Source organism: Ancylomarina euxina, assembly GCF_003863355.1.
Taxonomy (GTDB): Bacteria; Bacteroidota; Bacteroidia; order Bacteroidales; family Marinifilaceae; genus Ancylomarina; species Ancylomarina euxinus.
The window spans coordinates 1-95,145 of record NZ_QQWG01000017.1; the positions used below are offsets into that span (position 1 = coordinate 1).

Genomic DNA, 95,145 nt, shown 5'->3' on the forward strand with positions numbered 1-95,145 from the left:
CTTAACTCAACAGCATTTAATTTAAACTCTCTACTAAATTTTCGTCTCTCTTTTTCCATTTTCTAAGATATAAATTATTAAGATAATTATACCTTAACTCACTGTCCAAGTAAATGTAGCAACTCCAGATAAAGGATAAAGGATAAAGGATAAAGGATAAAGGGAAAAGGGAAAAGGGAAAAGGGAAAAGGGAAAAAAGAAAAAAATAAGGCTGAGCATAGCTGGAGGCCTCCTTTGTAGAAACTGCTACGGCGAACGAAAAGGAAGGAAAGGCGGTGCATGGAGCGGAGCGTTGTATTGAGCTTGCCGAAATATCGAAATGATAAAGTGGCGTGCGATAATTGAAAACTGACAATCAGCAATCAATCCCGAATGGCAACCCGTGACTCGTGACCATTGACCGATAACCGACAGGCTGCGACCCACCTCTTGTCTTTCCCAATATAGTTTTGTATATTTCCAGTACGCATAATTGCGACACGCATATTTGTAACACGCATATTTGTAACACGCATATGAAAGCACATATCAATAACCCATTTAGTTTTGGTTCAATAGTCAAACACAATAAGTTTTGTAACCGTAAAGCAGAGTTGTTGCTTTTGAGCACTTACATAAAAGATGCTTATTCTGTTTGGTTATACTCTCCGCGTAGATATGGTAAATCGTCTTTGATTCAAAAAGTGTTAGAGGATCAGGAAATAAAAAGTATTTATCTGGACTTGTACAATGTGAAATCCTTAGATGATTTTTGCAGGAAATATGCCGATGCAATTGCAAAGAACTTATTCAGTTGGGATCAGAATATCAGTGTTTTGATCAAAAAACTTGCCGAGTATTTTACCCATTTTAAAACTTCAGTTTCCATAGATGAAAATGGATCACCCTCATTTGTGATCGAAAAATATGGAATTAAAGACCAAATGGATGTTGAACGTATTTTAAATATTCCTGCTCAAATCGCCAAGAAATATAAAAAGCCAATTTGTATCGCATTTGATGAGTTTCAGGAAATAAACAGAATTGAGCCATTTTTAATCAATTGGATGAGGTCTGCTTTTCAGGAACATGAAAATATTTCCTATATTTTTTTGGGGAGTCAACAATCATTGATGGAAGATATTTTTATTTCGGATTATTCTCCTTTTTATGAGTTTGCTGTAAAAATGAATATTGGTGAAATCAGTAAGGAGGACTGGAGATTTTTTATCAATCAAAAATTTGAAGAAAAGGGCTTAAAGCTTCTTCCGGAACACTTAAATCAGATCATTTTAAAATCGGAAGGGCACCCTCATTTTACACAATATTTTGCCTCTGTTGTTTTTGATATGATTCGTGCAGGTGTTGATCAGGAAAGGACTGATTTTAATGAGCTTTGGTTGGAGAAAATATTGCAAAGTCAATCCATGTTTTTACAAGATATTTATGATCAACTCACCAATATACAACGGCAGGTTATTTTTGTTATAGCGGTACTTAGAAAGGATGAAGAGCTTTTTTCTTCTGTTATACGCGATAGATATCAGCTTCCTGCGAGTTCTTCTATGCTTAGGGCGATTCAAAGCTTATCAAAGAAAAATTTAATTTTTAAAAAGGAGAAAGCTTATAAGATCATCAATCCTATATTCAGAGAATGGTTACTTCTCCTATCATAGATTGAATTATATTCGCTTAAATTTAAAACCGAATTGAACTTTTCGTCTTTTACTTTCCTTTTTCATTTAAGCTTGTTCTCTTTATCATTAGAATATTTTTATTGTACTTTCCCCTTAATAAACTATTTTTGAAAAAAAACATGATATTGGACAAAGAACTTAAGGAGGCTATTAGTCGTTTATCTTCGAAGGAAAAAGATAAGCTGATATTTCGATTATTGAAGAAGGATCCTAAGCTTGTAGATCGTTTATATTTTGATTTAGTCGACACCGACTCTATAGATATAAAAAGGCAAGAGATGGCGACTGTTGTTGATATAAAGATCGAAAGTATGACGACAGGATATTATAGCCCGGGTTATTTGCATATGGATATGAGGTATCTAAGTGGTGATATTTCTGACTATGTTAGAACAACCAGAGATCGCTATGGTGAGGTTAGTCTAAACCTTCAAATGTTAATTAAGGTTTTGCAGGCTAATAGCAGTAAAATATCTGATGCACCCTATTCTAAAGCTTACAAATGTTGTCTGTACATTATTGCCAGAGCATTTAAAATACTGACATTAATTAGTAAATTGCATGAAGATTATTTCATTGATCTGCAAATGGATTTGGAAAAGCTCGGTTATCAAATTGCTCAAAATGATTATTTAATGAAGCTAGCTATTCAGAATGGTTTGGATGTTAATTGGCTCATTGGTGGTGATATTCCCGATGATATTATCCAAATTCATAAAGATATCCGTAGTCAAGGCTTTTTAAAATAAGCTAGCTGTATCTTTGCGCTTGTCAGATAGTTCTGAGATGTTAAGGTTCAGTGATCTAATAAAGTCTATGAAGTCTAAAGAGTTATAAAGTCTGTAGTCCTGACAACCGATCGCATCCATAAAAGCTTTAGCGAAGATGGAAACTGATAACAGCTCTTTTAGCATGAGATAGCTTCGTCATACTTCCTCGCTAAGACAGTAAGTCATGAAGCTTTCTCTTTAATTAGTGTTTATTAGTGAAAATGAGTAGTTAAATTCTTTTCATCTGTGGTAGACTCAAATAGGTTTAGCAGTCGAAAAGTCTGAAAACCTGTAAGTGTATGACGAAGTCGTTCCTGACAGACTTATAAGAAAAAATTAGACGCTGATTATAATGATAAAATATGATGTAAATAATTAGTGAAAATCGAGCTTGCGAGTTAGATGAAGTCCATCAGTGTATACCGAGCTTGCGAGATCAATGAAATTAATTAGTGGTTAAATATTTTTTTTAATTTGTTTATATGTGGTTTAAAGTGTTAAGGAGTCATATGCTCCGAAGAACGCTCAATGCACCGCTATTGTCTAGTGACCAGTGTGACAAATATTTTCTTACAATTAGTGATCATTAGTGTCAATTAGTGGTTAAATATTTTTTTTATTTGTTTTCATCTGTGATTAAAACATTTTTTTTTGAGTTTACTGGCTAGCTCGTTAACATATTAGTGGTTTAATCTTTTTTTATCCACCGTAGCAGTTTTACTGCGAAGGAGGTCAATATCCTTTCTTTAACCTTTTTCCCTTTAACCTTTCTTTCCTTTTAAGCTTATTAGAGTATATTTGTTGATACATAAAAAATGATTAGATAACTTGTTTCGATCGGTAAAAATTGGTACGAATAGTTATCATCTAATACTCTAAGCATGAAAGGTATCATACTAGCAGGTGGATCAGGAACGCGTTTATACCCCATAACCAAAGGGGTGTCAAAACAGCTTCTGCCCATTTACGATAAACCGATGATCTATTACCCTCTCTCCGTTTTGATGCTGGCAGGTATTCAGGAGATATTAATTATATCCACACCCGAAGATCTACCCAATTTTATTAAATTATTGGGAACAGGGGAAGAATTGGGCTTGAAATTGTCCTATAAAGAACAGCCAAGTCCTGATGGTTTGGCACAGGCCTTTATCATAGGGGAGCACTTTATTGGGGATGATTCCGTTTGTATGGTTTTGGGAGATAACATCTTTTACGGACATGGCTTTACAGAACTCTTGCAGCAAGCACGTTATCATGTGGAACAAGATGGGAGTTCAAGCGTTTTTGGTTATTATGTGACTGATCCGGAGCGCTATGGTGTGGCTGGTTTCGATCAAGCTGGTAATGTGACTTCGATTATCGAAAAGCCTGAGAAACCCTTATCAAACTATGCAGTGATTGGTTTGTATTTTTATACCAATGATGTGATACAGATTGCCAAAGAAATGAAGCCATCTGCTCGTGGCGAATTGGAGATCACTTCGGTGAATCAGCACTATCTGGATCAAGGGAAGTTGAAGGTGGAATTGATGGGACGTGGTTATGCCTGGTTAGATACCGGAACCCATAAATCCTTATTGGATGCGAGTCAGTTTATCGAAACCGTAGAGACCCGACAGGGCTTAAAGATTGCTTGTTTGGAAGAGATCGCTTATAAGATGGGCTATATCACGGCTGATCAACTTAAAAAACTGGCAGAGCCTTTAAGTAAGAGTGGCTATGGCGAATACCTTTTGAAATTAATTACAGAGAAATAAACGATTATTTTCTAACCACTAATGGACTTCGTCGATCTCGCAAGCTCGGTAAACACTGATTGTCACTAATTTTAAAAAAAATGAAATCAGACAGAGATAATATTTATAAACAGGAGTGTTATGATATAGTAGGTTTATGTATGGCTGTTCACTCTGAATTAGGCCCTGGATTTCTAGAGGGAGTTTATCAAGAAGCCCTGGAGATTGAGTTTATTAAATCTGATATAGATCATATAAGAGAATGTCAGATTGAAATCAATTATAAAGGAATTATATTGGATAAGAGGTATTATGCTGATTTTTTGTGTCATAATGAGGTAATTGTTGAGCTGAAAGTTGTGAAATCACTCGATGATAATCATATGGCACAGTTAATGAATTATATGAAAGCTACAGACAAGAAAGTAGGCTTACTAGTTAACTTTGGTTCCCATAGCTTAGGATACAAGAGAGTCATTTTATAAATGTATAATTAGTGTCCATTAGTGCAAATTAGTGGTTAAATTATTTTTTCTGAGTCTACTTATTTATTTTGGTGTCAAAAGTCTCGAATACAAGAGAGTAATTTTATAATTAGTGTTCATTAGTGCAAATTAGTGGTTCTCATATTTGAATTTGCGGTTAAATTAAGAAAATGAATTATATAGAAACAAATATAACTGATGTATTCATTGTCGAACCCAAAGTATTTGGGGATGATAGGGGCTACTTTTTTGAATCATTTAACCAGAAGGCGTTTGAGAAACATGTGGGAAAGATCGATTTTATTCAGGACAATGAATCCAAGTCGACTAAAGGGGTGTTGAGAGGCTTGCACTTTCAGAAACCACCCTATACGCAGTCGAAGTTATTGCGTTGTATAGAAGGGGAAATCTTGGATGTGGTTGTGGATCTCCGCCAGGATTCAACCACATATAAACAGTCACTTTCAATTGTCTTAAGTGGAGAGAATAAGAAACAGATTTTTGTTCCTAAGGGCTTTGCACATGGTTTCCTGGTTTTGAGTGAAACCGCAACTATAGCTTATAAAGTGGATCAATATTATGCACCTGATTACGACTCAGGTATGGCCTGGAATGATGAAGAAATAAATGTTGATTGGGGAATTAATGCTGATGAAATTCAATTGTCAGAGAAAGATAAAGGTTTGAAGCCACTATCTGAAACTGAGAATCCATTCTAATACTTTTTTAACCACTAATTAGCACTGATTTTCACTAATTCGTTATTATAATGAAACCTAATGATAAAAATACTTTAAAGCAAGAGTGTTATGATATTATTGTTAATAATGAAGCAGTTGCATTAGCGGCTTGAATTCAGCAGGTGTTATATTGGATAAAAAGTATTATGCTGATTTTTTGTGTTATAATGAGATAATAGTTGAATTGAAAGCTTTGAAATCACTCGATGATAATCATATGGCACAAATAATGAACTGTATGAAAGCTACAAATAAAAAAGTTGGATTACTTGTTAACTTTGGTTCCCATAGCTTAGAATACAATAGAGTCATTTTATAAATGTATAATTAGTGTCCATTAGTGCAAATTAGTGGTTGAATTATTTTTTAATGAAGCTTCTAATTAATTTTGGTTCGACTAGTTTAGAGTATAAGCGTTTTATTCTTTAATCTGTGAAAATCTGCTAAATCTGTGGTTCATTTTTTTTTTATTAGAGATTGGAATAGACTATACTGGTTAACTTTGGTTCCCATAGCTTAGAATACAATAGAGTCATTTTATAAATGTATAATTAGTGTCCATTAGTGCAAATTAGTGGTTGAATTATTTTTATCAATGTGTAATCTGTGGTTTATGAAAAATATACTTATTACTGGTGGTGCAGGATTTATTGGTTCTCACCTTGTTCGTTTATTGGTTAATAAATACCCAAACTACCGTATCATTAATATGGATGTGCTGACTTATGCAGGGAATTTGGCTAATCTTAAGGATATAGAAGACAAAGAGAACTATGAATTTGTGAAGTGTGATATCTGCGATTTTGAAAAGGTTCAGAAAATCTTTCTGGATTATGAGATTGATGGAGTCATTCATTTAGCTGCAGAATCACATGTTGACCGATCCATAAAGGATCCTTTCTCTTTTGCTCAGACCAATGTGATGGGAACTTTAAGTCTATTACAAGTGGCAAAGTTTGCCTGGGAAGGACAGTTTGAAGATAAGTTGTTCTATCATGTTTCTACGGATGAGGTCTACGGATCGCTTGGAGAAGAAGGCTTCTTTACGGAAGAAACGGCCTATGATCCACATTCTCCTTATTCTGCATCTAAGGCTTCTTCCGATCATTTTGTGCGTGCTTTTCAGGATACCTTTGGTTTACCAACCGTCATTTCTAACTGTTCGAATAATTATGGAGCTTATCAGTTTCCTGAGAAGTTGATTCCGCTTTTCATCAACAATATCTGCAAAAATAAGCCGCTTCCTGTTTATGGTAAGGGTGAGAATGTTCGTGATTGGTTATTCGTAGAAGATCATGCTCGCGCTATTGATGTGATTTTCCATGGAGGAAAAGTAGGTGACACCTATAATATTGGAGGATTCAACGAGTGGAAGAACATCGATCTGATTAAGGTGATGATTAAAACGGTTGATCGCTTATTAGGTAGAGAAGAAGGAACTTCTGAAAAACTAATCACCTATGTGACCGATCGTGCTGGTCACGATTTACGTTATGCCATTGATTCAACTAAACTGAAAGATGAATTGGCTTGGGAACCTTCACTTCAATTTGAGGAAGGCATAGAAAAGACTGTAAAATGGTACCTTGAGAATACGGAATGGTTAGAGAATGTGACGTCTGGTGACTATCAGAAGTATTATGAATCCATGTATAAGGATTAAAGAAAATTCAAGGATAAAGTAACAAGGTTAAGGGATAAAGGAAAAACAAGGATAAAGGTGGAGTCCTAAAACCGACAACAGCTCTTCTATAATGAGATAGCTTCGTCATACTTCCTCGCTAAGACAATAGGTTTAGTCTTTCTATTTAATCAGTGGAAATTAGTGTTTATTAGTGGTTTAATATTTTGTAATCTATGGTTGATTTTTTTAAGTTAAGCTTGAAATAATTAATCCTTCGATCTTATTAACTTTAGGCAATAGCTCAGGGAAATGTCCGTTCTTTAGTTTATAATCCGTAAAATTTACTTCAACTGTGGTTCAATCTAAAAATAAAATACTAATAACTGGTTCCGGAGGCCAATTGGGATCTGAAATAAAAGCAATCAGTTCTGCCTATCCGGAATTGGAATTTGTCTGTCCTACTTCTAAAGAACTTGATATTTGTAATCAGCTTCTATTAAATGAATTTATTAAAGATCAGGGCTTTCAAGCTATCATCAATTGTGCTGGCTATACGGCAGTCGATAAGGCTGAACAAAATGCAGGGATAGCTGGCTTGGTTAATGCCAAGGCGGTTGGGCATTTGGTGGCTAGTAGCCAAAGGTATCAACTCAAATTGATTCATATTTCAACGGACTATGTTTTTGATGGAACAGCCAATCGACCTTATACCGAACGAATGCCGGTTTGCCCCTTAAGTGCTTATGGTAAAACGAAACGTGCCGGTGAAATGGAGATTATGCATTCCCCTACCAACTCGATTATCATCAGAACGTCGTGGATGTATTCTTCCTTTGGGAACAATTTTGTGAAAACCATGCTACGTTTGGGCGAAGAGAGAGAGGCTTTATCCGTTGTTTACGATCAGATTGGAACACCAACCTCGGCGAAAGATTTGGCTAAGGTCTGTTTGGATATTATCAGCAAGCCAGGACGCATGGATACAAAAGGCAAATTGTATCATTATTCCAATGAGGGCGTAGCATCCTGGTATGACTTTGCTCAGTCTATTATGGAGATGGCTAATATCAATTGTAAGTTAAATCCCATTGAATCGAAAGATTTTCCAACAGCAGCCAAACGACCTGCCTATTCGGTTCTGAATAAAGCCAAGATTAAGGCTGACTTTGGCATTGATATACCACATTGGCGTGTGTCTTTAGCTGAATGTATTCAACTAATAAAGAACCACTAATTAACACTAATTTCCACTAATGTTTTTATTATGAATAGTGATAATAAGTTTAAGCAAGAGTGCTATGATATTGTTGGTTTATGCATGCTTGTACATTCTGAATTAGGTGCTGGATTTTTAGAAGGTGTATATCAAGAAGCCCTAGAGATTGAATTGGTTAAAGCTGATATAGATCACATAAGGGAATGCCAAATCGAGATTAACTATAAAGGTGTTATACTAGATAAGAAGTATTATTCTGACTTCTTGTGTTATGATGAGATCATAGTTGAACTGAAGACTGTGAAATCTTTAGATGATAATCATATGGCACAACTCATGAATTATATGAAGGCCACAAACAAAAAAGTTGGTTTACTTGTTAATTTTGGAACTAAGAGTTTAGAATATAAGAGAGTTGTATTTTGAGAAATAATTAGTGCCCATTAGTGTTAATTAGTGGTTCTGTTAAAAATTTTAGATGATATGATATGATATAAAAATAGCCCAACAGTTATAAAACCATTGAGCTATTATCTTATAATGAAAGTAGATTAGGCCTCTACAGCAACTTTTTCTACTTCAACAATTTTCTCATCTGAATGCCAAAGACCATGCTTTGTGCAGAAAGCAGCAGCAGTCAACTTCATTTTTTTACCAGGAACGATATAGAAATCGACCTCAGCTTGATTTGGCGTGCTACCAAGTGCACCAGCAGTGAAGTTAGTTTGAGCTAACATGTTCTCTCCATCCCAAAGTTGAACCCAGGCAATATAATGATCGAAATCATCAGGATGTGGATAAGCATCACCAACTTTTACTTTTACAGTAAACTTTTCACCAGCCTTAGCTGAATCTTCGCAATGTAAAAATGCTGAGTGACGATCGATATAATCTTTTTTTCCTTCTCCTTCGATTGTTGTAATATCCTGGTATCTATTGATTTTCATTTTTGTTTCGTTTTTTTAGTCACTAGTAATTAGTCACTGTTGTTTTTTTATGATTTCTTTTAACAATGTTAGACTATAGTCGTTTAACAATGTAAGTATTTTACTTTATAGCCATAGAACAATATAGCTTCTTTTTTACTTGTCGCTTAGGTATTCCGAAACGCCTTCTTGAGTAGCTTCCATTGCTTTTTCACCCTTACTCCAGTTTGCAGGACAAACCTCACCGTTCTCTTCGAAATGTTGTAAAGCGTCAACCATACGGATGGCTTCATCTACACTTCTACCTAATGGTAAATCGTTAATGACTGAGTGACGAACGATTCCTTTTTTGTCGATAAGGAATAAACCTCGGTAAGCTACAGGAGCACCAGATATGACCGCATTACCTTCTTCATCGTAATCGTAGTCTGCAGCTAAAACACCAAAGTTTTCAGCAATAGTTTTAGAAAGATCAGCTACCAATGGATAAGTCACCCCTTTAATACCACCTTTGTTTCTCTCCGTGTTTAACCATGCAAAGTGAGAGAATTCTGAGTCTACAGAACAACCCACAACGGCAACATTGCGTTTTTCAAATTCCTCAAGTTTATCCTGGAAAGCGATTAGCTCTGTTGGACAAACAAAAGTAAAGTCAAGAGGGTAGAAGAAGAAAACAACTTCTTTTTTGCCTACAAATTGGTCCAATGAGAAACCTTCAGTGATTTGATTTCCGTTTAATACTGCGTTTGCCTGAAATGCAGGAGCTTTTCTTCCGATTAATGATTGCATTGTATTTAGATTTTAAGATTTATGACTCTTTTATTGTTTATGCTTACAAATGTATAGAGGGAGACTCTAACAGCCAAATTATATTAATCAATAATCTTTATCTCCATATCGAGAAATTTAATGCACGATGAGTACCAGTATGATTATGAAAACGATTAAAAATTAGAACTCCTTAAGCTAGTGAAATCATTGTGAAAAGGAAAGACATATTTCCTGATTTATAACTAGATTTGCGAAATCTTTGAGAGTCTTCAATTTTCAGATCGCCTTTAGACATAAAGGCGATGTATACTGAATATGAAATGACTTTAGAAAGATTTTCCAAACTTAAAATCGCCCATCTATTGGGTAAAAACAACACACAAGAGAGTTATGTCAAAACAAAAGTCAACTGACGCATTAAATTATCATTCGGAAGGACGTCCAGGGAAAATTGAAGTGATCCCTACAAAGCCTTACAGAACTCAACGTGATTTATCTTTGGCTTACAGTCCGGGAGTTGCAGAGCCTTGTCTTGAAATTGAAAAAAATCCTGAAGACGCCTATCGTTATACAGGAAAAGGAAACCTAGTTGCCGTTATTTCTAATGGTACCGCAGTACTAGGTCTTGGAAATATCGGAGCTCTAGCTGGTAAGCCAGTTATGGAGGGCAAAGGATTATTATTTAAGATTTTCTCTGATATTGATGTATTCGATATTGAGGTCGATGAGACGGATGTCGAAAAATTTATTCAAACCGTCAAGGCGATTGCTCCAACTTTTGGAGGAATTAACCTTGAAGATATTAAGGCTCCTGAGTGTTTCGAAATTGAGGAGAGATTGAAAGCAGAATTGGATATCCCAGTGATGCACGATGATCAACACGGAACGGCTATTATTTCAGCAGCAGGTTTATTGAATGCTCTGGAAATAGGGAAGAAGAAGATTGAAGATGTAAAAGTTGTCGTAAATGGCGCTGGTGCAGCTGCAGTTTCTTGTACTAAATTATACATTTCATTGGGTGTGAAGCCTGAAAATGTGGTGATGTGTGATAGCCGAGGTGTTATCAATGCTAAGCGTACTGACTTGAATAAGCAGAAGAAGCAATTCATCACTCAAAGAGATTTAACAACTTTGGCAGAGGCTGTTGTTGGATGTGATGTATTTCTAGGTCTTTCTGTTGGTGGATCTATGACAAAGGAGATGGTTTTATCTATGGCTCCGAATCCGGTTGTATTTGCACTAGCGAATCCAGATCCGGAAATTGGCTACGATGAGGCTATGGCCGTTCGTGACGATATTGTAGTGGCTACAGGTCGTTCGGATTATCCTAATCAGATTAATAATGTATTGGGATTCCCTTATATTTTCCGTGGTGCACTAGATGTAAGAGCGACTGCGATTAATGAAGAAATGAAAATTGCTTCGGTTCATGCTATTGCTGAGTTGGCAAAAGAGCCCGTTCCAGAGTCGGTGCATGCGGCATACGATGAAGCGAATATTACTTTTGGTAAGCATTACATCATTCCTAAAGCGATGGATCCTCGTTTGGTTTCGCGTGTAGCTGTAGCAGTGGCCAAGGCAGCTGTTGATTCAGGTGTCGCCCGTAAGACGGATATGGATTGGGATGCTTATGCTGAGGAATTGAAGTTGCGATTGGGAACTGAAAATGAATTGCTTCGTACGATCTTTAATAAGGCGAAGAAAGCACCTAAGCGTGTGGTATTCCCTGAGGCAAACAACTTTAATATTCTTAAGGCAGCTCAAATTGCACTTCACGAAGGAATTGCACAACCAATTTTATTGGGGAATACCGAGAATATTCAGCGATTGGTGAAAGAGAATGATCTGAATCTTGAAGGTGCGGAAATCATCGATATTCGTTCGGAAGCTGAGCGTGAGAGAAGAACACGTTATGCAGATATCTTATGTGCTAAGTTAGGTCGTAAAGGATTGGTACATAAAGAGGCGGTTGAGAAGATGTTCGATCGTAATTACTTTGGTGCAACTATGGTTGAGGCAGGTGATGCTGATGCTTTTATTTCAGGGTACGCAACTCGTTATTTCGAAACGTTAAACATTGCTGAAAAAGTAATTGGTAAGGAAGAAGGAATGAATTCGTTGGTTGGGATGAATATTGTGATGACTAAAAAAGGACCTTTATTCTTTGCAGACACCACTGTGAATTCTGAACCGACCGAGGAATCATTGATTGATACAACATTGATTACTGCTCGTGCTGTTAAGAAATTCAATCAGGAACCAGCAATGGCGATGTTGTCTTATTCGAATTTTGGCGCCGTAAAAACGGGTAGTCCACAACGAGTTCACAATGCCATTGAATTCTTGCACAAGAATCATCCTGATTTGGCTGTTGATGGCGAGATGCTATTGAATTTTGCAATGGATAAGAACTTGCGCGATGCAAATTTCCCATTCAATAAGCTTAAGGGTAAAGATGTGAACACACTTATCTTCCCTAACTTAAGTTCTGGAAATATTGCTTATAAGTTGATGCAAGATCTTGATGATTCTGAGAATATCGGACCAATTATCTTGGGAACAGCTAAGCCTTTTCACGTTGTACCAATGGGTTGTACGGTGCGTGAATTGATTAATATGACTGCTATTGCAGTTGTTGATGCTCAAGAAGAGAAGTAATATGATGATCGATGAACGATTAATAATTAGTGATAATACAGAAGTTATTTCTGACCTTTTGTGAAAATTTGTCTTTATTAGTTTTATGAACTGATAGTTGATTTTGATTCTCTAGAGGTTTTAAAAAATCATTTATTATCATTGATAATTAATCATTAACAAAAATAATAGAATGAGTCTCCTGATATAATTGGGAGGCTCATTTACTCATTTACAAAATAACACATTCATTCATTTACTAAAGCTTATGTCTGTAATCTACGCCCTTGATTTGATAGGAACTTTTGTTTTTGCAATCTCAGGAACTCTTTCAGCTGCCAATAAGAAACTCGATTTGTTTGGTGCTTTCTTTACTGGTTTTATAACCGCGATTGGTGGTGGAACATTGCGTGATTTGATATTGGGAAATTTCCCGGTAGCATGGATTTCTGATTTAAATTATCTGCTTGTTATAACGCTTGGTGTTATTGTAACCTTTTTGTTTAAGGGAATGATTATGCAACTAAAGAAAACCCTTTTTCTCTTTGATACAATTGGAATTGGTGTCTTCACAATTATTGGGATAGAGAAAGCTATTTCTTTGTCAATTCATCCCGCATTAGCTATTATTATGGGCTTGTTCTCTGCCGTAATGGGTGGGGTTATTCGCGATACTTTATGTAACGATATTCCTTTGATATTCAGAAAGGAAATCTATGCAGTGGCCTGTATAGTAGGTGGCTTATTGTTTTTATTTTTAAAATATTTGCAAGTTGATTCTACGGTTAATCTTTTTGTAACGGTCATCTGCATCATCGTTTTCAGGTTGGTCTGTATTCGGTACAAGTTAAGCTTGCCTGTTTTGAAATATTAGGAATAAAAAAACGAATCTCTGAAGATTCGTTTTTTTTTGTACTTAACTCATCGAGATGAGGTTGTCCAAATCGATGTATTTACTTGCATCATCTCCAAAGCCTTCGACATCTTTATCTGTGATTCGATACGTGCATTTCTCCCCATAGATTCCAGAGAACAGTATTTGCATTTCCTTATCTTCTTCATCTTGCATAATGATGCCATAAAGATTTTTATGAACCTTCTTTTTTTTAAGAGTCTTATTACAGGATGGACAGAACATATTTATTTTTTCTCCTTTCTCAACATTAAAGGAGGGGTGTTTCAATACGGTATAGTCACCCAGTTTCATACTTAAAAGAAGAATTCCTGTTTCTTTTTGACTATTTTTTGCAGCAATAATGATTTTATCGCCAACATTTAAAAAGCTTCGACAGTGTGGACAAATGTAATTTGCTTTCATAAGGCTTCATTTTTAAGTTTTATTCCAATAGTTTGCTGCTACTTATAAGAGTTCTGAATTCTATAAATAAGATAAGGCGAAAAAAGCAGAAAGTCAATAAATAATAGACTTCAATGTGTTAACAGATTACATCTATAGATTTGAATATTATTTATGTGTAGGAAAATATTCAGAATAAGCTAGGTATAAATTTTTAAAACCTTAATTATTCATCTATATTTGAAAATATCATTAACGATTCTTTAATACACATAAATGCTTAAATTAATCATCTCAATCATTCGTTGGCTTGCACGATTCCTAGGGGTGTTTCTATTCCTGTTTTTTGCATGGTTCGCTATAGAATTTGGTATCGATGATCCCTCTCATATGAGTCCTCAATTGCTTAAACTTTTTTATACGCATATGCTCATGATGTTCGCTTTGCTGATTGTTTGGCGATACGAATTGCTTGGGGGTATTATTTTAGTTATAGCGTATTCTTATTTTTCTATAATAAACCATACTTTCTGGACCAACCCCATTTATCCCATCTTCTTTTTTATTGGATTACTACATCTTTTTTCGTGGGTTTTCCGCTATGGCGTCAAACTAATAAGGGGCGGTTTTCTTGTTCGCTATTTATTTCGCTAGTTTCTTTTATCGTTTTCTTAAGAAGATGACTTGCAATTTATTTCAGGGGCAGTGATAAATCAATCATGACATTTTCGTATAAATTTTTAAATTAATATGTAGGCTTATCTTTTTTTTCTAATTTTGATCGCTAAACAAGGATAACAAACATTAATATCTACGCATGTTAAATATAGCACTATTCGGCCCTCCGGGTGCTGGTAAGGGAACTCAATCTAAAATGCTGGTTGAGAAATACAATCTGGCTTATATCTCTACAGGTGATATTCTGCGAGCAGAAATTGCTGAAGGTAGTGAGCTAGGTCTTCAAGCTAAAGATATCATTAAACAAGGAGGTTTGGTTCCTGATGAAATCATTGTTCAGATTATTGAGGAAAGAATAACCTCTAATACTGAGGTGAATGGTTTCTTATTTGATGGATTTCCTCGTACCACTGTTCAGGCTTATATTTTAGAAGGCTTATTGCTTAAACTGAATACTAAACTTGATTGTATGTTGAGTTTGGAAGTTCCCAACGAACATTTGAAAAATCGTCTTCTTAAGCGTTCTCAAACTGAAAATCGATCTGATGATACCGAAGAGGTTATCAATGTTCGAATTAAGGAATATGACACTAAAACAGCTCCTGTTGCTGAGTTTTATGAAGAAAAGGAAATTTATCATCCTATTGATGGAATGGGAGATGTTGAAGAAATTTTTGGACGATTAACTTCTGTTGTTGATCAGACTGTTGAGCGTTCATGGATTAATATGGTTCTTTTAGGCCCTCCAGGTTCTGGAAAAGGGACTCAAGGTCGTATGTTGGCTAAAAAATTCAATTTGGTTTATATCTCCACTGGTCACCTGATGCGTCAGGAGATTAAGAAAGGAACTGAAATGGGGATCAGTGCCAAGGAATATATTGAAAAAGGAGATATTGTGCCAGATGAGATTGCCATTAAACTGATTGAACGTCAGATTAAAACTCATCCTGATGCCAATGGTTTTATTTTTAAAGGATTCCCTCGTACCATTGTTCAAGCCTATATTCTTGATGGCCTATTAAGAAAAATGCAATCGACAATTACAACAGCTTTGGAACTTGAGGTTTCTACTTTAGAATCGATTAAGCGTTTAGCAGCTCGGGGTAAGACATTTAGTCGTAGAGCTTATGATGCGGATACCGACATTATTATTCACCGCTTAGAGCAATACGAAAAGCGTAGTTCTAAAGTAAGTGAATATTACGATAAGCAAAATAAAATTAGAGTTGTAAATGGTGTTGGAAACGAAGAAGATATCTTTGAACATCTTTCTCAATCAGTTAGCGAGGCACTTAAGACAATACGATAAGTAGCCCATGCAACTAAAATATGAAATCCTGATTCTTAAGAATCAGGATTTTTCTTTTTAAATTCGATCAGTTCTATAGGTGCGCCATTGTGCCTAATCATGGCGACTCTCACGTCATCCATCGGCGAATTGGGCTCTGCTAATAGTTCAAACTTATGTTTTTCCAGTTCATGATCTAAATCATTAACCTCAAAAGCCAGATGTGGGACTGATTGAATAAGCTCATGCATGGGACTATCAGAGTCAAATCGCATCCATTCTATACCAAAAGGGCTTTCAGAAAATCCAGAGATGTAAAATTTAAATTGAGCTAAATAACGTTCATTGGGCATTTTTATTGATGTAGGAATACCCAAATGATGATATTTCCATCCCCAATCTTCCGTTACTTTGGGTAATTCATGCTCTTTTCTTGTCATCTTGAAATTACTTGTTTATGTTGACGATTAGTCAATTTTTCTTATTCTAATCTGATCGATAAGTGCAGCTGTATTTTTGATATTTTGATTTTCGTTGAATCTCTCAAGTTTCAAGTTTAAATCGTTGCTACCTTTTTTCAAATTGATTTTAAGGGTGTTCGAAAATCCCCAGTTTTTCCAATCATCCTCACCACGTTGTGGAAATACCACAGTCCCTAAATAGTCATGCGAAACCCACAGGCTGCGGGTAGCACATTGATTATTGCTGGTTAAAGACCCATTACCATTGGCATACCTGAAATCTATATAATAAGTTCCCGATTCTTTGACCTTTAACTTGAAAATGAAGTTGGGATTCTTTTTAGGATTAAGCTCGATGTAGGGATTCTTCTGATTGGAGAACCACTCAGCTTCAATAATCTGAAATTTTTCCTTGGGATTAATGTAAACTGGCTCACTTAAAAATGATTGATACTTATTCTTATCTACACTTTCCAGCTGATATTCACAATTGATTTTTGACTCTGGAAGTTGAAAAACCGTATCTCGAGTTTCATGAATTAATTTACCATTACAGAAAATTCGATACTTCCTCTCATCTTCATGATGTTGCCAAACCAAACTTGAATCAATTAACTTAACTTGTGGTATTTCGGGTGAAAACGCATTTTGCTTTAATTTAATTTTCGATCGATATGACATATTATTTGTCATCTCGATAACGATTTTATGGTGCCCTTTGAGCAGACCAGAGACTTCATTTTCATTTAAAGGAAAGCTATCAATCATGAATGAATTGATTTGATTTCCAAAACCTAAAACCTTAATATCCAAAGTAGAGTTTCTATACTTGAGATTTGTAATATTCATTTCACCTTTAAAATCTCTAGGAATAAACGGGCTAATCTGAAGGTGATCTTCTTTAAAATTTAAACCAAATAGGACTCTGTAAATACTGGATAAAGAACCCGCGACACTCCAAAGTTGTCTGTTCGAATTAATTGCAGTTCCTTTAAAATCACCTGTTTCAGCCACCATGTTTTCCTTGTTGGTCAGAAATAAGGCTGATGATCTGATTAAAGATGCTAAACCCTGTTTTACAGATTCGTCATTTTTAGTTTTTGTAGATGCCCAATTCCAATAAGCTTGTACAAAAGGCCAAATACTATTATTGTGATAAGGCGAAATGTTTGGAATTTGAGGGTAGAAGCATGGCACACCATAAGGTAGTTGAACCGTATTCATAATGATCTGCTTTTTTTGCTCATCATCAGCAATATCAAAAAGGATACAAAGGCTTTGTCCTAGATTCTCCGTTCGATTTGAAAGCAAGGGTGAGCGTGAATTGTATTTAAATTGAGCATAAACCTTTTTGTCTTTTATCCAGAATTTCTCATTAATACTTTTCTTTAAGGCTTTGGATATATGTTGATATTTTTGAGTGTCATGATTAAGTATTTTACCCATTTTTGATAAAATAATTAAGTTTTGATAATGCACAGCCTGAGTACTTAGTGAAAATGCACTGTAAATATCTTTGGCATCCATCCACTTGGGATAGCTTTGTTCTCTCCAATCGAGAAATGAAGACTCTCCTTTAAAAAGATGTTCATTATAGTCCCAAACGACATTCAGATCGGTTTCTGTCGATTTTTTTATAATAGAATAAGCTTTTTTAAGCCATTGTTTATCTCCTGTACTGAGATAAATCTCCCAAGCTGCTGTTGACCAAATCATCCTATCCGAACTAATGGGCCAGGATCCACCTGTACCTGTATCTTGAATGATCCTCCCATTTTTAACCTTATGCAGCAGGCTTTTTTTAGATATCTCGGGATTTGTAATGGCTAATGCTAAAATAACAGAGTAACTGATATCTCGCGTCCAAACACCTTTCCACTTTTCTCCGGTATCAAATAAGCTATCCTGATTAATATTCATCTCTAACTCCTCCAAAGACATATTATATAGTGCATTTAGAATTTGAAAGTGGGAATCAAATTTAGGATAGTGTGAGATATCTTTGGTGAGATGCCAATGAAGCGTATCATTTTTAGTTTTTGTACTATCAGTAGGATAATTGGATATAAGATGAGTGGCACTTAATGCTTTTGCATAAAAGTCACCTTGTTTTACAGCATCTGGAAATACCTTATATTCTTGTGAATGATGCAAATTGATCTGATTAAAATCACAACTAGAAATCAAAACAGAACAAAAAACGATACTTAAGTATTGTATGAATAAGCCGTATGGTTTCATAGATTAGTTTTAGTGTCAGTTTAAAGATAGTCGAAAATGATCAGCAAAAAAACTGTTTGAAAGCTTGAAGACGCGGTGATTGCTTGATTCTTAAACAAGAAGGTTATTGCTTATTGAATTCAATCAAAAAAGCATTAAATTAAAGTACTCATAAATGAATGATGTGGATGAAAGATAATATATGGTGTTTAGAGGATGTGAATTTGTATCATATTCTATGTCCTCATAAGTTAAAAGATTTTGCAGAGAATCATTTTCAGAATTTTAAGAATGGTGACTTTATTTATTTTCCTGGAGATACTTCTAAAAGAGTATTCATGATAAGTAAAGGGAAGGTTAAGATTGTATCATATAATGAAAAAGGTGATGAACTTGTTAAAGCGATATTAGGGAAGGGGGAAATATTTGGTGAAAAAGTCATTTTAGGAGCTAATGAGAGAGCGGATTATGCCATGGCTTGTACAGAACCAACACTGCTGTGTCCAATGGATTTACCAACTATGTATAAGTTGATGCGTGATAACGAAAAGTTTGGTTTATCCATTTATAAGCTTATTGGATTGAGACTTAAGAAAATGGAACGTCGGTTTGAGTCCCTTCTTTTTCATGATGTTCGCACCCGTTTGTGCGAGTTTATCAAAGACTTAGCTGACGAGAATGGAAAAAAACGAGCTGGTCTAATTTGTATCAGTCATTTTTACACTCAAAAAGACTTTGCCGACTTAATTGGAACGAAACGAGAAACGGTTACTCGACTCTTTAATGAATTAAAGCAAGAAGGAATCATTAATTATTCTAGAAAGGAAATTCAAATTCTGTGTTACGATAAGCTATAATTTTGTGCTTATACAAAGTGCGGAATATCGAAATATATGGATTAAGAAGAGCTGCAATATTAATTATTGCAGTTTTTTTTATGAGAATGAGCAAATGTGATGCAGCTTACATTTTAAGGCAAGTCAATAACCTAATTTTAAATTATTGAATTTTTTGGAAGGGATTGACTATTAAATTCATAATTGAAACGTATAACATTTTTATCATGAAAAATTTAATTTACGCCTTAGTTGCAAACATTTTCCTTTTGTCATCATGTCTTGATGATGATACAAAGATGATTCCCATTGAGAAAGGAACTTTTACATTAAAGTTTGAAAATATTCAAATGGGAAAAGCCTATTTTAATTCTGGAACAACAGATGGGATAGGGCCTGGAGGAAGCTATACTTTTAGTTTTAATGCAGGGAAAGGAGCGAAGCTTTCCTTGGCGACGATGCTAGCCCAGACGAATGATTTGTTTTATGCATTTGGAGATGAGGGTGTTTCTCTTTATACGGTAGGTGGCGATGCTGTTGTTGGAGATCTTAGTTCCGAATTAATGCTCTGGGATGCCGGTACGGAGGTGAATCAAATGCCAGGAACAGGTGCTGATCAGGCACCACGTCAAGCAGGTCCAAATACAGGTGCTGCCGAGAATGGAACCGTAAAGTTGATAGCTGATGTGAACGATGGATATACCTATCCAGCACTTTCAGAAGTCATAAAAGTGGAATTGTCTCATGACAGTGGAACGGAGTTTACAGTAACTTTGACAAATGTATCGGATACGTATGTCTTCCAGTCACCTTTGGCTCCTGGCGTGTGGGTTGTTCACAACGATGGTATGCCTATATTTACAGAGAACCAAGCTGCTGCCAATGGATTGGAGGGGCTTGCTGAAGATGGTATGAATGCTGAATTGGCCACTTATTTAGCTAATATGAGTGGTTATGTGTCTCCTTTTGCTCCAGGCGTATTTGCCATTAGTAATCAGGTGTATCCTTTATTTGAAGATGCTAAACCGGATAGGGGTGCAGGCTTGGAAGCCTTAGCAGAAGATGGTCGCCCAGATGCGTTGGATGCAAGTCTTGATGCTATGGCACATATTTGGTCTCATGGTGTATTTTCTATACCCAATGGAATGAGTTCGGGAGCACCTATATTCCCTGGTGAGTATTATGAATTTAGTTTTGAAGCTCAGGAAGGTGATTATTTAAGTCTGGCGAGTATGTTGGTCCAATCGAATGATTTGTTTGTTGCCTTTGATGATATGGGGCTGGCTTTGTTTAATAATGGTGTTGCAAAAACAGGTGATATTACCAGTATGCTTATGATTTGGGATGCAGGCACCGAAGAGAACGAATATCCAGGTGCGGGAAATAATCAAGCGCCTCGTCAAATTGCTGCTAATACTGGCACTAGTGAATCTAAAACAGTTAGGCTAGTCGATAATGAGTTTGTTTTGCCATCGGTAGAACAATTAGTAAGAGTAACGATTAGTTTCAATTAGAGTGGTGTCAAATTGTTTATTCTGAATTGCAGGGAGTCTTTCATAGGACTCCTTTTTTCTTTTTTAATGATCTTGCCTTGGTTAAGCTTGTGGTGTAAATGAGACGATTGATCGAAATAACAGTGGTGATTAACAATTATTAACAGTTTATTGGCATTTCAAATTCACCCATAATATACTTTTGGGGGTCTTAAGGAATAGAACGTATTAAATGTGTTCACATTCATAAATGTTAGGATAGACTGCAATAAATGAAGAAACTATTTCGAAATACAATCTCAATTCTCCTGTTGGTTTTTTACCTAACAGGATTTTGTGGTTTGAATTTGTTGAAGCATTCTTGTTTTGCATGTCATCAGGATGATTTTCATCTGATTTATGATTTAGATAATTGTGGCGATGAAATGCATGTGTGTAAATCTGATCCACATCCCCATGTTATTCACTTTCATGGGAATTCTTCTCATGCGCATTTTAATAGTGAACCATGCTGTGCTTTAGAATTAATTTATCTAAAGAATTATCCCAAGACCTTAGTAAAACAAGTTGTGAAATCACCTTTGGTTTCTAGTCTTGATTTATTTTTATGTGTTGATTTGCACTTTCATAATTTTATTGATACGGGCAATGAAGTCAACAATGATGACCTCCAAAAAATTATTGATCCCCCTGAAATAACACAAGAATTATTGTGTTGCTACCGTTGTTGATACCTATTTGTTAGTTATACGAATAGCTTAATTTTTAGGCTCCATGTGCGAGCTATGTAAGCTATAATTAATTTAATCTCACACAATTACTTACATGTTTGGCCTTAAACTCTATTGGGTAAGGTCTGTCATGACGCGTATAATATTATAGTATATGAAAAGGATATTAATTTTATTCCTTTCTCTAATTCCATTGTTTTCAGTTGCTGAAACTTTTGAAGGAAGAATTGTTGAAAAATTATCAAATAAAAAAGAAGCCCCATTGCCAGGTGCATCTGTATTTTGGAAAAACACAAGCACAGGAACAGCTACAGATGTTAATGGTCGTTTTACCATTGATAAATCTAATAAATCAGATATTTTAGTTGTTCAATTCGTTGGTTATGAAACCCGTGAAATTGAAGTCAAAAAGTTGGAAGGTGAAAATCTGGTGATTGAAATGTCACCTAATATTGAATTAAACGAGGTTGTTGTTTCTAAGCGTAGGGCGGGAACTGTTCTCGACAGAGAAAATCCCATTCAATCACAGAGTATAACAGGAGCTGAGCTTTGTAAAGCAGCTTGTTGTAACCTGGCTGAGAGTTTTGAAACCAACGCTTCGGTTGATGTCTCCTATGCCGACGCTGCCACTGGAGCGAAGTCAATTAAACTATTGGGGCTAACAGGGAAATATATTGAGATGATGACTGAAAAGAATCCCAATTTTAAGGGCTTGGCTTCAGTCTATGGTATGGTTTATGTCCCAGGTCCGTGGATGGAATCTATCCAGGTTTCAAAGGGTGTTGGTTCTGTCGTAAATGGTTTTGAATCGATTACGGGTCAAATTAATATTGAGTATCAGAAACCTCAAAATGCTCCAGTACTTTATTTAAATGGCTATACAAACAGTATGGGCATGTCAGAGGGAAACCTGATTTCAGGTGTTAAGTTTTCGGATAATTTATCAACATCGATCTTGGCTCATGGGCAGGACAATACAAAAGAAATTGATCACAATAATGATCATTTTCTTGATGATCCTATGGTGCGACAGTATAATATCGTTAACAGGTGGTATTGGAAACCCAATAAAGATTGGATTACTCAGTTTGGTGTTAAGTTTATCGATGAGCAAAGAATTGGTGGGCAGAAAGGCTATGACGAAAGTAAAACCAATGACTTGAATAATGCCTATCGTATTGATATTGATACACGTCGTTATGAGGCGTTTGCGAAAATTGGTTACGTTTTTCCAAAGAATGATGAAAGAAGTATCGCATTGATTACCAATTTCTCATCTCATGAGCAAAAGTCGTTTTATGGCTTGAAAAATTACGATGCAAACCAGAAGTATTTATATGCCAACTTGCTGTTTCAATCTTATATTGGAAATTTGAATCATAAATATACGGCTGGATTATCTTTTATTTATGATGATTTTAATGATAATTTATATAAAACGGTAAATAATCAGAATGAAATAAATCCATTTAAACCTAAAGGAACTAACCGTTCTGAGAAGATTGCGGGTGCTTATGCTGAGTATACCTGGTTACCATCAGATGAAATTACTTTGCAAGCAGGATTGAGATATGATCACAATTCAGTTTATGGTGGTTTCGTTACGCCCCGTTTACATTTCAGATATAATTTTGCTGAAGGTTCGACCCTTCGTTTAGCAGCTGGTAGTGGACGACGTACTGCAAACCCAATTGCTGAAAATAGTTTCCTTTTGGCTTCAAACAGAACATTTAATATTCAGGCCGATTTAGAGCAAGAGAAGGCATGGAATTATGGTTTGAGTGTAACCCAATATTTTAATTTGTTTGGTCAGGACTTTACGGCATCAGCTGATTTCTATCGCACTGAATTTCAGAATCAAGTTATCGTAGATGTTGACCAGAACATAAATGAAGTTAGTTTCTACAACCTGGATGGGCAGTCATTTGCCAATAACTATCAGGTTGAATTAAAATTTGAGCCAGTAGATCGTTTAGATGTGACAACTGCATTACGTTTTTCTGATGTAAAAGCGGATATTAATAACGAATTCCAAACCGTACCCTATGTGAACAGATATAAAGGCTTGGTAAACCTATCGTATTCAACAAATATGAATATTTGGCAGTTCGATTTTACAACACAGATTAATGGAGATATGCGCATTCCATCGGCTCCTGAAGAATTTATTCGACGTGAAAAATCTCCTGCTTATGCTATGCTAAATGCCCAAGTTACAAAGCGTTTCAAAATTTGGGAAGTTTATTTTGGAGCCGAGAACTTAGGTAACTACACACAAAAACACCCTATAATTGATGCAGGTGATCCTTTTGGAGGAAATTTTGATGCATCTATGATTTGGGGACCTATACAGGAACGTAAATTCTATTTAGGTGTACGTTTGACAATCGATAGAGATTAGATTTTATTATCATATAGATATTTAAACCATTGACTAACTGCCAAAGACCGAATGTCTGAAGCTTAAAAACAAATAAACATGAAAAATATAATCCAGAATTTAAAGAAGGCTACTCTGGCCATTGCAATCATTTTGTTTACAACAGCTGCTTTTGCTGAGAAACAAGAGCTGAAAAAAATTGAAACGGTTGTTTTTAATGTAGAGATGGATTGCCAGGGATGTGCTAAGAAAATTGAAAAAAGTATGCCATTTGAAAAAGGGGTTAAGAATTTACAGATTGATTTCGAAAATCAAAAAGTGACCTTAACTTATAAAACAAAGGCAACAACTAAAGAGGCTTTAAAAAAGGCAATTGAAAAACTGCATTTTAAAGTAACTGAAGTCAAACTTTAATACAGGAATAACATTATTCGAAAGCGGTTTTCTTCAATGAGAACCGTTTTTTTTGCCTAAGTCGATATATCTCACAAAAAAAGGCGCCATAAATGACGCCTTTAGATGAATTTTAATAAAGTATTAAGTCTTATTAGTTTACAAAGCTTTCTCTTGCTCCACCAGTACTAAAGATAGCTCTCATTCTATCATTCTGTCCATTGGTAAACATATACATGCAATTATCATCCACATAGTCCATATAATTCATGGTCATGTCATTCGTTTTACAATGTACAGTTGGGTATGAAGGACAACCATAGTTAGCTCTATCAGAACTAGGTGTATCAGCAACAAAGTCATCTTGTCTGCAACCACCATCACCCCAGATGTGACGTAAGTTTAACCAGTGACCTACTTCATGAGTAGCCGTTCTTCCGTGACCGTATTGGCCACCAGCAGGATTTTCACCAAAGTAATCGCTACCTATAACAACACCGTCAGTATCTAGTTCACCACCAGGAAATTGAGCATATCCTAAGATGCCACCACCAATTTCACATATCCAGAAATTCAAGTTGTTAGCAGGATCAGTTGCATCAATACCACCAAGGTTTGAATGCTTCATTGCATCATTAGTTCCCCAAGAAGTTTTAGTAGAAGCTTTTCTATTAATTGCTGCCACTACAAAAGTAATATCAACATCAGCTACTGCATTATTAAACTCATTAGGTACACCACCTGTACCAGGGTTCATATCATTATAGTCCTCATTTAAAATCGCAATTTGAGAATTAATGTGAGCCTGAGTTACAGGATGATTAGCATCCTCAAGAATGTTAATAATAACAGGTATTGTAATGCTTCCCTGGTATGGTGTTGGCGCTGGAGTTCCTCCACCACCTGGCTTACCTTTAGAGGTCGCGTTAGTGCTTTTTGCTGCAATTAGTTTTCTTGTATGTTTTTCTACATTAAACATACGATTTTCCAAACTAGGATTTTCTTTTAATTGTCTGTTTAATACCTTCATACTACCACACTGAGGACCATGTATGTGTCCTGACTTAGTAGTTTCTTCAGCAGTGTAAACATAGAAGTCGCTCATGTCTACAGCGATTTCTTCTTGGTCGGGTTTAATTTCATTAGCGTTGTTTTGGCAAGATCCTAGAACTAGGGCTAAACATGCTACTGAAAGAAAAATTCTTTTCATAATAAGTTAGTTTTGGGGTTAAAATTTAAATTAGGTTTATTAAAATCCGATCGAATATACATATAGTTTTTTAGAAAAAACAAATTAAGATGTTCATTTCTTATTAATGGATTCCTAGATTTCATCTGCAATAATTCTGTATTGTACTGTTTATGATGAGTGCGTGATGTTTATTTTTTTTTAATTATTTTTCAAATGTTAATAAAGTTTAAAATGGATTTGATTGAATTATACTTTTTGTGTGTGGATTCAATTTTTATTAATTAGGAGTTAATTGGGTTTTAAACTTTATGTTGGTGTAAATAGATGTTTATTGTTTGTGAATCGACTTTTATACTTGATTAATGGTTTGCTGCCTGATTCGTTTTATTATGTGTAATTAAAGAGTGTAACTATATGAGGTTTGTTTTAAATATTGTCTAATGAACAATATAAATTGATGATTTGATCGTTTAAAGCATTGTCAGTTTTGATTCTTGTTTTTCTAAATAAATGTTTTGATTGATTTAGATGCTTCTTTTTGTTTTAAAATATATGTGTGGAAATTGTATTTTAAGTATAATGTTTAATTAAATAGTTTCAAACGACATGTTAATTAACAATAAGTAATTTTATTGGTTGAAATTTAAGAAGGCGTAGTGTATTTTGAATTCTTTTATCTCTTTTTTATAAAATATACTATTTAATTATTCTTGAGATTGATTTAGGACTAAATCTTAATTATAGATTTGAACTATTAGTTTGATAGGGTTTTTGAATTGTATAAATTTATAGATCTTTTTAATCATTAAGTGGTCGTTTTATTCGAAACTAATTAAGACAAAATCATGAAAAAAGAAGATATACTTGGATTAAGAACAGTCGTATATAAAGTTGATAATCTTAATCAGGCTAAAGATTGGTATTCAAAAGCATTTGGAACTAAACCATACTTTGATGAGCCTTTTTATGTGGGCTTTAATATAGGAGGCTATGAGTTGGGGCTTTTGCCAGATGATAAACCCAAGGAAGAAAAAGGTGAAGGTGTCGTATCGTATTGGGGGGTAGAAGATATTGATTATGTCTTTAAAGAGATGATTAATTTAGGAGCAGGGGTGCATGAAAAACCAACTAATGTAGGAGGAGAGCTTATGGTTGCCAGTCTCATCGATCCATGGGGTAATATTATAGGTCTTATCTTTAATCCAGCTTTTAAGTTGAGTGATTGATAATTATTTTCTTGTTTTTATTTAGTTTGATTCCAAATACGAGTAATTAAGGATATCTTGTGATCGATTATAATACAAGATTTTTAATTCAATTTAGAATCATACAAATGACTTCATATATACTAAAGACAAAGCCTAAGGCTTTTTCTATACCAAATATCAAAGGCATATCATCTCCCATTACCATTCTTTATGGTGGGAAATCTGGTAATTCGGCATTTATTGCTGAACAGATGAGATGCCAATTCCAAACATATGAATTGGAGCCTGCTGTGTATAATATGGCTGAGTACGATGTAAATAATTTGGTGAATGAGAAATTCATTTTCATTGTTGTAAGTACGCGAGGGGAAGGAGATCCACCTGCTCAGGCTCAGCAATTTTATAAATATCTTTTTGGATCAAAAGCTCCCAAACTCCCTAATCTGACTTTTTCGGTTTGCGCCCTTGGTGATTCAAGCTATCAGTATTTCTGCCAGGCAGGAAAAGATATCGATATGAAATTAAAAGCGCTTGGTGCAAATCGATATTCAGGATTAGTGACATGTGATTTGGCTTTCAATTCTAAAGCTGAAGAATGGGCATCTAATTTGATCAATAAATTCCAGAATAGATGTAATGGTGATAGCCTTGCTCTGAAATTTGGTCCTAATTCGATTGGACCAACTTTTACGCTTAGGGTCAAAGATAAATACCGAATCACGGGTGAGCAATCAGCTAGTGAAATTCATCATCTTATTCTACAAACTGATCATCCCGATTTCACGTATCAGCCTGGTGATTCCATTTCTATTAAACCCAAGAATCCATACTCTTTAGTGGTTAGAATCATGATTAAACAGGACTATACGCCTGATCTGATTGTAAAATACAAGGAAAAGAATAAGAGTATTGAAGAGTTGTTAGCTGTGAAATTGGAACTCACGAAATTAGGTGAAGATGTATTGAGAGCCTACCAAATATACACGGGTGATGAGAACCTGAAAGAGCTTCTGGAACATAAAGAAGACCTGTTTGACTATCTTAAGCAAGCTGATGTTTATGATATGCTTTGTGATTTTCCCAGTCAGATTGAAGCAAGCAAATTATCTCAAATTCTCACTAAGATTCAACTTAGAGAATATTCAATATCTTCCAGTTTAAGTGAGACTCCTAATGAGGTTCATCTAACAGTGAAGCAATACAATTATTCAGCTTTTGAACGTGAACGCACAGGGGCTTGTTCATCCTATATTAATAAGGGCTTGCAAATTGATTCCAGTCTTAAGATTCAGGTTATTCCTAATGAAGAATTCCGCCTGCCTGACGATGAATTACCTATTATCATGATTGGTTCTGGAACCGGAATCGCACCCTATATGTCTTTTCTTAAAGAGAGAAGGGCAAGAGTTGCAAGTGGTGATAATTGGTTGATATTTGGAGAAAAACAAGAAGAATATGACTTCCTCTATCAGAATGAAATTGAGTCTTTAAAAGCCGAAGGTATATTAACACGATTAGATCTGGCCTTTTCTCGTGATCAGGCTGAAAAGATATATGTGCAAGATCGTCTAAAAGAAAAAGGGAGAGAGATTTTTGATTGGCTTGAAAAGGGCGCCCATCTTTTTATCTGTGGTTCCATTGCTATGGGTAAAGATGTTAAGCGAAACCTGATTGAATTGATTCAAAAAGATGGTATTATGGATGAAGTCCAAGCTTTGGCTTATTTTGAACATCTTGAGAATGATTCGCGATATCACGAAGATGTGTATTAAGTCGTTTTATGTTGATTAGTTTTAAATAATATTCAAGTATCTATTTATAGTGGTTTTATATGTGTGATTTTGGATTCTTTTTCATCGATCCTATTTCTTTGCTGTTTGAAAAGCTTAGTGTATACTAATAATAAAATTTGCATTTATTTACTTTTCTTCTACATTTGTCATTACTCAAATTTTTGCCACAAAGTATAATTGAATGATCGAGCAAGCAGGGACGATAGATATTCGCAAAATTGATTTCAGGAGTATTTTTGATAAGTACTTTCCTTCCTTGTGTGTATTTGCCAATAGATTTGTGAATGATGAAGATCTGTCAAAAGATATGGTGCAGGATGTTTTTCTTAAAGTGTGGAATTCAGCTACAGAATTTGAGTCGGAGAAATCTTTAAAAGTCTATCTTTATTTGGCAACTAAGAATACCTGCTTCGATTTTTTAAAGAAAGAAAAACGAAAGAAACAAAGAGGTGATTTAAATACCGATTTATTGAATGATGATTTTTTTCTGAATGACGATAGTGTTATTCTAGATATCATTAGGGAAGAGACTTACCGTCAGCTTGAAGAAGCCATTGAATTATTGCCAGAAAAAGCAAAGGAAGTGGTACGCCTCAATTTAAAATCCTTAACAAATCAGGAAATTGCTGATGAGTTAAATATTTCAATAAATACGGTTAAAACACATAAGTTGAATGCCTTTAAGAAACTTCGTGAACTTTTAGGTCATCAGTTTGTTGTATTTCTTCTGATCGATTTTTATCAATTCCTCGAATAATAGTCATCTCAGTTTTTTTATAGTAACAGATGTGTTGATAAATTTTGTTGTTATTATATGATTGCTTTTAACCATTTTATTAAAAATCGGTGTCCTTTCTTTATACTGATTAATAGTCTTTAGCATAATCCGAATTCCCTTTGTAAGTTCAATTTAAACTTAGTTGAGTATGAATGATCTGATCAGTTCTATTCAAGTAAGAGATTGGTATGTGATTTTTTTTCAGAAAGATTGGTTTAGTGTTTGGGCCTGATATTTAGAGTGTTAGTTTTTGATTGAGTTTGGCTAGGATAAAAAAATGAAAAAAAGATTTAGATGACCCACCCAGGCTTTAGATTTTGTCGTCTGTAGAATACAAGTAAAGAATAAAACTACTTGAAATTATTATTTAGTATGAAGAAGATATCTGAAAAGATAGAAATAAGTGAATTGCTTTCTCGGTTTTTGGGAATAGGTCTTGATATCAATGAGCAGGCTCAACTTGATCATTGGTTGAAGGAAGATGAGGCACATCAAAGTTTATTGGATAATCTATTAAGTACAAAGGAGAGAGAAAAGCGTCTTGAACTGATTGAGCGTATTAATCTTGACTATGAGTGGAAGCGTTTTCAGAAGAATAGTGCTCCAAAAACAATTTCAATGCCTAAAAGATGGCTTGAAATTGCTAGATATGCCGCTGTTATTGTTCTTCCTATGTTAATAGCGGGTTATTTACTTTTTCAAAATTACAATGCCAATCAGTTCGCGGCAAATTTTCCTGTGATAGAGCCAGGCACTCAGACTGCACATTTGGTGTTAAGTAATGGGAAAAGAATCGCATTGGATGATATGGCTTTGCGCATGAAGGAAGCGAATAATGAAGTGATCATTGAAAATAAAGAAAGAACTCTGAATTACACTTCAGTAAATGATAAAACAAAAATACAATCGACAGTCTTCAATGAATTGTTGATTGGAAAAGGAGAGGAGTATCAATTAGTTTTATCTGATGGTACACGTGTTTGGCTGAATTCAGAAAGCCGCTTGAAGTTTCCTGTTCAGTTTGCAAATAACAGGCGTGAGGTTATTCTCGAAGGGGAAGCCTTTTTTGAAGTGACTAAAAATCCGAATGCTCCTTTTGTTGTGAAAACGGGTCCCATGGATATAGAAGTTTTGGGAACATCATTTAATGTCTCAGCTTATAAAGATGAGGCAAGTATTCAGACCACACTTGTGGAAGGAAAAGTGAAGGTGTCATCGAATATTGGACAGCCGATGGAACAGATACTGAAACCCAATGAACAGGCTGTTTTTTCTAAATCGAATAATCAATTTGAAATTGTTGAGGTTAATGCTGCTTTATATGCATGTTGGCGCGAAGGCATTTTCGTTTTCGATGAGGAAAATCTCGACGATATTTTACGAAAATTATCCAGATGGTATGATATTAACGTGTTTTTTAAATCAGAAGAAGTACGGGCTTATCAGTTTTCTGGAAAATTACCTCGATTTAAGAATTGCAACGAATTATTGGATATGATAGAGAAAACAACTGATGTTCAGTTTACAATGAAAGAAAACAGAACTGTAATCGTGAATAAGAAATAAAAAAAAATACCGAGATATAGTACCAGTATATCTCGGCTATTTAGAGAAAGCATCCATAATGGATGATATGTGAACCCTAAACCTTACAAATCTATGAAAAAAATGCTTCTTTTGCGAATTCCCGTTTTTGGGGGAATTCGGAGGAAATGGCTCTTTGCTATGAAAAACTTTATTCTTCTATTTTTTGTGTTCAGTTTAAACCTGAATGCCAATATAATGTCGCAGGCTCGTGTTAGTCTGGATTTAACCGATGTGAATATTAAAACCCTGATTAATGAGATTGAATCTCAGACTGAATTGGGTTTTTTATACAACTTAAATGAAATTAAGGGTGTAAACAATATTTCTGTTGAAGCCAATGAGGAAACCGTAAAGGAAATCCTTGATCGTGTATTGGAGAATACGGGATTGACTTATGAATTGGATAGGAATGTCATCGTAATTAAGCCTAACCCAATACCAGTACAAAGTCAAGACGAGGGTAAACGAAAATTGATTGGTACAATTACCGACGATACAAAGGTAACTTTACCTGGAGTTTCAATCGTGGAGAAAGGAACTAGTAATGGGGTTTCTACTGATTTTGATGGGAATTTCTCACTAGAAATACCAGAGAATGGCAGTATAACTCTTCTCATCTCTTTTATAGGAATGGAATCTCAAGAAGTTGTTGTGACTAATCAGGAGCGATTAGATATTGTTATGTCTAGTAGCTCGGAGCAATTAAACGAGGTCGTTGTCACAACGGGGTATCAGAAAATTGATCGTAAGTTGTTTACAGGGTCGGCTCAGAAATTAAACGCTGATGATATTAAAGTAGAAGGTGCACCAGATATTACCTCCTCATTACAAGGTAAAGCTACCGGTGTACAGGTGAGTAATGTATCATCTACTTTCGGTGCTGCACCTGTTATTACAATTCGTGGTAATTCATCCATTAATGGTAATAATAAGCCACTTTGGGTTGTTGATGGTGTTGAGCTTGAGGATCTTGTCGAGGTGAGTGCTGATGATTTAACATCGGGTAATCTGACGACACTTTTAAGTTCAGGAGTTGCAGGTTTAAATCCAGAAGATATTGCTGATTTTCAGATTTTGAAGGATGTATCTGCTACAGCTCTTTATGGTGCTAAAGCGATGAATGGTGTGATTGTAATTACAACCAAGCAGGGGAAAGAAGGGCGCATGAGTGTGAATTACACCGGGAGTGTGTCTATAAAAGACAAACCTCAGTATTCTAATTTTGATATCATGGATTCTGGTTCAGAGATGTCGGTTTATCGTCAGTTATCTGATTATGGATGGGTTGACATGACTACTGTTGCTCGCGCTGAGAATTTTGGAGTACTTGGTAAAATGTACGATGGAATCAACAACGGAACAGTAGGATGGGGACCTAATGGTGGTTTGAATGAAAATTTTCTGGAGCCTTATGGTAAAGCAAATACCGATTGGTTTGATCACCTATTCCAAAATGGAGTGACTCAACAGCATTCTTTTAGTTTGTCTGGTGGAACAAAAAATAGTTCTTACTATGCATCGATGTCTTACTATAATGATGCAGGTTATACCATTGCTGATAATGTTGATAAGTATACGGCTGCTTTAAGATTGCAATTTAAACCTACCGATAAATTATCTGTTGGAATTAAGTTGTCAGCCAATGTTCGTGATCAGAAAGTTCCAGGGACTAAAAATAGATCCTTCGATGTGATGACTGGTGAATATACCCGTGACTTTGATATCAACCCATTCTCGTATGCTTTAAACTCAAGTAGAAGTATGAGAGCATATGATGATAAAGGGGATTTGGAATATTTTCGTAGAAGCTTTGCTCCTTTTAATATTATTCATGAGTTAAGAAATAACTTTGTTAATGTAGAAGTGAAGGATATTACTTTTCAAACTGACTTAGAGTATGCTTTAACTAGTAAGATAAATCTAAGATCAACCTTTCAAATGCGCCGTGCAACAACAATGCGCGAACACAAAATTCACGAAACATCGAATCAAGCAGAAGCTTATAGAGCGGATGGTACACAGTCGATTATTGATGCCAATAAATTGCTTTTTAAAGACCCTGCCAATCCGAACTCAAATGCTTATTCAATTTTACCTGAGGGAGGTTTCTTAAATGTTAGTAACGATAGGTTATCGCACTATTACATTAGAAATAGTTTTGATTGGAGTCCTAGACTTGGCGAAGATCATATTATGAATATATTTCTTGGTAATGAGGTGAATATTACAAACCGTGAAGGCTTTGGTAAAGATATCTGGGGAATTTCATACGATAAGGGTGGTGTTGTGAGTACACATCCAGACTTACAAAGATATTTGAATGCTCTGGGCCAAGGTAATTTTCCAACGAGTTTACGAAAAGATAGAAGAGCCTCTGTGTTTACTACAGCTGCTTATACCTATCAGGGTAAATATATTGTGAATGGTTCGTTCCGCTATGATGGATCCAATCAGTTGGGTGAGAGTACTTCTGCTCGATTCTTGCCATCTTGGACAGCTTCTGGAGCATGGAATATTCATGCTGAATCTTTTATGGAAGATGTCACTTTTGTTAATCATTTAAAAACAAAAGCATCTTATGGTTATAATGGTATTATGGGACCTAATACGTCTGCAGCCTTAGCTATGTTTTCAGGTCAAACTCTTCGTCCTACTGATAATGAGACTTATTATTATGTCGCAGCTTTAGATAATGAAGATCTAACCTGGGAGAAGATGTATGAGTTGAACTTGGGTATTGATTTCGCCTTGTTTAATAATAAAATTGCTGGTGAAATTGGATATTACAACAGAAAATCGATCGACCTTATTGATGTGGTAAGTACTTCAGGTGTTGGTGGACATCAACTAAAGTATGGTAATATTGGTGATATGAAATCGCATGGTTGGGAATTCATGTTGAATACGACTAATATTAAAACGAATGATTTCTCGTGGACAACTAACTTTAACTGGAATTACCACACAAGTGAAATTACGAAATTGGAAAATACGGCTTCTATTTCTGAAGCAATTTCTAATATTGGTGTTCCTTTAAAAGGTTATTCTCATCGTTCTTTGTTTTCTGTACGTTTTGCCGGACTTGATTCAAAAGGAATTCCAACTTTTTATGGTGAAAACGATGAGGTTGTGTATGATATTAACTTACAGAATAGAGAAGATATTACTAAAGTTCTTAAGAATGAAGGTTCTCTTGCTCCTAAGTTTTATGGTGGACTAACCAATAATTTTAAATACAAAAATTTCACTCTAGGCGTAGGGATTGTATACAAGTGGGGTAACGTTATTCGATTGGATGATGCCTTTAAGCCTAACTACACCGATTATGATTCTTTTTCTAAAGAGTTGGCTAATCGTTGGATGATTCCTGGTGATGAAACAAGAACGAATATACCTGCTATACTTGATAAAAGAACTTATGATGAGTTAGGAGAGAAAAACGCCTACAGTTTGTATAATAAGAGTACTGAACGTGTAGCTAAGGGCGATTTTATTCGTCTTAAAGATGTCAGCTTACGTTATCAGATTTCTCCTAGTGTATTGAATAAGATAAATCTGAAGTCCGGATCTCTTTCTTTCCAGGCAAGCAATTTATGTCTGCTGTATTCTGATGATAAACTAAATGGTATCGATCCTGAATTCTATTCTTCAGGGGGAGTTTCTATGCCAACATCAAGAATGTACACTTTTACTTTAAACCTTGGATTTTAATATTGTAGAGCTATGATAGATAGAATAAAAATATTGATTCTTGTATTAGGCGTATTTACCCTATCAGGTTGTGATGATTTTTTCGATACAGTACCTGACTCAAGAATAGAACTTGATGATATTGATGATGTTGCTGAGTTAGTGACGAATGCATATCCAGCAGGAAGTTACTTGTTTTTAGAAGGAATGACTGATAATGTAGGTGCAGTTCCTAGTAATATTCAGCTGACTCAAATGGAGGAGGCTTACAATTGGCAAACAATTAGTATGGAAGGACAAGATACGCCTTCATACTTCTGGGCTAATGCTTATAATGCGATTGCACATGCTAATCAGGCTTTAAAATCCATTGAGAAGATGGATGGTGATAAAGCGAAAAAAGATGCTGTAAAGGGAGAGGCCTTATTGTGTAGAGCCTATTCTCACTTTATGTTGGTGAATATGTTTGGTAAACACTATGATCCTACTACAGCAACAAGTGATTTAGGTGTTCCTTATATCAAAGAACCTGAAATGACTTTATTGGTCTCTTATAATAGAGAAACTGTAGAGAAGACCTATGATTATATCGAAGAAGATATGCTTGAAGGTTTATCTTTAGTATCGAACGATTATTACAAGAACACAGGTAAATACCATTTTAACAGAGAAGCTGCACTAGCCTTTGCCTCTCGTTATTATTTGTATAAAGGCGATTATGGCCAATGTTTACACTTTAGTAAGCAACTTTTAGGTAATACCTATAATGAAGCCTATGTTAGAGATTATAAAGCTGTATTAGCTGGTCAAGGACCAAAGGGTAGGGCTCAGGTATTTTCGAATCCTGAAGATCCATCTAACCTTTTGATTATTCGTAAAAAGTTGGGATATCAGTTGTATTTCCAGTTTGGTTATAGAATGACTCAGAATATTGCAAGTAGATTATACTTAGGAGATAGTAGATCCTTAAACATGTGGGGAGCTAATGCTGATCAATCAGCAGTTTATCAATCTAAATATGAGTCCTTAGTGAAAAGAGCATCTCTAACCTCTAATTCAGGACTACCTTATACCGTTCAGCCTGTATTAAGGGGCGAAGAGGTCATGTTTAATATGATGGAATCATTAATGGCTTTAGGTGATTTAGAGACTAATCTTGAAGAGCAAAAGTTGATGGATCATCAGGCTGCATCCTTTTTTAATAATTTTTTGGTAGAGAGATGGAATGGTCCGAAAACGGCCCCGGCCTTATCGGATCCAGACACCTATTTCTTTGATGAGTTTATTGGTGCTTATCGCCGTGTATACCCTGATTTATATCCTGATTATACTCGCAATAAGGCTTATAATAAGTTTTTAGCTGATGGTTCTTTAAATCCTGACTTTGATCAAGTTATAAAAGATGAGATGGATGAGAAAATTAGACTTGATAATAGAGTTATTTTGAGTTTGCTTATTCAGCTTGAACGTCGACGTGAATTTGCTGAAGAAGGATTAAGATGGTTTGATATAAAACGTCTTAAACTTGAAGTTATTCATCAAAATGTATCAGGAGTAACGGATATTCTTAAAGCTGATGACCCGCGAAAGGTATTGCAAATTCCACAAGCCGCTATTTCTACAGGTATTGAGGAAAATCCAATTGAGACACCTGCTCCGGTTGCAGAAAAATTAGTAAGACTTTAATCATGACAACTATGAAGATTAATAATAAAATATTATTCATGTTCTTGGCTGTACTCACCCTTTTCACTTCTTGCGATAAGGATGATGAGCTGAACTATGAAAAAAGAGAGATAGTGGAATCTACAGATGAGATTGACCTATTTATGAAAGACCATTTTCTGGATAAATACAATTGCGCTATTCGTTGGAAATGGGACGATAAGTTTGTTGCTATTGATTATTACGTTTCTCCCCCAATGAGAGAAGTGGTGATTAAAACAGCTGAAATGGTAGAGGATTTTTGGGTGAACCCATTTATTGAGAGTTCAGAAGGAGGTAAAGCCTTTATCGAAAAGAATTTTCCTCCGGAAATCGTCTTTATTGGCTCTGAAATACTGAATCAAAATGGAACTGAAACTTTGGGATTTGCTGAAGCTGGTGTTCGTATTACTTTAACGGAAGTGAATCAGTTTGACCTTAAGGACGAAAAATGGTTGAAAACTCAGTTACACACTATCCATCATGAGTTTACGCATATTGTGCATCAAACTTATAAATTACCTAATGGCTTTGAAAAAATTTCAGGATCATTCTATTCTGGAAACTCATGGACGACATTAGTCGATTACCAAAAAAATGCAAAAGGTGAAGTTTTGCGTGATGAAGATGGTGAGCCAATTTTTGATCATTCACCTGCAATAAAAAGAGGAGTCACTACTGCTTATGGCACAACCAACGAGTTTGAGGATTTTGCGGAATTGGTTTCAAATTTCATTATTACTGATGCTGATGAGTTTAATGATACATACTTACCTGTATCTGATGCAGAGATTCAAGAAGCAGTACTGAAGGTTTATAATGAAATTATTGCAGCTACTACTGAAGAAGTTATAACCATTAAAATGGAAGCTTTTTATGCTGCATATCTAGAGGGGAAATCTATTGAAGAATGTCAGGCTGCTGGCGACAAAGCGGTAAGCGAATATGCCATTAAAAAGAGTGTTGAAAAATCAGATGAATTGAGAGCTTTGAATTCTGGAAAGATTATCATTAAAGAGAAGTTGGAAATGACTAAAGCGTATTATCAAAATAACTTTGATGTTGATCTGGAGAACTTGAGAGATATTGTTCAGGAAAGAATTGTTAACGCACAAAAAGGGGAGGAATAGGCTATGAAAAATATATTTTCGTTTGTATTACTATCGTTAGTTATCACTTTTTCTGCATGTACTGATGAGTTTGAGAATACTTTTGATAAGAGTTTAGAAGAACGAGTTGCAGAACTTAATACCAATCAAGTTGACATTTTAGCAGATGCTGAGTACGGTTGGATAGGTTACTATAGCTCTGTAGAGACGATGGGTGCCTGGCCAGTATTAATGAATTTCACCAAAGATGGTTGGGTGAAGATCAAAAATCAGATAGTTGAAATACCCGATGAATATGGTAAGTTATTTACTGTGATTCCAGGCTTATCAAACGAGTTGAGTTATAATGTGAATACAACACAAACAACAAATTTGGTTTTCGAATCAGGTTGTGTATTTAATGCCTGGCATGCTATAAAAGTGAACAAACCAACTGCCAATGGAGGTAGCGTTGCAGCTCCTCTAGGTGGAGGTGAGTTTCAATTTATCATTAAATCAGCTAAGCCAGATTGTGTCATTCTTGAGAGTTTGACAGACAAAGGTGAATTCAAAACCGAATTGATTTTGAGAAAAGCCAAGGAAGAGGATTGGTTTTTTGATCAAGATAAAACGGCTGAGATGAAGCGTGTTCTTACTGATGGTGCAACCTCTGATAAATATTTCAGAGCAATCTCTATTGAAGGAAAAGATTTTCAGGGACACTTAAGAGTTGATTCTGATTTTCGTATGGCCACTTTTGATTATCTGGATAAGGATGTGATCAAAAGTATTCCTCGTAGAATTGCCATTACCAATGATGGTTTTGTTTTAATGGATTCTTTGAGAATTGATGAGACAACTCAAGTTGCTAAATTTATTTACAATCAGGAAAATGATACCTATACCTCAGAAGATAATGGTGTGAAAACAAAGATTGAATATTCTAATCGTCCAGGTATTATTTATTTCCCATTTGTTGATGAATGGGGAACAAAAAATGGTGAGAATGTTGATTGTACAATGGATTATTCTGTTTGGAACTTATACAATGGTATTGTTTCTAATGATTTCTATAAGTTATGTAAGACTGTTGCTTTATCTGATGGCTTAAGAAATATCGATTTCTACATGAATAATGAGAAGAATCCTAGTGGTTCTCCAACAACCATTACGCTCAAATACAATAAGTTGGTTTTACCTCCATTTGGATATAGAAATATAAACGTAGATATTCCAGTAGAAGTTATTAGAAAAGAAAAGACTAGTGTCACTTTTAAGCTTAAAGATGACTACAGAAAAGCTTTTGAAGCTGATATCGAGAATGTAGAATTGATAGATCCTGAAAGTGCCAGTGAGCTGATAGAAGTTTTGACTGATGAACAAGGCTTTTATTTACTTCCAGATATTTATCAATCAGGTTCGGGTGAACCTTATCAGGTTGTCTTATTAATTAGTGTTGCTAATCCTGAAATTAGATTTGTAACAGAATATTTAGAATTCCTAAAATCAACAAAATAAGATAAATCCTCTCTTTTTTTTAATTGAGAATGACTTTATACGGTATAGCTAAAACTGTGTGATGCAGCGATAGCTATACCCAATTAACTAACCTAATAATTATAAAGAATGAAAAACCTTTGGAAATTTTCCCTGATCGCTCTGGCGATATTAAGTATCGTATCTTGTGAGGACGATGATGCCAAAAACATGGAACCTACAATCCCTACAACATTGAGCCCAGCTAATGAGGCCGTGAATGTTGCAAAAACAATTACTTTAAATTGGAAGACTAGTGAGGATCCTGAGAAAACAATGGTGAAGTATACTTTGTTTGTTGGAACAAAGGCTGAGTTGACTGATGAAGATATCAAAGCAAAAGATTTAGCTGAAACAGAATATGAAATTACCTTAAATGGACATACCACTTATTTTTGGAAAGTTGTTGCTAGGGATGCTGAAGGATTAGCTGCAGAAAGTGCTGTCTTTTCTTTTACCACAGACAATAGTGCACCAGCTAAATCTGTTGGATCTTTCCCTGCACATGAGGCTGCTGATGTTGCAAAAACAGTTGCATTTGCATGGACTGCAGCTACTGATGCAGATGGCGATGCCATTAAGTATGATTTATTCGTGGCTGAGACTAATGTTTTTGCTGATGCAGATAAAAAAGCAAGTGAAATTGCTGAGAATACTTTCGAAGTAGAGGCTTTAAAAGCTCATATGCAGTATTTCTGGAAAGTTGTTGCTAAGGATGCTCAAGGTGTAAGTGTTGTATCTGATGTGTATTCTTTTACAACTGTAAATGCATTGCCAACAAAATCTGAAATTACTGAGGTTGTTGAGACTTTAGAAAATGAAAAGATCAACCTTTTGGTGAAATGGACAGCTTCAACTGATGCTGATGAAGATGAAGTGAAGTATGATTTATATGTATCTGCTGATGATGTTTTTGAAGCTGCTGATATCGTGGCTGCTGATATAAGCGAAACTGAATATACGCTTGAAGATGCTTCTGGTTACACGAATTATAGTATTAAAGTTGTAAGTAAAGATGGTGTAGATGCTGTAAGTACTGAGACTAAAATGCACAAGACTCAAATGATTGAAGGGGAAATTTATCTTGAAGAAGGTACATTTACGGATACACGTGATAATCACGAATACAAAACAGTGACGATTAATGGAACCACTTGGATGGCAGAAAATTTAGCTTACTTACCATACTTTGTTAATGATACTCAGGATGAGAAAAAGTGTTCTGTTTATGGTGCACCAATTGTTAAGCCTCAGATTGGTGGTGAAACTTGGACAATGCCTACTCTCGAAGAGGCTAAAGCTCACGAGAATTTTGCCAAATATGGTGTGATGTATTCTGCATATATGTTGGAAGATCTTGCTCCTGAAGGATGGCATGTTGCTACTGATGAAGAGTGGATGGAATTAGAATTGATCAGTGGTATGTCACAATCTGATGCTGATTATTATGGAACTTCGTATAAGGGAGAAACCCTTCATAAATTTTTGAGTACCGATGCAGGTTGGACGAATGCTACTGTTCCTACAAATGAATTGAAATTAAATATTAAACCAGGTGGTTATAATAAAGTTTTGGAAGATGCAGGAGAAATGAAATATACTTATTTCTGGTCTAATTCATTTGTAACCAGTTGGTCAGGTTCTAAAGCATATTTAGCCAGAGCATTTTCAGGGACTAAATCAGGTATACAAAAAAATACAAAATCGAGTACATATAGAATGTACGTTCGTTTGGTAAAAGATAGTGATTAGGTATGTTTTGACTTTTGTTCTCCATTGATAAAATAATATCCTTTTGATTATCTCAAATCAGAATAAGGAGAACTGTTTTAAGTCTGTTTAGTTGTAAAGTAAAAATCCCAGTCTGTACAGGCTGGGATTTTTTATGCTTTAATACAGTCTAATAAAATGTGTTTTTTTTTATTGAATTAGTATAGGCATAATGTGCTATTGTGATCGGATCTTTTATATTAATCTCATTTTTATTTTATGAATTGTATTGAATTTTAGTAAAATCGTATTTCGCTGTACTATAGTTTATTCGTAGGTGTTGTCTGTTTGATTAATCTTGAGTTTGGTTCTGTAATTGATCCACGTGAGGAGGAGCTGATTTGGACAGAAGAGAAAAAATACACTATTTTTAGGTCCAGAATTTTATATTCCGAAAACTAACCAAAGGCAAAAAAATAATAAACGGATGCGCCCCAACTCCGATAAAACTATTTTAGTCGACTCTCAGGAAACATTGAGCTATAATGCTCTGTTTAATGAGATGTATGCTGGTTTGTGCTTGTTTGCCGAACGCTTTCTGATCGTTTCAGCCGATGGAGAAGATTTGGTACAGGAGGTCTTTGTGAAGCTATGGGATAAGTTTGAAGATTTTGATGCTTTGAATGCTATAAAGGCTTACCTCTATCAATCCACCCGAAATGCTTGTCTGAACCAAATTCGTCATGAGAAAGTGAAGCGGAAATACGAGGCAGAACAAGTACATCAACTTGAATCAGAAACCTTTTTTCTTCAGCAAGTTGTCGAAGAAGAGGGACAGAGGTTGATTGCACAGTCTATTAGTGAATTGCCAGCACAGTGTCGAAAGATACTACTCCTTAGCATGAACGGTCTTAAAAATAATGAGATTGCTGATGATTTGGGCATTTCTGTCAATTCTGTAAAGACTCAAAAGGCTATTGCCTATAAAAACCTCCGCTTAAAACTGCAAAATATCTTCGATATTATCATGTTGATCAGTGGCTTATAGCTTTATTGTTTTTTTTTTCGTATTTTCTTTTCACCCTATTTGTTAACCAGGGTGTTCTTATAAGACAAGAGGGAAAAAAATGGAAGAAACAAAAAAACATATCATACTTGCCGAATTATTAGCTAAAGAAATTGCAAATAAGCTTACTGAGGATGAAAAGGAGCAGCTGAATCTCTTTTTATCCGATGAAAGTCAGGCACATCTGATTGCATCAGCTCGAAAATCGATGGTCGATCAAGCGAAACTAAATCGCTATAAGGCATTCGATGTAGAAGCTGCCCGCCAAAAAATTGAATGGAAGATCAACTTTCGTAAAAAGAATAGAAGAATTCGATTAATGAATTTTGTTCGTTATGCGGCTATTATAAGCTTACCAATTGCTCTGGCAGGCTGGTTGATTTATACATCGGTATTTGTGAATGGACCGCAAATCGCTCAGGCACCTATCGAAATTAAACCTGGAGGTTCTAAAGCCATGCTATATCTTTCTGATGGAAGAGCTGTTGATTTGGAGCGAAAGAATGAAAATCACATTAAAGAAACTGATGGCTCTCTTATTTTAAAAGACAGTACAGGTCTTAACTATACCATTCAGCCTTATGAGATCAAGGAAGCCAAAATCCATGAAAATGTGGTGGTGACCCCTGCCGGAGGCGAGTATCAGCTTACCCTGTCGGATGGGACTAAGGTTTGGATGAATGCGCTTTCTGAGATTCGTTACCCTGTTAAGTTCTCTGGCAATACGCGTAAGGTAACCGTATCGGGAGAGGTACTTTTCGATGTTGCAAAAAATAAGGATAAGCCCTTTTATGTGAGTGTAGGTGATATGGATATCAGGGTATTGGGAACTCAGTTTAATGTGATGGCCTATCCTGATGAGGAAAATATTGAGACCACATTGATTGAAGGTGCGGTGCGTTTGATGGGACAAAACCTGGATGGCAGTCACAGCAGTGTTGATTTAACACCCGGGCATAAGGCTGATTTCAACCGGGCAACAAAGTCTGTTGACGTCAAGGCAGTGGATACCGACGTGTATACCTCATGGCGAGATGGAAAGTTTGTGTTTCAGAGCGAACCCTTAGATGATATTATGCGTAAAATGGAAAGGTGGTATAATGTAAAAGTATTTTTTGAAAATCAGGATCTGAAAGATCTTCGCTTTAGTGCCAGACTGAGCCGTTATGGCGATATAGAGGATATTCTATATAAAATGGAGCAAACAACCCGTGTGAAATTTATTATAAAGGATGATCATGTCATTATCAGGAGGAGATAAGATCAAAAATAGCTCATACTAATCTTGAGTATTATACATCTGGAACTATTAAATAACACTTTATTCATTTGGCTTTATAGCCATTTAATACTTTAAAAATAAACTAAAAAAAAACAGGAAATGCGGCAACATTTCCTGCTGTAGTCAAATAAAGTATTCCAAAAGGAATACAATGTTTAATCTAACCGAAAACAAATTTATGAAAAAACTCGCTACGAGTCAAGTTTTTCCCTTGGGGGAGAAGTTGAAACGAATGTTAAGAATTATGAAATTCACCTGGATTTTACTTTTAATTACAACACTTCAGTTGTCTGCAAGTGTTTATTCTCAGCAAACTAGCTTCAGTATTAGTTTTAAAGATGCCAGTTTGCAGAAGTTGATGGATGAAATAAAAAAGAATAGTGAATTTGATTTTATTTATTCTCAGGATGAAATTGAAGATGTAAAGATTAATGATGCCGATTTTAATGGTTCAGGAGTGGAAGAAATCCTGGAACGTTGTCTGGAAGGTACCAAGATCGATTATAAAATTGAAGATCGTGTGATCATATTAATGCCGGCCAAACCCGCTCCGGTAAAATTTGAAAAGCAAGAAAATAAAAAGATACATGGTCGTGTGACTGATGAAGAAGGTGTTTCATTACCAGGGGTTTCTGTTGTGGTTAAAGGTACTGCAATAGGATCTGCAACTGATATTGATGGGCACTACGAATTAAGCCTACCTGCTGATTCGAAAACACTTGTGTTCTCATTTATTGGTATGACATCTCAAGAAGTTGCTTTCACAGGTCAAGCAACGATTGATGTTGTGTTGCAAGCTGATTCTGAGCAAATGGCTGAAGTGGTTGTTACGGGTTATCAAACCATTTCGAAGGAACGCGCTACAGGTTCTTATGATAAAATAGATAAGGTTCAGATGAGTAAGCCGACTTCAAATGTTGCCGAGCGACTTGTGGGTACAGTTGTAGGTCTTCATAAAAGACTTGGAACACAATATGAAGATGAAGGAGGTCTGCAAATTCGTGGACAAACCAGTTTAGGAGCAGGTTCTAATCCATTAATTGTTGTAGATGGTTTTGCTATTGAGGGTGATTTAGAGTCAATCAATCCTAACGATATTGAGAGTGTTACGGTATTGAAAGATGCTGCGGCCTCTTCTATTTGGGGAGCACGCTCGGCCAATGGTGTGATTGTGATTACTACCAAAAAGGCCAAAAATGGAGAGGTCAAAGTTGAAGTCTCTTCATGGGTTAAATTTGAGAAAAAGTTCGATCTGGATTATGCGAATCCTGTAGCCTCTAGCTCTGATGTTGTTGATTACGAAGTGATGGGATTTAATACCAATTTTTTTGGTGGTTACTCAAGACCTCTCGAAAATGATTTCTACGGAGTCATGGATGATTATAATACCAATCAGTATTATTCATCTGCAGTAGTTGCAATGAATGAACATCGTTTAGGTTTCCTTTCCGAAGCAGATAAAAATGCGACTTTGGCTAAGCTGAGAACATTGAACAACCAAAAGCAAATAAAGGATCATTTATTAGCCTCTCCTTTTAATCAGCAGCATAATGTTATTATTTCTGGCGGATCAGAGAAAATTTCAAATACCCTTTCGCTTTTGTTCGAAAATGGGAACGATTATTTTAAAGGAAACGACAGTAAGAAGTACAATATTAATTACCGGAATTCTGTGAAATTAGCAAATTGGGTTGATTTCAATTTTTCTGGAAGCTTTCAATATAATAGCGCCAATAATAATGGTGTTAGTTTGGGCGATATTCAGGCGATGTCTCCCTACGATATGTTGTTAAATGCAGATGGTGCTTATGCTGATGTTCAACATGGCTTGTATATGCCATTAATCGAACGTTTTGTGAAGGGGACGGGTTCTGAATTTCCTTATTCGAATTGGGGATATAACCCTATTCAGGAAATGAAAAGCAGAGATAGAAATAAAAAAAATATCAACTCTCGTATTCAAGCGGGTTTGAGATTTAAAATTATCGAAGGCTTAACATTGGATACGAAGTTTCAATATGAACTTTTTAAGAAGGATACGAAAGATGAATATTCCGAAGACTCTTACGAGGTGAGATATAATGTGAACAAGGGTACCGCCTGGAATATTGGAGATCCGAACAGTGTAGATCCGAACTTTCCCAAAGGTGGAATTCTTGATGGGAGCAGTTCAGAAACACGTGCTTACAATGTGAGAAATCAACTGAGTTTTGACAAGACCTTAGGTAAGCATGCCATAAATATGATTGCTGGTACTGAGGTTTCTGAAAGAGTGAATGAAGGGAATACTATCGGAAGAAAATATGGTTATAATCCCGAGAGATTAACATTTGAACCATGGCCTCATGGATCTTCTGATCCTATGAACCCACTGCCAGACATGTTGGGGTTTGCATGGGGAACACAGCCTTACACAGCTGACGCGATGAAGTATGAAGTAGATAAGTATTTTTCAATGTACGGGAATTTAGCTTACACTTACAACGATAAATATACCTTATCGGGAAGTTACAGAACAGATGCTTCCAATCTCATTTCATCAGATCCAAAATCCCGTTATTCTCCCTTTTGGTCAGTAGGTGCAGGTTGGCAAATCACCAAGGAAGATTTTATGACCGATCTTGATTTTGTTGATCGATTGAATCTTCGTGTGACTTATGGTTTTAATGGAAATGTTGATAAATCAACTTCAGTGGATCCTTTAATATCGTATTGGTATTACAATACTAATACAGCAACAGGTGGTGGTATTGTTTCAAACTATGGAAACCCATCATTGGGTTGGGAGAAAACAGGAACTTTTGATTTAGGTCTTGATTTCAGCCTTTTTAAAGGGAAATTATTTGGTAAGCTTGATTTCTACAATAAGAAAGGTGAAGATCTTATTTCAGAAGTGTCTATTCCTGCTGTTAATGGAACTGATTCACAGGCAATCAATGCGGTTGAAATGTACAATAGAGGTGTTGAGATTAGTGTTGGAACAAAACTGCCTATTCAAGGCAATGATATTGTATGGACAGGAAACTTAAACTTTGCATACAATAAGAATAGAATTACCAGTCTTTATAAGGATGATGCAACTTTAAATTACCGTATGTACGGGAATGGCTCAGGCTGGGAATTTGTTGAAGGCTACAATGCGCATACCGTATGGGGAATGAAATATGGTGGCATGCATAATTTTGGAACAGAAGGTAATCCTGATATGCGACCTTCAATTATTTCAAGAGACGGTAGTCAGTATGTTGACTTTTCCGGTTGGGGACCAACATCCTTCAATAATAAAGATTTTGTGACCAATGAGGGTACCTATAATCCTCCACTTACAATGGGATTCTCGAACCTGATTAAGATTCATGATTTTGATCTGTCATTTATAATGACCGGATATTTTGGTCATATCTTTAAAAGAAAAGGTTTCAACTATCCTTCAATGGGACAAGGAAAAGGGAACATTAATGATTCTTATATGGAAGTTGTTAATGGCGATCCAAATAAAATTGTTCCAATTCCAACAGGGGGATCTACCAATTATAGTAGATATAATTCCTATATAGGTGATCTTGATTATCTGACCGTTAAAGCAGATAATATTAGAATTGAAGAGATTAACCTGACTTACAATATGCCTAAAAAAGCATTAAGAAGAATTGGTTTAAATGGACTAAGCTTTTATGCTCAGGCTAATAATGTAGGAGTTATTGCTTTTAATAAGTACAATGAGGATCCTGTATATCCTAAAGGTTCTATTAAACCTGGGGTGAGTTATACTTTTGGATGTAAGTTTAATTTCTAAAATTTGAATTATGAAGTTGTTTAAAAATATATTAGTAGGATCATTTCTTCTTTCATCTTTTATGATGACAGGTTGCGATGATTTCCTCGAAGAAAGACCATCAAAATCATCAGCTGTTGTTCCTAAGACAGTAGAAGATTTGGAATTGATACTTGCGGGAGCTTATCGTAATGATGAAATATCACATTACCTGATGTTTTCTTCTGACGATGTGAAACCCAATGTTGATCTTTACAATGGACTAAACTCTTTGTATCCGATACAGGATATACATGCAGTGACATGGGAACGAGAAGTTTCAGCTAAAAACTATAAAGACGATTTTTGGATATATCGCTACCAAAATATATTCAGATCGAATATGGTTTTGAGCATTCTTCGAGATGCTGATGCATCGGAAGCGGAAAAGCAAAGGTTAAAATCTCAAGCCTGTTTTAAAAGAGCGTACAATAACTTTCTTCTTGTAAATTTATATGCTTTGCCATATGGTTCTGCAAATCTTCAGGAGGCAGGAATTCCTTTAAAGAGATCAACATCTTTTGACGAAGCTGTTGGAAGATCATCTATTGAAGAGACCTATAAGTTTATCGAAGAAGATATTGTTGAAGCATTGAAGTTGGATGTGGCACTTACCGATGCTATTGGATTTAATAGCCCTAATCGTGTAACGACTCCTGCAGTTTATGCTTTTGCAGCCCGATTTTATCTTGCGATGCATGATTATACAAATGCACAATTATATGCAGGTAAAGCTCTTAATGAATATGGCGTTGACAAGATTAAAGATCTGAATAGTTTTGGCTATTCATCGAATTCTCCTGAACCTCGCAGTATTACAATTAATGGTGAAGTGGTTGACTATGAATTAAATTATCCGGCTACTTATCAGAATTGGGATCCAAGTTTTTGGACTGAAACCTATTTTTCTGCAAGTGTGGAAGCTGACAATAATAATTGGAGATTCCCAAGTCGGGAATTAATGGATACCTATAATTTGGATGGAAGTCAGGCTACCGATCTTAGATGGAAATACTTTTTTGTAGAGCATTATTCTTATCGAGTTGGATCTACTTATGATTATCCTGCCTATATGTTTGATACATGGACTACCCATTCTGGTCCTAGTGTACCTGAAATGTTGCTAATTAAAGCAGAATGTCAGGCCCGATTGGGACAGTGGCAAGATGGTCTGTCAACTGCAAATATTCTTAGAGCAAAGAGAATCGATCCTGCAGGGGTTGTTGATTTGAGCGCATCTTCTAAGGACGAGGCTATCAAAAAAATTATTGAAGAACGCCGACGCGAAATGCCTATTACAATGAGATGGTATGACCTTAGACGTTATAACAATAATGATTATGCTGGTGATGATGTGCTTGTAAATAAAACATTCTTCCCTTATACCGATTTGGATATTCTGGGAAATGAGCCAGTAAAAACATATACTTTGGATACGAAAGACAGAAGATATGCTGCTCCTATTCCTAATAGTGAAATTATCTCTAGTAATGGAGTGATTGAGCAAAACACATATTAAAGAATAATTTAAAAAGGGGCATAATGCCCCTTTTTTCTCTGACTAAAACACCACGACTTAAAACCATATACTATTTCTTTTATTAATTATTCATGCAGATTCTGTTTTGTATGACCTGGAATGCTATTGCTTAAATTTTATGGATTAATCACGGTGATTCAATCATCATAAACACCTACTAACATGCGATTATTAATCAGTTTATTATGCATTGCTGCTTTATTTTCCTGCAGCAAAAAGAACGAATTTATCCTGAATGGAACCATTAAGGGCGTGACTAAAGATAAAATAGTACTGGGTACTTTTGATAGGGCAAGTATGACAGAGATAGGTATTGATACTGTAGAGGTAAATCATGGTCGATTCAGCTTCAAAAGCAAGTCTTTGAAGACTTCATTCTACTCGTTGAAATTGATCAATGCGGATGTGATCATGGGAGTCATTCTGGAAAATGGAGAAATCACCTTGAGTGCGGATGTTAATGATGCAGAAGGAAACTACATCAGAAATGTGAAACTGGAAGGCGCAATCAATCAGAGCTTAGTTGACCAGTTTCATAATATGAAGGAGGCAATGCTGAAGCAAGATAAGTATGCTAATTGTAAGGAGATTGCAGAGCAGCTTAAGAATGCCAGCTCTAATGATGAATATGAAGTGTTGAATAGGGAATTGAACAGATTAGCTCCGGATCTTGAAAATGAAGTGAATAAAGCGAAAATGGATCTCATACGTCATAATATCAACAAATTTTTTGTGCCACAGGTCTTCTCATTTATTAAACAAATTGCCTCAATTGAGGAAATTAAAGAGTTGTATGCTTTACTGCCTGAAAACGCTAAAAATGATCCAAGTATCATTAGAGTGAAGAAAGATATTGAAGCTAAGGAAAGAATTCAAGTTGGAAAAACAGCTCCAGATTTTACTTTGAAAACGCCAGAAGGAACCAAGTTATCATTATCGAGCCTAAAGGGTAAAGTTGTGTTGGTTGATTTTTGGGCATCATGGTGTAAGCCCTGTCGTGCTTCATTCCCTCATATGAAGGAACTGTATGAAAAATATCATTCCAAAGGCTTTGAAATTCTTGGTGTTACAAATGATAATAATCACAAAGCATGGAAAAAAGCTATCGAGAGCGATGAAATTCCATGGTTTAATGTGGCTGATGAATTTCCTGTAAACCCAGCTCCGGCGAGAGTGATCAGTGAATATGGTATGGACTATCTGCCATCAACAGTCTTGATTGATAAAGACGGTATCATCATTGCCAAGTTATTACACGGTGAAGAACTGGATGACAAACTGAAAGAAATTTTTGGCTTCTAATTTTAAAGGCCTCACCGGAGGCTATAAATTTCTCATTATATACAAATAATCTGCCTCAATCAGTGTCATCTGCGTGATACCCTGAAAAGCAGCAAAAAAACACATCGTATGAGAACGTTCACATTACTAAATATACTAATCGCATTTTTATTTTCTTCTTGTACAACGCAAACCGAACAAGGGTATACAGTAACAGGAGATATAAAAGGCATAAAAGAAGGCAAAATAGTTGTTGCCTATTACAATAGAATAGATGATGAGCTTGTTAAAATAGATTCTGCAAAAATCGAGAATGGGCTATTTGAGATGCAGGGGAAAATAGAATCTCCGGTTCAGGTATTTGCTATGATTGAATCTGAGAAGTGTGGTTTTCCGTTTTTTATGGAGAATAGTAAGATTAGCATCCAATCCGATATGGATAAGGCCACATCAGATCAGTGGGGCCAAAAATCTTTGCCTGTACAAATCACAGGCTCGAAACTACAAGCCGAATCGGAAGTGTTTGAAAAATTAAAGACTCCTGTTTTGGCGAAAACAGCCACCCTTTCAAAGGCTTACGATGAGGCCAATGAGAAATACAGGGAAGCCAAAAAGAAGGGTGCTACAAAAGAGGAACTAAAGAATCTGGAAGACAATGCCAATGAAGCAAAGGAGAAGATGGAGCCTTTTTATGACGAAATGGAGATTTTGGCTCAAGACTATATCGAACAGAATGTCAATTCACTATTTGCAGCCCATTTGTTAAGTGGATGTATTAGCAGTATTTCTCTTGAAAAAGGACTGGCTTACTATAACAAATTCACTCCTGAGGTACAGAAGAGCTATTTTGGAAAAATGATAAAGACGGAGTTGGATAAATTGAAGGGGGGCTCTCCCGGAAGCAAAGCTTCTGAATTTACATCAGTTGATATTAATGGAAAAACGATCAGTTTGTCAGATTTTAGAGGAAAATATGTGCTGATTGATTTTTGGGCAAGCTGGTGTAAGCCCTGTCGTGCAAGTAATCCTCATCTGATTAAACTCTACAAAAAATACCATAGCAAAGGTGTTGAATTTATCGGGATTTCTGATGACGATAGCAATCCTAAAGCCTGGCACAAAGCGGTTGAAAAAGATGGTATAGGTATTTGGCATCATGTGTTGAGAGGCTTAAAACAAAGCCCAACGGGCTTTGATAAGAGCAATGATATTAGCGAAGCTTATGCAATTCATTCTCTTCCTACCAAGATTTTAATTGATCCTAACGGAGTTATAATTGGTCGTTATGGCGGTGGTGGTGAAGATGATGAGGCTATGGATAGAAAATTTGAAGATATTTTTAATAATAAATAAATACAATTATATCATGTTATCTCTGAGAACTTGTTTTTCTATTGATAATTGAATGTTCAATGGGAAAATGTAAGCTAATTGTGAAAAAAATATTATGCTTATTTAATCTGAGTCTATACATTTAAGGTTCTTTAACATTTATTTTTGTTTTTGTTATCACCCATATTCGGTTTTTAAGGTTCTTAAAGATAGATTTAAGAAAATAATCATCACAATTAAAAATGGACTAAACAAAAGAAGACCACAATATAAATCAAAACCCAATTAACAAAACTTTAAACAATGAAAAACTTAAAACAAGCGCTGGCTTTTATGCTTATCTTATCCACATTTTTTGCTTGTAATGAAGCAAAGGTGGCTAAAACGACTTTCGTAATGAACGGAACTCTTGAAGGCATCACTGATGGAAAAATCATGCTAAGTACTTTTTCGGAGGAAGGTTCTACTCAAGACTCTGCTCTTATTAAAGAAGGTAAATTTATTTTTAAGGGAGATTTCTCTTCGCCCAGACAAGCTTATCTGCAGATTGAAGGGACTAGAGCTTTCAAAATGATTTATGTTGAGAATGAGGTTATGACTCTTAATGGCAATGTTGAAGAGTTTGGGAAAGCAAGTATCACAGGTAGCCAAGCTCAGGATGGGTTGAATATTTATGACGCTGAGAAAATGCTTATTGAAGAGAAATATAAGGATGTTATTCCTGAATTCTACAAGCCAGGTATCACTGAAGAAAGAAAAGCAGAGCTTGAGAAAGAAATTGAGAAACAGATGGTTGAAATGGAAGCTTTAAACGAAAAGTTTATTAAAGAGAATCCAGCAACTTTCCATTCAGTAGTTCTCGTTTCACAGAAACTTTCTGGTAAGTCAGCTGTTGATGCAGAGAAAACTTTAAATGCTCTTGCTCCAGAACTTCAGAAGAACCCATTGATCGTGAAGCTTAAAGCTAAGTTCGCGAAAATGAAAGAAGTAGAGAAAGGTTTTGATGAGGTTATGGCTAATGCGAGTAATGTGGCATACAAGGTTGATAGCAAATTTAAAGGAGAAAGCTTAAAGGATATCATTTATTTAGGAGCTTTTTTAAATAATAATATTTGTGCTTTACAGAAGGATGGAACAGTGCAGATCATTGACCCTATGGGTAAATTGGTGAGTAACTTTAAGCCTGAATTAAAAGGCGCTCCTGCTTCAATTGCTGTTGATCAGGCAAATCAAATTTATGTTCTTTCTACACTTCAGAAGAAAGTGACTAAAAAAGTAAGAGGTAAGTCATACGATCGTATGGTTCCTATGGGAGTTGAATGTACTATTTTAAATGAAAAAGGAGAGCAAGTAAATCAGTATAGCTTACCCAGTTTAAAGACAGCAACAGGAGCTAGGATTTCTGATGATATATTGATTATTGCTGATTATCAGAACAAGCGTATTGCCATGTTTGATGCCAAAACTGGAAATGCTGGTGCTTCAATAGATGAGATGCGTCCTTGTTGTGGTATTTTAGATTTTTCGGTAAATGCTAAGAAGGAGATCTTGGTTGCTAATCTAGGGGCATTCCGTGTTCAAGGTTTCGATTTTAAAGGAAAGAATATTGTTGCTTTTGGTCAGAGGGGTAAATCTCTTGATGAGTTTCACGGATGTTGTAACCCAGTAAGTGTAAATAGTCTTTCTAATGGTGCTATTGTAACAGTTGAGAAGGATCCAACTCGTATTAAGATTTACAGTAAAGAAGGAGCGAAGCAGATTGCTGGAATTGAGGAGTTAGTAAAAGGATGTTCTCATATTCCAATGATCGTAGACGCTAAAGACAACTTATATCTTGCATCTGGAGCTAAGGGTGTTGTAAAGTGTGTTTCTATAAACTAAGAATTCAATTCTTTTGATAAACTTAAAGCCTGTCGGATATACCTTGGCAGGCTTTAATCATTCAGAATGAGCATTGATAGACAGAAAGATTAGATTTTGATTTGTGCCCTTTTAATAAGAACTGTCTTTTAGATAATAGAATGACTAACTCGGGTGAACGATTAAAATCTAAGATGTGCAAAAGCTTTTACTCCAATCGTAATGAAATTTGCATTTCACGTCTATCGATATAGAGATATTTTTATGTATTTCAATTAATTAAAGGTTTAAGAGATGAAAATAATGGTGAAAAATAGCTTCTATGCTATTTTGATTTGTTTAGTACTGATGGCTTGCTCTTCCAATAAAAATGAAACAGCATTTCAGCCAACAAGCAATTTGAAAGCTTCTTCAGCAGATCAAACGCTGACAATTAATCTTGCTGTGAATGATACCTATTGCAAGCAAACCGCTTGTGCTTGTATTCATGATATTGCTGCTCGTGAGTATTTCGATATTCAAAAGCGATTAAAAACAGATTACAATATCGATTTGAAGTTGAGCTATTTTATGGAATCCTATGAAATGGAAGATGCGATGAAAGCAAAGAAGTTTGATGGTGTGATTTGTAAGCCATGGACCGCTTTCATGTTGAATGAGGATTATAACATCAAATATAGAAGAGTTGCTGATGTATTAGATGCTTTCAATAATCAATGGTTAACAGGTGTTTTCTTAGTAAGAAAAGATTCTGATATCCACTGTTTGGAAGATATCAAGGGTCAAACTCTCGTTGCAGGTCAAGAAGATGCCTACGAGAAATACCATTCACCATTTAGATTGCTAGATGAAAAAGGAATTCAGCCAGGAAGAGTTTATCAGAAAGCAAGCTGTTTAGAATGTATTAACGAGTTGATGGATAAAAATACTGACGTGGCCCTGGTTTCTGACTATGTGATGAAAGCAAGTTGTGCCGTTGATGTGGCTAGTGAGGATGATTTTCGTATAATCGGAGAAACAGAAAAAATTCCACTTTGTTCTGTAATTATGGATATGGCAAAAATTTCGGAAGCTGATGCTTTGCGTTTGCAAAATGCCCTATTAGCAGTTTCTGGAAAAAAATCAGAAGAAAGTTTGTTAAGTGATGGATTTGTAAAGCCAGCGAGCTGGATTCCTAATCCTTATTTGAAACCCATAGCAAAGAATTAAAGATGACTGAAAAGAAGAATTGGGACAGACGTAACTTTTTGCGTAAAGCCGGACAGGCTACCTGTGCACTAGCATTAGGAGGACTAGCCTACCGCGTAATTGGTCAGCATATGAACGAGGATACAGCAGGCCCACGTTCGAAATATGTTTGGCAAATTGATCCGGAGAAATGCACCAACTGTGGTAAATGTGAGACACTTTGCGTACGCACACCTTCTGCAGTTAAGGCAGTAAACGATCAAAAAAAATGTTCTTTCTGCGTGGTTTGTCACGGTCACATCTCAGATAATAAGATTGCAAGAGATCAAGATGTGAATGATGGTGAGAAAATTTGCCCTTATGATGCCGTTACGCGCAGAAATTACTCAGGGGGAAAAGATGGCTATTTCATTTATGATATCGATCATGATAAGTGCACTGGTTGCGGCAAATGTGCTCATGCCTGTACGGAGAAAGGAACCAAATCCATGTTCCTGATTATCCGTCCGGATTTGTGTCTATCATGTAACTCATGCGATATTGCAAGCTCTTGTCCTGAAGGAGCGATTGACCGTTTATATATGGGGCCAGAGGATGATTTTAAAGGGATTTACGAACTAGAAGGCATGGTGTAATGATGAAGAAATATTTAATTGTAATTGGTTTTTTTCTAATCTCATTCCTGAATACAGCATCAGTTGCAGCAAGTGAATTTGCTGGTCTTAATTCGGATCATAAGTCTCATAATCTAGATGACTTGAGTAGAGGAAATATTAAAGAGTTTAAGGATAGTTATATTCCTAAAGAATATTTTCCTACACCTGAATATATGGTCTTTGTAGACCTAGGTGTTTTATTCCTATTGCTTTTAGTTGGACTTTTCTTTGTACTGAAAAGAAAATCACAGCGAGCAATGAGCATTTTAGCAATAATAAGCTTTGCTTATCTGGGTTTTATTCGTGGGGGATGTGTGTGTCCTGTTGGAGCAATATCCAATACAACCATGGGGATAATAAATCCCGCTCAGATTGGATTGGCTAGCTTTATCATTTTTATGATCCCCTTATTGATTGCCTTGATAGCTGGGAGAGTATTTTGTACTTCAGGTTGCCCTTTGGGAGCTGTTCAGCACATGTTGCAAAAGAAAAAGAAGTTTAAGAAGCTGCCTGCGAAGTTAAATAAGGCCTTAAAGATTGTTCCAATCTTAATGCTTATAGCAACCATCTATTATGCGATTCAAAGTTCATGTTTCTTGATTTGTCAATTGGAGCCCTATAAGGTGATTTTCTTTACTGGACAAACCTGGTTCGAACAAGCCTTGGCATTTATTATGGGGAATCCCTTGGAGCCAGTATTTATGGTGGCTTTTGGTATTGTAACATGGATTTATTTGATTTTAGTGTTAGCTTTAGGCTACTGGGTACCAAGACCCTTTTGTCGCTTTCTATGTCCATATGGTGTTCTTTTGGGAATTGTTTCATACTTTTCTTTTAAGCCACGTCGTATCGTGAATGACTCATGTGTGCATTGTGGAATGTGTGAGAAGGTGTGTCCAACTCAGGCTATTGTAATCGATAGAAATTTGAAGTTTTCTTCCCTATCAAATTACGATTGTGTACAATGTAATAAGTGTGCCTTCAGTTGTAAGAAAAATGCGATCAATTAGTAAATAAATAGAAAGATTATTAACGAGTAACAATCGTTTACTCACAAAACTGAATCAATGAAAAAAATAATTTTATCCTTGCTTGCATTATTTGTTTTTGGGAACGTTTTCTCGCAAGGAATTGAATTCGAGCACGGTACTTTTTCCGAGGTTTTGGCTAAAGCAAAAAAAGAAAACAAAGTCGTGTTTATGGATTGTTATACCACTTGGTGTGGACCATGTAAGTATCTGGCAAAAAATATTTTTACTCAAAAAGAAGTGGGTGATTTCTTTAATAAGAATTTCGTGAATGTGAAAATGGATATGGAATCAGAAGCAGGAAAGCCTTTGATGGAAAGATATCAAGTTTCTGCTTTTCCTACTTTATTGTGGTTAGATAGTGATGGCAATATTCAGCACAAAATGGTGGGAGCCGGTGATGCCAATTCTTTGTTGGAAACTGCCAAGTTGGCTTTGGATTCCAAGAACAATTGGGCAGCTCTGAATAAACAATTTGAAAAAGGGGATCGCAGTTCGGAATTCATGCAAAAATATATTTTGACTTCTGCAAAAGCGGGTATTGATACAAAAGAGGCCGTTGAGAGCTATTTTTCAAGCAAAAAAACAGAGGATTTAATCAATGTCAAAGATGCAGAATTAATTGCGAGCACAATCAAAAGCACAGCAAATCCAGTTTTTCACTTTGTGTTGAAAAATAGGGCTAAATTTTACACCGTAGCTGATAAAGCAAACATCGACCAATTTTTGGAGTATACCATGCTTGGAGAAATGGGACAATTGGTTCGTAAAGGCGATATGGAAGCCCTTAATCTTAAGAAGAATGAATTGATTGCGCTGGACAAAGAAGTCGGAACTAAGGTGGTTGCATTTTTGGATATGAATATGCTTCAAAGAGATCCTGATCAGAAGAAGTTTTTTCAGGCAATGGCTGATTATGCCGTGAAGTATGATTTTGATAATTCAGAGAATCTAAATCGCTATGCTTGGACAATTGCCGAAGCAAAAGAAGCTCTGGGTAAAGAGCTTTTAAGCACAGCTCTTAAGATGGCGAAACGTTCGGTTGAATTGAATGCGAACTTTGCAAATATTGATACCTACGCTTTCTTATTGAATAAAGTAGGTCAAAAAGAAGAAGCTAAATTTCAAGCTGAAAAATCAGTGAAACTTGCTCCTGAAGATCAGAAGAAAGACCTGTGGGCAGTGAAATTTCTTAGTGGAGAAGAAAACTAAGCATAGAAAATTGAAGCCTTGCTTTTGATCTGAAAGTAGAGAAATTTATAAAAACTGTAGACTGGGGGCTATAAGCTTGCCGTCTGCAGTTTTTTTTGTTTCATGATGTATCTCATGCTTGTGAGTATTTGAAAGTGTAATGAATTGATATAAAGTCTTTTTAAGTTTTGTCTTTACTTTATTCTATTTCTTTCTTTAATTTCTTATTGACAAGTTGATATTCTAATTTTGTTTTTATTATTTTCGAAAAATAATTGAGGTGCTTATATATTAGCTTTCAATTAGACACAAAATACTTTAACTTACAGATTTACTTATAATACGACAATGGCTAAAATGAAGGCTCTAGTAAAATCCAAAGCAGAAAAAGGCTTGTGGATGGAAGAAGTTGATGTTCCTAAAGTAGGCATTAACGATGTTCTTGTTAAAATAAAGAAAACAGCTATTTGCGGTACCGATCTTCACATTTATAAATGGGATGAGTGGGCTCAAAATACCATTAAACCTGGGATGATCATCGGGCATGAATATGTTGGTGAAGTTGCTGAAATGGGAGCTGGTGTTACTGGTTTTAAAATTGGTGATCGTGTAACAGGCGAAGGTCATATTGCATGTGGACATTGCAGAAACTGTCGTAGAGGTCGTAAACATGTATGTGAAAATACAGTTGGTATTGGTGTGAATATCGATGGTATATTTGCTGAGTACGCTGCTATTCCATCATCGAATTTGATGAAGATGAGTGATCAGATTGACGACGAATTATTGGCTATTATGGATCCATTCGGGAATGCAACTCACACAGCATTATCTTTCTCTGTTATTGGAGAGGATGTGCTTGTTACAGGTGCTGGACTGATCGGTTCTATGGCTGTAGCTATTGCAAAGTTTGCAGGAGCTCGTTACGTTGTGGCTACTGAAACGAATCCTTACCGAATTGAACTGGCTAAGAAAATGGGGGCAACTCGTGTTGTCAACCCAATGGAAGAAAGCCTTGACGATGTCATGAAGGAATTAGGTGTAATTGGATTTGATATAGGTTTGGAATGTTCAGGTTCGCCTGCAGCTTTCAACGATATGGTTTCACATATGTACAACTCAGGTAAGATTTCATTATTAGGTATTTTACCATCACAAACTCAGGTAAACTGGAGTGATATCATTTTCAAAGGTCTTCAGTTGAAAGGTATTTATGGTCGCGAAATGTACGAAACATGGTACCAAATGGAGCAAATGTTGATGAGTGGATTAGATCTTTCTCCAATGATTTCACATCGATTCGATGCTGCTGATTTCCAAAAAGGTTTTGATATTATGGAAGAAGGCAATTGTGGAAAAGTAATCTTGAATTGGGAATAATCTCAATCCAAATATATGATTTAATAAAAGCTCAGCTATTTGCTGAGCTTTTCTATTATATCATGGATTTTTATAAAAACTTCTTAGTAAGCTCTATTTATAGGGAGCTCTGATTTCAAATTAAGCTTGAGATACCAATTTTGATTATAAAAAGCAGTATAATGTCACAGGAAATATATTTAATTAGTGCTTGTTTACTGGGTGTCAATTGTAGATACAATGGAACAAGTATCCGAATCTTTGAACTTGATAACTTAATTGATTCTGGTCGTTTAATACCCGTTTGCCCTGAAGTTTTAGGAGGACTAGCAACACCACGTGAAGCTTGTGAAATTATCACTCAGAATGATGGGAGTAAAAAGGTGATGACTGAGAGCGGTCTTGATTATACTTCTGAATTCCAAATCGGTGCAAAAAGAGTTTTAGATATTGCACAAACTTGTGATGTCAGGAAAGTTATTCTGAAGGCTAATAGTCCCTCTTGCGGTTGTGGAAATATCTACGATGGAACATTCTCTGGTAAATTAATTGAGGGTAATGGTTTAAGCTCTCAACTTCTTCTTGAAAATGGTATTGAGGTTTATAATGAACACAATTGGGCTGAGGGCGAATTTGTATAAGTTCCTTTCAATTTTTTGTCTCAAATTCAATCGTGAAATTATTAATTCATAAGGTCTTTTCATTTACCTTCGCAGCCCATCAGATTATTGCATTTATACAGTAATCTCTTCTATTCAATTTTTTCGATAATGACAAGTCAAGTAATTCATTCATACTTTAAATCCTACCAAGATCATTATAAGGGACTTATTAAACTTGGAATCCCCGTTATTTTAGCACAATTAGGTCAAATTACTGTTGGGCTTATTGATAATATGATGATTGGGCATGTTGGAACTCAAGAGTTAGCTGCAGCTTCTTTCGCCAATACGATATTCTGGCTGGTGATTGTTCTTGGTACTGGCTTTTCATATGCCATAACGCCACTGGTAGGTAAAGCAAGAGGTCATTTTGATATGAATAGGGTAGGAGATTGGTTTAAAGCTTCTATGTGGGCTGTCCTAAGTATGGGTGTCTTTCTGAGTATCCTGATATATTTTCTTAGTCTGTTTATGGATAATATGGGACAATCAGCTGATGTTATTCGTCCTGCTAAAGAGTATTTGTGGATTATTAGTCTCTCCATAATACCGATGATGATATTTATGGGGTATAAACAATTTTGTGAGGGATTAGCTAATACACGAGTCGCTATGAATATTATCCTGATTGCCAACCTTATCAATGTCATATTCAATTATATTTTAATAAATGGAAAACTCGGTTTGCCTGTAATGGGTTTAAATGGAGCTGGATATGGCACTTTGATATCAAGAATTTTCATGGCTATTGCTTTCTTTTTTGTTTTTAAAAAGGGAAAAAGTTTTAGAGTCTACGGAGAGATCATAGATAAGGCTCAGTTTACAATTAGAGATTTTATTAAAATTTGGAAAATGGGTGTGCCGATTGGTTCTCAGCTAGTGATGGAAGCTTCAGCTTTTATGTTGAGTACAATTATGATGGGATGGATAAGTGTTGCTGGATTAGCTGCTCATCAGGTTGTTCTAAGTATCTCAACCATTAGTTTTATGGTTTATCTGGGTATCGCTTCAAGTACAACAATTCGAGTGTCGTCACTTTTGGGTGAAAACAGGATTGACGAGATGCGAAAAGCAGGCTGGGCTGCGATTCACCTCGTTATTTTAATGGTTATAATTATAGGTCTGATCTTTCTTTTTCTTAGAAATCAATTACCAACATTATTTTCTGATGATCCACTGGTTATAGCTTTGGCTGCACAGTTTATTGTTGTCATGATAATTTATCAATTGTTTGATGGCTTGCAGATTGTATTTGGAAGTATTTTGAGAGGGATGTCTGATGTTAATATTCCAACTCTATATACCTTTATTGCTTACTTTATTGTGTCTTTACCAATGGGATATTTCTGTGCTTTTACGTTTGGATTAAAAGAAGTTGGTATCTGGTGGGGATTACCTGCTGGATTAGGAACAGCTTCGATTCTATTTATGTTTCGATTTATAAAACTCTCTAAAAGTAAATTGGAAAAATAGCTAAAACCAGTAGCCCAAATTAATAAAACCTCTTAGTCTATTTTCAAGATCAGATAGACTAAAGGTTACCTCCATTGGCCCTACTAAAGAGTTGTAGGAATAGGTTAGTCCAACTCCTTTAATCCATTGTCCCTCTGTTAAAGCGCTATTGACATCTGCAACTACTTTAGCAACATTAGGTTTTAAAATCAAATAATTTTTTTTGAAAAGTTCGAATTGGATATCGGCTCTAAAAACAAATGAGTTATCAGAAACAACTTCCATGCGGCGTAAACCCACAAAAGGAACCTGAATATCAAAATAATTGGTTTGGTCTAGTCCTCCAGTATATGTATTATATACACGTGGAATAGCTTTCCCCCATACCACACGACCAAAGAATTTCGGATATAGGGTTAGGCGGTTGCTTAAGGCTATGGCTTTCTGAACTTTAAGGTATGCAACTGAAGCAGGACGCTCATTGCCATCTAAAGTCAGACCATTATTTGTAATAAGCTTGTATTCTCCATATAAACTAAAGCCTTTCTTAGGGTAATAACCTTTATCATGAGAATCCATATTGATAAAGGCGTAGTAGGTAAAATAATAATCTTCGTCTGTTTCATCAAGTCCAAGCGTCTTTATATTTGAAGAAATTCTATATAGCTCCATCTTTCCGCCAATTCCCATTGAGTATGATTCTCGAAAAGTGGAATGTAGATTTGCGTCTAATTTTAAGTATTTTAAATCGTAACTACCAACTTTATCACCATCTGCAAAATCATATACCTCAGAGTCATTTATATCAAGTTTTAATTGATAGCCTGGTTTTAATCCATTATCCAGGTTGTATGTAGCAGTAAATCGAGGATTTTCAGATAACTTTAAGTCTAACGAAAGGCTGGATCCATCTTGAATTTTATTTTGGAAAGTTGTATTTAGAAGAACAGATGCTTTATTATCATCGTCGTAATGCATACCAACATTAAAACGATTCGACCGACGTTCAGTTACATTAATAACGAGTGTTTTTTCGATATCACCTTTTAGTTGGAAAGCAACTTTATCGAAATATTTACTTCCATAAGCTCTATTGATACCTTTTTGAATTCTTTTAATACTTGTCCAAGTTCTTGTTTCAATGTCTAGTTTTCCTAGCATTGTAGCTTTTCTAACATGTTTAAGACCGTTGATCTTAATATCATTAATGAAATATTGAGTAGAATCAGTTACGATTGGGTAGTTTTGCTTTTGTGTTTTAATGAGTTTATGTTTGGCAATAATTTGTTTCAATTCTGATATTTGTTCAAGAGGAATCTGTTCTCCACGAAGTATTAAAGAATCGGCTTTGCCAAAATCTGCAACCGTATATCCATTAATATTGGGCTTGATGTATATGTCGCATAACTTTCTATTTTTAATAAATTCCCTTTTTGCCATTAAACTGACAGTCTGATTTATGATGTCCTCTATCGAGTTCAATTTATCTTTGCTTCTAGGTCCAGTTTGTAAATCAATACCAATGACAATATCTGCTCCCATCTTTATCACTTCTTCAACAGGAAAGTTATTGATCATACCTCCATCTGCCAATAAGCGACCATTAATTTCAATCGGGGTGAATACTGTAGGAATGGCCATGCTGGCTCTTAGAGCTTCAGCAATATTTCCTTTATCAAGTACAACGGCTTCGCCAGTTTCAAGGTCAGTTGCGATACATACAAATGGAATAGGAAATTTTCTAAAATCGTTTTTGTCGTGATATTCAATGGTGTATCGTTCAAAAAGATTGATGATGTTTTGACCTTTCACAATTCCAGCAGGAATTCTAATTCCTTTAGGTTTTATCGGAAATGAAATCACGTATCGGTCAAGGTTTATTTTGTCTTTAACGTGAATGTATTTTCTTGATATTTCATCTTTTAATAATGATTCCCAATCCTGACTTAAAACAATTTTTTCAATTTCAGAGGCCGAATAGCCCATGGCATAAAATGCTCCAATAATACTCCCCATGCTTGTTCCTGAAATATAATCAATGGGCATGTTCATTTCTTCAAGGACTTTTAATACACCAATATGAGCAAACCCTTTTGCACCTCCACCACTTAATACCAAGCCTATTTTAGGGCGTGAACTGTTGAGTAAACTATCTTTCATACTTTGAGCTGAAAGATTAATACTAAAGACTAAAATTAAAAAAGAGAGTAATATTCTTAGCATGAAGACTAATTATTGAATTCTAGTTGTGTATTAGTTTTATTAGTGATTATCCGTTTAGACCAATTTCCTGGGCTAATTCGGTGATGTTTTCCTGATTATTATTGCTGTTTTTTATTGTGACACGCAATGCACGTAAACCATATACTCCTTGTAAATCATCTAAGATCAAATTCTCAATGTTATCTTCGAAATAGTCCTTTGCAATAAGGTATTCTAAATAGCGTTGATATTCGAACATGTCATTGCCTTGTGAAAAGATAATTGACAATTTTCCTGCTTGTGTTAAGCGTTCATTCGTTCCTTTGATAACGGCTTTGTCTATTCGCTTTTTAACTATTTCGTAACGAATATTGTATGCCCCATCTACATCAAATTTCTTTTCATCTTGTCGGAATCGAATAGAAAGTTTCTGAGGATGTACAAGAATTAGAGCTGTTGTATCTAACGGAATGGGCAGAGATGCTTTTAATTCAGCTGTTCTACGACTCATTTCGCAGCTGATAATTAATTGCCACAATCGTAGGTTTTTCAGATACATAGGATTATAATCCTGATTCTGAGTAATTGCTTCTCCAAGATAGATATTATGCTCCACACCATCGGTTCTGTATTTTTCAAAATAATGGGGGTACATTTGCTGTGCTTTTTCCTGTTCCTTGTCTAAACATTGAATAATACAACTATTAATCATAGCAAGAGAATCTTCAAAATCCTTTCTACGTTTGTATATGATATTTAATTCGGGATCGAGACTTTCTTTATATTTTGTAATGGCTTCTTTAAACTGTTTATCCTTAAAATTGAAATGCATAAAAAGAGGATCGACATGATCTTGAATGAAGTTTAGAATATTTGATTCATCTCCAGAAGATAAGCCTTTTACTATCCGTTTACTATATTGCTCAATTTTATAAATGACTTGATCGTAAATGGGCATTTGTTTAAGCCGGTAAGCTTCTTGGAAAACTTTTTTTGCTAATTTAAGCTGCTCTATTAAATCACACTGTATACTATGATTACGCTCATGAGATGAATTACGGATATCGATAGCACCGTATAATGGATGAACTTGTTCGAAAACAATTTCTTCCATCTTTGCATTCTCATTTACTTCACGCTCTTGTATTAGGTTGTATGCTGCTTCCTCAAATCGCCACTCTACACTTGGGTGAATAGCTGTACATTCCTCTTTAATGGTTGCCTGAACGTGAGTTTGGAGCTCATTGCTACTTCGCATTAAGGCAATTGAAAATACAGGAATGAGATCTTTTATTGTCCTTAGATTTGTGAAGTTAAAATCATAGGCATTGGGTGATCCGATCTCAAGAATTCCGACCAGCTGGTTTTCAAAAATGAGAGGGGTGAGAGCTATATTATTAATGCCTTTACTAAGAATGGCTTTCTCAACAGTGCCAATTTTATCATGCTTTGATAAATCATTGATGATAATAGGTTGTTCTTTTTTTAATGCTTCTTCATAAATAGACCCCTTATAATCGGAACAGGTATAAGATGAAGAGCACAATAGCCCATTCCACAAATCTGAACGGTTTTGCATGTTGCCTTGTTTCATATTTAAGGCTACTATGCCGAGACACAAATTTGGATTTTGAAATAGTGAACGTATGTTTTGTTCCAGGTTTTTAAAATTGTTAGGATTGATAATGCTCGATTTCTCAAGTAAATCAGTCTTTAAGGACGAGATAACTTCTAAATGTGTAACATCTATATATTCGTATTTCATGAAACCAGAAAACTCAAATTGATCTAATGGCAACATCTCAAGCCACAAATCCATATCAAAAGGATGGTTTATGAGTTTTTTAATATCACTATCAGATAATTTTTTAAGATCTCCCTTATGCTTTATTTCAATATAAGTTGAGTCATAATCAAATTTGAAATAATTCACCAAACCATTTAGTTTATCAACCAAATGATAGCGAATTAAATAAGCCATACTAATATTAAATTGATAAAACTCTTTTAAAATAATAAGATATGCATACATTAATTTAGAGAAAAGCAACATGCATTTATCTTCGCTTACATCGTCAATCAGTGTAAAAACTTTATTTTTGTTATTTAAGAGCTCTTTGCGAATTTTCGAATGGAAAAACGTTTCATCTTCAAAAGGACCTCCAACTTCACTCATCGAATTTTCTATTTCAATAGGTGAGTAGATATAAGACATTACAATCTGAACTTGTTCTTCATATTTTAAAAGTTCTTCAGGCTTTATAGATTCCGAAAAGAAAATAGGATAATTCTTTATTTGAGATAAGATATAATCTGCATGAGATGAATACATGCCTCCCTGTTCCACCTCATTTTTTAACTGCTTAATAAGCGGTAAAAAACTCAGACTTCTTTTGTAAGGAATTTCAGATATGTTGAGTTTAATATTTGGTTTCAAAAATTTCTTATCCATTTGATGGTTTTTCCTTAATTGTTAGTTTTTATATTCGGAGAAGGGTATTGGTGCTCTCCGATATCAATAACAAAATAAATGTGTCTGTTTGAAAGTTAAATTTACAAATAGGAATCTAAATATTGTGTAAACTTTTGCTAAAATCGGTGAATTCTGCAAAAAGGGCAGGGAATGGTTGTTTCGATAGGTATTAATGGATGAATCCACAATAAAATAAAGCTCTGAGTTGTAAAACTCAGAGCTTTATTATAGGGATACTTAGCAGGAAATAGCTTATTTCTTTTGCTTCTTTTGTTTCTTCTTGATCTTTTTAGCCTTGGCTTTTTTAGTCTCCAGTTCAAAGTTATCGGCCTCTTGCATTAACTCCTTTAAACTTTTAGAATAATCTTCGGAGAAGTCTATTGTTGTGGAATAATCATCTTTAGAGATTTCCATTACAGTAATTTTTTTACCTAAGTATTCTTCAATCTCATTTAGCATCATCTTTTCTTCTTCACTACAGAAGGTAATCGCGACACCTTTATGAACGCCACGTCCTGTGCGTCCTACACGATGTACATAGTTTTCATCTACATCAGGAAGATCGTAATTCACAACATAATCCACATTAGGAATGTCGATTCCACGTGCACTAACATCTGTTGCAATCAAAACTTTCACCTGACCCGTTTTGAATTCATTAAGAGCTGTCAAACGATCTTTTTGTTCTTTGTCACCGTGGATTGTTAGAGTTTTAATATCTACACGCTCCATGGCTTTAAATACCCTCTCAGCACGAACCTTAGTTCTAACGAAAACAAGAATTTTACTCTCCGAGTTGTCTTTGATGAATCTTTCAAGAAAGAAACGTTTGTCATCCATTTTGATAAAGCCTACTGAATGATCTACATTTTTAGCAACAGGATCTTTAGGCGATATCTGGATACGAATAGCCTTTGTCACCAAAGAATAAGCTAATTTCTTAATTCTAGGGCTGATGGTTGCCGAAAAGAAAAGGGTTTGTCTATTTTTAGGTAAATACTTTATAAGGTCTTCTATATCCTTTATAAAACCAAGGTCAAGCATATGATCAGCCTCGTCAAGAATTAATGTATCAACATCACGAAGGTAAATATGGCCTTGATGTACTAGATCGAACATTCGACCCGGAGTGGTCACAAGGATGTCAATTCCCTCTTGTAATTTGGCAATTTGTGGACCTTGTTCTACACCTCCAAACACGCAAAAACTAATCACTTTTGTCTTTTTGCCAATCTCTTGAAAAACCTCAGTTATTTGAATGGCAAGTTCACGAGTAGGAACCATGACAACGGCTTTGATACCTTCTGAAGTCTTATTTTTTTTGTTTCGATGAAGTTTATCGATAATAGGAATAGCAAAAGCAGCTGTTTTACCCGTGCCTGTTTGAGCAATGGCCAAAACATCTTCACCCTTCATTATAGGAGGAATGGCTTTGAATTGAATATCTGTCGGGCGTTTAAATCCTAAATTTGCTAGGTTGTTTTTTACCTCTGGACTAAAACTATATTGATCGAATCTCATTGATGTATTTCTGAATTTACTTTATAAAATAGCGAGGAGTGCTATCTGAATTTGATGGGACAAAGATACAAGAATCTTTTGATGTATAATGAGCTTCTTTTTTTGATTGCGTATGAGGTTCATCTTTTGTTAATCAAATCATAGGCATCTTTAATCCAAATCTTCACCTGATTGTCAAATTCTGAAAGTTCACTGAGTGTAATTCGATGTAAGACACGGTTTTTAGAAATTCTTTGGCATATAAAAATAGGAAAGAAATCGTCTTCTCTGTCTAATTGGAATTCAAGTTCTATACGGTCACGTTTTGTGGTGATGGATAGAAATGTAGAATTTGTATTAATTTGAACACGGGTCTTAAGGAAGATGATATCAATTGCTTCAAAGTTTTTTAAGTGTGAGAGTATGGCCTCGAAAACAATTTGAACTTTTTCATTCATTTTCTTTGTATGATATGTCTTATCCATAACATAGCACGAATGATATTGATTTGTACTTTTAAATGTTCGCTTACAATTAGGACAGCCCCACAATGGCATAGATTTCAGGTGTTAATCTTCTTTTTTAGCTACTTGTAGCATATTGGCATTTATTCTTTTTAAAGCTTGTTGTATGCTCTCTTCGGGTTCAATATAATTTTGACTTCCCCAAAATCCTGAATCATAAGGTAATCTGGATTTGGACATCACGGTGTTTGGTCTTAAGCGTTCTTTGTATTTGAATCGTTCAATATTAGTGGTATCAATCTGAGTGATTGCCATTTCAAAACTGGTCTCAAATGTTTTGGCAAAGAATTTACGTTTATGTCTGACTTTAAATTTGAGGTTGCCTTTCGTGTGATTTAGATAATACTTACCATTGATATTTTTATAGGATACAATATATTCAATTTTGAGTGGACGTACTTTTGTTTTTGACGATTTCTGTGCTACAAAATGATGTTTTGTTTCTCCTACACGAGTTAAAGGGTAAGAGAATTCGGCTCTAATAATGGCTAAACTTCGAGTATCTAAATACAAATCACCTTGCATTAAAGGATATTTTATATTCGCTTTGGGTTGAAAGTGGATGATATAAACAGGGTGATTGTTGTAAGAACTAATATCATCCAAATAGAAGTCATAAGAATGCAAATTCTCAGGATCCAGAAAGTCAATTTTGTTTTTTACGATATCAAGCTGAAGACAGCCTTCAACACCTCCTTTTAAACGTAGTGATACGGTATCTAATCGATTGGAATCATAAATTTTTCTGGACTGAAAAACTTTAGCCATATCAAGTTTGTTAGTCGATTGGTAGGATGATTTATAGATCTCAAGAATAGACTCAAGGTAAATCATGTAATTTTTGTTTTTACTGACTGATTCTCTATAGAATCCTGTAAGTAGACTTGGGTTTTTTGAATAATTCTGACTAAAGTTATTGATCGCTGATTTTATTAAAGCCAGAGGATCCGTATTTCTAATAACAACTTCTTGTAATGAAATATGGTTCTCTTTAAGTTCAACAGTGATTTCGTCATTTGTAATTTGACTGATGGGGATTTCGGTATTAATAAAACCGATGAATGAGAATGTCAGTGTGTCGTTAAAATGCTGATTCTGTATGTTTAATAAAAAATCACCGTCAATATTGCTAATTGTACCAATAGATTTACCCCGTATACCAATACTTGCATAGGCTAATGCATGTCGGTTTTTTTTATTGAGAATTCGACCTTTTATCTTTTTGAAATTCAACTGGGGTTTTAAAATTTTCTGAGCAAGATTTTCCTTTTGCTTAGCGGGAACTATTATAATCTGTTTGTTTATCAGTTGGAAATCTAATGTTGTATCAGGAATAATTTGTCTTAATACATCGTATAAAGTCTCTTCGTTCACTATAAGATTAACATGAGGTTTATCTATTAGGATACTGGCATCATAAGTAAAGTAAGTGTTTGTTTTTTTTGCGATTGAATCTAAGGCCTTTTCTAAACTGATTTCTTTTAGATTAATTGATATTTTTTGATTGAGTCCTTTGTTTTGACTTAAGCTAACCACACTGACCATTAAGAGACAAAATATAAGAAATAAGGACTTTGTCTGTAATTTAATGCTTGTATGGGTGATTTGCTTAAACATGTATTCGTTTTTAGTAAGAGGATAGATTGAGTTTTATTCTACTTGGTCAATTTTACCAAGTAGAATATTTATTTAAACGGCTATTTTAATTTGCTTTCTTAATCAGAATCTGATTGCCCTTTTTCTCGTAAACCAAGTTGAATGGAGCACACATATAGTTTAAAATATCGTCCAAAGGATCATGATCGAAAGTTGAAGTAAGAGGTAGGTCTTTAATGGCAGCTTCCTGAAAATGAATTTGCACTTGATAGGTTCTGTTTAAAACTTTAGCAACTTCGATTAATTTGGTATCTCTAAAAATCATTTGACGAGTTTTCCAGGATAAATAATTATCATCGAGCGTAACCGTTTTTTCAAGTTTTGATTTCATCAAACTGGCAAAATCGCCAGGTATTAAAATAAGCTTATTGTCGGGTTCATTAATTGATGAAAACTGCACCTTTCCGGTTTTTACAAGGACTTCAACTTTGTTTGTGGCAGCATTAATATTAAATGATGTACCCAATACTTTTACCTCAGCATCTTTTGCATTAATAATGAAAGCTTTATTAGGATTTTTTGCGACATCGAAAAATGCTTCCCCAATTAATTTTACCCGACGTTCATTAGTTTTGAATTTTCTGGGATAGATAAGCTTCGAATTTGAGTTGAGTGTTATCACAGATCCATCATCGAGAGTTATGCTTTTGCTTGCTTCGTTTATTTCACAAACAAACGTTTTGTTAGGATACAGATGCGTGTATGTTGTTTGAGCCAAAAGGCCAATCCCGAATAAAATTATAATTGAAGCCGCAAGCCTAAAAAATGTTTTAAAAGGAGAGGGGCTTGAGACAGAAAAATGAGTGTTGGTATCTTTCTTATTTACAATTCTCTTTTTTACATTCAACCAAGCATCTTCAGAGTCAAATGCTTCGTTCGCGAGATATAAATCAGCAAGCGTTAAATCTTTTCCAGAAGCTTTTATTGCTTCAGCATAGCCAGGATTTACCGCCATCTCCGCTTCGAAAACCTCAAGTTCCGATTCTGTCATTTCTCCACTTAAGTATTTCGAAATGATCTCCCAATCCAGTGTATGTGAAAATTCTTTTGTCATTCTGTTTGTTTTTGGCAGCTATTTAAATTTTAACTGCAGCAATAGTCTTTATTAATTGTTTTCTTTGAAATTGTGTTTTGCTTAAAAAAAGCACATGTAATCTTTTAAATTGTGTCGAAATGCTTTGAGTGCTTTTCCCATATTCGCTTCAACTGTTTTTATTGAAATGGAGAGCTTTTGAGCTATTTCCTGATATTTTAATCCTTCAAAACGACTCATCTTAAAAATGGTGCCACAGCGTTGTGGTAATGACGAAAGCGTTTGTTGTACAATTTTGTTAATTTCTTTCTCTTCAAGCTTATTGGTTGAAGAATCATTTTCATCAAAGTGGTGTTTAATGTATTCTTTGTACTTGTTATGACTGCCCATTTTTCTTAAAACCTGTAGGGCATTGTGATAGGTTGATCGGTATAAATATGCTTTTATCGAAGTATGAATATTTAATTTTTTTCTGTTTTCCCAAATCTGACAAAAGAGGTTTTGAACAATTTCTTCTGATAAATCTTTCGTTTTAACAAAGCGAAGTGCGTAAAGACATAGTTGTGGATAAAATTCTTTAAAAACTCTTTCGAATTCCTTCAGGTTGCCTTCTCTTATTTGCTTTGTAATATTTTGAGTATCCTCTAACATTCGTGATTCCTGCTTCGTTTATTTTTAATATTTAATTAAAAATAGGTCTTTTTTTTTAGTCTACTGATAAGCTTTTAAGTTTAGTTCTGAAAATATCCTGGAGAGGGAACTCCAGGATAAATCAATGACTTCCTAGCTTAATCTTACTTCCCTTTTCTTTTTAATTTTTTAATAGCAGCTTCAATTGATTGATCGGGTTCAATCGTGTTAGATGCTCCCCAAAAGTTTTCATCACTAAAGTTTCCAATTTCATCTGCCATCACCTGATTTGATTTAAATCGCTCTTTCCCTTTGAATCTTGTGGTTTCACCATCAGTTCTATCAGTAATAGCCATTTCTGTCATAACTGAAAATTTAGAGTTGAAAAGTTTACGTTGCCAGTTACACTTGAATTTGATTTCTCCACGTGCGTAGGTGAAATACCATTTGCCGCCTTTTTCCTGATAATTAACAATGTAGTCGGCTGATAGAGGTGTTACTTTTACGCCAGATGGCTTTTTGCGAATAAACATGCTTCTAACTTCTGACTCGTTTTCCATATTTAAGCTAAATTTAGCGCTACTCAAGGCTAGATTCTTTGCGTCAATATAAAATAGACCGTAGTATAAAGGTAAGTCGATACCTTGTTTTTGCTTAAATTCAATTACATAGTGAATCTTATCATTAAGCTTGGTGATGTTTTTTAAAGAATAATCGTAGTTTTCAATAAAATCACCTGAAAGTAAGTTATAAGGGTTTTTAATAATATCAAGCAAAAGTGTTGTGTTTGGTCCCCCCTGTAATTTGAATAATAAGGTATCCATCTTTTTTACATCCTGACTTTTTCGTCCTTTGAAAATTTGAACCTGATCATCGCGTATTTGCTGATAGCCTGACTTATTGATATTAACAACAGCTTCGGATAAAGCGACATAAGTTCTGTTTTTCTTAATTGTTTCACGATAGAAACCTTTCATCATACTAGGATCAAGCGTATAGTTTTCAGCAACTTTCTTTAGAATGCTGCGAACTAAGAATAAAGGATCGTGAGGATAGATGTTAATCTCCCCAAGAGGAATAATAGCCGATTCTAACTCAAGAATATTCTTTTTAGGTTTTAGTGAAGCTATCTCAAATTCTTTATTTTTAAATCCAATATGAGAAACAGTAAGTGTTTTTACATCCAGATTCTTTGCAATCTTTAAAAGAAATTCGCCATCGCTGTTTGATACCGTTGCGACATTGGACCCATTAACCGAGATGTTGGCGAAAATAAGCATTTCCCCAGTTTCCTTATTTTTAATTTCACCCTTGTAAACATTGTACTTAAGAGTGTCAATAACTTGTTGTGTTTTAGCTTTGTTTTTCTTTTTGAAATTGAAGCTTTCAGCTCCCATCACCTGGCTAAAAGAAAGGACCAGTATAAATGAAAGCAATATCGAAACCTGTTTTCTGAGATTTGTTTTCATGATAGTATATTTTAAATGTTTAAAACTGTTAGAATAATATTTAGAGACGGATTGGCCTGATCTTTATGTCTTTCTACTACTATGATGTCTAATCAGGATAATACCCTATCAGAAAGTATTAAAATATACGAATTATTTATTTGAATGTTGTTTTAAGTTCGGATTATCAGTTGTTTAGCAATGTCTTTTTGTTGAGATAAATGGATCTTGATGTTAATAGAAAGGCTCCATTACCTATAAAAGTAATGAAGCCTTCGAATATTTAATATATATAAGATGGGAATAGTTTCGTATAATTATTCTGAAGCTTGTTCAATCATATGGAAAGCCTCGTGTAACCACGCTTTACGATCTTCATTTACAGTAGATATTGCATTTTTTAGTTTAGCCATCTCATGTTCCTTAGACTTTGGATCAAGAGCCTCTTCCATATTCTCAATCACAGTTAAAGCTTCAAATGCAATTTCGAAATCACCATTAATTAGCAGATCCACAAAGAGACCAATATGTTTGGCAAATTTTAAACTTGATTGCCAGCACATTTCAATTAACTTTTTTTGAATAGGCTGATATTTATCATTTTGAATGGCTGCAATAATTGGATCAACAGCTTTAGGATCTTTTATGTCGAAGATGAAATTATATAAAGCCTTTTCAATCTCAGGATTGCTTGGAGCATTTAAGTAGTCAAGAATGACGGGTAAATCATTAATGTTACCTTTTGTACGTAATTTTTCAATATTCTCAATAACGAGTTTGTTATCCTTTAAATTTAGATCTATCATATTGTGGTTCTTTAAATTACTTTGTTGAAAACGAATGTCCTTACGGATGAATGTCTATAATTTTTCTTTTAAATATTCTCCTGTATAAGAATTAGATTTTTGGGTAATATCTTCAGGTAAGCCTTCAAAGCAAAGCTCACCTCCATTAATTCCTCCTTCAGGACCTAAATCAATAATCCAGTCAGCACATTTAATTACTTCCATATTGTGTTCAATCACAATTAAACTGTGACCTCTTGCAATTAGAGCATTAAAAGCATCCATAAGTTTGTTAATATCATGAAAATGGAGCCCAGTAGTTGGTTCATCAAAAATGAAAAGGCAAGGTTCAGCTTTTTCTTTAGCTAAAAAGGAGGCAAGTTTAACCCTTTGACTTTCCCCCCCACTTAAAGTGCTTGAGGCCTGTCCAAGCTTAACATAGCCTAGCCCAACATCGACCAAAGGCTTTAGTCTTTGAGCAATTTTCTTTTCTGTTTTGCCCGTTGATTCAGTAAAAAATTCAGTGGCCTCATTCACGGTCATTTCAAGAATGTCATGAATGTTTTTTCCACAGTATCTGACGTCAAGGATATCATCTTTAAATCGACGTCCTTTACAGCTTTCACATTGTAAATAAACGTCAGCCATAAATTGCATTTCGACCTTAATAATACCTTCTCCCTGGCATTCGTTGCAACGGCCACCATCAATATTGAAAGAGAAATGTGCCGATTTAAATCCACTGTATTTTGCTGCTTGTTGCTCGGCATATAGTTTTCTAATCTCATCATAAGCCTTTAAATAGGTCACCGGATTAGATCGAGAGGATTTACCAATCGGGTTTTGATCAACAAATTCAACATTACTAATCATATGCAGATCGCCTTTAAGCGCATCAAAGTGACCACTTTTATCTGAATATCCACCGTAATGTTTCTTTAGGGCAGGGTATAGGATGGTTTTAATCAAGGACGATTTTCCTGATCCACTAACCCCTGTAACCAATGTCATGGTATTAAGAGGGAACTTGATATCTAATGATTTTAGATTATTTTCACGAGCACCGAGGATTTCAATATAGTTATTCCATTTTCTCCTTGAGGTAGGTGTTGGAATGCTTCGTGTTTTTGAAATATATTGAGAGGTTAAACTAACGTCAGAATTCTTGAGCTCTTCCAAATCGCCTTGAAATACCAGCTCACCACCTAATCGGCCAGCATAAGGTCCTATGTCAATAACTTGATCAGCAGCCATGATAATGTCTTCGTCATGCTCAACGACAACAACTGTATTGCCTAGGTCACGCAGTTGACGGAGTACTTTAATTAAAAGTTCCGTATCTTTTGAATGCAGCCCAATACTTGGCTCATCAAGTATGTAAAGAGATCCAACAAGGCTACTTCCAAGTGATGTAGCTAGATTAATTCGTTGAGATTCACCTCCCGATAAACTACTTGATAGTCGGTTTAATGTCAGGTATCCCAGTCCGACATCAGAGAGGAATTGCAGGCGATTCTGAATTTCAATTAAAATTCGCTTAGCAACCTTTTCATCACTTCCCTCCAGTTTTAGATTATTGAAGAACTCGTTGAGATCAGAGATAGACATTAAAACTAAATCTTGGATGTTTTTACCCGTAACTTTAATGTATCCAGCTTCTTTCTTTAGTCTGGTTCCACGGCAATCGGGACAAGTTGTCTTTCCACGATATCTCGATAACATGACGCGGTACTGAATTTTATATTGTTTGGATTCGACATATGCAAAGAAAGCATGTAAACCTTTGAAATACTTATTTCCTGTCCAAAGCAACTGCTTTTGCTCTTCGCTAAGCTCGAAGAAGGGTTTGTGAATGGGGAAATCGAATTTTTCAGCAGCAAATACGAGCTCATCTTTCCATTTTCTCATTTTTTCACCTTTCCAACACACAACAGCATCTTCATAAATGCTTATGGTTTTGTTGGGTATCACTAGATCTTCATCAATACCAATAACTTTGCCGAAGCCTTCGCATTTAGGACAGGCGCCAATAGGATTATTAAAACTAAAAGTATGTGTGTGTGGATCTTCAAATGTAATTCCATCAGCTTCAAAACGGTTTGAGAAGCTATGGTATTTCAAGACCTTTGAGTCAGAAATAGATATTAAACATTCACCTTTCCCTTCGTAAAAGGCTGTTTGAATAGAATCAGCCAAGCGATTTCGGGTATCTTCTTCCTGATCAATACGAATTCTATCAATAATGATATGGATATCTCCTTTTTTTGATAATAATTTATCTTCTTCTAAAACATCAAATATTTTGTGTGCCTTTCCTTCAATTTCAATTCTTGAAAATCCTTGTTGTGATAGAATTTCAAGTTGTTCTTTCCTTGTACGTTCTCCATTGGGATGGAGTTCTGCCATGATCATGACAGTGGCATCTGTCTCTTGTTCCAAAGTAAAGTTGACGACATTACTTACGCTATGTCTCTTTACTAATGTATTTGAAATGGGGGAGTAGGTTTTTCCTACTCGCGCAAATAATAGTTTTAGGTAATCGTAGATTTCTGTTGATGTGCCCACCGTAGAACGAGGATTACGGGTGTTGACCTTTTGTTCAATAGCAATTGCAGGTGGAATCCCTTTTATGAAATCAACTTCCGGTTTGTTTATTCGGCCAAGGAATTGACGAGCGTAGGATGATAAACTCTCAACATAACGACGCTGCCCTTCGGCATAAAGTGTGTCGAATGCCAAGGATGATTTTCCTGAGCCTGAAAGTCCTGTGATCACAATAAATTTATTACGAGGAATCTTTAAGTCGATATTCTTAAGATTATGGACCTTTGCTCCTTTTATGGTGATGAATTTATCTTGATGAATCATGTTTGTTCCTTGAAGTTCTGAGCGAAATATAAAATCTTACAAATTTATTTAAGTTCTAATGATTTGCAAAACTCTTTATTATTTATAATCTTGCAAGTGATATAATAATTGACACACTAAAACCTACTTTGCTTATAGATCAATCTCTACACAGTATTACTTAAAATATAGAATGTGAAATTGGAGAAATTTGATTTAAAAAGCGATCAATATTATATTGAGCGATTTATTTCTGGCGACCAGTCTGGGATAGAAATGCTCATAACTCGCCACAAAGATAGGCTGTATACCTACATTTATCTAATTGTTAAAAATAAAGATCTGACTGATGATATCTTTCAAGATGTTTTCATTAAAGTCATACAATCTTTACGAGCTGGAAAATATCGAGACAACGGTAAGTTTTTGGCTTGGGTTTTTCGTATTGCCCATAATTTGATCATCGATCATTTTAGGCAAGAAAAGATGAATAAGGTTTATTCAAATGATGATTTTGAACTAGACCTATTCAATTCAGATAAATTTAGCGATGACAATTGTGAGGATATCATGATTCGCTCTCAGGTGTGTTATGAAGTTAAAGAGTTGGTGGATCGCCTTCCATCCGATCAGAAAGAGGTCATTGTGTTACGTCATTATAAAGGCTTAAGTTTTAAAGAAATTGCTGATGATACAGATGTAAGTATCAATACGGCATTAGGACGTATGCGTTATGCTTTGATTAATCTTCGAAAAATGATTGAAGAAAATCAACTCAATTTACAGATGTCCTAGCAGAATTAATGTTTTGTCGAATTTTACATACTAAAACAGAATTGCTCGCGTTATAAATAGTATAAACCAATTTGTATGCGAATGAATTCAATTTTTACACTTGTAGGTTGGGCATCAACAAGGAATCATGATGATTTTCTTACTGAACTTGAAAGCATCTCTATTGATGACTTGATGGGATCGGGGGAGTTAATCAATTATATAGATGATTCACTGCTTGAAGCACCAGCTAGTTTGATTAAGAGAATTATACGTTACTCTGAAGCGCATCGTCATGTCAAAACGCAGCATGATGGACTTAACGATCTTTTATTGAACTAAAAAAAAGCCAGATTTATATCTGGCTTTTTTGTGAATATTTGATTTGTATTACTTCTTTTTCTTTTCCTTGTCTTTGCGCCCAAACACAGAAAGCTGAACATAGCGTTTAGGATGGGCTTTTAGATCAACCAATAATTCATCTAAATGTTTCGATGCCGATTCCATATGGTGGTAAAGACTATCATTCTTAAGAAAGGCTCCCATACTGCCTTCTCCTGAATTTATTTGCTGGAATATTTCGTTTATCTGAGCCAATGCAGCATTGGCATTATTCACAGTTGAAGTAATTTCGGCTTGTTTTAAGGAATCAGAAATACTTGAGAAGTTACTTAGGATATTACTAATGTTTTTTCCGTTAGATTCAAGATTACCCGTTATAGATTCAACATTTGCTAATATCTTTTCCATATGAGACCTTTGTCCAGTAACTAATGTATCAAGACTTCCAGATGTGTGTTCAAGCTTGTTTATTGTGTTTTTAATGCTTGTTAAACTCTGTGAAATATTATCACGAGCATCTGCATTAAAAATGTATTGTATCACGGTTAGAACCGAATCCACACTTGACATTAATTTCTCGGCTTTATTTTTAAGAGGTAGCATTTGCATACTGACCTGTTCTTTTAAGTCACCTTCAATACTACCTTTAATGGTGTCACCTGCAAGTAAAACGGTTTTAGAATTTCCAGGGATAATTTGAATTTCTTTCGTCCCCATAATATCTGAACTGATAATTCGAGCAGTCGTATTTTTAGGAAGTTTAAAACCATCACCTACTGAGAACGACACAATTAAATCATTGATATTCGATTCACTGAATTTAATAGATTGAATTTGGCCAACTTTAAAGCCCCTCAGAGTTACCGGACTCGATTTTTTTAAGCCATCAACTCTTTGATATTTTGCGTAAAACAATTGGTCTGTTGAGAATATACTGTTTCCCTTAAGGAAATTAATTCCCCAAATAAAAATCGTAATGGCAGCTACAACCAATAATCCAATAGTAGCTTCTTTTGATATTTTCATTTAGTCATATTGTGTGATTACTTCATCCTTTCTCCATCAAAGGTAGAGAATAATTATTATGATTTTTGAATCTTTTTGGCTTCTTTAATAGAAATAGGCTTTCCCTTGTGATAAGCAACTATAAAACAGTCAGGAATTATTTTTTTTATCTGCTTTTTCTCGTCGATAATAGTCTTCAAGTTTGAGCTTTGCCCAACGGAGTATTTATAAACACCATTCACATGCGTTTCTACTACATTCTCAAGTCCTTCAAACACCTTGTCGTTTAGTGATATTTTTTTTGATGAGGATTTTATTTGTACACAATAATACACCTTTGTTGATGATTCAAGGATAATAGGTTTCTCTTTCGCCTCAAGGGTTCGGGAACTGTGTCGTTCAATTTCTTCTTTATATGATCTGAAAGCTCTGAAAATACCAGAGGCCATGTAGTCCTGCCCTTTTTCGGATCTTAGAAAACGCTCTTCAGTAGGATTAGAAATAAAACCAACTTCGATTAAAACAGATGGCATGCTTGCTTTTCTTAAAACCCATAGTTCTGCAGCTTTTACGCCTCTTGATCGTCTGCCAACTCTTTCTTTAAATTGATGTTCGGTATGTTGAGCCATCGACGTACTATTATCAATATGCAGGCTATGCATCAAATTAAATATAATATATGACGCTGGATCTTTAGGATTAAAACCTTCATATTTATTGGTGTAGTCGTCTTCATAAAGCATCACTGAATTTTCTTTCATCGCAACAGCCAAATTATCTTTCGATTTATGAAGACCTAAAATGAATGTTTCAGTTCCATAAGTTCTTGTATTATTCTCAAGGCTATTCGCGTGAATGGATAAGAAAAGATCGGCCTTGTTTTTGTTAGCAATTTCGGGGCGTTCTTGTAAAGGAATGAAAACATCTGTTGTTCTTGTGTAAACAACTTTTATGTTGGGAAAATTATCTTTGATATATTTCCCAGTTTTAAGGGCAATACTTAATACAATATCTTTTTCATAGCACTGTTTTCCTACTGCTCCAGGATCTTTTCCACCATGCCCCGCATCAATAACGATTGTTTTAATTTTATATTCCAAGTTTTGTCCAAAACTGTAGAAACTGATAGAACATAGAACAAAAAACATTAAAAAAACTGATACTCTATTCATTATATATTGTGAAATTTTATTTGAAAAAAAAATCAGACAAGAAATCTTCATAAAAGAACTTAAAAAATGATTTTGAACAGTGTTTATATTAGGGAATATAGTAGTTTTATTTGTAATTTTGGCGACCTGAGACCTTTCTGTTTGTGATTGATGATAAGCATCAATTGAAATAAAAGAGTTTTACAGGCTTAAACCTTAGTGTACTACATCTGATTTTTAAGTTTATTAGTTGATCTCATTCTTGTACAAAAATAACGATAAAAATTGCAATTGAAATTACAACAAAAGCTTTTTATACTTTTCATTCTTAGCCTAATTCCGTTAAACATATTTGCGGATCATAATCTAGTGAGGAGTGAGAGTTCTGGATGTGAGAATCTTACTGTTTCTCCATTGGAAGTTAACGGGTATGCTGAATTCTTTCAACAGTTTGATTCTTTAAATTTAAAATCTGGAGAAAAGGTAACGGTCAAAACTGATTCAATTGCGGCTGATTCAACAGCAAAGAAACCTTTTCTTCAGATGGCCATAGAATACAATGCTGACGATAGTGTTACTTTTTCGCTAACTGGACAGAAAGTGTTTTTGACTAATAATGCTTTTGTGAAATACGGGGCTACCGAATTACGAGCTTATTATATTGAACTTGATATTGCAAAAAAAGAAGCCTTTGCCTACGGCATTAAGGATAGTACTGATAAATTTATACACACGCCAGAATTTAAAGACGGGACTGAGGAATTTAAGTGTAAAGAATTGAAGTATAATTTCGAGACTGGTAAAGGTCTGGTTAATGAAGTTATTACTGAGCAGGAAAGTGGTTATGTACATAGTGAGATTACTAAGAGAATGGATGATAAAACATTCTTTCTGAAAAATGGAAAGTATACAACCTGTGATCATCCTCATCCTCATTTTTATGTGCGAATGACTAAAGCAAAGATGATTAAGGATGATAAAATCGTTTCGGGCCCTTTGCATATTGTTTTAGAAGATGTACCTCTTCCAGTTGGACTTCCTTTTGGATTTTTCCCTTTTAGTAGTAAATATTCTTCAGGTATTCTTTTGCCAAGTTATGGTGAGGAAGCGCGTAGAGGTTTTAACCTTAGAGGTGGCGGATATTATTGGGCAATTAATGATTATGTAGATTTAGCTGTTCGAGGGGACATTTTTTCAAATGGTTCATGGGGAACCTATGTGCAATCGAAATATAAAAAACGCTATCGATATAGTGGGCGTTTAGAAACGGAATATCATAAGAATAAATATGGTGATAAAGGTTTAGATGACTATTCAGAAGCAACTGACTTTGCCGTTAGATGGACGCATACTCAGGATTCAAAGGCAAATCCATATCGAACCTTTTCTGCATCGGTAAACTTTTCTACTTCAGAGAATGATAGGAATAACTCTACAAGTATTGATAAAATTGTAAATAATCAAAAGCAATCTAGTATTTCGTATAGTAAAAAGTGGCCAGGAAGTCCGTTTAGTTTAAACGGATCATTACGTCACTCTCAGAATAGTAGGGATACAACGATTTCGTTAACTCTACCAAGTTTATCATTAAATATGACTCAAATATATCCATTCAGAACAAAGGGTAAGAGTTCTAATTTGAAGTGGTATGATAAAGTGGGTGTTAGTTATTCATCCAAAATGGAGAATAGAATAAACATTAAAGAAAAGGAATTGATGTCCTCTTCTCTAACAAAAGACTGGAAGAACGGTTATCAACACAGTATTCCGGTTACAACGAACTTTAAGTTAGCTCGTGATTTAACCTTATCTCCAACGCTTAACTACCAAGGTGTTTTGTATTCACGATCAATTCGGAGGCATTGGGATGAAACCCTTAATAAGACTGTAGATGATACGATTCAGGGAATACAATATGCTCATAATTATTCAACTTCAGCATCATTATCTTTAAGTCCAAAGATATATGGTATGTATACTTTTAATAAGACTTCGAAAATTGAAGCGATTCGTCATGTCATGACCCCATCAATTAGTGTGAGTTATACACCAGAGATTGGTGTTGATAGAGATAAGTATTACAGAACCTATAAAAGAGATGGTAAGGATATTGAATATTCAATTTTTGATGGAAGTTTATATGGAACACCAACAGGAGCAAAAGAGTCAGGTAGTATTAATTTGAGTTTGGATAATAATGTTGAAGCAAAAATTAGAACTGCAAATGACACGACCGGAAATGAGGATTTTAAAAAGGTAAAGCTTTTAGAGAGTCTTAAGTTTTCAACAAGTTATAATATGTTTGCAGATTCTTTAAACTGGTCGAATATTCGAATGACTGGTCGTACTAAGATTTTCAATAGTAAATTGGATTTGAGTTTTAATTCAACTGTTGATCCATATGCGTTGAATGCGAATAATGTTAAAATCAACAAATTTGGTCCACGTATAACCAATGCTTCTATTGATTTAGGATTTAGATTATCGTCTAGTGATTTTAAAGGTGAAGATGAAAAGGGGGGTAAAGAAGGTGAGAAAACGCCTGATGAAATGAAATTCGTTCAGTTTGATGTGCCTTGGTCGTTTTCTTTAGATTATGGATGGACATATTCAAAACCAACTATTAAAAGTAATGTGAATCAGAATGTTGGTTTAAGAGGTGATTTTAGTTTGACTCCTAAGTGGAAGATTAATTTCTCAACAGGTTATGATTTTGCAAATAAAGCAGTTACGGCTACTCAGTTTTCTTTAATTAGAGACTTGCACTGTTGGCAGATGACTTTCAGTACGATTCCATTTGGAACCTATCAGTCTTATAACTTTAAACTTAATGTGAAATCTTCAGTTCTTCAGGATTTGAAGTACGAGAAAAAGAAAGTTTGGCAGGATAATTAAGCTTTAAAAAAGAAATATAAATATAAAAACTGGATCGGTGCTTAGGCTTCAATCCAGTTTTTTAGTATATCAAAACCTTGTTCTGTCATAATTGACTCCGGATGAAATTGGACGCCACAAATATCGAGTTCTTTGTGGCGTATTGCCATAATAAGATTGTCATGGTCAGTAGCGGTTATATCTAGGCAATCTGGGAGTTTTATTTTGTTTAAGGCCCATGAATGGTATCTCCCAGAATTGAATTCTTGTGGTATATTTTGGAATAAATAATCCGTTTCGTCTATAACAGTGGTTGTTTTAGGAACACCATGTATAATATCTTTAATATTGAAGATTTCTCCCCCAAAATAGATGCCGATATATTGCATACCTAAACACACGCCTAAAATAGGTTTTATTGTTTTATATCGATCTAAAATTTCCCCCATTACTTTCACATCTTCAGGTAGGCCAGGTCCCGGTGAAAATATAATTTTATCACAAGCATTAATAGCCTCCCAATTTATTTCATTATTCCGCATAACAAAGACTTGATCAGAAAATTGTTCTACAGCATGAGCTAAGTTGTAGGTAAACGAATCGAAATTATCTATAATGACTATTTTCACAATTGTTTAATTAGGAGAGCTTTAAAAGATGTTACTTTACGATTCTATGCTTAAGCTTTGCTAGTGAAGTTAATGTGCTATTATAGCGGTATTTTGCATAGATGAGATAAAATAACAAGAACAAATTGAAAACGTAGTTAAAATACAGTGGGATATGATAAATCTGATTTGTGATATCATCAACAATAATATACCAAAGTGTAAATATTTCACCTAAAAACCAAAGCCAGATGAAAAACTCATTGAGATCATCAACTTTCTGTGTTTTGAAGGTGTGTATTGCTTGAGGCAATGCGCATATAGCGAAAAGGATGCTTCCCATCCAGCCAACAATTTCGTTTGGAGTCATAATTTCTAATTTTTGACAAATGAACAAAATTAATAGCGAACTGAGAACGTTAAAGCCTAATTTTTTTGAACAAGGAATAGGGTTCTGTCATCATCAAACTTAGAAATGTTTAATGAATGGATTAATTGATATTCAATATCAGAAAGATGAATGCTTGCTTTTCCCATAATCTGGTGTATGCTTTCAAGGAAGACTTCATCCCCAATCATATTGCCTGTTCTATCATTCACAGCTTCAATATAACCATCTGTATAAAGAAGAAGTTTATCACCTTGGTTAAAATTTTGTATAAGGCTTAGATAATGGGCATCAGGAATTACACCCAAGAGTGTCCCAACAATATTGAGTTGTGTTAATTTATTTTCTTTTGCGTTATAAAAGAGAGGTTGAAGTGCACCAGCTGAAGCAATACTGACTTTCGAAGTTTGTGAGCAAACTGTTACGATACTTAGAGTTGTAAAAACCTCGCTGAGTTTTAGATCTTTGAATATGGATTGGTTGATTATCTTTAGAAACTTACCAGGAGATTTAATGAAGTCGAATTCTTCCCGACTTAAGAAAAAGTTGATTGTGCTTCGTATATAGGCAATATAAGCCGGTACAAAAAACCAGGCATCCCACTTTTTCCCCATTACATCACCAATAACAATAATCTTCTTTTGACTGTCAACACTAAATGTTTCATAAAAATCACCACCAGCAAGTTTATTGTAAGCTTGGTGTATAACCTGAATGTTGAAATCCGAGATGTCTTCGTTGTATTGATTCTCAAAGCGTATAGGTGATTGCTTAGCTGCCGTGTTAAGGGCATTAAAATATTTATTTTTGAGATTTAATTCTTGTTGAATAGATGAGTTGATTTGGTGAATAATCAACCTTTCATCCAATTGTTTGTATAAAAATGAATCGATATGATTAGTTAGTAAATAATCAAATTTTTCAGTGTCTCTGCAATCTGAAATTAAAATGTCAATAGGAATTAATCCTTCGATTGTTTTGCTAATTTTATCTAAAATAGAAATTGCCCAAGTTGCATTGTCGTCAATCATAATACGCCAAACTTGTTCTTTTCTTAAACAGGTAAATAGTTCTTTATCGGAATGAACGTGCTTGATAGGTGTTTTTAGATACTGCTGAGGAAGTTTGAATTTAATATCCTTAGGTGTGCAATACACAATATTGCCTTTATCAAAATTGAGCTTGTTTTTTATGGATGAATCAGTAATCTCTTTTCTGATCTGTGTTTTTTTTATATGGGCTTTTATTTTTGATATGAAAACCTCTTGTTTGAAAGGCTTTGTAATAAAATCATCAGCTCCATCATTTAAATTTTGAATCCAAGTTTCTTCTTCATTATTGTCTGAAAGAAAGATAAATGGAGTGAGTCTGTATTCAGGAGTTTTACGAATTAGTCTGACAAGATCATTTCCACTCATCAGTGGAAGGTAGATGTCAGAAATGATAAGATCGAAATGTTGATTTTTAGCTTTTTCGATCGCTTCTAAACCATCTTTTGCAAGTGTTGATTTATACCCAATACCAGTAAGTGTAAATTCAATATACTTAAGAGTAGCGTTGTTGCTATCAACGACTAATATGTGGGGCGTGTTTCTTGTCATATTAAAGCTCTAATAAAGCTTTTCTCAATTCAGTTATTGCTATTGGAGTTTGGTTAAGAAATTTGCTAACAAGTTTAGGTATGAAAATTAAATCAATATCATTAACTTCTTCATTGCGAACGTTGTTCCAGATTCTTAAGTCATCATCATTAAGCTTATGCCTGTTTTCAATTTTCTGTTGAAGTTCAACTTTTTGATTGCCTTTAGAATAGTGTTCAATTTTTTCTAAACAATCTCCTAACTCATCCATTCCCATGATTCTTACTGACGATTTTGCTTTGTGAGCAATGGCACCAAGTTCAGTCCATTGTCTATTTTCAAAGTAGCTTGAAATACCTTCAGTAAATTCAGGGTTTTGTTCAATAAATATTTCAACCATTTCAATCATAATATCTTTATTATTTCCAGACATCTCTTTCAAGTATGATAAATCAATGATTTTAGTGTTTGAGTTCATTTTTATCCTATGAATTAATGGAACTAAGTCCTTAAGTTTAATGAGTTTTTCTGTTTTAAGCTCCCTTGTGCGAGATGTTTGTTTAAAATCTAATTATAAGCAATTGAATTTAAACTATAAACGCATTGAATTTATTCAAGCTTTGCTTATTATACAATATTAATGAATTATTTTTAATTAGGCTATTATAAATCTCTTATTGTAGATTGTAGTGTGACCTTTCTAAGCCAATCTACTAAAAATATTGATGATACTTATTTTTTATGCTTGTTAAAAAATAGAAGAATTGCTCTTCGTTTGTTCTTTAAATTTCTTAATTTAGTTGATGTTTATTTAACTAAAGATGTAATCTATGCTATTATTACGAATGCTGTTGATGTTAACTTTTCTTTCTATTGGGAGTGTTTATTCTCAGGGTTTTATGCGAGTTGATCCTTCTGGGTTTGTTGGAGATAGTATTGAGGGAAAGCGGTTGTTGAAAAATATAAGTAAGGCTAAAAAGCTTTTTGATAAAGGAGAATCTTCATTTGCAGAATGTCTAGATCTTCTCTTAGAGTGTAATGCATTTAATGGTGACAATGCGGAATTGAATTACAATATCGGTCAGTCTTATTTGAGGTATGGTAAAAAAGAATTAGCGAAAGAATATTTTGAACAAGTTAAAATTTTGAAACCAAACATAAATGCTGAACTGTATTTGTTTTTAGGACAAGCTTGTCAGTATACCAATGATTTTTCAAAAGCTATTTTAAATTATAAAACCTATGTTGAAATTCTTCAGCACGAAGGTGTAAAGCGCAATGAGGATAAACTATCTGCTGTTTTTAAATATATTGATGAGTGCAAAAATGGGCAAATTTTGTTCGAGCAATCTGCTGATTTTGATGTTGAAAAATTACCGTCACCAATTAATTCTGAAGCCAATGATGTGCTTGCAATAAAAGAGGGATCTAAACTATTTTTTAATTCAGATAGAATAATTGTTGGAGATAAGAAGAAGGATAGAAAGGAGCCATCTTTAAGAGGTTTTAGTGTTGTACTTATCAATGGGGAATGGGCAAATTTTAGTGTTTTAAATGATGAAAAAAAATCGCGTGATTTACCTAGGATGGTTGCTAAAGTAGATGATAATCAGTATTTGTTCTATGACAAGACTACGGGGGGAGGAGATTTAATCTTCATGCAAAAAGATGAAAAATTCTGGACTAAAGAAATGGATGTGTTTTTTGTGAATGAAACAAAATCTAATGAGTCATCGGCATCTTTTACTTCAGATGGAAATACCGTTGTATTTGTAAGTGATAGAGATGAAAAACAAGGAGATATCTTTTATTGCCAAAAAAATGATGCTGGTGAATGGAGCAAGCCGATAAAGTTTGGTGATCAAATAAATTCGAAATTTGATGAAAGAGATGTTTTTTTATCTGGTGATGGAAAGGTGATGTATTTTAGTTCTAAAGGAAGAAATTCAATTGGGGGTTATGATATTTTTAAATCTGAGAAAGATGAAAATGGAAATTGGATGGTCGCTAAGAATATGGGAATTCCAATTAATTCAGCATTTGATGACTGCCATTTCTTTCCCTATGAAGGTAATTCGTTTTTATTCGATTCTAATAGAGGTGGAAATGGCAAATTTGATATTTATGGCAAGAAACTTATTGTAGAAATTGTTACAGAGGATGAACGGCTTGAACCAATTAAGCCAATTGAAAAGATTGAAGCAGTTATACCTGTTGAAAAAATCGATATTCTTCCTGAGGTTATTCCATTGCCAATTCCAGTTGTTGAGAAAGTCGCTGTTGTACTGACGACTTATAAAATTCAAATAGCAGCTTCAAAGATAGAAATGAAAGATGCTGAATTGATAAAACTATATCGAGGTAAAGAAAATATAGTTAGCTCATATGATGGTGAATGGTATCGATACACAATCGGGAATTATGAGAGTATGGAAGATGCTATTTATTTTAAAGATCGATTGGGTGTGGAAAAAGCCTTTATCGTTAGTTTTGAGAATGAGACAAGGAAAAAAATAATAACAAATTACAGTTTATCTAGGAAGTAGTGTAAATTGATAATTATAGAATATCCGGTTGATCTTAAAAATATGCTTTATAATACCATGTATATTTTGAAGTTTAATTGGTATTTTTTTGCCTAGAATTTGTATTCTTTTACATTTGCAAAACAAAATAGAATGAAAATTCAATAAGTACAATTATGAGGAGTATGGATATTTTTTATAATTGAGTGAGTTATATAAACAATACTTAAAATAAGAACTGAAATGTTTTTCTGGTTTTATGGGAAAATACATTGAAATCTTAAAATTCAAACAACAAACAGATGAAAAGAACTGCATTCACTAGTTTTCATGAAGAATTAGGCGCTAAAATGGCTGAATTTGCTGGTTATAATATGCCTATTGAATACACTGGTATTAAGGATGAGCACATGTGTGTTCGTGAGAAATTAGGTGTATTTGATGTTTCACATATGGGTGAATTTTGGGTAAAAGGGCCAAAGGCTTTTAGCTTCGTTCAGAAATTGACCACTAATGATGTGGCAGCTTTAACTGATGGAAAGATTCAGTACTCATGTTTTCCTAACGGAAAAGGTGGTATTGTTGATGACTTGTTAGTATACTGTATTGATTCTGAAACTTATTTATTAGTTGTAAATGCAGCTAATATTGATAAGGATTGGGCTTGGTGTTGTAAGAATGCTGAAGAAATGGGCTTAGAAGTTGGGAAAGAACTTTATAATGCTTCTGACGAAATTTGTCAGTTAGCGGTTCAAGGTCCTTTGGCACTTAAAGCTATGCAAAAGCTTATTGATGTTCCTGTTGAAGATATGGAATACTATACTTTCAAGAAAGTAAATATGGCAGGTATTGAGAATGTAATTTTCTCAACGACAGGTTATACAGGTTCTGGTGGATGCGAGATATATGTAGCAAACGAGGATGGTGAGAAATTATGGAATGCCGTAATGGAAGCTGGAAAAGAATTTGGTATTCAGCCAATTGGTTTAGCTGCTCGTGATACACTTCGTCTTGAGGTTGGATTCTGTTTGTATGGTAATGATATTGATGATAATCATACACCAATTGAAGCAGGTTTAGGTTGGATTACTAAATTTGTTGATGGTAATGATTTTATCGATAGAGAATTTTTCGAAAAACAAAAAGCAGATAAGCCAACTCGCTTTTTAAAAGGTTTTGAAATGATTGATCGTGGCATTCCTCGTCATGGCTATATCATTGAAGATGCCGATGGCAACGAGATTGGTGAAGTAACATCAGGTACTAGTGCGCCTGCTCTTGGGAAATCAATTGGTATGGGGTATGTGAAATCAGGATTTCATAAATTAGATACTGAGATTTTTATTCGCGTAAGAAATAAAGCGCTTAAGGCTAAAATTGTAAAAATTCCTTTTTACAAAAACTAAGAATATTTGCATGAGTAGATTAAACTTGAGATGATCATTTTAATCTGCAATTCGATTCTAAAAGCAGGCTTGTGATACTTCACAAACCTGCTTTTTTTTGTTAGTTTGGCTGTCGTATCAGAAAACGATTTCGAAAGAAGTGTTGTTTTCTATTTAACTGCTAGATATTCAAATGTATATGTGGGTAATTGAAGCGGTAGCGTTTTTTGTTGAAAAACATGTAAAAAATGATTTTAGACGGCTAAATTCTACATTTTTATTTGCAAATTTGCGCATGAATATGCAAACGTTCACATTTTAAAAAATATTGAAAATGAAAGTACATAATTTTTCTGCAGGACCCTCAATCCTTCCAGACGTAACAGTAGAAAATACTGCTGCAGCTATTAAGAATTTTGCCGGAACAACACTTTCTTTAATGGAAGTTTCTCACCGTAGCAAAGAATTTGTTGCCGTAATGGATGAAGCTATTGCTTTATTTAAAGAATTGTTGGATATCCCAGCAGGATATTCAGTAATGTTTGTAGGTGGTGGAGCTTCAACTCAGTTCTGCATGGTTCCTTACAACTTGATGGCAAAAAAATCAGCTTACCTTAATACAGGTACATGGGCTAATAAGGCTATGAAAGAAGCTAAGTTGTTTGGTGAAGTTGTTGAAGTTGCCTCTTCTAAAGAGACTATTTACAACTACATTCCTAAAGGATATGAAATTCCTGCTGATGCAGATTATTTCCATATTACAACTAACAATACCATTTATGGTACAGAGATCAAGCACGACATGGACGTGAATGTGCCTCTTGTTGCTGATATGTCTTCTGATATTTTCTCTCGCCCAGTTGATGTATCTAAGTATGCATTAATTTATGGTGGAGCTCAAAAGAACCTAGCGCCTGCTGGTGTTACTTTTGTAATCGTTAAAGACGAATTACTAGGTAAAATGGATCGTCAGATTCCTACAATGTTGAACTACCAGACACATATCGATGGTGAGTCAATGTTTAATACACCTCCAGTAGTTCCTGTTTTTGCTGCTTTACAAACTTTGAGATGGATCAAAGAACAAGGTGGTGTTTCTGCTATGCAGAAAATGAACGAAGATAAAGCTGCGGTTCTTTACGATGAAATCGATAGCAATCCAATGTTCAAAGGTACTGTAATCAATAAAGAAGATCGTTCATTAATGAATATCTGCTTTATCATGACTGATGAGTACAAAGAGCTAGAGAAAGAATTTTACGAATTTGCAACTGCTAAAGGAATGTCTGGTATTAAAGGACACCGTTCAGTTGGTGGTTTCCGTGCATCTACATACAATGCATTGCCTAAGGCAAGTGTACAAGCATTGGTTGATTGCATGAAAGAATTCGCAACAATACATGTAAAGTAATTACCTGATTATATGGATTTGAGTAAGGTAACTTGCTCAAATCCTTATTTTGAGTCATTAAAGCATGAGGAACGACTAAAGGGATCCGAAAGGATAACTTCGATTTGGCTGGCAATGACATTTTATTTTTGAACGTTTTAAAATAATAAAATGACTAAAGTTTTAATTGCAACCGATAAACCTTTTGCTCCTGCTGCTGTAAACGCAATTCGCGAAGTAGTTGAAGGTGCAGGATATGAACTAGCTTTGCTAGAGTCATACACAGATAAGGCTGAGTTAATAGCAGCTGTTGCCGATGTTGATGGAATGATTATTCGTTCTGACAAAGCTACCCGCGAGGTAATTGAAGCAGCTAAAAATCTAAAAGTAATTGTACGTGCAGGTGCAGGATACGATAATATCGATCTTGAAGCTTGTACTGAAAATGGTATTGTGGCCATGAATACTCCTGGTCAGAATTCAAACGCTGTAGCTGAGCTTGCATTAGGAATGATGGTTTTCCTTGCTCGTAAAGGTTATAATGGAAAAGCTGGTGTTGAGTTAAGAGGTAAGAATATCGGTATTCATGCTTATGGTAACGTTGGTAAACACGTTGCTAATATTGCTAAAGGTTTCGGAATGACTGTTTATGCATTCGATCCTTTTGTTGCAAAAGAAGCTATTGAAGCTGATGGAGTTAAGGCAGTAGACACAGTAGAAGAGTTATATAGCACTTGTCACTATGTTTCGTTGCATATTCCTGCCAACGACAAGACTAAAAAATCAATTAATTACGATTTGTTGAATAAGATGCCTGAGGGTGGTATTCTTGTGAACACAGCTCGTAAAGAAGTAATTGATGAAGAAGGTATGTTGAAACTTATGGAAGATCGTAAAGATTTTGCTTATATCTCTGACATTGCACCTGACTGTGCAGATGAATTCGCTGCTAAATATGAAGGTCGCTTTTTCTTTACTCCTAAGAAAATGGGAGCACAAACTGCTGAAGCTAACATCAACGCTGGTATCGCTGGTGCTAACCAGATTGTGAACCTTATTGAAAAGGGAGACGAGACATTCAGAGTGAATAAGTAGTTCCTTAGTAAATGAGTGAAATAGAATACAGTGAATAAGAGTTGAGTAAATATTCAAATGATTATTCTATAAAATGACAACATTTGACTTTGAGAATCTGGATTTGTATAAAAAGACCATGTTTTTTATCGATATGGTTTATGACTTAACGGCTAAATTTCCGAAAAGTGAATTACTCGGATTGTCTAGTCAATTTACCAGAGCAGCTAACTCTATTGCTTTAAATTTAGGCGAAGGGTTCGGAGAAACAGTTGCCTTGAGTCTTAGATACCTTAGAATATCAAGAGGATCAATTAGAGAATGTGTTGTTTGTTTAGAAATAGCTCATCGTAGATGTTATATTTCTGATGAAGAAAGTGTAATAGCTCGTTCTCTTTTAGTTGAACTTTCAAAAATGTCTATGGGATATAAAAAATACCTTGAGAAAAAGAAAGTTAGCAAATAATAAACTCTTTCACTCATTAATTATTTTACTCTTTAATTAAACAAAATACATAACATACAAAATACCAAATCATGGCAATTGTAAAACCATTCAGAGGCTTACGCCCAACTAAAGATATCGCTAAAGATTTAGCTTGTTTACCATATGATGTAATGAACTCGGAAGAGGCTGCTCAAATGGCAGAAGGTAAAGAATGTTCTTTGCTTCACATCACTCGTGCTGAGATTGATTGTCCTGCTGGAACAGACGTTCACTCTAATGAAGTTTATGAAAAATCGGTGTCTAACCTTAAGCTATGGCAAGAAAAAGGTTGGTTAAAGCAGGATACAGAAGCTAAATTCTATATCTATGCTCAAACAATGGACGGACGTACTCAGTACGGTATCGTTGCAAATGCTGCTTGTGAAGACTACAGAACTGGTGTGATCAAGAAGCACGAGCTAACTCGTCCTGACAAAGAGGAAGATCGTATGATTTTGACTCGTTACACTGAGGCTAACCTTGAGCCAGTATTCTTTTCATACAAAGCTGTTCCTGAGATTGACGCTATTGTAGCGAACATCGTAAAGAACGAAGTAGCTGAGTACGATTTTGTTGCTGAAGACGGATTCGGTCACCATTTCTGGCCTGTAAACGACGCAGCTACTAACAAAGAGTTGGAAGAGTTGTTCGCAACTAAAGTTCCTTCTACTTACGTAGCTGATGGTCACCATAGAACGGCTGCTGCTGCTCGTATTGGTGATGAGTTTGCTGCTAAAAACCCAAATCACACTGGTGATGAGGAGTACAACTACTTCATGGCTGTTCACTTCCCAGATGATCAATTGGCAATTATCGATTACAATCGTGTAGCTAAAGATTTAAACGGAATGACTGAAGTTGAATTTCTAGCTAAATTGGAAGAAACTTTCGCAGTTGAGTGCATGGGCGAGGAGATCTACAAGCCAGCTAAACTTCACGAATTCTCTATGTACCTTGATAACAAATGGTATAAATTGAATGCTAAAGAAGGTACTTACGATGATAAGGATCCTATTGGTGTATTAGACGTAACAATCCTTTCTAGCCATGTGTTGGATAACTTATTAGACGTTAAAGATCTTCGTACGACTACTCGTGTTGAGTTCGTAGGTGGTATCCGTGGATTAGGTGAGTTGAAGAAACGTGTTGATAGCGGTGATATGAAAGTAGCTTTCGCTTTATACGCAGTTTCTATGCAACAATTAATTGATATTGCTGATACAGGTAACATCATGCCTCCTAAGACAACTTGGTTTGAGCCTAAACTACGTTCTGGATTATTGATTCACAAATTGGACTAATTCCAATTTTATCATATTTCTTTAGAAGGGAATGCCGTATGGCATTCCCTTTTTTTATCCCATTTTTATCTAAAGCTATGGTTATAATGTTTTTTCAATTAAAAGAGAATTGGAAATGTAATAATCATTGAAAATAGCGTAAATTAAAGTTTGAAATCAATGAGCTAAAAAATATGTCAGAATTTATAAATAATAACCAAGCTAGAATAGACTCCCTTTATGATTTTTGTTACCGATTAGCGATTGGAGAAAAGGGAAGCTTGCTCATAAAAAAACATCAGGCTGCGATTGATGATTTAACTGCCAATGATATCATTCTTGTCGTTCATCGACTGGTAGAGTCTGATTTGCCAATGGGTGATTTGAAAATTGGAATTAATAAAGCTCTAAATGTTTTTCACAAACAGATATTATCTCAAAAACCTATTGCATTGCCCGAAGATCATTTTCTGACTTATTTGAAAAAAGAAAACCGAGAGCTTGAAAGAAGATTACAAAATCTGAAATCATGGGTTAAGGATTTTAATAATGAAAATCTTGATACTGTAAAAGTAGCTGAGCATATAAGAGTCGGAATTGAAGATCTGATGCAAATGGAAAAGCATTATGTCAGAAAAGAGAATATTCTTTTCCCTTATTTTGAAAAGGAGTACCCTCAGTATAAATGCCTTGGGGTGATGTGGTCTATTCACGATGATATCAGAACAAGACAGAAGGCTTTATTAATGGCTCTTTTGGAAGTAAATTTGGATAAAAAACACATAAATAAACTCTTGGGTGATCTGTTTTTTGATATGTATACCATTATCTTCAGAGAAGAAAATCTATTGTTTCCTGTCGCTCTTAATGCTGTAAATCAGGATGCCTGGGAGGATATGTTACAGCAAAGTGATGAATTAGGTTATGCTTATATTCAGGCTCCTAAAGTTGAGACAGAGAGACCTTTGAAAGCTGATCAATCATTTGAATCTGATTTTTTAAGTGAGAATAAATTGGAAAATACCTTGCTTAACTTCGATACAGGTTTGATGACCTTAAAACAAGCCATTCTTTTGTTGAACAATCTGCCTGTTGATATTACGATGATTGATGAGAACGATAAGGTCTGTTTCTTTTCAAATCCCAAAGAGCGTTTCTTTCCCAGGTCAAAGGCTATTATTGGGCGTACCGTTCAAAATTGTCATCCACCAGAAAGTGTCCACATTGTAAATGAATTGGTAGAGGCATTTAGAGATGGTAGTAAGGACAGTGAACCCTTTTGGATAGAAATGAAAGGACGTTTTATTCTGATCCAATACTTTGCTCTTAGAGATGAGAAAGGCGTTTACAAAGGCTGTATTGAGGTTAGTCAGGATTTGACAGATATACGCAAATTAACTGGAGAAAAGAGATTAATGTAAACTAGCTTATTGAAAAGGAGAATATAGACTAGGCTGAAACGCAATATTTCAGTCTAGTTGATGTTTGTTTAATTATAAACCATTTGACTCTTTGTAATGGAATTTATTATATTTACTCACCCAAATCGAAATAAACGACCCCATGAAGTTTGATTACTGTAAAGATGATATGATTCTAAAGGTTTACCCAACCGTGAGTGCCTGCTTCGAAGAAGCTTTCTCGTTGATGAAAAAGCATTTTTGGATGCTGATTTTGATTGTCTTCGTTGGTAGTGCTATTGAGACTCCAATGTGGTTTATGCAGCAAACTAAAACAAGCACTGATGGATATGAATTTACCTTTAGTATTTTAGAATTAATACAAGTCGTTTATTATTTTGCTATCGCATCGATATACTCTTATGGTGTGATCCACGTCTTTACAAAGGTTGCCAGAAAAAAAGATTTTGTATTTGAAGAAACGCTTTTAGGTTTTAGAACTTTTTCAAGAGCTATTCTGAGTCGATTATTAGTTGTGTTGGTAGTAGGCTTTGGTTTAGTCTTTTTATTAATTCCGGGAATATTTCTTGCTTGTCGTCTGGTTTTTGTTCCCTATTTAATTATGGATAAAAAGCATAAGGTTGTTGAGTCTCTTAAACTGAGTTTTTATATGACCAAAGGGTATTTCTGGACTATTTTTGGGATGGGGATTCTTTCTTTTATCATTATCATGCTTGGTTTGGTTTTATTAGGCTTTGGTATTTTAATATCACTCGTTTGGATCAATTCTGCTTTTGCAGTTTTCTACAATGCAGCTGAGGATCTTCACTATATCGATGCTTGTAAAGAAGTGGGTGTTGTGCCAGAGGAGAAAGAAGAAGCTTAAGCTATCGGGCTTAGGGGAGTATTTTAGTTTTGTTGTTCAATCCAGTTGATAAGGTCATTTATCACTATTCCTCTATTTCGCTTTACATCAATATCATCAAACCTCAAAAATTTAACACCTTCAGCTTCTAAACGCTTTTGTCTATTTGCATCATTTGTCGCGATAAGTTCAATCGAATGGCTTTCGCCATCAATTTCAATGGCTAATTGGAGTTCATGACAGTAGAAATCTACGATATAATCGAGCATGGGAACTTGTCTGTGAAATTGAAAACCTAGGATTTGTTTATTTCTAAGTTCACACCATAACAATACTTCCGCAAGTGTACTTTCATTACGAAGCTTTCGTGCCAATTGCTTAAGATCTTTTCTGTAAGGTATAATTTTATTTTTACTCATGATTTCTGATATATTTGGAGTTGCTACATTTACTTGGACAGTGAGTTAAGGTATAATTATCTTAATAATTTATATCTTAGAAAATGGAAAAAGAGAGACGAAAATTTAGTAGAGAGTTTAAATTAAATGCTGTTGAGTTAAG

75 protein-coding genes are annotated in these 95,145 nt (G+C 35.0%); 52 read left to right on the top strand and 23 right to left on the bottom strand.

The features are described from left to right. Positions 1–515 precede the first annotated feature (515 nt). The 9 genes from DWB61_RS14000 (at position 516) to DWB61_RS14040 (ending at position 8,676) form a co-directional block, all read left to right on the top strand. On the top strand, positions 516–1,655 hold the full coding sequence (locus tag DWB61_RS14000) for an AAA family ATPase (protein WP_125031537.1): 1,140 nt from the start codon (positions 516–518) through the stop codon (positions 1,653–1,655). A 140-nt stretch (positions 1,656–1,795) separates the two neighbouring features. Continuing rightward, positions 1,796–2,425, top strand: a complete 630-nt coding sequence (locus tag DWB61_RS14005; protein ID WP_125031538.1) for a hypothetical protein — start codon at positions 1,796–1,798, stop codon at positions 2,423–2,425. A gap of 902 nt (positions 2,426–3,327) precedes the next feature. Then, positions 3,328–4,206 (top strand): glucose-1-phosphate thymidylyltransferase RfbA, encoded by an 879-nt coding sequence (rfbA, locus tag DWB61_RS14010; RefSeq protein ID WP_125031539.1) that lies wholly within the window; start codon positions 3,328–3,330, stop codon positions 4,204–4,206. Between the two features lie 80 nt (positions 4,207–4,286). Further along, positions 4,287–4,670, top strand: coding sequence for a GxxExxY protein (locus DWB61_RS14015; RefSeq protein ID WP_125031540.1), 384 nt, complete (start codon positions 4,287–4,289; stop codon positions 4,668–4,670). 170 nt (positions 4,671–4,840) lie between these two features. After that, a complete protein-coding gene (rfbC, locus tag DWB61_RS14020; protein ID WP_125031541.1) occupies positions 4,841–5,389 on the top strand; it encodes a dTDP-4-dehydrorhamnose 3,5-epimerase in 549 nt (182 codons plus the stop codon). A gap of 151 nt (positions 5,390–5,540) precedes the next feature. Next, on the top strand, positions 5,541–5,729 hold the full coding sequence (locus tag DWB61_RS17990; RefSeq protein ID WP_225423404.1) for a GxxExxY protein: 189 nt from the start codon (positions 5,541–5,543) through the stop codon (positions 5,727–5,729). Positions 5,730–6,023: 294 nt separating this feature from the next. Continuing rightward, the gene (rfbB, locus tag DWB61_RS14030) at positions 6,024–7,073 is read left to right on the top strand and encodes a dTDP-glucose 4,6-dehydratase (protein ID WP_125031542.1); all 1,050 of its coding nucleotides are present in this window, start codon (positions 6,024–6,026) and stop codon (positions 7,071–7,073) included. Between the two features lie 313 nt (positions 7,074–7,386). Then, positions 7,387–8,268, top strand: a complete 882-nt coding sequence (gene rfbD, locus DWB61_RS14035) for a dTDP-4-dehydrorhamnose reductase (protein WP_191984784.1) — start codon at positions 7,387–7,389, stop codon at positions 8,266–8,268. 30 nt (positions 8,269–8,298) lie between these two features. After that, positions 8,299–8,676, top strand: a complete 378-nt coding sequence (locus DWB61_RS14040; protein ID WP_125031543.1) for a GxxExxY protein — start codon at positions 8,299–8,301, stop codon at positions 8,674–8,676. Positions 8,677–8,801: 125 nt separating this feature from the next. On the opposite strand, the gene DWB61_RS14045 is transcribed toward DWB61_RS14040, so the two are convergent. Beyond that, positions 8,802–9,197, bottom strand: coding sequence for a desulfoferrodoxin family protein (locus DWB61_RS14045; protein WP_125031544.1), 396 nt, complete (start codon positions 9,195–9,197; stop codon positions 8,802–8,804). 135 nt (positions 9,198–9,332) lie between these two features. Next, positions 9,333–9,965, bottom strand: a complete 633-nt coding sequence (locus tag DWB61_RS14050) for a peroxiredoxin (RefSeq protein ID WP_125031545.1) — start codon at positions 9,963–9,965, stop codon at positions 9,333–9,335. A gap of 372 nt (positions 9,966–10,337) precedes the next feature. Here DWB61_RS14050 and DWB61_RS18025 point away from each other — a divergent pair, with 372 nt between their 5' ends. After that, entirely contained in the window at positions 10,338–12,605 is a 2,268-nt protein-coding gene (locus DWB61_RS18025) for an NADP-dependent malic enzyme (protein WP_125031546.1), read from the top strand. Positions 12,606–12,852: 247 nt separating this feature from the next. Continuing rightward, the gene (locus DWB61_RS14060; protein WP_125031547.1) at positions 12,853–13,458 is read left to right on the top strand and encodes a trimeric intracellular cation channel family protein; all 606 of its coding nucleotides are present in this window, start codon (positions 12,853–12,855) and stop codon (positions 13,456–13,458) included. A 42-nt stretch (positions 13,459–13,500) separates the two neighbouring features. Here DWB61_RS14060 and DWB61_RS14065 read toward each other — a convergent pair whose 3' ends face one another. After that, the gene (locus DWB61_RS14065) at positions 13,501–13,902 is read right to left on the bottom strand and encodes a hypothetical protein (RefSeq protein ID WP_125031548.1); all 402 of its coding nucleotides are present in this window, start codon (positions 13,900–13,902) and stop codon (positions 13,501–13,503) included. A gap of 255 nt (positions 13,903–14,157) precedes the next feature. Between DWB61_RS14065 and DWB61_RS18030 the strand changes: the two genes are divergently transcribed. Both DWB61_RS18030 and DWB61_RS14075 read left to right on the top strand, forming a co-directional pair. Next, entirely contained in the window at positions 14,158–14,535 is a 378-nt protein-coding gene (locus DWB61_RS18030) for a DUF7670 domain-containing protein (RefSeq protein ID WP_125031549.1), read from the top strand. 163 nt (positions 14,536–14,698) lie between these two features. Then, the gene (locus tag DWB61_RS14075) at positions 14,699–15,868 is read left to right on the top strand and encodes an adenylate kinase (protein ID WP_125031550.1); all 1,170 of its coding nucleotides are present in this window, start codon (positions 14,699–14,701) and stop codon (positions 15,866–15,868) included. A gap of 35 nt (positions 15,869–15,903) precedes the next feature. Here DWB61_RS14075 and DWB61_RS14080 read toward each other — a convergent pair whose 3' ends face one another. Together DWB61_RS14080 and DWB61_RS14085 are read right to left on the bottom strand one after the other, a co-directional pair. Continuing rightward, complete coding sequence (locus tag DWB61_RS14080) at positions 15,904–16,287, bottom strand: VOC family protein (RefSeq protein ID WP_125031551.1); 384 nt, start codon at positions 16,285–16,287, stop codon at positions 15,904–15,906. Positions 16,288–16,314: 27 nt separating this feature from the next. Next, positions 16,315–18,549: an alpha-L-rhamnosidase-related protein gene (locus DWB61_RS14085; protein ID WP_125031552.1), complete on the bottom strand. Its 2,235-nt coding sequence runs from the start codon at positions 18,547–18,549 to the stop codon at positions 16,315–16,317. Positions 18,550–18,716: 167 nt separating this feature from the next. On the opposite strand from DWB61_RS14085, the gene DWB61_RS14090 reads away from it, so the two are divergent. The 5 genes from DWB61_RS14090 (at position 18,717) to DWB61_RS14110 (ending at position 24,382) form a co-directional block, all read left to right on the top strand. Continuing rightward, complete coding sequence (locus DWB61_RS14090) at positions 18,717–19,385, top strand: Crp/Fnr family transcriptional regulator (protein ID WP_125031553.1); 669 nt, start codon at positions 18,717–18,719, stop codon at positions 19,383–19,385. Positions 19,386–19,591: 206 nt separating this feature from the next. Then, a complete protein-coding gene (locus tag DWB61_RS14095) occupies positions 19,592–20,878 on the top strand; it encodes a spondin domain-containing protein (RefSeq protein ID WP_125031554.1) in 1,287 nt (428 codons plus the stop codon). 251 nt (positions 20,879–21,129) lie between these two features. Next, positions 21,130–21,588 carry a hypothetical protein gene (locus DWB61_RS14100; RefSeq protein WP_125031555.1) on the top strand — a complete coding sequence of 153 codons (459 nt, stop codon included), beginning with the start codon at positions 21,130–21,132 and terminating at the stop codon, positions 21,586–21,588. 154 nt (positions 21,589–21,742) lie between these two features. Continuing rightward, the gene (locus DWB61_RS14105) at positions 21,743–23,989 is read left to right on the top strand and encodes a TonB-dependent receptor (RefSeq protein ID WP_125031556.1); all 2,247 of its coding nucleotides are present in this window, start codon (positions 21,743–21,745) and stop codon (positions 23,987–23,989) included. A gap of 78 nt (positions 23,990–24,067) precedes the next feature. Then, positions 24,068–24,382 carry a heavy-metal-associated domain-containing protein gene (locus tag DWB61_RS14110; protein WP_125031557.1) on the top strand — a complete coding sequence of 105 codons (315 nt, stop codon included), beginning with the start codon at positions 24,068–24,070 and terminating at the stop codon, positions 24,380–24,382. Between the two features lie 133 nt (positions 24,383–24,515). On the opposite strand, the gene DWB61_RS14115 is transcribed toward DWB61_RS14110, so the two are convergent. After that, on the bottom strand, positions 24,516–25,571 hold the full coding sequence (locus tag DWB61_RS14115) for a zinc metalloprotease (RefSeq protein ID WP_125031558.1): 1,056 nt from the start codon (positions 25,569–25,571) through the stop codon (positions 24,516–24,518). 827 nt (positions 25,572–26,398) lie between these two features. Here DWB61_RS14115 and DWB61_RS14120 point away from each other — a divergent pair. From DWB61_RS14120 to DWB61_RS14230, 23 genes are all read left to right on the top strand, one after another. Next, positions 26,399–26,779, top strand: a complete 381-nt coding sequence (locus DWB61_RS14120; protein ID WP_125031559.1) for a VOC family protein — start codon at positions 26,399–26,401, stop codon at positions 26,777–26,779. Positions 26,780–26,886: 107 nt separating this feature from the next. Next, positions 26,887–28,533, top strand: coding sequence for a diflavin oxidoreductase (locus DWB61_RS14125; protein ID WP_125031560.1), 1,647 nt, complete (start codon positions 26,887–26,889; stop codon positions 28,531–28,533). A 202-nt stretch (positions 28,534–28,735) separates the two neighbouring features. Continuing rightward, entirely contained in the window at positions 28,736–29,311 is a 576-nt protein-coding gene (locus DWB61_RS14130; protein ID WP_125031561.1) for an RNA polymerase sigma-70 factor, read from the top strand. Positions 29,312–29,704: 393 nt separating this feature from the next. After that, entirely contained in the window at positions 29,705–30,898 is a 1,194-nt protein-coding gene (locus tag DWB61_RS14135) for a FecR family protein (protein WP_125031562.1), read from the top strand. A 93-nt stretch (positions 30,899–30,991) separates the two neighbouring features. Then, positions 30,992–34,630: a SusC/RagA family TonB-linked outer membrane protein gene (locus DWB61_RS14140; RefSeq protein WP_125031563.1), complete on the top strand. Its 3,639-nt coding sequence runs from the start codon at positions 30,992–30,994 to the stop codon at positions 34,628–34,630. Between the two features lie 12 nt (positions 34,631–34,642). Further along, positions 34,643–36,295 carry a RagB/SusD family nutrient uptake outer membrane protein gene (locus DWB61_RS14145; protein WP_125031564.1) on the top strand — a complete coding sequence of 551 codons (1,653 nt, stop codon included), beginning with the start codon at positions 34,643–34,645 and terminating at the stop codon, positions 36,293–36,295. 11 nt (positions 36,296–36,306) lie between these two features. Next, positions 36,307–37,443 (top strand): substrate import-associated zinc metallohydrolase lipoprotein, encoded by a 1,137-nt coding sequence (locus tag DWB61_RS14150; RefSeq protein ID WP_158614431.1) that lies wholly within the window; start codon positions 36,307–36,309, stop codon positions 37,441–37,443. A gap of 3 nt (positions 37,444–37,446) precedes the next feature. Beyond that, positions 37,447–38,919, top strand: coding sequence for a DUF4302 domain-containing protein (locus DWB61_RS14155; protein ID WP_125031566.1), 1,473 nt, complete (start codon positions 37,447–37,449; stop codon positions 38,917–38,919). 108 nt (positions 38,920–39,027) lie between these two features. Then, a complete protein-coding gene (locus DWB61_RS14160; protein WP_125031567.1) occupies positions 39,028–40,689 on the top strand; it encodes an FISUMP domain-containing protein in 1,662 nt (553 codons plus the stop codon). A 445-nt stretch (positions 40,690–41,134) separates the two neighbouring features. Continuing rightward, the gene (locus tag DWB61_RS14165; protein ID WP_125031568.1) at positions 41,135–41,695 is read left to right on the top strand and encodes an RNA polymerase sigma-70 factor; all 561 of its coding nucleotides are present in this window, start codon (positions 41,135–41,137) and stop codon (positions 41,693–41,695) included. A gap of 79 nt (positions 41,696–41,774) precedes the next feature. Next, positions 41,775–42,974 carry a FecR family protein gene (locus tag DWB61_RS14170; protein WP_125031569.1) on the top strand — a complete coding sequence of 400 codons (1,200 nt, stop codon included), beginning with the start codon at positions 41,775–41,777 and terminating at the stop codon, positions 42,972–42,974. A 199-nt stretch (positions 42,975–43,173) separates the two neighbouring features. Further along, positions 43,174–46,791, top strand: a complete 3,618-nt coding sequence (locus DWB61_RS14175) for a SusC/RagA family TonB-linked outer membrane protein (protein WP_158614432.1) — start codon at positions 43,174–43,176, stop codon at positions 46,789–46,791. 10 nt (positions 46,792–46,801) lie between these two features. Continuing rightward, positions 46,802–48,328, top strand: coding sequence for a RagB/SusD family nutrient uptake outer membrane protein (locus tag DWB61_RS14180; protein ID WP_125031571.1), 1,527 nt, complete (start codon positions 46,802–46,804; stop codon positions 48,326–48,328). A 183-nt stretch (positions 48,329–48,511) separates the two neighbouring features. Then, the gene (locus tag DWB61_RS14185; protein ID WP_125031572.1) at positions 48,512–49,651 is read left to right on the top strand and encodes a TlpA disulfide reductase family protein; all 1,140 of its coding nucleotides are present in this window, start codon (positions 48,512–48,514) and stop codon (positions 49,649–49,651) included. Positions 49,652–49,759: 108 nt separating this feature from the next. Next, positions 49,760–50,983, top strand: coding sequence for a TlpA disulfide reductase family protein (locus DWB61_RS14190; RefSeq protein WP_125031573.1), 1,224 nt, complete (start codon positions 49,760–49,762; stop codon positions 50,981–50,983). A 282-nt stretch (positions 50,984–51,265) separates the two neighbouring features. After that, entirely contained in the window at positions 51,266–52,843 is a 1,578-nt protein-coding gene (locus DWB61_RS14195) for a DUF4369 domain-containing protein (protein WP_125031574.1), read from the top strand. A 282-nt stretch (positions 52,844–53,125) separates the two neighbouring features. Further along, a complete protein-coding gene (locus DWB61_RS14200; RefSeq protein ID WP_158614433.1) occupies positions 53,126–54,031 on the top strand; it encodes a phosphate/phosphite/phosphonate ABC transporter substrate-binding protein in 906 nt (301 codons plus the stop codon). Positions 54,032–54,033: 2 nt separating this feature from the next. Continuing rightward, positions 54,034–54,645, top strand: coding sequence for a 4Fe-4S dicluster domain-containing protein (locus tag DWB61_RS14205; protein WP_125031576.1), 612 nt, complete (start codon positions 54,034–54,036; stop codon positions 54,643–54,645). A 2-nt stretch (positions 54,646–54,647) separates the two neighbouring features. Next, positions 54,648–55,676: a 4Fe-4S binding protein gene (locus DWB61_RS14210; RefSeq protein ID WP_158614434.1), complete on the top strand. Its 1,029-nt coding sequence runs from the start codon at positions 54,648–54,650 to the stop codon at positions 55,674–55,676. 57 nt (positions 55,677–55,733) lie between these two features. Further along, positions 55,734–56,906, top strand: coding sequence for a thioredoxin family protein (locus DWB61_RS14215; protein ID WP_125031578.1), 1,173 nt, complete (start codon positions 55,734–55,736; stop codon positions 56,904–56,906). 327 nt (positions 56,907–57,233) lie between these two features. Next, entirely contained in the window at positions 57,234–58,265 is a 1,032-nt protein-coding gene (tdh, locus tag DWB61_RS14220; RefSeq protein ID WP_225423402.1) for an L-threonine 3-dehydrogenase, read from the top strand. A 161-nt stretch (positions 58,266–58,426) separates the two neighbouring features. Then, positions 58,427–58,885 carry a 2-thiouracil desulfurase family protein gene (locus tag DWB61_RS14225; RefSeq protein ID WP_156190265.1) on the top strand — a complete coding sequence of 153 codons (459 nt, stop codon included), beginning with the start codon at positions 58,427–58,429 and terminating at the stop codon, positions 58,883–58,885. 129 nt (positions 58,886–59,014) lie between these two features. Then, entirely contained in the window at positions 59,015–60,379 is a 1,365-nt protein-coding gene (locus tag DWB61_RS14230) for an MATE family efflux transporter (RefSeq protein ID WP_125031579.1), read from the top strand. On the opposite strand, the gene DWB61_RS14235 is transcribed toward DWB61_RS14230, so the two are convergent. From DWB61_RS14235 to uvrA, 10 genes are all read right to left on the bottom strand, one after another. Continuing rightward, positions 60,380–62,518 carry a patatin-like phospholipase family protein gene (locus DWB61_RS14235; protein ID WP_158614435.1) on the bottom strand — a complete coding sequence of 713 codons (2,139 nt, stop codon included), beginning with the start codon at positions 62,516–62,518 and terminating at the stop codon, positions 60,380–60,382. It lies immediately after the preceding gene. 109 nt (positions 62,519–62,627) lie between these two features. Then, positions 62,628–65,012 (bottom strand): GAF domain-containing protein, encoded by a 2,385-nt coding sequence (locus DWB61_RS14240; RefSeq protein ID WP_125031581.1) that lies wholly within the window; start codon positions 65,010–65,012, stop codon positions 62,628–62,630. 273 nt (positions 65,013–65,285) lie between these two features. Beyond that, on the bottom strand, positions 65,286–66,554 hold the full coding sequence (locus DWB61_RS14245) for a DEAD/DEAH box helicase (RefSeq protein WP_125031582.1): 1,269 nt from the start codon (positions 66,552–66,554) through the stop codon (positions 65,286–65,288). A gap of 119 nt (positions 66,555–66,673) precedes the next feature. Further along, the gene (locus DWB61_RS14250; protein ID WP_125031583.1) at positions 66,674–67,018 is read right to left on the bottom strand and encodes a DUF5655 domain-containing protein; all 345 of its coding nucleotides are present in this window, start codon (positions 67,016–67,018) and stop codon (positions 66,674–66,676) included. Positions 67,019–67,102: 84 nt separating this feature from the next. Then, complete coding sequence (locus DWB61_RS14255; RefSeq protein WP_125031584.1) at positions 67,103–68,674, bottom strand: carboxypeptidase-like regulatory domain-containing protein; 1,572 nt, start codon at positions 68,672–68,674, stop codon at positions 67,103–67,105. Positions 68,675–68,759: 85 nt separating this feature from the next. Further along, a complete protein-coding gene (locus DWB61_RS14260) occupies positions 68,760–69,767 on the bottom strand; it encodes a FecR family protein (protein WP_125031585.1) in 1,008 nt (335 codons plus the stop codon). Positions 69,768–69,848: 81 nt separating this feature from the next. After that, positions 69,849–70,397, bottom strand: a complete 549-nt coding sequence (locus DWB61_RS14265; RefSeq protein WP_125031586.1) for an RNA polymerase sigma-70 factor — start codon at positions 70,395–70,397, stop codon at positions 69,849–69,851. Between the two features lie 143 nt (positions 70,398–70,540). Then, positions 70,541–71,845 carry a carboxypeptidase-like regulatory domain-containing protein gene (locus tag DWB61_RS14270; protein WP_125031587.1) on the bottom strand — a complete coding sequence of 435 codons (1,305 nt, stop codon included), beginning with the start codon at positions 71,843–71,845 and terminating at the stop codon, positions 70,541–70,543. A 296-nt stretch (positions 71,846–72,141) separates the two neighbouring features. Further along, positions 72,142–72,630, bottom strand: coding sequence for a hypothetical protein (locus DWB61_RS14275; RefSeq protein WP_125031588.1), 489 nt, complete (start codon positions 72,628–72,630; stop codon positions 72,142–72,144). A gap of 54 nt (positions 72,631–72,684) precedes the next feature. Continuing rightward, positions 72,685–75,477 carry an excinuclease ABC subunit UvrA gene (gene uvrA / locus DWB61_RS14280; protein WP_125031589.1) on the bottom strand — a complete coding sequence of 931 codons (2,793 nt, stop codon included), beginning with the start codon at positions 75,475–75,477 and terminating at the stop codon, positions 72,685–72,687. A gap of 174 nt (positions 75,478–75,651) precedes the next feature. On the opposite strand from uvrA, the gene DWB61_RS14285 reads away from it, so the two are divergent. Together DWB61_RS14285 and DWB61_RS14290 are read left to right on the top strand one after the other, a co-directional pair. Next, the gene (locus DWB61_RS14285) at positions 75,652–76,251 is read left to right on the top strand and encodes an RNA polymerase sigma factor (protein ID WP_225423403.1); all 600 of its coding nucleotides are present in this window, start codon (positions 75,652–75,654) and stop codon (positions 76,249–76,251) included. An 81-nt stretch (positions 76,252–76,332) separates the two neighbouring features. After that, positions 76,333–76,572 (top strand): hypothetical protein, encoded by a 240-nt coding sequence (locus DWB61_RS14290; protein ID WP_125031590.1) that lies wholly within the window; start codon positions 76,333–76,335, stop codon positions 76,570–76,572. A gap of 48 nt (positions 76,573–76,620) precedes the next feature. Here the strand turns inward: DWB61_RS14290 and DWB61_RS14295 are convergent, their stop codons facing one another. Together DWB61_RS14295 and DWB61_RS14300 are read right to left on the bottom strand one after the other, a co-directional pair. Further along, positions 76,621–77,598 (bottom strand): MlaD family protein, encoded by a 978-nt coding sequence (locus tag DWB61_RS14295; RefSeq protein ID WP_125031591.1) that lies wholly within the window; start codon positions 77,596–77,598, stop codon positions 76,621–76,623. 56 nt (positions 77,599–77,654) lie between these two features. Then, positions 77,655–78,749: an N-acetylmuramoyl-L-alanine amidase family protein gene (locus DWB61_RS14300; RefSeq protein ID WP_125031592.1), complete on the bottom strand. Its 1,095-nt coding sequence runs from the start codon at positions 78,747–78,749 to the stop codon at positions 77,655–77,657. A gap of 348 nt (positions 78,750–79,097) precedes the next feature. Between DWB61_RS14300 and DWB61_RS14305 the strand changes: the two genes are divergently transcribed. Next, the gene (locus DWB61_RS14305; protein ID WP_158614436.1) at positions 79,098–81,623 is read left to right on the top strand and encodes a putative LPS assembly protein LptD; all 2,526 of its coding nucleotides are present in this window, start codon (positions 79,098–79,100) and stop codon (positions 81,621–81,623) included. A gap of 41 nt (positions 81,624–81,664) precedes the next feature. Here the strand turns inward: DWB61_RS14305 and DWB61_RS14310 are convergent, their stop codons facing one another. Genes DWB61_RS14310 through DWB61_RS14325 form a run of 4 tightly spaced genes read right to left on the bottom strand, consistent with a single transcriptional unit; the run spans position 81,665 to position 84,611 of the window. Next, positions 81,665–82,231, bottom strand: coding sequence for an anthranilate synthase component II (locus DWB61_RS14310; RefSeq protein ID WP_125031594.1), 567 nt, complete (start codon positions 82,229–82,231; stop codon positions 81,665–81,667). A gap of 31 nt (positions 82,232–82,262) precedes the next feature. Further along, positions 82,263–82,580, bottom strand: a complete 318-nt coding sequence (locus DWB61_RS14315) for a PQ-loop repeat-containing protein (protein ID WP_125031595.1) — start codon at positions 82,578–82,580, stop codon at positions 82,263–82,265. Between the two features lie 56 nt (positions 82,581–82,636). Beyond that, on the bottom strand, positions 82,637–84,199 hold the full coding sequence (locus DWB61_RS14320) for a SpoIIE family protein phosphatase (protein ID WP_125031596.1): 1,563 nt from the start codon (positions 84,197–84,199) through the stop codon (positions 82,637–82,639). Between the two features lies 1 nt (position 84,200). Next, a complete protein-coding gene (locus DWB61_RS14325) occupies positions 84,201–84,611 on the bottom strand; it encodes an Hpt domain-containing protein (protein WP_158614437.1) in 411 nt (136 codons plus the stop codon). A gap of 397 nt (positions 84,612–85,008) precedes the next feature. On the opposite strand from DWB61_RS14325, the gene DWB61_RS14330 reads away from it, so the two are divergent. The 8 genes from DWB61_RS14330 to DWB61_RS14365 all read left to right on the top strand — a co-directional run bounded on the left by DWB61_RS14330 (position 85,009) and on the right by DWB61_RS14365 (position 94,605). Next, entirely contained in the window at positions 85,009–86,724 is a 1,716-nt protein-coding gene (locus DWB61_RS14330) for a PD40 domain-containing protein (RefSeq protein ID WP_125031598.1), read from the top strand. A gap of 281 nt (positions 86,725–87,005) precedes the next feature. Beyond that, complete coding sequence (gene gcvT / locus DWB61_RS14335; protein ID WP_125031599.1) at positions 87,006–88,109, top strand: glycine cleavage system aminomethyltransferase GcvT; 1,104 nt, start codon at positions 87,006–87,008, stop codon at positions 88,107–88,109. A gap of 313 nt (positions 88,110–88,422) precedes the next feature. Then, positions 88,423–89,499, top strand: coding sequence for a 3-phosphoserine/phosphohydroxythreonine transaminase (gene serC / locus DWB61_RS14340; protein ID WP_125031600.1), 1,077 nt, complete (start codon positions 88,423–88,425; stop codon positions 89,497–89,499). A gap of 150 nt (positions 89,500–89,649) precedes the next feature. Then, positions 89,650–90,573, top strand: a complete 924-nt coding sequence (locus tag DWB61_RS14345) for a 3-phosphoglycerate dehydrogenase (RefSeq protein WP_125031601.1) — start codon at positions 89,650–89,652, stop codon at positions 90,571–90,573. A 73-nt stretch (positions 90,574–90,646) separates the two neighbouring features. Continuing rightward, on the top strand, positions 90,647–91,018 hold the full coding sequence (locus DWB61_RS14350) for a four helix bundle protein (protein WP_125031602.1): 372 nt from the start codon (positions 90,647–90,649) through the stop codon (positions 91,016–91,018). Between the two features lie 71 nt (positions 91,019–91,089). After that, the gene (locus DWB61_RS14355) at positions 91,090–92,340 is read left to right on the top strand and encodes a DUF1015 domain-containing protein (RefSeq protein WP_125031603.1); all 1,251 of its coding nucleotides are present in this window, start codon (positions 91,090–91,092) and stop codon (positions 92,338–92,340) included. Positions 92,341–92,513: 173 nt separating this feature from the next. Then, on the top strand, positions 92,514–93,740 hold the full coding sequence (locus DWB61_RS14360; protein ID WP_125031604.1) for a DUF438 domain-containing protein: 1,227 nt from the start codon (positions 92,514–92,516) through the stop codon (positions 93,738–93,740). 142 nt (positions 93,741–93,882) lie between these two features. Beyond that, positions 93,883–94,605, top strand: coding sequence for a hypothetical protein (locus DWB61_RS14365; RefSeq protein ID WP_125031605.1), 723 nt, complete (start codon positions 93,883–93,885; stop codon positions 94,603–94,605). 23 nt (positions 94,606–94,628) lie between these two features. Here DWB61_RS14365 and DWB61_RS14370 read toward each other — a convergent pair whose 3' ends face one another. Continuing rightward, positions 94,629–95,003: an endonuclease domain-containing protein gene (locus DWB61_RS14370; protein WP_125031606.1), complete on the bottom strand. Its 375-nt coding sequence runs from the start codon at positions 95,001–95,003 to the stop codon at positions 94,629–94,631. Between the last annotated feature and the right edge of the window lie 142 nt (positions 95,004–95,145).

Coding starts and splice junctions, on each gene's coding strand:
- DWB61_RS14120 (WP_125031559.1), top strand. CDS start 26,399: ATGAAAAAAGAAGATATACTTGGATTAAGAACAGTCGTATATAAAGTT.
- DWB61_RS14245 (WP_125031582.1), bottom strand. CDS start 66,554: ATGAGATTCGATCAATATAGTTTTAGTCCAGAGGTAAAAAACAACCTA.
- DWB61_RS14320 (WP_125031596.1), bottom strand. CDS start 84,199: ATGACAAGAAACACGCCCCACATATTAGTCGTTGATAGCAACAACGCT.
- DWB61_RS14210 (WP_158614434.1), top strand. CDS start 54,648: ATGAAGAAATATTTAATTGTAATTGGTTTTTTTCTAATCTCATTCCTG.
- DWB61_RS14000 (WP_125031537.1), top strand. CDS start 516: ATGAAAGCACATATCAATAACCCATTTAGTTTTGGTTCAATAGTCAAA.
- DWB61_RS14170 (WP_125031569.1), top strand. CDS start 41,775: ATGGAAGAAACAAAAAAACATATCATACTTGCCGAATTATTAGCTAAA.
- DWB61_RS14075 (WP_125031550.1), top strand. CDS start 14,699: ATGTTAAATATAGCACTATTCGGCCCTCCGGGTGCTGGTAAGGGAACT.
- DWB61_RS14015 (WP_125031540.1), top strand. CDS start 4,287: ATGAAATCAGACAGAGATAATATTTATAAACAGGAGTGTTATGATATA.
- DWB61_RS14315 (WP_125031595.1), bottom strand. CDS start 82,580: ATGACTCCAAACGAAATTGTTGGCTGGATGGGAAGCATCCTTTTCGCT.
- DWB61_RS14275 (WP_125031588.1), bottom strand. CDS start 72,630: ATGATAGATCTAAATTTAAAGGATAACAAACTCGTTATTGAGAATATT.
- DWB61_RS14005 (WP_125031538.1), top strand. CDS start 1,796: ATGATATTGGACAAAGAACTTAAGGAGGCTATTAGTCGTTTATCTTCG.
- DWB61_RS18025 (WP_125031546.1), top strand. CDS start 10,338: ATGTCAAAACAAAAGTCAACTGACGCATTAAATTATCATTCGGAAGGA.
- DWB61_RS14360 (WP_125031604.1), top strand. CDS start 92,514: ATGTCAGAATTTATAAATAATAACCAAGCTAGAATAGACTCCCTTTAT.
- DWB61_RS14100 (WP_125031555.1), top strand. CDS start 21,130: ATGAAGAAACTATTTCGAAATACAATCTCAATTCTCCTGTTGGTTTTT.
- DWB61_RS14225 (WP_156190265.1), top strand. CDS start 58,427: ATGTCACAGGAAATATATTTAATTAGTGCTTGTTTACTGGGTGTCAAT.
- DWB61_RS14065 (WP_125031548.1), bottom strand. CDS start 13,902: ATGAAAGCAAATTACATTTGTCCACACTGTCGAAGCTTTTTAAATGTT.
- DWB61_RS14160 (WP_125031567.1), top strand. CDS start 39,028: ATGAAAAACCTTTGGAAATTTTCCCTGATCGCTCTGGCGATATTAAGT.
- DWB61_RS14140 (WP_125031563.1), top strand. CDS start 30,992: ATGAAAAAAATGCTTCTTTTGCGAATTCCCGTTTTTGGGGGAATTCGG.
- DWB61_RS14240 (WP_125031581.1), bottom strand. CDS start 65,012: ATGGATAAGAAATTTTTGAAACCAAATATTAAACTCAACATATCTGAA.
- DWB61_RS14325 (WP_158614437.1), bottom strand. CDS start 84,611: ATGTCTGGAAATAATAAAGATATTATGATTGAAATGGTTGAAATATTT.
- DWB61_RS14080 (WP_125031551.1), bottom strand. CDS start 16,287: ATGACAAGAAAAGAGCATGAATTACCCAAAGTAACGGAAGATTGGGGA.
- DWB61_RS14150 (WP_158614431.1), top strand. CDS start 36,307: ATGAAGATTAATAATAAAATATTATTCATGTTCTTGGCTGTACTCACC.
- rfbA (WP_125031539.1), top strand. CDS start 3,328: ATGAAAGGTATCATACTAGCAGGTGGATCAGGAACGCGTTTATACCCC.
- DWB61_RS14165 (WP_125031568.1), top strand. CDS start 41,135: ATGCGCCCCAACTCCGATAAAACTATTTTAGTCGACTCTCAGGAAACA.
- DWB61_RS14300 (WP_125031592.1), bottom strand. CDS start 78,749: ATGAATAGAGTATCAGTTTTTTTAATGTTTTTTGTTCTATGTTCTATC.
- DWB61_RS14235 (WP_158614435.1), bottom strand. CDS start 62,518: ATGAAAGATAGTTTACTCAACAGTTCACGCCCTAAAATAGGCTTGGTA.
- DWB61_RS14345 (WP_125031601.1), top strand. CDS start 89,650: ATGACTAAAGTTTTAATTGCAACCGATAAACCTTTTGCTCCTGCTGCT.
- DWB61_RS14270 (WP_125031587.1), bottom strand. CDS start 71,845: ATGAAAACAAATCTCAGAAAACAGGTTTCGATATTGCTTTCATTTATA.
- DWB61_RS14135 (WP_125031562.1), top strand. CDS start 29,705: ATGAAGAAGATATCTGAAAAGATAGAAATAAGTGAATTGCTTTCTCGG.
- uvrA (WP_125031589.1), bottom strand. CDS start 75,477: ATGATTCATCAAGATAAATTCATCACCATAAAAGGAGCAAAGGTCCAT.
- DWB61_RS14040 (WP_125031543.1), top strand. CDS start 8,299: ATGAATAGTGATAATAAGTTTAAGCAAGAGTGCTATGATATTGTTGGT.
- DWB61_RS14215 (WP_125031578.1), top strand. CDS start 55,734: ATGAAAAAAATAATTTTATCCTTGCTTGCATTATTTGTTTTTGGGAAC.
- DWB61_RS14190 (WP_125031573.1), top strand. CDS start 49,760: ATGAGAACGTTCACATTACTAAATATACTAATCGCATTTTTATTTTCT.
- DWB61_RS14090 (WP_125031553.1), top strand. CDS start 18,717: ATGAAAGATAATATATGGTGTTTAGAGGATGTGAATTTGTATCATATT.
- DWB61_RS14175 (WP_158614432.1), top strand. CDS start 43,174: ATGAAAAAACTCGCTACGAGTCAAGTTTTTCCCTTGGGGGAGAAGTTG.
- rfbC (WP_125031541.1), top strand. CDS start 4,841: ATGAATTATATAGAAACAAATATAACTGATGTATTCATTGTCGAACCC.
- DWB61_RS14155 (WP_125031566.1), top strand. CDS start 37,447: ATGAAAAATATATTTTCGTTTGTATTACTATCGTTAGTTATCACTTTT.
- DWB61_RS14260 (WP_125031585.1), bottom strand. CDS start 69,767: ATGACAAAAGAATTTTCACATACACTGGATTGGGAGATCATTTCGAAA.
- DWB61_RS14095 (WP_125031554.1), top strand. CDS start 19,592: ATGAAAAATTTAATTTACGCCTTAGTTGCAAACATTTTCCTTTTGTCA.
- DWB61_RS14115 (WP_125031558.1), bottom strand. CDS start 25,571: ATGAAAAGAATTTTTCTTTCAGTAGCATGTTTAGCCCTAGTTCTAGGA.
- DWB61_RS14355 (WP_125031603.1), top strand. CDS start 91,090: ATGGCAATTGTAAAACCATTCAGAGGCTTACGCCCAACTAAAGATATC.
- DWB61_RS18030 (WP_125031549.1), top strand. CDS start 14,158: ATGCTTAAATTAATCATCTCAATCATTCGTTGGCTTGCACGATTCCTA.
- DWB61_RS14205 (WP_125031576.1), top strand. CDS start 54,034: ATGACTGAAAAGAAGAATTGGGACAGACGTAACTTTTTGCGTAAAGCC.
- DWB61_RS14180 (WP_125031571.1), top strand. CDS start 46,802: ATGAAGTTGTTTAAAAATATATTAGTAGGATCATTTCTTCTTTCATCT.
- DWB61_RS14255 (WP_125031584.1), bottom strand. CDS start 68,674: ATGTTTAAGCAAATCACCCATACAAGCATTAAATTACAGACAAAGTCC.
- DWB61_RS14290 (WP_125031590.1), top strand. CDS start 76,333: ATGAATTCAATTTTTACACTTGTAGGTTGGGCATCAACAAGGAATCAT.
- DWB61_RS14105 (WP_125031556.1), top strand. CDS start 21,743: ATGAAAAGGATATTAATTTTATTCCTTTCTCTAATTCCATTGTTTTCA.
- DWB61_RS14130 (WP_125031561.1), top strand. CDS start 28,736: ATGATCGAGCAAGCAGGGACGATAGATATTCGCAAAATTGATTTCAGG.
- DWB61_RS14060 (WP_125031547.1), top strand. CDS start 12,853: ATGTCTGTAATCTACGCCCTTGATTTGATAGGAACTTTTGTTTTTGCA.
- DWB61_RS14045 (WP_125031544.1), bottom strand. CDS start 9,197: ATGAAAATCAATAGATACCAGGATATTACAACAATCGAAGGAGAAGGA.
- rfbB (WP_125031542.1), top strand. CDS start 6,024: ATGAAAAATATACTTATTACTGGTGGTGCAGGATTTATTGGTTCTCAC.
- DWB61_RS14365 (WP_125031605.1), top strand. CDS start 93,883: ATGAAGTTTGATTACTGTAAAGATGATATGATTCTAAAGGTTTACCCA.
- DWB61_RS14110 (WP_125031557.1), top strand. CDS start 24,068: ATGAAAAATATAATCCAGAATTTAAAGAAGGCTACTCTGGCCATTGCA.
- tdh (WP_225423402.1), top strand. CDS start 57,234: ATGGCTAAAATGAAGGCTCTAGTAAAATCCAAAGCAGAAAAAGGCTTG.
- DWB61_RS14050 (WP_125031545.1), bottom strand. CDS start 9,965: ATGCAATCATTAATCGGAAGAAAAGCTCCTGCATTTCAGGCAAACGCA.
- gcvT (WP_125031599.1), top strand. CDS start 87,006: ATGAAAAGAACTGCATTCACTAGTTTTCATGAAGAATTAGGCGCTAAA.
- DWB61_RS14230 (WP_125031579.1), top strand. CDS start 59,015: ATGACAAGTCAAGTAATTCATTCATACTTTAAATCCTACCAAGATCAT.
- DWB61_RS14200 (WP_158614433.1), top strand. CDS start 53,126: ATGGTGAAAAATAGCTTCTATGCTATTTTGATTTGTTTAGTACTGATG.
- DWB61_RS14185 (WP_125031572.1), top strand. CDS start 48,512: ATGCGATTATTAATCAGTTTATTATGCATTGCTGCTTTATTTTCCTGC.
- DWB61_RS14085 (WP_125031552.1), bottom strand. CDS start 18,549: ATGAAACCATACGGCTTATTCATACAATACTTAAGTATCGTTTTTTGT.
- DWB61_RS14195 (WP_125031574.1), top strand. CDS start 51,266: ATGAAAAACTTAAAACAAGCGCTGGCTTTTATGCTTATCTTATCCACA.
- DWB61_RS14330 (WP_125031598.1), top strand. CDS start 85,009: ATGCTATTATTACGAATGCTGTTGATGTTAACTTTTCTTTCTATTGGG.
- DWB61_RS14145 (WP_125031564.1), top strand. CDS start 34,643: ATGATAGATAGAATAAAAATATTGATTCTTGTATTAGGCGTATTTACC.
- DWB61_RS14350 (WP_125031602.1), top strand. CDS start 90,647: ATGACAACATTTGACTTTGAGAATCTGGATTTGTATAAAAAGACCATG.
- DWB61_RS14125 (WP_125031560.1), top strand. CDS start 26,887: ATGACTTCATATATACTAAAGACAAAGCCTAAGGCTTTTTCTATACCA.
- DWB61_RS14295 (WP_125031591.1), bottom strand. CDS start 77,598: ATGAAAATATCAAAAGAAGCTACTATTGGATTATTGGTTGTAGCTGCC.
- DWB61_RS14250 (WP_125031583.1), bottom strand. CDS start 67,018: ATGGATAAGACATATCATACAAAGAAAATGAATGAAAAAGTTCAAATT.
- serC (WP_125031600.1), top strand. CDS start 88,423: ATGAAAGTACATAATTTTTCTGCAGGACCCTCAATCCTTCCAGACGTA.
- DWB61_RS14370 (WP_125031606.1), bottom strand. CDS start 95,003: ATGAGTAAAAATAAAATTATACCTTACAGAAAAGATCTTAAGCAATTG.
- DWB61_RS14265 (WP_125031586.1), bottom strand. CDS start 70,397: ATGTTAGAGGATACTCAAAATATTACAAAGCAAATAAGAGAAGGCAAC.